Source organism: Pirellulales bacterium, assembly GCA_036499395.1.
In the GTDB taxonomy this organism is placed as follows: Bacteria; Planctomycetota; Planctomycetia; order Pirellulales; family JACPPG01; genus JACPPG01.
In genome coordinates, this window is record DASYDW010000062.1 from 56,904 (window position 1) to 142,599 (window position 85,696).

The 85,696-nt window shown below is 61.2% G+C and carries 68 protein-coding genes; 36 read left to right on the forward strand and 32 right to left on the reverse strand.

Going from position 1 to position 85,696, the window contains the following annotated elements; all coding sequences use genetic code 11:
* Window positions 1-148 precede the first annotated feature (148 nt).
* On the forward strand, window positions 149-760 hold the full coding sequence (gene hpt / locus VGN12_09040) for a hypoxanthine phosphoribosyltransferase (protein ID HEY4309579.1): 612 nt from the start codon (window positions 149-151) through the stop codon (window positions 758-760).
* A gap of 100 nt (window positions 761-860) precedes the next feature.
* Entirely contained in the window at window positions 861-1,961 is a 1,101-nt protein-coding gene (locus tag VGN12_09045) for a glycosyltransferase (protein HEY4309580.1), read from the forward strand.
* 2 nt (window positions 1,962-1,963) lie between these two features.
* Here the strand turns inward: VGN12_09045 and VGN12_09050 are convergent, their stop codons facing one another.
* Both VGN12_09050 and VGN12_09055 read right to left on the reverse strand, forming a co-directional pair.
* Complete coding sequence (locus VGN12_09050) at window positions 1,964-3,154, reverse strand: hypothetical protein (GenBank protein HEY4309581.1); 1,191 nt, start codon at window positions 3,152-3,154, stop codon at window positions 1,964-1,966.
* A 19-nt stretch (window positions 3,155-3,173) separates the two neighbouring features.
* Window positions 3,174-5,135, reverse strand: a complete 1,962-nt coding sequence (locus VGN12_09055) for a prepilin-type N-terminal cleavage/methylation domain-containing protein (protein ID HEY4309582.1) — start codon at window positions 5,133-5,135, stop codon at window positions 3,174-3,176.
* 447 nt (window positions 5,136-5,582) lie between these two features.
* Between VGN12_09055 and VGN12_09060 the strand changes: the two genes are divergently transcribed.
* Window positions 5,583-8,090 (forward strand): redoxin domain-containing protein, encoded by a 2,508-nt coding sequence (locus VGN12_09060; GenBank protein HEY4309583.1) that lies wholly within the window; start codon window positions 5,583-5,585, stop codon window positions 8,088-8,090.
* A gap of 195 nt (window positions 8,091-8,285) precedes the next feature.
* Here the strand turns inward: VGN12_09060 and VGN12_09065 are convergent, their stop codons facing one another.
* From VGN12_09065 to VGN12_09075, 3 genes are all read right to left on the reverse strand, one after another.
* On the reverse strand, window positions 8,286-8,921 hold the full coding sequence (locus tag VGN12_09065) for a histidine phosphatase family protein (GenBank protein HEY4309584.1): 636 nt from the start codon (window positions 8,919-8,921) through the stop codon (window positions 8,286-8,288).
* 63 nt (window positions 8,922-8,984) lie between these two features.
* The gene (locus VGN12_09070) at window positions 8,985-10,508 is read right to left on the reverse strand and encodes an FAD-binding oxidoreductase (GenBank protein ID HEY4309585.1); all 1,524 of its coding nucleotides are present in this window, start codon (window positions 10,506-10,508) and stop codon (window positions 8,985-8,987) included.
* 180 nt (window positions 10,509-10,688) lie between these two features.
* A complete protein-coding gene (locus tag VGN12_09075) occupies window positions 10,689-11,069 on the reverse strand; it encodes an STAS domain-containing protein (protein ID HEY4309586.1) in 381 nt (126 codons plus the stop codon).
* 247 nt (window positions 11,070-11,316) lie between these two features.
* On the opposite strand from VGN12_09075, the gene tpx reads away from it, so the two are divergent.
* The 3 genes from tpx to VGN12_09090 all read left to right on the forward strand — a co-directional run bounded on the left by tpx (window position 11,317) and on the right by VGN12_09090 (window position 16,242).
* The gene (gene tpx, locus VGN12_09080; protein ID HEY4309587.1) at window positions 11,317-11,838 is read left to right on the forward strand and encodes a thiol peroxidase; all 522 of its coding nucleotides are present in this window, start codon (window positions 11,317-11,319) and stop codon (window positions 11,836-11,838) included.
* A gap of 634 nt (window positions 11,839-12,472) precedes the next feature.
* Window positions 12,473-14,035, forward strand: a complete 1,563-nt coding sequence (locus tag VGN12_09085) for a sigma-70 family RNA polymerase sigma factor (GenBank protein HEY4309588.1) — start codon at window positions 12,473-12,475, stop codon at window positions 14,033-14,035.
* A 566-nt stretch (window positions 14,036-14,601) separates the two neighbouring features.
* On the forward strand, window positions 14,602-16,242 hold the full coding sequence (locus tag VGN12_09090; GenBank protein HEY4309589.1) for a hypothetical protein: 1,641 nt from the start codon (window positions 14,602-14,604) through the stop codon (window positions 16,240-16,242).
* Window positions 16,243-16,326: 84 nt separating this feature from the next.
* Here VGN12_09090 and VGN12_09095 read toward each other — a convergent pair whose 3' ends face one another.
* A complete protein-coding gene (locus VGN12_09095) occupies window positions 16,327-16,818 on the reverse strand; it encodes a hypothetical protein (GenBank protein ID HEY4309590.1) in 492 nt (163 codons plus the stop codon).
* Window positions 16,819-17,336: 518 nt separating this feature from the next.
* Here VGN12_09095 and VGN12_09100 point away from each other — a divergent pair.
* Window positions 17,337-19,064 carry a M2 family metallopeptidase gene (locus tag VGN12_09100; GenBank protein ID HEY4309591.1) on the forward strand — a complete coding sequence of 576 codons (1,728 nt, stop codon included), beginning with the start codon at window positions 17,337-17,339 and terminating at the stop codon, window positions 19,062-19,064.
* Window positions 19,065-19,143: 79 nt separating this feature from the next.
* On the opposite strand, the gene VGN12_09105 is transcribed toward VGN12_09100, so the two are convergent.
* Window positions 19,144-19,485, reverse strand: a complete 342-nt coding sequence (locus VGN12_09105) for a hypothetical protein (GenBank protein HEY4309592.1) — start codon at window positions 19,483-19,485, stop codon at window positions 19,144-19,146.
* Between the two features lie 165 nt (window positions 19,486-19,650).
* On the opposite strand from VGN12_09105, the gene VGN12_09110 reads away from it, so the two are divergent.
* From VGN12_09110 to VGN12_09120, 3 genes are all read left to right on the forward strand, one after another.
* Window positions 19,651-19,911: a hypothetical protein gene (locus tag VGN12_09110; GenBank protein HEY4309593.1), complete on the forward strand. Its 261-nt coding sequence runs from the start codon at window positions 19,651-19,653 to the stop codon at window positions 19,909-19,911.
* A gap of 141 nt (window positions 19,912-20,052) precedes the next feature.
* Entirely contained in the window at window positions 20,053-21,180 is a 1,128-nt protein-coding gene (locus VGN12_09115; GenBank protein HEY4309594.1) for a hypothetical protein, read from the forward strand.
* Window positions 21,181-21,186: 6 nt separating this feature from the next.
* Window positions 21,187-22,449 carry a hypothetical protein gene (locus tag VGN12_09120; protein HEY4309595.1) on the forward strand — a complete coding sequence of 421 codons (1,263 nt, stop codon included), beginning with the start codon at window positions 21,187-21,189 and terminating at the stop codon, window positions 22,447-22,449.
* A gap of 89 nt (window positions 22,450-22,538) precedes the next feature.
* On the opposite strand, the gene VGN12_09125 is transcribed toward VGN12_09120, so the two are convergent.
* Together VGN12_09125 and VGN12_09130 are read right to left on the reverse strand one after the other, a co-directional pair.
* Complete coding sequence (locus VGN12_09125) at window positions 22,539-23,717, reverse strand: DUF1559 domain-containing protein (protein ID HEY4309596.1); 1,179 nt, start codon at window positions 23,715-23,717, stop codon at window positions 22,539-22,541.
* A 258-nt stretch (window positions 23,718-23,975) separates the two neighbouring features.
* Window positions 23,976-25,286 (reverse strand): dockerin type I domain-containing protein, encoded by a 1,311-nt coding sequence (locus tag VGN12_09130; GenBank protein HEY4309597.1) that lies wholly within the window; start codon window positions 25,284-25,286, stop codon window positions 23,976-23,978.
* 584 nt (window positions 25,287-25,870) lie between these two features.
* On the opposite strand from VGN12_09130, the gene VGN12_09135 reads away from it, so the two are divergent.
* The 9 genes from VGN12_09135 (at window position 25,871) to VGN12_09175 (ending at window position 38,685) form a co-directional block, all read left to right on the forward strand.
* Window positions 25,871-27,028 (forward strand): PEP-CTERM sorting domain-containing protein, encoded by a 1,158-nt coding sequence (locus tag VGN12_09135; protein ID HEY4309598.1) that lies wholly within the window; start codon window positions 25,871-25,873, stop codon window positions 27,026-27,028.
* 267 nt (window positions 27,029-27,295) lie between these two features.
* Window positions 27,296-27,982, forward strand: a complete 687-nt coding sequence (locus tag VGN12_09140; GenBank protein ID HEY4309599.1) for a response regulator — start codon at window positions 27,296-27,298, stop codon at window positions 27,980-27,982.
* A 3-nt stretch (window positions 27,983-27,985) separates the two neighbouring features.
* Window positions 27,986-29,755 carry an ATP-binding protein gene (locus tag VGN12_09145; GenBank protein HEY4309600.1) on the forward strand — a complete coding sequence of 590 codons (1,770 nt, stop codon included), beginning with the start codon at window positions 27,986-27,988 and terminating at the stop codon, window positions 29,753-29,755.
* 175 nt (window positions 29,756-29,930) lie between these two features.
* Window positions 29,931-30,962 (forward strand): PstS family phosphate ABC transporter substrate-binding protein, encoded by a 1,032-nt coding sequence (locus VGN12_09150; protein ID HEY4309601.1) that lies wholly within the window; start codon window positions 29,931-29,933, stop codon window positions 30,960-30,962.
* A gap of 19 nt (window positions 30,963-30,981) precedes the next feature.
* Window positions 30,982-33,576 carry an ABC transporter permease subunit gene (locus VGN12_09155; GenBank protein ID HEY4309602.1) on the forward strand — a complete coding sequence of 865 codons (2,595 nt, stop codon included), beginning with the start codon at window positions 30,982-30,984 and terminating at the stop codon, window positions 33,574-33,576.
* Entirely contained in the window at window positions 33,566-35,344 is a 1,779-nt protein-coding gene (pstA, locus tag VGN12_09160) for a phosphate ABC transporter permease PstA (protein HEY4309603.1), read from the forward strand. Before VGN12_09155 ends, pstA begins: the two co-directional genes overlap by 11 nt.
* A 32-nt stretch (window positions 35,345-35,376) precedes the next feature.
* Window positions 35,377-36,318, forward strand: coding sequence for a phosphate ABC transporter ATP-binding protein PstB (pstB, locus tag VGN12_09165; protein HEY4309604.1), 942 nt, complete (start codon window positions 35,377-35,379; stop codon window positions 36,316-36,318).
* Window positions 36,319-36,336: 18 nt separating this feature from the next.
* A complete protein-coding gene (gene phoU, locus VGN12_09170) occupies window positions 36,337-36,996 on the forward strand; it encodes a phosphate signaling complex protein PhoU (GenBank protein HEY4309605.1) in 660 nt (219 codons plus the stop codon).
* 303 nt (window positions 36,997-37,299) lie between these two features.
* Complete coding sequence (locus VGN12_09175; protein ID HEY4309606.1) at window positions 37,300-38,685, forward strand: PQQ-binding-like beta-propeller repeat protein; 1,386 nt, start codon at window positions 37,300-37,302, stop codon at window positions 38,683-38,685.
* Between the two features lie 67 nt (window positions 38,686-38,752).
* Here VGN12_09175 and VGN12_09180 read toward each other — a convergent pair whose 3' ends face one another.
* From VGN12_09180 to VGN12_09205, 6 genes are all read right to left on the reverse strand, one after another.
* Entirely contained in the window at window positions 38,753-39,487 is a 735-nt protein-coding gene (locus VGN12_09180) for an alpha/beta fold hydrolase (GenBank protein HEY4309607.1), read from the reverse strand.
* A gap of 165 nt (window positions 39,488-39,652) precedes the next feature.
* On the reverse strand, window positions 39,653-40,330 hold the full coding sequence (locus VGN12_09185; protein HEY4309608.1) for a GDSL-type esterase/lipase family protein: 678 nt from the start codon (window positions 40,328-40,330) through the stop codon (window positions 39,653-39,655).
* 116 nt (window positions 40,331-40,446) lie between these two features.
* Window positions 40,447-41,610, reverse strand: a complete 1,164-nt coding sequence (locus VGN12_09190) for an ABC transporter permease (GenBank protein HEY4309609.1) — start codon at window positions 41,608-41,610, stop codon at window positions 40,447-40,449.
* Window positions 41,611-41,714: 104 nt separating this feature from the next.
* Window positions 41,715-42,878, reverse strand: coding sequence for an ABC transporter permease (locus VGN12_09195; protein ID HEY4309610.1), 1,164 nt, complete (start codon window positions 42,876-42,878; stop codon window positions 41,715-41,717).
* Window positions 42,875-43,594, reverse strand: a complete 720-nt coding sequence (locus VGN12_09200; GenBank protein HEY4309611.1) for an ABC transporter ATP-binding protein — start codon at window positions 43,592-43,594, stop codon at window positions 42,875-42,877. The genes VGN12_09195 and VGN12_09200 overlap by 4 nt, the downstream gene beginning before the upstream one ends.
* A gap of 128 nt (window positions 43,595-43,722) precedes the next feature.
* Complete coding sequence (locus VGN12_09205; protein HEY4309612.1) at window positions 43,723-44,967, reverse strand: efflux RND transporter periplasmic adaptor subunit; 1,245 nt, start codon at window positions 44,965-44,967, stop codon at window positions 43,723-43,725.
* 664 nt (window positions 44,968-45,631) lie between these two features.
* Between VGN12_09205 and VGN12_09210 the strand changes: the two genes are divergently transcribed.
* Window positions 45,632-47,515 carry a protein kinase gene (locus VGN12_09210; protein HEY4309613.1) on the forward strand — a complete coding sequence of 628 codons (1,884 nt, stop codon included), beginning with the start codon at window positions 45,632-45,634 and terminating at the stop codon, window positions 47,513-47,515.
* Between the two features lie 43 nt (window positions 47,516-47,558).
* Here VGN12_09210 and VGN12_09215 read toward each other — a convergent pair whose 3' ends face one another.
* The 4 genes from VGN12_09215 to argB form a co-directional block, all read right to left on the reverse strand.
* Window positions 47,559-48,845 carry a Gfo/Idh/MocA family oxidoreductase gene (locus tag VGN12_09215; GenBank protein HEY4309614.1) on the reverse strand — a complete coding sequence of 429 codons (1,287 nt, stop codon included), beginning with the start codon at window positions 48,843-48,845 and terminating at the stop codon, window positions 47,559-47,561.
* Window positions 48,846-49,047: 202 nt separating this feature from the next.
* Window positions 49,048-49,977, reverse strand: a complete 930-nt coding sequence (argF, locus tag VGN12_09220; protein HEY4309615.1) for an ornithine carbamoyltransferase — start codon at window positions 49,975-49,977, stop codon at window positions 49,048-49,050.
* 31 nt (window positions 49,978-50,008) lie between these two features.
* Window positions 50,009-51,208 carry an aspartate aminotransferase family protein gene (locus VGN12_09225; GenBank protein ID HEY4309616.1) on the reverse strand — a complete coding sequence of 400 codons (1,200 nt, stop codon included), beginning with the start codon at window positions 51,206-51,208 and terminating at the stop codon, window positions 50,009-50,011.
* Window positions 51,209-51,371: 163 nt separating this feature from the next.
* Window positions 51,372-52,271: an acetylglutamate kinase gene (argB, locus tag VGN12_09230; protein HEY4309617.1), complete on the reverse strand. Its 900-nt coding sequence runs from the start codon at window positions 52,269-52,271 to the stop codon at window positions 51,372-51,374.
* 256 nt (window positions 52,272-52,527) lie between these two features.
* Between argB and VGN12_09235 the strand changes: the two genes are divergently transcribed.
* The 9 genes from VGN12_09235 (at window position 52,528) to VGN12_09275 (ending at window position 63,533) form a co-directional block, all read left to right on the forward strand.
* Window positions 52,528-53,277 (forward strand): NTP transferase domain-containing protein, encoded by a 750-nt coding sequence (locus tag VGN12_09235; GenBank protein HEY4309618.1) that lies wholly within the window; start codon window positions 52,528-52,530, stop codon window positions 53,275-53,277.
* A 160-nt stretch (window positions 53,278-53,437) separates the two neighbouring features.
* Entirely contained in the window at window positions 53,438-54,391 is a 954-nt protein-coding gene (locus VGN12_09240) for a ribose-phosphate pyrophosphokinase (protein HEY4309619.1), read from the forward strand.
* 391 nt (window positions 54,392-54,782) lie between these two features.
* On the forward strand, window positions 54,783-55,412 hold the full coding sequence (locus tag VGN12_09245) for a 50S ribosomal protein L25 (protein ID HEY4309620.1): 630 nt from the start codon (window positions 54,783-54,785) through the stop codon (window positions 55,410-55,412).
* Window positions 55,413-55,487: 75 nt separating this feature from the next.
* Complete coding sequence (gene pth, locus VGN12_09250; protein ID HEY4309621.1) at window positions 55,488-56,045, forward strand: aminoacyl-tRNA hydrolase; 558 nt, start codon at window positions 55,488-55,490, stop codon at window positions 56,043-56,045.
* A gap of 137 nt (window positions 56,046-56,182) precedes the next feature.
* The gene (gene rpsF, locus VGN12_09255) at window positions 56,183-56,617 is read left to right on the forward strand and encodes a 30S ribosomal protein S6 (protein HEY4309622.1); all 435 of its coding nucleotides are present in this window, start codon (window positions 56,183-56,185) and stop codon (window positions 56,615-56,617) included.
* A 115-nt stretch (window positions 56,618-56,732) separates the two neighbouring features.
* Window positions 56,733-57,248, forward strand: a complete 516-nt coding sequence (gene ssb, locus VGN12_09260) for a single-stranded DNA-binding protein (protein HEY4309623.1) — start codon at window positions 56,733-56,735, stop codon at window positions 57,246-57,248.
* 193 nt (window positions 57,249-57,441) lie between these two features.
* Window positions 57,442-58,035 carry a 50S ribosomal protein L9 gene (gene rplI, locus VGN12_09265; protein HEY4309624.1) on the forward strand — a complete coding sequence of 198 codons (594 nt, stop codon included), beginning with the start codon at window positions 57,442-57,444 and terminating at the stop codon, window positions 58,033-58,035.
* Between the two features lie 220 nt (window positions 58,036-58,255).
* Complete coding sequence (dnaB, locus tag VGN12_09270) at window positions 58,256-59,674, forward strand: replicative DNA helicase (GenBank protein ID HEY4309625.1); 1,419 nt, start codon at window positions 58,256-58,258, stop codon at window positions 59,672-59,674.
* A 442-nt stretch (window positions 59,675-60,116) separates the two neighbouring features.
* Window positions 60,117-63,533 (forward strand): BamA/TamA family outer membrane protein, encoded by a 3,417-nt coding sequence (locus VGN12_09275; protein HEY4309626.1) that lies wholly within the window; start codon window positions 60,117-60,119, stop codon window positions 63,531-63,533.
* Window positions 63,534-63,700: 167 nt separating this feature from the next.
* Here the strand turns inward: VGN12_09275 and VGN12_09280 are convergent, their stop codons facing one another.
* Window positions 63,701-64,225: an adenine phosphoribosyltransferase gene (locus VGN12_09280; protein HEY4309627.1), complete on the reverse strand. Its 525-nt coding sequence runs from the start codon at window positions 64,223-64,225 to the stop codon at window positions 63,701-63,703.
* 660 nt (window positions 64,226-64,885) lie between these two features.
* On the opposite strand from VGN12_09280, the gene VGN12_09285 reads away from it, so the two are divergent.
* On the forward strand, window positions 64,886-65,182 hold the full coding sequence (locus tag VGN12_09285; protein HEY4309628.1) for a hypothetical protein: 297 nt from the start codon (window positions 64,886-64,888) through the stop codon (window positions 65,180-65,182).
* A gap of 146 nt (window positions 65,183-65,328) precedes the next feature.
* Here VGN12_09285 and VGN12_09290 read toward each other — a convergent pair whose 3' ends face one another.
* The 3 genes from VGN12_09290 to VGN12_09300 all read right to left on the reverse strand — a co-directional run bounded on the left by VGN12_09290 (window position 65,329) and on the right by VGN12_09300 (window position 68,835).
* A complete protein-coding gene (locus tag VGN12_09290; GenBank protein HEY4309629.1) occupies window positions 65,329-66,795 on the reverse strand; it encodes a thioredoxin family protein in 1,467 nt (488 codons plus the stop codon).
* A gap of 152 nt (window positions 66,796-66,947) precedes the next feature.
* Window positions 66,948-68,312: a hypothetical protein gene (locus VGN12_09295; protein ID HEY4309630.1), complete on the reverse strand. Its 1,365-nt coding sequence runs from the start codon at window positions 68,310-68,312 to the stop codon at window positions 66,948-66,950.
* 133 nt (window positions 68,313-68,445) lie between these two features.
* Window positions 68,446-68,835 carry a sigma factor gene (locus VGN12_09300; GenBank protein ID HEY4309631.1) on the reverse strand — a complete coding sequence of 130 codons (390 nt, stop codon included), beginning with the start codon at window positions 68,833-68,835 and terminating at the stop codon, window positions 68,446-68,448.
* Between the two features lie 280 nt (window positions 68,836-69,115).
* On the opposite strand from VGN12_09300, the gene rsmG reads away from it, so the two are divergent.
* Window positions 69,116-69,781, forward strand: coding sequence for a 16S rRNA (guanine(527)-N(7))-methyltransferase RsmG (gene rsmG, locus VGN12_09305; GenBank protein ID HEY4309632.1), 666 nt, complete (start codon window positions 69,116-69,118; stop codon window positions 69,779-69,781).
* 100 nt (window positions 69,782-69,881) lie between these two features.
* On the opposite strand, the gene VGN12_09310 is transcribed toward rsmG, so the two are convergent.
* Window positions 69,882-70,361 carry a putative molybdenum carrier protein gene (locus VGN12_09310; GenBank protein ID HEY4309633.1) on the reverse strand — a complete coding sequence of 160 codons (480 nt, stop codon included), beginning with the start codon at window positions 70,359-70,361 and terminating at the stop codon, window positions 69,882-69,884.
* Between the two features lie 338 nt (window positions 70,362-70,699).
* On the opposite strand from VGN12_09310, the gene ispE reads away from it, so the two are divergent.
* Window positions 70,700-71,605, forward strand: coding sequence for a 4-(cytidine 5'-diphospho)-2-C-methyl-D-erythritol kinase (gene ispE, locus VGN12_09315; GenBank protein HEY4309634.1), 906 nt, complete (start codon window positions 70,700-70,702; stop codon window positions 71,603-71,605).
* Between the two features lie 27 nt (window positions 71,606-71,632).
* Window positions 71,633-72,367, forward strand: coding sequence for a SpoVG family protein (locus VGN12_09320; protein ID HEY4309635.1), 735 nt, complete (start codon window positions 71,633-71,635; stop codon window positions 72,365-72,367).
* 424 nt (window positions 72,368-72,791) lie between these two features.
* On the opposite strand, the gene purQ is transcribed toward VGN12_09320, so the two are convergent.
* The 3 genes from purQ to VGN12_09335 are packed head-to-tail and all read right to left on the reverse strand — an operon-like array spanning window position 72,792 to window position 77,386.
* Complete coding sequence (purQ, locus tag VGN12_09325) at window positions 72,792-73,577, reverse strand: phosphoribosylformylglycinamidine synthase I (protein ID HEY4309636.1); 786 nt, start codon at window positions 73,575-73,577, stop codon at window positions 72,792-72,794.
* Between the two features lie 7 nt (window positions 73,578-73,584).
* On the reverse strand, window positions 73,585-76,524 hold the full coding sequence (gene purL / locus VGN12_09330) for a phosphoribosylformylglycinamidine synthase subunit PurL (GenBank protein ID HEY4309637.1): 2,940 nt from the start codon (window positions 76,522-76,524) through the stop codon (window positions 73,585-73,587).
* Entirely contained in the window at window positions 76,508-77,386 is an 879-nt protein-coding gene (locus VGN12_09335; protein HEY4309638.1) for a prephenate dehydrogenase/arogenate dehydrogenase family protein, read from the reverse strand. The genes purL and VGN12_09335 overlap by 17 nt, the downstream gene beginning before the upstream one ends.
* A 224-nt stretch (window positions 77,387-77,610) precedes the next feature.
* Here VGN12_09335 and VGN12_09340 point away from each other — a divergent pair, with 224 nt between their 5' ends.
* Window positions 77,611-78,432, forward strand: a complete 822-nt coding sequence (locus VGN12_09340) for a hypothetical protein (protein ID HEY4309639.1) — start codon at window positions 77,611-77,613, stop codon at window positions 78,430-78,432.
* A gap of 9 nt (window positions 78,433-78,441) precedes the next feature.
* Here the strand turns inward: VGN12_09340 and zwf are convergent, their stop codons facing one another.
* The 3 genes from zwf to VGN12_09355 form a co-directional block, all read right to left on the reverse strand.
* Window positions 78,442-79,839, reverse strand: coding sequence for a glucose-6-phosphate dehydrogenase (zwf, locus tag VGN12_09345; protein HEY4309640.1), 1,398 nt, complete (start codon window positions 79,837-79,839; stop codon window positions 78,442-78,444).
* A 186-nt stretch (window positions 79,840-80,025) separates the two neighbouring features.
* Entirely contained in the window at window positions 80,026-80,436 is a 411-nt protein-coding gene (locus VGN12_09350; GenBank protein HEY4309641.1) for an archease, read from the reverse strand.
* Window positions 80,437-80,495: 59 nt separating this feature from the next.
* Window positions 80,496-81,500 (reverse strand): YhdH/YhfP family quinone oxidoreductase, encoded by a 1,005-nt coding sequence (locus VGN12_09355; protein HEY4309642.1) that lies wholly within the window; start codon window positions 81,498-81,500, stop codon window positions 80,496-80,498.
* A 211-nt stretch (window positions 81,501-81,711) separates the two neighbouring features.
* Here VGN12_09355 and trxA point away from each other — a divergent pair, with 211 nt between their 5' ends.
* Entirely contained in the window at window positions 81,712-82,041 is a 330-nt protein-coding gene (gene trxA / locus VGN12_09360) for a thioredoxin (protein ID HEY4309643.1), read from the forward strand.
* 243 nt (window positions 82,042-82,284) lie between these two features.
* Window positions 82,285-83,814: a hypothetical protein gene (locus VGN12_09365; protein ID HEY4309644.1), complete on the forward strand. Its 1,530-nt coding sequence runs from the start codon at window positions 82,285-82,287 to the stop codon at window positions 83,812-83,814.
* A gap of 68 nt (window positions 83,815-83,882) precedes the next feature.
* Here VGN12_09365 and VGN12_09370 read toward each other — a convergent pair whose 3' ends face one another.
* Together VGN12_09370 and VGN12_09375 are read right to left on the reverse strand one after the other, a co-directional pair.
* Window positions 83,883-84,830, reverse strand: coding sequence for a hypothetical protein (locus VGN12_09370; protein HEY4309645.1), 948 nt, complete (start codon window positions 84,828-84,830; stop codon window positions 83,883-83,885).
* Window positions 84,831-85,102: 272 nt separating this feature from the next.
* Complete coding sequence (locus VGN12_09375) at window positions 85,103-85,516, reverse strand: hypothetical protein (protein ID HEY4309646.1); 414 nt, start codon at window positions 85,514-85,516, stop codon at window positions 85,103-85,105.
* Window positions 85,517-85,696 lie beyond the last annotated feature (180 nt).

Here is an 85,696-nt window from a genome sequence, read left to right on the forward strand (position 1 = left end):
CAACATCGTCACAGGGTAGCCGTGGTCACGGTCGGCGATCGCGGTGCGGGGCTCGCAATAGCCGGTGATCGGTGCAAGTGCGACCTCCGGACCCGTTCATAAACACGCGCGAGCAAAGTATATTACCGCAGGTTTCTCGCACCGCACGATGCCGTTGACAGCCCATAACCTTCAGCCTGCTGGTGATACTTTGCGACCGATTCTGGATGAAGAACAATTGCGCGAGGGAGTAAGTCGCCTGGCCGACGAGATCAATGCGCACTACGAGGGGCGTCCACTGACGATCGTCGGCGTGCTGACGGGCAGCGTCGTGCTGCTGGCCGATTTGATCCGGTTGCTCGACATGCCGCTAAAGATAGGGTTCGTGCAGGCCACTAGTTATCGCGGTGGGACGAAACCGGGCGAGTTGAAATTGGATCTGGCCCTTTTGCCCGAGATCGCGGAGCGCGAGGTGCTGATCGTGGACGATATCTTCGACAGCGGGCATACGTTGACCGCGCTCGTCGAGCAGTTCACGGCGCTAGGTCCCGCGCAGTTGCGCTCGGCTGTGCTGTTGCGCAAGGCGGGGCGGATCGAAGTGCCGATGCAGCCTGACCATGTCGCGTTCGAGATTCCCAACGAGTTTGTTGTCGGTTACGGGCTGGACTATGCGGACCTGTATCGCAACCTGCCCCACGTGGCGGCGCTCGATCCGGCCGACATGACACCTGACGACGCCGCGGCGCAGGCCGAGCAAGTCATCCAGGGCCTGGGCTCATGAACTTTGCCGGCGAGACGAGCGACGACCGGCCGCGCAACAGCGCCGAATTGATTTGTGCCGCGATGACTTGCGCCGAGAAGATTTGCGCCGGTGATCGCCCGTGAAGCAGCGCATTCTGCAGATCATTCCCACGCTCGATCGTTCGGGGGCCGAGAAGCAGTTGACGCTGCTGGCCGCCGGTTTGCCGCGCGATGAATTCGAAGTACACGTCTGCGCGCTAACGCGAGGCGGCCCGCTGTCGGCGCCGCTGGCCGAGGCTGGCATTCCGTTGCACGTGATCGGCAAGTCGCACAAGTTCGATCCGATTGCCTTCTGGCGGTTGAAACAGCACATCGCGTCACTACGACCGCGGTTGGTGCAGACGTGGATTTTCGCGGCGAACAGCTATGGCCGTGCCGCGGCGCTGGCGGCCGGGGTATCGTGCATCGTGGCGAGCGAACGATGCGTTGATCCGTGGAAAACCTGGCACGAGCTGGCGATCGATCGCTGGCTGGCGCGACGCACGGCGCGGATCATCGTCAACAGCTCGGGCGTGCAGGAGTTCTACACGCATCACGGCATTGACGCCGGCAAGTTCACGCTGATCCCCAACGGCATCGGACCGGCCGCAGGAAGTACCATTCCGCGCGAGGCGCTGTTAAGCGAACTTGGGTTGCCGGCCGACGCGCGGATCATTGGCGCCGTCAATCGCTTGTGGCCGCAGAAGCGCGTGAAGGATTTGATCTGGGCTGCCGACCTGCTAAAGGTGATCCGGCCTGACGTGCATTTGCTGATCATTGGTGACGGGCCGCATCGCGAGCGGCTGATTCGTTTTCGCCGGCAGGTGGTCATCGAAGACAAGGTTCATTTTGTGGGCGAGCGCAATGACGTGGCCCAGATCATGCATCATTTCGATGCGCTGTGGCTCGCAAGCGAATATGAGGGGCTGCCCAACGTGATCATGGAAGCCATGAGCCATGGCGTACCGGTGGTGGCGACCGATATCTCGGGCAATCGGGATCTGGTCGTACCTGGCGAGACGGGCTACCTGGTGCCGGTCGGGGATCGGGCCGGTTTCGCCCGCTATACGAACAAACTGCTCAACGACCGCGACTTGGCACAACGTCTGGGCGAATCGGGTCGGCAGCGCGTGCTGGCCGAGTTCAGCATCGAGAAAATGGTCGAGCGGCACGCAGCGCTCTATCGCGAGCTGCTGGCGTAGCGCTACTTCTTGTCGGCGATGCGGATTACGGGACGACCGAATAATGTCCGCGTCGCTGTCGGTTGTTCGATCGCGGCGGCTTCTGCGGGCGAGTGTACGTTCTTAATGGCTGGCGAATTCCCTGGCGTAATTTCCCAGGCCAGAATCGCAGGATGATGGGCGAGGCGCGGGCAGACGCGATCGGACCAGGCGCGCGGGACTTGCTGCACGATCCCTACGTTCGCTTGATCGAGCGCCTGATAGAGCGCGTCAGGCAGGATGGCCCGCAGTCCGACGACAGTCCCCGGACGCGAAAGCACTTGCTGAAAGGTCGGGCTGGCCTGATCGACATAGTCGAGCCAAGCGAGCGGTTTTTCGTTGCTGATGGTGCGCAACATTGCGGCGCGCGTCGGTTGGTCGTCTGGCTGCGGCGGGGCCGTTTCGATGGTTGTTTGCCACAGCGTTGCGCGGCCGTCGGTCAGGCGGATTTCGACTGGCGTCAGCACCGGCTCGTCCATCGGGTCAGGCCAGGCGGGCCAATCATTGATCGGGATGTTGATCGCGAATGACTCGCCAGCGGAAATATCTTGATAGGCAAGCTCGCGCTCGCAGGCGTTAACGGCGATGGCTAGTCGTGCCGCGGATGCCTCACCATCCACACGGCCGGCGATGTGCAATCTGGGCGTCTTGCCGCCGGTTTCCCAATGCAGCGACAGCCCGGCGATATGCACGTGCTTGCGAATTTCGAGGCGGACCGCGCCGACCAGACCGCCGGCCAACGATTCACGGCCAGGGCGAATCACCTGGCGTGCGTCGTCGATGCCGGCCGGTAATTCGACCTCGACCGTGAGCACGTTGCTGGGCTTCAAGAGTGGTGTGATATCGCTCTCCGCCGGCAGGGCGTAACCGTCCAACTCGCCCAGCAATGTTTCATCGAGCAGGTAGCGCGCGAGCGCGTCCGCTCCCTCGATCACCAGCCAGACGCGATCGTGCGGGTCGAGATTCGTGGGGCGATTGAACCGCCGCGTGTAGCGGACGCGACCACGGAAACCGGCGCCGAGCGTGGCTTCCCAATCGGCCGGAACGTTGACGCGAGCCGGCGCAGGCAAGTCGTCCGACTGCGCGACGATCGCACCATCAGGCGCTATTGTGTAGCGGACCAGCGGCCGACATTCCCAGGGGCAACGCAGACGGATCACATGCGGGTACGACATGCCAGCGGGCCGAGACCGATTACTCGGGCACGAACTCCTGCACGACCGTGACCTCGCGAATCTCTTGGCTATCCGCGTCAAAGCAGCGAATCTTGATCTGGATGCCACGGAGGGGAGCGGAATACGGCGGCGGCGCCTCAAGCTCGCCGACGTCGTCGACAACACCGTCACCATTGTCGTCCAGACCATTGGTCCCCTGATCCGCGCCATTCACACCGTCTTGATCAATCCCGTCGTTCTCGTAGTGCCAGGAACCAGTGTCGTAGGTCGATGCGGTGTAAGGATCGGGTGATTGGAGGCCCGACTTTGAATTGCCAGCTTCCGAGAAGGTGGACGTTATAACGCTATCCAGTGCCGTCTGTTGCGCGGCAGTTAGCGAGTCACCGATGACTGTGAGGAAGAAGGGGAAACCCGCCCTGTAGTACAGGTCGACATAGGCCCCACGAGATGCGATCGCATAGTTGGTGCCGGCGGGGCCAGTTCCCTTCACCCAATCGCGTAGCTGTGCATAGTATCCTGGATCGCCGGGGGAGTAGAGCGACACATTTCCCGAGGAATCCGTGACGCTGATCAACGCGGCCTGCGGGTCCCAGACGCGCACGTCGAACGACAAGACGTGAGTCAGGATGACATCCTCTCCGTACCGCGAACCGAATGGGCTCGGTGCAGGGTTATCGGGAAAAATATTGAGCAGGTTTCCCGTAAGCGCATCGGCCGTTCCGCCCTGAACCGTACTGCCCAACTTCACTGTCCACGTCGGATTAGAATTCGTCCACGCGTCGAATGGTTCATTCTCAAGCGAGGTACTACTCATGCCCTGGCCGCTTGCGTTTCCTAAAACGATTTGGCCCGTATTAAGCAACTCAAAGGTGCCTGGAAGGGGGAAATATAGTGACGAGCATTCGCGCAATGTTGGCAATCCAAGGCGCCCCGAAGTGACAACCGATCCAGCCAACGGTGAAGTCGGATTTGCAGGAGGAAATTTGCGAAATATGCCATAGCTCGGAGCGCCACCGAACGGAATCGTGTTGTAGAACTGTCCCCAACCACGAACATGGTGCGGCCACCCGTACGGCGAAGTTCCTGCTACGAGCGGGTAGTGAGCAAAGCGATTCTCGCGTTTCGTCAGGTCCTCGAGCGAATTGGCTACGACATAAAAACTGGGTGGTGACGGGCTGAGGTCGAAGGTGCCAATCGCGCCCCCTGCAGCACCTGCAGCGTGCGCAGAAAGATCGGTGATAGCATAGAAGTTCGTATTGTAGGCATAAGGTGACCCCATGCCGGTCTGATAAAATTGCCCGGCGACCAGGTTATTCGGTTGCGGCACAACATACTGGCCGTTAACGGTCGTTGTCGGGGGCAAATCGGGCCGGACAAGCAACTGCCGTCGATACAAGGTCGTTCCTCGCATGAACCAAGCAACTTCGGCGGCCTGCGATTGCAGGGATTTAATGTCGTACTGACTTGTGAAAGCGTTCCACTGCGCGCCGCGTCCCTGGAACATTTCCCCTTTGCTGCGCGTCGTGAACATCAGCATATCGTCCGTGTCACCGACGGTCGTATCCGGGCCTTCACTGGACGCGTTTACGGAGGCTGTTGCCGCTTGCGTCGTGTCGTAGGTCTCGTCGATAACGAACTTCGTATTCGGCGGCAGCCGGCCTACGGGGCCTTCGATGATTTCGAAGTAGCCTTCGCCGTTTTCGTCGCGGCGTGGGGGGAGCATTTGCACGGTGACGCCTGCCAGGTCGAGTTGCAGGCGCTGCTTGACCGAGCGGAGCTGGTCGTTCATTTCCATCGAAGAGTTGTTCTTCGAGACGTTCTCGCCAATCGCGCCAAAGATCGTGACGACGATCGCCATCAGCATCAGCGTGACCGCCATGGCGACCAGGACTTCGATCAGGGTGAAGGCCGGGCGCGGCGCTGGACGTGATCGAGGTCGGTGGGGAATCACCGAATTACGAACCGGGCTGGGCCGTTGCATGCTCTGCTCCACGCGCGTGCGAGCGCTCGATTTGAAACCAATTGCCCGATGGCGGCTGGCCCGCGCTTACCGTGGGCAGGTCACTCGGAGACCGAAGAGAGCGGCGCTTGCTGACCGCCTTGAGGACGAGTGTTCCGACGTCGACCTACTTCTAGTATTGCACTCGGGGGCGCGGCGTGTGTCAAGAGTTCTGCGATTGAGCCGAACTGTAGCCGGGCTCTGCGAGCCCGGGGAGGTTAATTCGGGTGTGGCGATTCTTGGGCGCGCGCAGTCTTATTGCTGTGAACGATTTGCCCCCCTCATCCTGCCCTCTCCTCCGCGGGGAAGAGGGGTTTTTTGATGGAATCTGGCGCGATTTGGTGTCGCAATGCATTTGCTTGACGCTCTTCGGCCAGCGGGGCATCATGCAGGTTCGCCCCCAAACTGCCTGCCTCGCGGAGGGTTTTCATGCGATTCTCATTCCGGGCCGTACCGGTCCGTTTCGTCGAATTCTGCCTGGTTCGGTTTCATGGCGGACGACGAGCTGCGGCCGTGGTCCTGATCGGGGGACTCGTTCTGGCTGGTCTGGCGACAGTAGCCTGGGCCGAAGAAACCTCGGCCGGAATCATCGACACTGCCGAGGCAGCGAAATCCGCCGACGCCGGCAAACCGGCCGACACGGCGACGCCCGCTGCTCCGACTGTCGAAGAAACCAAGAAAACGGTGACCGAGGCCGCGAAGTCCGTGGGGGCTTTCTTCGGCGCGGCGGCGAAGGGGCAGAGCAAGGAACTGCTCCCTGGCCATTCCAGCCACGGCGAAGTCTTCGACGAAGGGCCGCGCCAGGGGGCCTACCTGATGGCCGGCACCGGCAAGGTCCATTTGCCGATCACCAGTTCGGTCGCTGGGGTGCAGGCGCTCTTCGACCAAGGGGTCGGGCAGTTGCACGGCTTCTGGTATTTCGAAGCGGAGCGGACGTTCCGCCAGATCGTGGCTCTCGATCCGCAGTGCGCCATGGCGTATTGGGGCCTGGCGATGGCGAACGTGAATAACGAGAAGCGCGCCAAGAAACTCATCGAGAAAGCGGTCGAGCAGAAAGCGCAGGCCAGTCCGCGCGAGCAATTGTGGATCGACGGATTGGCGGCGTTTTACAAGGCGGGAGACAAAGACGACAAGGCGCGGCGCCGCGAGCTAGTGCGCTCGCTGGAGCAGATCGTGCAGGATCATCCCAACGAGCTCGAAGCCAAGGCCTTCCTGGCGCTGCAAATCTGGCTCAACAGCAGCAAGGGGCTGCCAATCAGCAGCCATCAGGCGGTCGACGCTTTACTGGACCAGGTATTCGCGGCCGAGCCGTATCATCCGGCGCATCATTACCGGATTCACCTGTGGGATAAAGAGAAGCCGGTGCGGGCGATCGAATCTGCGGCGCGATGCGGCGAATCGGCCCCCACGATCGCGCACATGTGGCACATGCCAGGTCACATTTATTCTGCGCTGCATCGTTATGGTGACGCCGCGTGGCAGCAAGAGGCGTCCGCCCGCGTCGATCATGCGCACATGATCCGCGACCGCATCCTGCCGGATCAGATTCATAACTACGCTCACAATAACGAGTGGCTGATTCGCGACATGATGCACGTCGGCCGAGTGCGCGAAGCCGTATCACTGGCGAAGAACATGATCGAGCTCCCGCGCCACCCGGAATACAACGTGCTGTCAAAAACCAGCAGCTCGCAATTCGGCCGGGCGCGGTTGATTGATGTGCTCACGCAATACGAATTATGGGACGAGCTTTTGGCTTTGGCCGAGACCTCGTACCTGGAGCCGACCGAGATTCAGACTGAGCAGGTGAAACGCCTGCGGGCAATTGCCACGGCACATTTGGCCAAGGGGGACACGGCATCAGCGCAAGTCCCTATCTCCGCGCTCGGGGAACTGCTGGCCAAGGTTAATGCTGAACAGCAAACGGCTGGCGAAGACGCCGAGAAGAAAGCGCGCGACGACAAGAAGACCGACGAGCAAGTCGCGAAGGCCAAGAAAGATGCCGCCGACGGTCGTGACAAAGATGTGAAGGTTATCGAAAAGGCACTGGCTGAGTTGAACGGCCGTGCGAACTTAGCGGCAGGAAGATTCGAAGAGGCAAAGACCGAGCTGGCAAAGGCCGACGATCTGAGCAAGGAATTTCAATCACAGGCCGCCATCGCTGCCGGGGATACGGCCCGGGCCGAGCAGTTGGCGAAGGAAGCTGTCGAAAAAGGTCCTGGCGAGGCGTTGCCGCTGGCGAACTACGTTGAAATTCTGCGGCGCGCCGGCAAGAACGCCGAAGCGAAGGCCGAGTTCGAGAAGCTGCGCGCTTTGAGCGCCCGATTCGATCTCGATGTTCCGCCGTTTAAACGGCTGGAACCTGTGGCGCACGAGCTAGGACTGGGGGATGATTGGCGCGTGCCGGCCACGGTGGCCGCGGATTTCGGCGCGCGACCACCGCTCGATACGTTGGGCCCATTGCATTGGCATCCGGTCGCGGCTGAAAGCTGGTCGCTGCCCGATGCCCAGGGCAAGGCTGTTTCGCTGGGCGACTTTGCCGGCAAGCCGGTGGTGGTGGTGTTCTATCTGGGCTTCGGTTGTTTGCATTGCGTCGAGCAACTCAAGGCGCTCGAGCCGATGGTGGCGGAGTTTGCCGCGGCGGGCATCTCGCTCGTAGCGATCAGCAGCGAGACGGCCGAGCAGTTGAACACGGCGCTCATCAAGCGCGCCGCGAATGAAGGGCCGCCGGCGTTTCCCATCCTCGTCGATCCGGCGCTACAGACATTCCGTCAGTACCGGGCCTTCGACGATTTCGAGCAGACGCCGCTGCATGCCACATACTTCATCGACGGCGCCGGGCTGGTGCGCTGGCAGGATGTGGGACCGGAACCATTCATGGACATGAAGTTCCTGCTCGGCGAAGCGAAACGATTGCTGGTGCTGCCAAGTCCATGAACGTGACGGCGCCGCGACCTGAATGTAAGGATGTGATCCGCAGATTGCGCAGATTTTCGCCCATATGCTAACGGTGTAAGAACACTATCCCGAAGCGCCAGCGGGAGTTTTAGTGTTCATTCCTTAAGCATGCACTCGCTGTTTAACAGTGTGTCGGTGCCGCATCGCATTTCAGCCGATGCACCGCGCGGCGCGCTAAAAGAAATCGCCGCGGTTGGCGATATACTCGCAACCGGCTGCCCGCAAGTGATCCACTTCGTTGATCGTCAGCAGCTTCGGCTCGTGGTTCCAAACCAATCGGCTGATCGAGGCGTTGAAGAGTGTGAAGGGGTTCCGGCCGGCGGGCACATCGAGCAACGATTTGAACGCCGCCGCCAGAAGCCCGCCGTGCGAGACGACGGCCACTTGCTCGTGACCGGTGGCGCGAATCTCGTCGAAGGACGCACGGGCGCGGACCATTAAATCACGACGGCTTTCCCCCTGCGGAATGCGATAATCGGGATCCGAGGCGCGCCAGGCGGCCGTCTCGACGGGATAGCGATCGGCGATCTCGTTGTGCATCAACTCTTGCAGAATGCCGACGTTGATTTCCATCAAGCGATCGTCGAGCGTCACGGTCACGCCGAGCGCTGCCCCGAGAGCGTCAGCAGTTTGCCGGGCGCGTGGCAGCGGGCTCGCGTAGATGGCCGTGATGGGCTGAGCCGCGAGCGCGGTGGCCATTGCCCCCGCCTGACGCAGGCCCAGCGGAGAGAGCGGCGTCGCGGATTGTCCCTGCAACCGCCCCTCGGCGTTGTAGCAGCTTTCGCCATGGCGGACGCAGTAGATCAACATTACAGGCTCAGCAAGTTTTGCGATTCGGCAAAGCGCCTAGCATAACCTGCAAAGCGGATCGCGTCAGGGCGTCGCATAGGTCGTATAGAACTGATTCTGAAATATCTCTTCGGGGTCGTATTTCCGCTTGAGTTCGAAGAATGCTTCGACCTGCGGATAGGCTGCGCGTAGCTGCGTCGCGGTGGCATGCAGGCGGTACGGCAAATAGAAGCGGCCGCCACTGGCCAGTACGGCGTCGATCATTTCCCGCGTCATTCCCTGAACTTGCTCATCGGCTGTTGCGGTACGCGCATGATTAAAAAGCATCACGAGCGAAAACATATCCTGGTCGGCGTATCGCAAAAAGCTGTCCGGATCGCAGCGAATTGTGCGGACTGTGACGTTGAGCAAATCTCCCTCGTGCCTGGTGATGATTCGGCGAGCGTCGGCCAGAAATCGCGAGAATCCCTCGGCCGGGACAAAATACTCTTGCAAAATATCCACGCGATCGGAATTTTGTTCGCGGTAGACATCAGCATCTTCGTTCAACAACTGATTGCGCGACACATACTGATTTCTGACAAATTCTCCGATCGAACTTTCGACCTGCCAGCGCAAGCGTTTTCCGGCCGGGCTATCGATTTGTGCACGGTGAATTTGCCGGCGCAACCCGGCAAACTCCAACGGCGAAAGCACCGGCACTTCCTGCGGTGTGCAGGGCGCACGACGAAATACCACTAGTACGGCCTCGCGCAGCAACGTGTCGTTTCCTGGGACTACACATAATCGACCGTATGCCATGCCGATATCCTTCGCCTCGCCCATCAGTTTCGCGAAGCGTTCCGGATATTGCTCCGCGGAAAAACGCTCGACCTCGGGCGTATATCGTTCATTCGCTACAACTCTGAGTTCGACTTCGAGAATCACGCCGAACAGGCCATATCCGCCGAGCACTAGCGAAAACAGCTCAGCGTTCTCGGTACGGCTGCAATTGACGACAGCGCCATTGGCTCGCATCAGCCGAAAGCTTTCGACCGTCGAAGCGATGGGGGGTTGATCGTGCTGCCAGCCGTGACAATTCACGCTCACGGAACCGCCGACGGTGAAATTGTTGTTCGATTGCATGACTCCGACAGAAAGGCCATGTGTGTCAAGATAAGGAACAACCGCGGCCCACCGCGCGCCGGCCCCCACGCGAATGGTTCGCCTCTCCGCATCGAGTTGCATACGATCAAAGGGGAGCATGTCGAGCACGATCCCGTCGGGGCAGATCGTATGGCCGCCCATCGAATGCCGTGCTCCGGCGATCGCCACACCTAAATGATCGCGACGCGCCCGCGTAAGCAATTCGCGCAGCTGTGATTCGGCGCCGCTCGGATCAGAAGGGATCGACCAGACCTTGGAGACCGGCGTGCGATTCAACCTGCTGGCATCGTCGGCCTCGCCGTCGTCTAGTTGCTCGGCGACAGGCCGGTCGCGCAACCACGCCCAACTCCAGAGATAAGCCGGGCGACCGACGACGAACGCCATGACGCTGACGATGGCTACCGCTGTCAGCGCCAAGCGATATCTGAGCTTGCGAGAATTCGCGTCGCTGGCGCCCTTCATCGTGCCCCTAATCCAGCGACGTTGTTCACTCGCGCATTTTAATGGTGCGAAATCGCAGGTTCCGGACGTACCTTCAGAATGGGTGGCGCACAGCCACTTTGCAAGGTCGCATTACGCACAGCCGGGGACCGTCTACCTGTGACGCTGTCGCGACTGGTCATCCGATTCGCTTCCCGCTCGTTACCGCGGCTGGTTCGGGCGATTCGCCATCACCGCCTCTTCACGGCTGCCGTAATGTGCGAGTTTCGGCGCCAGTCCGCACTGCTCGATGGTCGTCAGGCAGGCGTCCGAGAGGCCGCACAGGCGCAAGATGCCGTCATGGTCTTCGACGCGCCGTTTCAACTGCGACAACTCTTCGGCCTCGGCCATGGAGAGTTGTGCGACGTCCTGCCATTCGAGGACAACGCGATTCATGAAGTGCTTCGCCAGCAGCGACCAGACTTGTTCGCCGAGCGGCATTTCGCACCTTGACTCGGGTGGCGCTGGCCCAATGCGTATGAACAGCCAACCCCCCGGCCCGCGCTCGACACCCTGCACTCGGCCACCTGCTACGCCGATCATGGCCGGTACTCCTTTGTACGACCGAGGATCGAAAAATCAGACTGTCGACTCGACCGGCAATCATATACCTATACCGGCAAAAAAGCGCTGAAACTGCTCCGGTTCGGGCCACGCTTGGCGCACAGCGCGGGCCCTTGAAGCCGCTAGCAAAAACACGATACTACGGGGGCAGGTTTCCGTCCCTGCCCGGCGAGTGGTCAACCTCTCGCGGCATAAACAAATGAAAATTGCCTCGGAGGATTCAACGATGTCGCGAACCGGAGTTGTAACGTTCAAGGGAAATCCGATGACGCTGGTGGGCGACGAAGTCAAAGTCGGCGCGCCAGCACCGGAGTTCACGATGCACCGTTTTGCCGATGGCGCGCTGCAAAAGGTCACGCTAGCGGACTTGAAGGGAAAGCCGACTATCATCAGCGTCGTCCCCTCTTTGGATACGCCCGTCTGCCAGAAGCAGACCCGGACGTTCAATCAGGACCTCGGCGGATTGGGCGACAAGATCAACGCCCTGACGGTGAGCCTCGATCTGCCGTTTGCACAGAATCGCTTCTGCGGCGCCGAAGGAATTACGAGCATCAAGAGCGTCAGCGACTACCAGGATCGCAGCTTCGGCCGGAACTGGGGGATGCTGATTGACGAGTTGAAGATCCTGGCCCGTGGCACGTTCGTTCTCGATAAAGACGGCAAGGTCGTCTATGCCGAGACGGTGAAGGAAGTCGCCCAGGAGCCAAACTACGAAGCGGCACTGAGTGCCTTGAAAGCGCAACTGTAACAGGGCGTTGGTGGCTTAGCCTGTCTTGGGCCTTGCGATCCAACTGCAGCCAAAACGAATTAAGGGCGGCTCGCTCCACAGCTCATTACTGTGGCGCAGCCGCCCGATTTCGTTATGTCATCCCCCCGATCGGACCATGCTTCCGTCATTTAGCGGTCGACGAGGGTAGGCTCGCCCATCGTCGTTTCAAGTGCGCGGAGGGCGAGGGCCAAGTGTCCAACTCATGTCAGGCCGCGCGACGTGCCAGCGCCCGCGATAGCGAGAATGGCTACGTGGGGGGCCGTGTCGCTGATGAATGTTAATATGGGTAATTTGCGGTCGCCGTTGGCGCCGCTTTTCGCTCGCAAATGGACGTTATTGTCATTGCGAGCGCGATCTCTTTCCAACCATCACGCGCGTCGCTGTGTCGATGCAAAATGGTGTTAGAATTTGGTGGCTTTTTCTGGTCCCGCTTGAGATAATTGTGGCGATCGAGGGTTGTGCCGCATCATAGACGTCGTAGCTTCCGTAGCCGGCGCGCGCTTTATTTGCGCCCCGCGACACCAACCGCGCCCCTAGGGTAATGGCCAGGCATTGTCCTTTGTCCTGAGCACCCACCACCCGACCTCACGTTGTAGGAGTTGTTGCATTGGCATTGTACGACGCACTGTTGGACGACCTGGAGGATGACCGCACGCCCAACACGGAAGACGCCGTTGAGCTTGCCGATAAGACCGTGGACACCGACGACGACGTGACCGATGACGTCGCGTGCGAGTTGGATACGGATGATGAAGGCGAACCAAAGGCCGAAGATCTTTTGCTGGCGGTAGGCGAAGATCACGAGTCGTGGTCGGATGACCCGGTTCGGATGTATCTGACGCAGATGGGCGAGATCCCGCTGCTGACGCGCCAACAGGAAATCGCGTTGGCGAAGGAAATCGAGATCACACGCGCTCGGTTTCGCCGCAAGCTGCTCGAGTGCGATTACGTCATTCAGTACGCCGTAAAGGTGTTGAAGCGCGTTTACCTGGGCGAGCTGCCGTTCGATCGCACCGTGCAGGTGTCGGTCACCGACCGTTTGGAAAAAGAACAGATTCTCGGGCGTTTTCCGCACAACTTGAAGACGGTCGAGACTCTGCTCAGCCGCAACAAGCGCGATTATCGCCTGGCCACGAAGAAGTCGCTTCGCATGAGCGAGCGACGCGATGCGTGGCGCCGGCTTGGCCGTCGTCGTTTGCGGGCTGTACGCCTGGTCGAAGAGTTGGGTTTGCGCACGCAGCGCATCGAGTCCAGCATCAAGACCTTGGAAGAGTTCAGCCGTCGCGCCGATGAGCTCAAGGCGCAGATCGAGGCCAGTCGTAAGTCTCGCGCCACCCCGGCCGAGCGGCAGCAAATCGTCGACGACTTCCGCTCGATCTTGCGGGCCACGCAAGAAACGCCGACCAGCCTGCGTCGCCGCGTTACTTACTTGAAGGCGGTCTACACGCAGTACCAGCGGGCCAAGCGCGGCTTGTCCGAAGGCAACCTGCGATTGGTCGTCTCAATCGCCAAGAAGTACCGTAATCGCGGGCTCAGCTTCCTGGACCTGATTCAGGAAGGGAACGCCGGCCTGATGCGTGCTGTCGATAAGTTCGAGTATCGCCGCGGTTTCAAGTTCTGCACGTACGCCACGTGGTGGATTCGCCAGGCGATCACGCGTGCCGTAGCTGATCAGAGCCGTACGATTCGCATCCCGGTCCACATGGTCGAGACCATGTCCAAGGTGCGGAATGTCTCGCGGCAATTGCTGCAAGAGCTCGGCCGTGAGCCGACGATCGAGGAAACCGCCAAGGCGGCCGGTACCGCTGTGGATGAGGCACGTCGCGTCATGGCGATGAGCCGTTATCCGATCAGCCTCGATCGTCCGGTGGGCAACAGCGAAGACAGCCACTTTGGCGATCTGCTGCCGGACTCGGGCGTCGAAAGCCCCGCGATTGGTGCTGCCCAGGAGATGTTGCGCGGCCGCATCAACAAGGTTTTGAAGACCCTCAGCTATCGCGAACGTGAGATCATCAAGCTTCGCTACGGCCTGGGGGACGGCTACAGCTACACTCTGGAAGAGGTCGGTCACATCTTCAAAGTGACCCGTGAACGCATTCGCCAGATCGAGGCCAAGGCGGTCCGCAAGCTGCAGCAACCCAGCCGCAGCCAGGAACTGTCGGGTTTTCTTGATTAGGGGTTCCTTGATTAGCATGCCTGCTGCCGCTCTCGGCAGTTGGTAACAAACGGCAACTTCAAGCCGGACGGGGTCTCCCGTCCGGCTTTTTTTTGCGCCTGGAGGCCGAAAGTCGCTGTTTCGAAGGCGCTCGATCCTGGCGATCTTCACGAAAATCTCACACGCCGCTGATAGTATCCACACCTCGTGGGGCTATAGTCCGCAGTGTCTTGAGGAGTCGTTCACCCTCGATCCCTCTGGACACTGCGGACAATCGATGAGGACAGGGCTTTCCATCAAGCACCATTGAGGAAGGCACTTCGAGACGGCACCTCGGCTCAGCATCGTTGACTTCCTCGTTCGATATACCGCTTATGTCCCCCGCGCCGCCATCAGGCCGCTTGCGAGAGCGGCCTGATGGCTTTCTTTTTCGCGCGACTTATTGGGCTGGTTTGCGCTCGGCCTGCCCGAGGTAAACGTCCCTCGCCCGCTTGACGCACCCTTTCGGATCACACATTGTATTTTTCCGGGGGGCAGCTCTTTCCGCCTTCGGCTTGCGCGATTCGTGATGTGGGGGAGGAATTCTCATGCGCCATCAACAATTTGTTACCACGGGCTTGCTGGCCCTGCTGCTGTTTGCCGGCACGGCCGTCGCACAGCACACGGCCGATCAACAGAAATTCGTCGTGATCGAAGGGCTCGGCGACCATCACCACGAAATCACGACCGCGGCGCCGCAATCGCAGCGATTCTTCGACCAGGGGCTGCGTTTGATCTACGCCTTTAACCATAGCGAGGCGATCCGCGCTTTCCGCGCGATCGAGGACGTCGACCCGCGCTGTGCCATGGCCCAGTGGGGCATCGCGTACGCCCTGGGCCCGAATTACAACTTGCCCGCCGAACCAGAGCGGGACAAAGAGGCCTTCGCCGCGCTAGAGAAAGCGCAGCGCTATGCGAAGCAGGCCACGCCGGCCGAGCAGGATTACATCGCCGCACTTGCCAAACGATACTCTCCCACGCCCGAGACGGCCGATCGCGAGGAGCTGAATCGCGATTATGCCGACGCCATGCGTGAGTTGTCGAAGAAATATCCGGCCGATATGGACGCCGCGACTCTCTACGCCGAGGCGCTGATGGATTTGCGCCCGTGGGAACTGTGGACGCACGACGCAAAGCCGCAACCTGGCACCGAAGAAATCGTGGCTGCGCTGGAACACGTGCTTGAAAAAAGTCCCAATCATCCCGGCGCGAATCACTTCTACATTCACGCCATCGAGGCCTCGCCTTACCCCGAACGCGGCTTGCCCAGCGCCGAACGCTTGCCCGGCCTGATGCCCGCCGCGGGGCACATGGTCCACATGCCGGCGCATATTTACCTGCGGCTGGGACGCTACGCGGATGCGGCCGAAAACAATCGCCGCGCCGTCGCCGCCGATCGGGCTTACATCGCCAAATGCAAGCCCGAGGGCGTTTACCCCATGATGTACTATCCGCACAACATCCATTTCCTGTGGTCGTCGCTGTGCGTGTCGGGCCGGCGTGCCGAGGCATTGGCCGCGGCCGACGACCTGGCGGTGCTAGTGACCGACGATCTGGTGCGCCAGATGCCGGTGATCGAAGGCTTCATCCCCACCCGACTATTCACGCTGGTGCGCTTCGGTATGTGGGACGATGTGTTGCAACTGCCGGAGCCTGCGGCCGATTTTCTGTACGCCAGGGCCATGCGGCATTACGCGCGCGGTCTGGCTTTGATCGAAAAGAAGCAGCTCGATGCGGCCCAGAAAGAATTGCAGCAACTCGAAGAAGTGCAAGGGACGATTCCGTCCGATCGCCTGGCCGGCCGGCACTCAATGGTAAACCTGGTCGGGATCGCCACGGATATCGTGGCGGGCAAGTTATCCGCCGCGCAAGGCAAGCCGGACGACGCCGTCGCGCGACTCACCAAGGCCGTCGACGCGCAAGACGCCCTGCAATACGACGAGCCGCCCCCCTGGTTCTATCCCGTGCGACAAACTCTGGGTGCGGTTCTGTTGCAGGCCGGCCGCGTGAAAGAGGCCGAGGCCGTTTATCGCGCCGATCTAAAGGAGCACCCCGCGAACGGCCATTCGCTGTTTGGCCTGGCGGCCAGTCTGCGGGCGCAAAAATCCTCACAGGCCGATGACGTTCAGCAGCAATTCGAGAAGGCCTGGTCCGCCGCCGACGTGAAGCTGCAATCGTCGGAATATTGATACCGGGTCGTGACAACAAAACGGCCCTCGGGCGAGCTCCTGGTGGGCTCGCACGAGGGCACTACCGGCACAGAGGTGGGAGCGTTAGCGCCGGTGGCTGACGTGAGTCACCTTGGCATTACTCTTGGAACCGCTCGAGTGCTTTGCGACATGCCGTGCCGTGGTTGTCCCATGATGCCGACCCGATGATTTCTGCACGGCGCCTGTCTTCGTCGTGCTGGTTGGGGTTCCCTTGAACGATCCCTTGCCGCTCTTCCCGGCGTGCTTGGGCGCGATGGGGGGATTCGTCATCGTGCCGGTGCGCCATACCTTGTTGTTATTGGTCTGAAGACGCCCGTAATTCCCACGATGGAAATGACGGTGATTCCCGCGCCCGTTGCGTTGCATCATGGCACGGTTTCCCATCATGCCTTGCTTCGTGACCTTGCCGGTCCCCGACTGCACCGTGGTGGGCTGTGTGGCCGCGGCCGGAGGGCCACTGGCGGGCGCACCCGTGTTCTGGGCAAACGATGCCATCGGCGCGAGTGTCGACAGAATCAGGGCCGCCGCGAAACTTCCTGTAATCGACTTCCTCATGACTTGCTCCCTCCTCAGTTATGCCGTCGACCGACTACGCGGGAGAGCGCGTTTTCAAGGCGTTCCCGCGCCGCACACCCTGTGTCGAAATGAGCAGCGTGCCCAGCGTCGACGGCGTTGCGTGGATTCTGGCACACCACTCTGCTAACTAAGAGTTCCTACGGATCGCGCGGCCGCCAGGGTGCCGTTACATTTCCGACAGCGACGCCTCTTGCGGTTCCGTTATTCGCCGTGCCAGCATCGATCAAATTAGGGTGTTCACTCTAGGTGCATGGTTGCGGCATCTCGTTTCTGTAGCCGGGCTCTGTGAGCCCGGTCTTTGGCGCCGGCGGCCCGCGAATGCATGATCGGCCTGCGCTCAAGACCCCGGCCTTGCAGAGGCCAGCTACGGAAGAGGGCGACATGCACCCAGCCTGCTAGCGATCGTGGGTTGAAATCGAACGGCTGTCGCGTAAGGTAAGCTTGGTTGCGACGCGCGGAACGTCGGGCAAATTCCTCCTTCGAGCGACAATAACGTCATGAAAATCCATCGACATCTACGACCGCTGCTGTTTGGCGCGGCGATTCTCCTTCAGCTCTCGGGAACCACGGTTATGACATCGACCACTTCGGCCCGCGCCGCGGAACCGACGACAGCCGGCAATGACCTGGCGGCCCGCTTTATCGCCTACCACGAGCGTGAGATTCGGCCGATCGAGATCGCCGTAGGCCGGGCGTGGTGGACCGCCAATACGACGGGCCGGGACGAGGATTTCGCCGCCAAGGTCGAGGCGCAGAACAAGCTCGATGCGGCGCTCGCGAACGCCGATCGCTTTGCCGAGTTGAAAGCCGCCAAGGCTACGAAGATTGCCGATCCGCTCGTAAAGCGACAGATCGACATCCTGTACCTGGCGTATCTGGAAAAGCAGGTCGATCCCGAGCTGCTCAAGCGGATCACCGCCACGGCCAACGAAATTGAAAAGGCGTTCAACGTCTTTCGCGCCGAGGTGGGTGATCGACAGCTCGTCGATAGCGAGGTCCGCAAAACCCTCAAAGATTCCAAAGATTCCGCCGAGCGGCGGCGCGTCTGGGAGGCCAGCAAGCAGGTTGGCAGCACCGTCGAAGGCGATCTCAAGCAGCTGGTGCTCTTGCGGAATGAGGCCGCGCGAAAGCTCGGCTTCAAAGATTATCACATCATGCAACTCTCGTTGAACGAGCAGAGCCAGGAGGAAGTCCTGAAGCTGTTCGACAATCTCGACAACCTCACGCGCGAGCCGTTTGCCGCGGCCAAGCGCGAGATCGACACGGCCTTATCGCTGAACTACGGCATCGACGTCGACGAGCTGCGCCCCTGGCACTATCACGATCCGTTCTTCCAGGAAAGCCCAGCCATCTTCAAGGTCAGCCTCGATTCGCCGTTCGCGTCGGCCGACATTTTGAAGTTGTGCCGCGACTTCTACGCGGGCATTGGCCTGCCGATCGAGGACGTGATCGAGCGCAGCGACTTGTACGAGAAGCCCGGCAAAAGCCCACACGCCTTTTGCATCGACATCGATCGCGAGGGGGACGTGCGTGTACTGGCCAACATCGTTCCCAATGAGTACTGGATGGGGACGATGCTGCACGAGCTGGGACATTCGGTCTATAGCAGCAAGAACATCCCGCAATCGATGCCCTACGTACTGCGGAGCGAAGCGCACATCCTGTGTACCGAAGGGGTGGCCATGATGTTCGAGCGGTTCTCGAAGAACGGTGATTGGCTGGCCAAGATGGGCGTTGCCGTTTCTGACCCGGCCAAGTACACCGAGACCGGCATGAAGATGCGCCGCAACCAGCTACTGATCTTCTCGCGCTGGTGCCAGGTGATGTTGCGCTTCGAGAAGGGGATGTACGCCGATCCGCAGCAGGATCTGAACAAGTTGTGGTGGGATCTGGTCGAGAAGTATCAACTGCTGAAGCGCCCGGCCGGCCGCAACGCGCCGGACTTTGCCAGCAAGATCCACGTCGTGTCGGCTCCGGCCTACTATCACAACTACATGATGGGGCAGTTGTTCGCCTGCCAGGTACACAGCACGATCGCCCGCGAAGTGCTGAAGTCCGACAACCCGGCCCGGGCTTTCTACACGGACAACAAGCAGGTGGGCGAATTCATGCGAACGCGCGTCTTCGCCCCCGGCCGCAGCCTGAGCTGGAACGAGCTGACAGAGCACGCCACCGGCGAAGAGCTGAATCCAAAAGCCTTCGCGGCGGAGTTTGGCGGGAAGTAGCGGGTGCTGCAGGCAATTGATTTTGCCCGTGCTCAGGCCGAGCTGAATGGGTCAAGGAAATATTGATCATCGCGCCCAGCTATCGGTGAACGCCGTATTCCCAATACGTCACAACAATATTCTTTGCCTCAGGAAACAGGCGAGCGACACGTTCTGATTCTCGCCGCTCTTCGGTTGGAGAGGGATCTTTGTTTTTGGTTTCAATCCAGATGTCGCTGTATCCCTGCTCTCCGAAAAGCCATAGGACTCCAGGAGCTTCAGCGGGCACTAAGTGATACGCGCAGCTTTGAATCGCGTCATGCCGCTGCCGAATCCAATTCATATGGTAGCCAAAGAATATGGCGACGGTCGTCAAAACGATGAACATCGTCCCAAGTCCGAACTGATACCAGCGTCGGTGGGCGGGGCGCGTCGTCACCATGTCTTCATTTTACTCGCCGCACCATGCACAGGCTGCCGGAATTGATACCTGGGAGCGGAACGCGTTAGAACAGCTGTGCTGCCAAGTTACCGGTGATCGAGTTAAAATAGCGCCATGACTACTCGCATGATGCCTTCCATTGGTCGCCGATGGATTCGATTTGGGATGCGCCGCTTATTTGTCGTAATCGCCGGTGCTGCGGTCGTGACGTGTGCGTGGCCACTCGTTGGTGCCGTGATTTTCGCTGATAACTCGAAGCCGTTCGTTGCCGAGATTTCGGTCTCGTCTGTCGTCACGGTGTTTGCCATTATCCTGTTGCTTTGGATCTGGCTGACGATTACGGCCGCCCACTTCGTCGCGGATATCGTCACGCGCCGGTGCTCGCCGCCTGCTGACCGTCGCTGCGCGCCGCCGCCGCAGGATTAAGGCATTTACCGGGAACGATGGGCGCACCCGCTCATCGTTTCCTCACAATTCCCTGCTAGGCTGCTTGGCTTATGCCGGGGCTGCGGGGCTTCGGCTGTTTGCTACAGTGCTTCTTTCGGGCGTTTTCTCCCCACGCGCGCGATGGCCGGAACTACGACAATCTCGCACCCAGGACGGGAAATCCACGACAGCAAGGCGGCCCGCGCGCCGCGCTCGACGTGGATCGTTTCGCCTGCGTTCGATCTCTTGTTCCTGGCCAACGCCTGGTGGTTGGCCGCCCTGTTGCCGGGCTTTCTCAGCACGGAGCGGACGCCCCACATCGAGTTCTGGCAGATCTATTTTCTGACCACGCCCCACCGCTGGATCACATTATTCTTGGTGGCGACCGATCCGGACCGGCGCGCCGGACGCCGTGGGCTGTTTCTGGCGATCGCCGTCGTTATGGCCGTGGCCGTTTGCACGGTAAGGCTGACCACCGGCGGGTTTCTGTGCCTGTTCCTGGTCGACTACTTGTGGAACTCGTGGCACTTTGCTGCGCAGCACGCCGGCATCTTGCGCATGTACGCGCGCAAAACCGAATGGGGGCATCCGCGGCTCGAAACCTGGGCTCTGCGGACGCTGGTCTGCTACACGAGCCTGCGATTGGCTGGCTGGTCGACCGGTTGGAGCGAGGGCTGGCCGTCAGCGCAGTTCGGCCTGACGGCGCTCGACGTCGCCGTCACGATTCCGACGCTACTGCTCTTAACGATCGAACTCGTCCATGCGCCGCAGCGCCGGCCGGGCAAGGTCGCCTACCTGGTGAGCGTGGCGACATTATACATGTCGTTGTTGGCCGCGGTGTCGCTGGGCGGGACGACCTTGGTTCTGTCGCTAACGGCGGCTGCGGCCGCGTTTCATGCCATCGAGTATATGGCCGTGGTGACGCATTATGCCCAGCGCCGTCGCGAGCAAGGCACGCGCGGCCTGTTCAGTTCGATGGCGCGATCGTGGGCGATGATCCTGGCCAGTTATGTCGTGCTGTTTGGTTTGCTCGCGCGGTGGGCCGACACGTTCGTTCATGAATTCTGGCTGGGCATCAACCTGTGGGCCGCCGGCCTGCACTACGCCTACGACGGATTGATCTGGAAACTGCGCACACCGCAAACGGCGCAGGCTCTCGACGTCGAGCTTCCTCGGGGTAAAGCCGATCGGTCAGGGCCCGCCGACCCGCACAGTCAAACAGTCGCACCGGCCGCGGTAGAACCGGCACTGGCCACGGCGGAACGTTAACTGCCTATGTCGACCGACGCACACAACCCGAGATTGCATACGCTCGCTCGGCCGCTGGCCTATCTGGCCACGGTCGCGGCTGCCAGTGTCGCGATCGGCGCTGGCGATGCCCGCCCGCCGTCGCTGTTCGGTTGGCAGCGCGTTGAGATCGTGCAGGGAGTGCTCGCGCTGCCGCTGTGTGCCTTACTCGCGCGGCAACTTTACAACCGTCTGCACTTGCGCCGTCGTGGCGGTATGGTAGTCGTGTATTGCTTGGCAAGTGTGGCGATCGCTGCTGGGATCACGATGATCTTGCCCGGACTGGCGGCTTTGCTCGATGGGCTGGCCGCGGGATTCTGGCCCCGCGCGTTCCTTCGATCGTTCTTGTGCATAGCGCTCGAACTGCCGTGGTGTCTGGCGATTGAAGCCGGACTGACGGGCACGCGCGAACGCGACGATAGCCCACTGTCGAGGCGCTCCTTCGCCGTCTGGGCGTTGCTCGCGGTAATAATCGCCATTGCGTTGCCCGGTGTGTACGCCGAAGACCTTTGCCGGCGGCAGACGACGCTGGCCAGTGAGGCGCTTGAACGTCAGCAACTGGTCGCGGCGCTGCGCATCATTTCTCGATTGCGCGCCGTTGGAAGCGATCAGCCGGTGCGAGGAGCCCTGCCGGCTGCCCTCGAGCGTAAGCTCGCGAAGACGATTGCCGGTCTCGAGCAACGCTTGGCCGGCGTTGATGTCGCGCGACTCGATGAGCAGCACGCAATCGATTACGCCCGCGCCTTGGCGATGCTCGATCGGACAGATCAAGCCGGGGCGCTGGTCGCACCGCTGGCGTCAGCGCGGGCCGATGCGGCGTTATTGTTGGCCGCCGTTTTGCAGCAGCAGAACCGGTGGCAAGAGAGCAGCGCGTCGTACGAAACGGCCGCAAGCCTGCTGCGATCGGCCCCCGCTTCGCAGGAACGAACGGCCGGGCTGGTGCAGGCGCTAGATGGCATTGCCTTTAATGCGCGTGAGCAGGGGGAGCCGGCCGTGGCCGTGCAAACGTACGAGTTGGGCTTGGGCGAACTGCCCGAGGCCGCGGCGCATTTTCACTTTCAGCTGGGCCGCCATCACCACAGCGGCGGTCGGCCTGCGCTGGCGATCGAGCATTTGCAGAACGCGGTCGCGCTCGATCCGCGCGGTTACGAGCGACAAGCGACGGCGATTCTCAGGCAGTTGGCCGCTGGTTCGCCGGGCTGCCTTTTGGGGCCTGGCGCGTTTTCGCAACGTGAACCGTTAGCGAAGTAGCTCGCGCGGCTCGAGTCGCGGAGTGCTTTAACAGCCAAATCCGCGATTGGCCGCAGCGGGTGATTCGCCGAGCAGCAAACTTGCTCGAACTAGGGCACGACGGCGATATCGCCGTTGGCTCGAGTGGCCAAGGCCTGCCAGACGGCGAGGTCAATCGTGTTGGTGAAGAACTTCACCGAGCCGTCCCCCATCGAGGCGTTGACGCCCGAGGTGTGCATACTGCGAGCCGAGGCCCAGACGTTGCCGTCCTTCTGGTTTTGATTGCAGTGCCGCGGATCGCCCGCCGGAATTGCGCTGCTACAGGCGGGGACGGTATCGTTGGTGGTGGAGTTAGGCTGATAGAGCGCGGTAAAGGTCGAACTTCCCATGGCGCCCCAGGCCCAAGTGCCGCGACCGTCGCTTGGGTCGTCGTAGCCGAGCAGTTCGCTGATGAACAACGTGTTGCTTGTGCCATCGGAAATCTCGGCGATGCGCGTTCCTTGCCCCCAGCCGGCCTTCCAGGTCCCCTTCAGGATCGGCGAATTCGACGACTGCTGGAGATAATTGGGCGTGCCGCTGGGAATGATGACGCCAAACGCACCGGCCTTCGTCGGGTCAGGGCGGCCGGTCTTCGAATCGTAGGCCAAGTAAGTGCCGGCGCCGAAATTCGCCGCGTAGTTCCCCTTGTCGAGATCCTCAATGTTCCAGGCATTGACTTCGGTCTGGATGAATTCGGCGCTGGGGCAGAGCATGAATGGGAAGATCAAATCGCCGAAATCGCGATATGGCTCACCGGTTTTGTCGCGATCGCAATCGTCCGGGGCGCTGCATTCATTGGCCAAGCATCCCATCAGCTTGTCGTTCATCGTACTCTGTTCGATTTGCGGCATGATGTTCGACAGCCAGTTCGGTCCTTGGCAATACGTCCCGGTTTGCGTGCCGCCGGTCATCCACAGCCCCATGTAGCCCTTGGGCGTGTATCCGGAATAGGGCGAGCAATGCGGCAATCCTGGTGGAAAGGATTGCATGACGTCGTGGTGGCTGAGCAGGGCGAGCGTAATCTGCTTTAGGTTGTTCACGCATTGCGCGCGGCGGGCCGCTTCGCGCGCCATTTGCACTGCCGGCAGCACCATCGCGATCAGAATGCCGATGATCGCGATCACGACCAATAGTTCGACCAGGGTAAACCCCGGTCTGCGCGAATGATCGCCCGCGAGCCGATGCGCAAGTTCACCGGCGACCGTGCGCTGACCGTTCTTCGCGGCGGGCCATTTCCAATGACCTGGCATCCTGTATCTCCTAAAGCTCGGCATCCCGCCCATGCGGCGCGAACCTATTCAAAAAAAGCCCGCGGCCATCCGGCCACTGTGCCCAGCGTTCTGTGCCGAGCTTTCACCAGCCGCATTGGCTGGCACTCGATGTTCAACGTTTCGATAACGCGACACGATAGCGGGGTATTGTGAGCGCATGATGAGCGGCACTCTCCCTGCACGAAAATAAATACGTGCCGCGAAGAGACCGACCACTGACTGTGCGGGCGTGGTAAATTACGCGGCCCGACGACGTACGCCCCACAGACCCAGCACCATGCCGATCGCACACAGCAGGCAGGATGCCGGTTCGGGTACCGAAGCGACCGAAGCGCCGGCGCCGCTGCCCGGAGCTCCGCCGGTTTTCAACCAATTCGACGAGAGTAGCGCCAGATCCTGCCCGTTGACGATGCCATCGCCATTGGCGTCGCCGCTCATCAGGCTTCCTCCGGTCCTCAACCAGTTGGACGAAATCGTGGCCAGGTCCTGGCCGTTGACGATGCCATCCAGGTTGACGTCTCCCGCCTTGATGTCGTTGAACCAATCGCGTAGCGGGCCGAGGTCCTGCACCGCCGTGCCGCTGGGAGCGGTCCAGACGGTTGGTCCTCCGTAGCTGCTGCTCGAACCGTCTGCGTAGTTAGCGATCGAAACGTTCTGATAATCGGACAGCGTCGCTCCGGTGCCGGTCGGAAACGCCTCGAGCTTGACCATCTCTTGCGAGCTAACGCCGCCGGCGGTCCAGCCTGCCACGGCTTCGCCCACCGGTCCGGCGATCACGTTGCCCAGGCTGTCTTTGATGGTGTATTGCCAATTGTCATTATTGACCGTGAACAGCCCACCGGCTTCGGTTCCCACGGCCGACGTCACGCCGCCGGAGGTCACGCTTCCGCTGTAGCTGAAGTATTGGAAGGCGCCGTTGCTTTGCTGGCCGGCCCAGACGTTGATGTTCCAATTCGGGCCGGGTTGCATGTTGCCGGTGGCCGGCGCGTACGGATTCCAGGCCGTGTTGGAGGCGAAATTGAGCAGCTTCTCCACGCTGGGATCACCGCTGTAGGGCGTTCCGTGCTGCACTCCCAGCCCGTCGATATCGCCGTCGCGCTGCATGCCCCCTTGTCCAGGCAGGTCGCCGTTGGGATTCGTGGTCGAGTCGGGGGTGTTGATCAGATACCAGGCTGATTGAGCCTCGTTGATTGTGATCGCGGTTCCCAGCGGAACACTGCCCCAAGCCGGGTCATTGCTGAAGGTGATCGTACCGCTGCCGTAGTCTGCGGCGTCCTTGTTGTATGACCAATCGACTTGGTAGCCCTGCAGATCGATTGTATTTTTTCCGGGATCCGTCTTGGTGACGAGCAATTGCATCCAGTTCTGACCATTTCCCTCAACGCGTCCGAATACCGCGTCGGTTTTGCCTGGTTGCAGGTACTTGCCGCCGCTGACGGCGTTTCCCTGATTCAGAATCAACGCGTCGGTGTCATCGGCAATCGCGACCCGCGCGGCCGACAACAATAGACCGAAACCAAGAACCAGACCGATTGCGCTTCTTTGCATTTCAAAGCCTTTCCAATGACCCCACGTGTGTTCCGAAGCAAACCGCTGGCGAGCCAATGGTTTAGGCACGCCAAGCGAACGAGAGTGCGAACTAGATAGCCCTTCAGCGCGAAGGACCTCCCCCCGATGAACGAGGCCGCACTCTACCGGCCTTGCGCTAGAAACGTGTTAGCGGATCATTAGATTCGCACGAGATAACCGCTGGGCGTTGCTCTCGATCGATGAATGAGGGGCCTTGAATCCGCGCCAGGAATATTCATCTGTTTCTCACTTGACGCTCATGCAGGCTGAATAATCGCCCGCTATCTTTCCGCCATGTCGTGTGAGCCGTCGTTCGCGTTGCGAGTCTTTCTCGCGACGCAGCGTGAGACGGCCGCCTCGAAATCTCTTTCGGTACTGGTGACGCTAGCCAACGAACTCTAATTCGTCTGAGCCTTCTTTTGCGTCGCTATTGATTGCGCAGCCGGGCCGCACCGTTTTATTTGTGCTTTGCGCCCTGCGTTTGCGCTTTCATCGTTCTTTTTTTGCCTGTTCGTAGCGCTATTTTGCCGCTTTTGAATTCTCTTACCTTGAGGAGTTTGCCAATGCGTTTTCAGTTCACGAAGCTTGCCGGGAGTGCGATTTTCGGTCTTCTGCCTTTGGTCGCGCAAGCCGCGCCCTTTTCCGCCGGCGACTTGGTCGTCGAGCGCATCGGGAATGGGTCGGGTACTCTGACGAGTGCCGCCGCCGCCGTCTTTGTCGATGAATACACTCCCTCCGGCACGCTCGTGCAGAGCATTGCCATGCCGACTGCCGTCAACGGCTCGGACCTCCGCTTGACCGACAGCGGCAGCGCCACCTCGGATGGATATCTGAACCTCTCCACCGACGGACAATACCTCACGCTGACCGGCTACGATGCGAACGTCGGCACGGCCAGCGTCGCCAGCACCAGCACCACCGGCGGCTCGGCCACGGTACGTGTTGTGGGCCGCATCGACGCCAGCGGTAACGTCGATACCACGACCTCGTTGACCGCTTACAGCGGCAACAACATTCGCAGCGCGATCACCACCAATGGCAAGGACATCTGGGTCGCAGGTGCCGGCACTCCGGGCGGCGTCACTTATACGACGTTCGGGTCCAGCGGCGCTGGAACTTCGTTGAGCACCGTGGTCACGAACACCCGCGTTGTCGAGATCTACGGTCCGACCGCGCAGCTCTATGCGACGTCTGGCTCGGGCTCGAACAAGGGAGTCAATGCCGTCGGTACGGGCCTGCCCACCACGAGTGGCACGTCGTTCTCGCTCGAAGCCGCGTCGGCCAGCCCTTACGGCATGTTCCTGGCTCAGCTCAACCCCAGCAGCTCGGGCCCCGATACCGCTTACGTGGCTGACGATGGCGTGGGCATCGAGAAGTTCTCGCTGGTCTCGGGTACGTGGGTGGCAAGTGGCGTGATCGGCAGCGCGACCGACGCTTACCGCGGCCTCACCGGCTCGGTCACCGCCAATGGCGTGCAGTTGTACGCGACCCGCCAAGGCGGGACCAGCCAAGGCATCGTCAGCTTGGTCGACACCTCGGGCTACAACGCCACGATCAACGGCACGGCGAACTTGATCGTCGCGCTCGGCACGAACGAAGCGTTCCGCGGCATCGACTTCGCTCCGCACGCCGTGCCGGAGCCGAGCACCCTGGCCTTGGGCGCTATCGGCCTGGGCGTGGCCTTGATCGCTCGCCGCCGTCGCTCGCGTGCGTCGGTGTAAGGTCAGCGAAAACTTTGTGAATTCGGTAGATACCCCTGCAGGCCTTTCCTGCAGGGGTATCTTTTTTTCCTCGCTTCGTTGCTCGACCCCCGCAGGGACGATTGAACGCTCGCTAGCAACTGGACTACAATGACCGCCAGTCCGACCGTGGCAGCTCGTCATGCAGCTAGCAAACACGCGAATCAAACACCACCCTAACCGAATCCTAACATTCCCATGCTACGCATGATGCCCTGGACCACAGGACGCCAATCCATGAGTATCACGATGTCACGTGAACGAGTGCTTGTTGTCGACGACGAGCAGGACCTTCTCGAACTTGTCAGCTACAACCTGAACAAGGAAGGCTTCCGCGTTGTCTGCGTCTCTTCGGGCGAAGAGGCGCTAGCCGCCGCGCGCCGCGATATGCCTGACTTGATTCTGCTCGACTTGTTGCTGCCAACGGTCGACGGCCTGGAAGTCTGTCGCCGCTTGAAGGCGGATCCGCGCACGCAACACATTCCCGTGTTGATGCTCACGGCCAAAAGCGAAGAGACCGATGTCGTGACGGGCCTGGAGCTAGGCGCCGAGGATTACGTCACCAAGCCCTTCAGTCCGCGCGTGCTGGTGGCGCGGGTCAAGGCGCTATTGCGTCGCCGCACAAAAGAATCTTCGGACGACGAAGCCGCGGTCACGGTCCACGAACTGGTCATTCATCCGGGTTGGCACGAAGTCTTGCTGGCTGGCAAGCCGATCGATTTGACCTTCACCGAATTTCGTCTGCTGCATTTCCTGGCGCGCAAGCCGGGTTGGGCCTTCACGCGCAGCCAGATCGTGGATGCGGTCAAGGGAGAGGACTATCCGGTCACCGAGCGCTCGGTGGATGTGCAGGTCGCAGGCCTGCGCAAGAAAATGGGCGAATTCGGCGATTACATCGAGACCGTGCGCGGCATCGGATATCGCTTCAAGGGGTAGAGGATGGCCCGCAAGCGGCTGCTGTGGCAACTCTATCCGTCGTACGTGCTGGTAGCGGTGACGTCGCTGGTCTCGGTCGGCTGGTACGCGGCGTACCTGCTCGAAAAATCTTACGAGTCGCAACTCGATAGCCGCTTGCAACTAGCTACTCAATTGGTCGAGCGGCAGGCGGGCTCGGAAATTAGCAGCCAGGATGCTGACCGGCTGCGACCGCTGTGCGACGCAGTCGCTTCGCAAACGCATGCCAACCTGGCGATCGTGTCCCCCGCGGGCGCGACCGTGGTTCAATCCGGCGGCGAAGAATCGACCAATGCCGCGCCGCAGATCGTGCCTGCCGCGGTCGCGCCGCGGACGGGCGAAAAGGATCTGGTCGTTCGTCTTCCGGTCGTTCGCGACGGTCGCGAACTGGGAACGATTATCGGCTGGGTTCCGCAAGCCGTGGTGCAACAGGCCACGCGCCGGCTGCAGATCACTTTGGTCGGCGCCGGCCTGCTAATCACGATCTGCGCGGCAAGCTTCTGCTTGTTCGTCGCGAGGCAGGTGAGCCGGCCCTTCGAGGAAATCCGCGAAGTGGCCGAGCGATTCGCGCGCGGTGACCTGGCCTACAAGCTCGCGGCCGGCGATTCCGAAGAAATGACCGGGCTGGCCGGCGCCTTGAATCAGATGGCCTCGCAACTGCAAGAGCGGCTGCAGACGATCGTGCGGCAAACCAGCGAACAGCAGGCCGTGCTTTCCAGCATGGTCGAAGGGGTGCTCGCCATCGACGCCCAGCAGCGCGTGATCACGCTCAACGAAGCGGCTGCCGAGTTGGTGGGCAATACCCTGACTAATCCGCTCGGGCGAAATCTGCACGAAGTGGTGCGCAATCCCGACCTGCGCCGGTTCGCCGACCGGGTTTTGGCCAGCAACAAGTCGGTCGAGGACGACGTCGTGTTGCACGGCGACCCTGACCGGGTGCTGCAGATCCGGGGGACTTCGCTGCGCGATCCGCACAATCGTGATGAAATCGGCGCGGTGATCGTGATGAGCGACGTGACGCATTTCCGCCGCCTGGAAACCATTCGCCGCGATTTCGTCGCCAACGTCTCGCACGAACTGAAGACGCCAATCACGTCGATCAAAGGGTTTGTCGAGACGCTGCTCGACGGGGCGCTTTCCGATCCCCACGATGCGGAGCGTTTCTTGCGCATCGTCGCCACGCAAGCTGATCGCTTGAACGCGATCATCGAGGATCTACTGGCGCTGTCGAAGATCGAGCAAAGCGAACGTTCCGCGGACCTGAAGGTCGAGGAAGTCGCCATCAAGGACATGCTGCAAGCCGTGTTGCACGACTGCCAGAGCAAGGCGGCGCAGCGCGAAATCCAGGTACGCGTCGAATGTGACGACACGCTGCTGGCCCAGATCAACGCCCCACTGCTGGAGCAGGCGGTCACGAACCTGCTGGACAACGCGCTCAAGTACAGCGAGCCTGGCTCGGAAGTTTTGATCACGGCAGTGCAACGGGATGCCGAGGTGACGATCGCGGTCAGCGACCGTGGTTGCGGAATCGACGACGAGCACCTGCCGCGGCTCTTCGAGCGGTTCTACCGCGTCGACAAGGCACGCAGCCGGAAGCTCGGCGGTACCGGCCTTGGCTTGGCGATCGTCAAGCATATTGTGCAGGCACATCAGGGGCGGATCACCGTGGACAGCACTCCCGGGGTGGGGAGCGTGTTTCGCATTCATTTGCCGTTGGCGCGCATCCCACGCGAGGCGGCCACCACGACGTCGTAACCTACTTGCCGACTGGTGGGTGTGCGCCCCTTGGCCGGGCTGATTACCTGGCGAAAAGCCCGGGCGATTTTCCCATTCGCTAACCAAATCCTAACAATTGCCCCCTAAGATGCTGTGCGCCCGCCCTGCAATCGCGCCCTATCTGCGCCCGGTCGTCAGGCCCGAGACCGACCCCATGCCCGCAATGCTAAACCTGCCGCTCCCCCTATCGGCGCTGGCGATCGTCTCGCTGCTCCTTGTCAGTTCCGCGGCGCGCGCCGTCGAAGTTTCGGCGACCAAAACCGACGACAAGCCGGGTTTGGTCGATCCGCAATTGCCCGTTTACCAGCGGGTGTCGAGCGTTTCGGGATCGGTCAAGAGCGTTGGCTCGGACACGATGAACAACCTGATGACCCTCTGGTCCGAGGGCTTCAAGCAGTACTATCCCAACGTTCGCGCTGAGATCGAGGGCAAAGGCTCGTCGACCGCTCCGCCGGCTTTGATCGCAGGCACGGCCACGTTCGGTCCGATGAGCCGTGACATGAAATCGAGCGAGGTTGAAGCCTTCGACGCGAAATATGGTTACAAGCCAATCCTCCTGCCCACGGCCATCGACATGCTGGCCGTTTATGTGCATCGCGACAACCCCATTGAACGATTGACGCTTGCGCAGATCGACGCGATGTATTCGCAGCATCGCAAAGGGGGCTATCGTCGTCCGATCCGGGTCTGGGGAGATCTGGGGCTTACTGGCGAATGGAAAAATCGCGCGATCAGCCTTTATGGGCGCAATGCCGCGTCAGGGACGTACGCCTACTTCAAGGAAAACGCCCTGTTCGGGGGCGACTACCGCGAATCGGTCATCGAGCTTCCCGGCAGTTCGTCGGTCGTGCAGTCCGTGGCGGGCGATGCGTATGCGATTGGCTACAGCGGGATCGGTTTCGCCACTGCCGGCGTGCGTGCCGTGCCGCTGGCAGTCGACGATCATTCGCCAGCCGTCCCGCCGCGCCCGCAATACGCTTTGACGGGGGAATATCCGCTGGCGCGCTTCCTGTGGGTCGCGGTGAACTATCAGCCCGGCAGCCAATTGGATCCGCTGCGCCGGGAAGTGATTCGCTACATCTACAGTGCCGCCGGGCAGAGCGACGTTGTGAAGGATGGTTACTATCCGGTCTCGGCGGACATTGCCGCGAAGGCACTGGCCAGCGTGGGAATCAAAGAAGAATGACCGCGGCCGGCGCCGACAAATGACTGAAACGAAATCATTTACTGGCCGACGAAGAAACCGTCGCACGCGGCGTAGTGTGCAAATCGTCGATCGCATTGCGCGCGGTCTGATCGCGGTCGGCGGTATCGGCACCGTAGTGGCCGTCTCGACGGTTTGTCTTTTCCTGGTGTGGGTCGTCGTTCCGCTGTTCCTGCCGGCCAGCGTCGGAGAGCCGAAAAAGGTCGACCTTGCGCCGGCGGTGGCTGCGGCCATTCATGTCGAGGTCGATGAATATCGCGTCCTGGGGTGGGCCATGTCCGCCGAAGGAGTCGTCAGCACGTTTCGCTTGGATACCGGCGAAGTCATTGACGAGAAACCCCTCTTTCCCGAGCAACCTCCCACCGCCTGGACGTTCGGCATCGGCGGGCGCGAGGCGGTGTGCGGCTTCGCCGACGGCTCGGTCCGCACCGTCAAGCTGGGCTTTCTGACAACGTTTCCCGCGGTCGCCGATTTGCCGGCCGATATTGCCGAGTTGCCCGCTGGTAAGACGACGGTGCATGACCATGGGCTGCTTTCGCGGACCAAACAAGGACAGCTGCGATTGCAAACGATGCGCGCGACCGTGGCGGACCCAATCGTCCCGGCTGGCACGGCCGCTGTGGTATGCGTCGATTCCTCCTCGCGGCCGACGGGACGAGTGTCGGGCGTTTTTGCCGCCGACGGGCAACTCACATTGCACGGCACGCGTCGCCGGCAGACGTTATTGCGCGAGACGATCGATTCGCAGAACTTCAACGTGAACGTGCCGTACACGGCCCCCGCCGATCACGGACCGCCGAAGCATCTGCTGGTTTCCGGCCAGGCAGATAACCTGTACCTGATCTGGGGTGACGGGGTTCTGCTGCGTTACGACATTCGCGATCTCAACCAGCCGCGGCTGGCCGAACAGGTTGACCTGCTCGTCGAGCCGGATCAGTCGATCACCTCGCTCTCCTTCCTGCCGGGAAAAACAACGCTAGTGGTCGGCGATTCGCTGGGCTATATCTGTGCGTGGTTTCCCGCGCGTTCCGCCGAAGCGCGTACGGTCGACGGTGCCATCTTGATCGCTGCGCATGAAATGTCGACCGGAAAGAAGACAGCCGTCACTTCGCTGGCCACTTCGTTACGAACGCGGTTAATCGCCGCCGGTTATCAGGATGGCAGTTTCCGAGTCTTCCAGTCGACGAGCGACCGCTGCCTGATCGAGGCGGCGACAAGCGACGATGTGCCACTGCGGCTGGTCACGTTCTCTCCCAAGGGGGACGCCCTGATTGGACTTGAAGGCAATGCCGCGTGGCAGTGGCCGCTCTCGACCGGATTTCCCGAGGTGTCGCTGCGCACCTTGTTCGGTGCCGTGTGGTACGAAGGCTATGACGCACCCCGCCATGTCTGGCAATCGACCGGAGGTGGCGATGATTTCGAGCCCAAGCTGGGCATGGGGCCGCTCGTGTTCGGCACGATCAAGGCCACGGTTTATTCGCTGCTCTTCGCGGTTCCGCTCGCGCTGTTGTCCGCGATTTACAGCAGTGAGTTTCTGCACCCACGCGTCAAATCTCGCATCAAGCCGGCGATCGAAATGATGGCCAGCCTGCCCAGCGTGGTGTTGGGTTTCGTGGCGGCGCTGGTCGTGGCCCCTTATGTCGAGAAGGTCTTTCCGGCGGTGCTAGCCGGCGTGGCGGTTGTCCCCTTTACCTATCTGTTGGCGGCGCATCTGTGGCAACTTTTGCCGGCGCGAGTCGGATTGCTACTCGCACGCTGGCGATTCGCCTTCATCTGCGCGACGCTTCCGGTCGGCGTGGTCGCTTCCGCCGTTGTAGGCCCGCTTGTCGAGCGAATCCTCTTCGACGGCGATCTGCGTTCTTGGCTCGACGGTCAGACCGGTAGTGGCGTCGGCGGATGGATCGTGTTGTTATTGCCGCTGTCGGCCATGGTGACCGCGCTGGTCATTTCGCGGCGGGTCAATCCACTATTGCGAAAACGGCTGCGCGGGGCCAGCCGTGCGTCGCGCGCCGTGCTGGAGCTTGGCAAATTCTTCGCCGCGGTGTTGGTCACCGTGGCCGGCGCCGCGGCCGTGGGGCTGCTGCTCGACTCGTTGCTGATCGATCCGCGCGGACTGGTCCTTAGCACGTACGTGCAGCGCAACGCACTGGTCGTCGGCTTTGTGATGGGCTTTGCCATCATTCCTTTGATCTACACAATTGCCGATGACGCGCTGTCGACGGTCCCCGGCCATTTGCGATCGGCTTCGTTGGGCGCCGGCGCCACGCCGTGGCAAACCGCGATCCGTGTGATCATTCCCACCGCCATGAGCGGGCTGTTCTCCGCGGTTATGATCGGCCTGGGCCGCGCCGTGGGCGAAACCATGATCGTGTTGATGGCCGCCGGCAATACACCGATCCTTGATTGGAACATTTTCAACGGGTTTCAAACTCTCTCGGCCAGCATCGCCACCGAGCTGCCCGAGGCCGTGCAAGGCAGCGCCCACTATCGCACACTGTTCGTGGCGGCGTTGGCCTTGTTCGTGATTACGTTTATCGTCAACACGATCGCCGAAGCCGTCCGCCTGCGCTTTCGCCGGAGGGCCTATGAGCTCTAACCTGGCAACGCCCGAAGCACAGCGCCCGGCCAGTCCTGGGCACGCGTCGCTCGCACGGCCTCGTCGTGGCCGATCGGGCAGCACCGTACTGGCCAACGGCGAGCCGATGATTTGGCTCACCGGCGGAGCACTGGCCGTGGCACTGGCCATGATTGTCGGTCTGTTGGTGCTGGTCTTGGTGCGCGGACTGTCGACCTTCTGGCCGCAGCCGCTGGTTGAATTGCACACCGCCGTCGGACAAAAGTTGCTGGGCGAAGAAACCCGGCGCGAGACGTACCGCCCTGGCGAGCAACTGCTCGCCGAACGCCCGGCCGAGGATGCCGCGCGCATTCGCGCCGCGATCGAAGCGAATCACGGCAATGCCGCTCGCCGGCTGGTGCGGACCGGCAACTACGATCTGACCGCCAAGCATTTTCAATGGATCGACGAAGCATTGATCGTCGACGAGTCCGCGCCGAAGTGGGCTGTCACGCTCGAACGCCTTTCCTGGGGCCGATTCTTTGGCGTGCCGCAGGCCTTGCTCGTCGACGGCCAGGCCGTGGCGTCGGGCTCGGCCGAGGTTTGGGATAGTTTTCATGCACTGCATCCGGCCGTGCGCGAGCGTTGGCGCTCCCGCGTGCGGCTGGCCAAGCACGAGCTTGGTGCCGTCAACCGGCGCAAGAATGCCGCGCGATTGGCGGTGCTGGCTGCGAAGTTGGAGCATGGCGCAGATTCGCCGCAGCATGCAGCCGCGCTCGAAGAACAAACGCACCTGGCCGACCGCGAAGAGGCCGAGAACGCCCGCATCACCGCCGAGATCGCGGCGCTGGACGCCGAGAACGCGCGCTATCAGATGCGACTGACGACGGTCGACGGGCAAGAGAAGCTAATACCACTCGAACAAATCGTGCGAGCTTACGCCCCCAACCGCATGGGTTGGTTCGGCAAACTGGGCGTCTATCTTGCTCGCTGGTGGGAATTTCTCTCCGACGAACCGCGCGAGGCCAATAGCGAAGGGGGCGTCTTCCCCGCGATCTGGGGCACCGTGGCGATGACGCTGATCATGTCGATCGCGGTCGTTCCGTTTGGCGTGTTGGCTGCGCTCTACATGCGCGAGTATGCCCGCAAGGGGCCGCTGGTCAGCATTCTGAGAATTGCGATCAACAACCTGGCCGGTGTACCGAGCATCGTGTTCGGCGTCTTCGGCCTTGGGTTTTTCTGCTACGCCGTGGGCGTGCAAGTCGATCAGCTTTTCTTCACCACGCAACTGGCGGAAAACACGCCTACCTTTGGCACGGGCGGAATTCTGTGGGCCTCGTTGACGCTGGCCCTGCTGACTTTGCCGGTCGTCATTGTGACGACCGAAGAAGCGTTGGCGGCGGTGCCGGGCTCGATGCGTGAAGGTTCGTACGCGTGCGGCGCTAGCAAATGGCAGACCATCTGGCGAATCGTGCTGCCGCGCGCCTTGCCCGGTGTAATGACCGGCATGATACTGGCGATTGCTCGGGGAGCCGGCGAAGTGGCGCCACTGATGTTGGTCGGCGCGATGAAGTCAGCCCCGGAATTACCGATCGACGGCATTTTTCCGTTCGTGCATCCCCCACGCAGTTTCATGCACTTGGGTTTCCACCTGTATGATCTCGGTTTCCATAGTCAGAATAGCGAAGCGGCGCGTCCGATGGTCTTCACCACGGCCCTGTTGCTGATTGCCATTATCGCGGTATTGAACATCACGGCCGTTCGCCTGCGAAATCGCTTACGCAAACGATTCGGAGCCAATCAGGCTTGAGCCGGAGTTTATCTCGTGACGGAGCTTATCTCGTGACACTGTCCGAACCCTTGGATCCCGCCCGCGTCGCGGCGCCGCCGGTCTCGCAGGATCGCACGGCAGCGCCCTCGTCGGCGGCCAACGCGACTGTGGAGCGCGCCCCGTTGAACGCCGGCCGTTTGGCGGCTATCGCCCGCGGCGAACGCGTCGACTCGGTCATTCATCCGTCAGTCGCGTCGCAGGACCCGGTGCTACAGGTCGACGATTTCTGCCTGTGGTACGGCCCCAAGCAGGCGCTGTTCAATATATCGATGACCATCCCGCGCGGCAAAGTCACGGCCTTGATCGGCCCCTCGGGCTGCGGCAAGTCGACGCTGCTGCGTTCGGTGAACCGGTTGAATGACCTGATCGAAAGCGTGCGCATCGAGGGGCAGATGCGGCTGAACGGCGATTCGACCTACGGCCCCGGTGTGGACGTCATCGAGTTACGCAAGCGGATGGGCATGGTCTTTCAAAAGTCCAATCCGTTCCCGATGAGCATTTACGAAAACGTCGTCTATTCGCTACGAATCGACGGCGAGCGCGACCGGCGCGTGCTGGACGAAGTTTGCGAGCGCAGCTTGCGCGGCGCCGCCCTGTGGGACGAAGTGAAAGATCGGCTGCATGAGAGCGGGCTGAGCCTGTCCGGTGGTCAGCAGCAGCGTCTGTGCATTGCGCGGGCCATCGCGGCCGAGCCCGAAGTGCTGTTGATGGACGAGCCGTGTTCTGCGTTGGATCCGATCGCCACCGGCAAGATCGAGGACCTGATCCAGGAACTGCGCGGCACCTATTCGGTACTGATCGTCACGCACAACATGCAGCAGGCTTCGCGCAGCAGCGACTACACCGCGTTCATGTACATGGGACGTGTTCTCGAGTACGGCTTGACCAGCGACCTTTACACCAAGCCGCAATTAAAAGAGACTGAGGACTATATCACTGGCCGCTTTGGATAAGCTCCTCGGTCTCGCGCAATGTCGAAGCATCTACAGCATCAAATCGAGGCCCTCAAGCAAAAGATCTTGCTCGTAGGGACGCTGGTCGAAGACGCCATCGCCAAGGCCATCTCGGCGCTGGTGAATCGCAACGGCGACCTGGCCCGTGGCATCATCGAGCGCGATTCCGAGATCGACCGGATGGAGGTCGACGTCGAGGAAGAATGCCTGAAGGTGCTGGCCCTGTATCAGCCAGTGGCCGCGGACCTGCGCTTCGTCGTGGCTGTGCTGAAGATCAACAACGACCTGGAACGCATGGGTGACCTGGCCCGCAACATTGCGAAGCGCGTGGCGTATCTGGCCTCGCACGAGCGTGTCGAATTGCCGGCCGAGTTCCGTGGGATGGCGGCCAAGGCGCAGTCGATGGTGCGCCGCAGCCTGGACGCGCTGGTGAATCGGGATACCTTGATCGCCCGGCAGATTCGTGACGACGACGACGAAGTCGATGCCATGCAGCGCGTCATTCGCGATCGCATTCAAGACCAGATGCGGCAATCGCCCGATAAGCTCGAGCTGTACATGCGGCTGCTCTCGGTGTCGCGTCACTTGGAACGTCTGGCCGACATGGCCACGAACGTCGCCGAGGACGTGATCTACATGGTCGAAGGGGACATCGTCCGCCATCGCAACGGCGAGTGACCGACGGCATGGCTCTAGTGCTTTATTCTGTAAATACTCTGTAACCGTGCTCTTCGAGCCCGAACTAACGTCGGACAAGACCGGCCTCGCCGAGGCCAGCTACAGTGAATAAGTTCCGGCGGCCCAGTTCGGCCGCGTGCTCTAAATCCCGTCGCATTTGGCGTTACGGCCGATTGTTGTCCCGCGCTCTACCGCGGCGTAGACTACCAGCGAGCCTGTACGTCGTCATTCGATGGATTCACAGAACGCGGGCTCTCGGGCATTTCCGTACGTCACATTCCGCTTCGACAAGGAACCACTTCCATGAAGCGTGCTTTCTTCTTATTGGTCGTGTGTCTGGGACTTGCGGCGCCGGCGCTCGCGGACGAAGGGTCTAACTGGCCGCAGTTGCGCGGGAGCAAATCGTTGGGCGTCCCCGAAGGGGACACGGCCAAGCTGCCCGACACCTGGAGCACGACCGACAACGTGCTGTGGAAGACCGACTTGCCCGGCCGCGGCTGGTCGTCTCCGGTGGTGTGGGGGAATAAGGTCTTTCTCAGCACGGTCGTCAATCTGGGAGATTCCGAGGCGCCGAAGAAAGGACTTTATTTCGGTGGCGATCGTCCCAAGCCTTCCGAATCGCCGCATCAGTGGAAGGTGTACTGCCTGGACCTGAAGTCGGGCTCGGTGCTGTGGGACCGCACGGCCCACGAGGCGCCACCGCAAAGCTCGATTCATCTGAAGAATAGCTACGCGTCCGAAACGCCCGTCACCGACGGTCGCCGCGTTTACGTCTACTTCGGCAACGTCGGCTTGTACTGCTACGACCTGGAAGGCAAAGAGATCTGGAGCCAGAAGTGGACGCCGCACAAAACACGATTGGGCTGGGGGACCGCGGCCTCGCCGGTGCTCTACAAAGATCGTTTGTACGTCATCAACGATAACGAAGACGAATCCTTCCTGGTCTGCCTCGACGCCGCCACCGGCGAACAAATCTGGCGCGTCGAACGGGACGAGAAAAGCAATTGGGCCACGCCGTTCATCTGGGAAAACGAACTGCGCACCGAGATCATCACGCCGGGCACCGGCAAAGTCCGCTCGTACGATCTCAACGGCAATTTGCTGTACGAGTTCGGCGGTATGTCGAGCATTACGATCGCCGTCCCCTACGCGCAAGATGGCCTGCTGTACGTCAGCTCGGGCTATGTGATGGACAAGAAGAAGCCGCTAATGGCGCTGAAGCCCGGCGCGGCGGGCGATATCAGCCTGGCCGACGATCAAACCAGCAATGACTTCATCGTCTGGTGCCAGAAGGATGCCGCTCCCTACAACCCGACCTCGATTATCTACAAAGGATTGCTGTACGTGCTGCTCGATCGGGGCTTCTTTTCGTGCTACGACTCGCACACCGGCGAGATGATCTACGACAAGCAGCGCCTGCCCGAGGGAAAGGCCTTTACCTCGTCCCCGTGGGCCTACAACGACGAAATCTTTTGCGCGAACGAAGATGGTAAGACGTTTGTGATCAAAGCTGGTCGCGAGTTCGAAATCCTCCGCACCAACGACCTGGCCGAAGATGACATGTGCATGGCCACGCCGGCGATCACGGGGGACAAAGTGCTGCTGCGCACCGCGGCGCGGTTGTACTGCCTGCAAAAAGGGGCGAAGCTTAAGGACGCGCCGGCGGGCAAAGCTGCGGTTGAAAAATAACGGCCACCCGTGACCTCGCCGAAACATTCTCCGCCAAGTCACGTCGGTTCCCGAATGGGCGCGATCGCTATTCTTTTGTCTGCTTGCGCACCCATTTGCCGACGGCTTCGCGAAACTCGGGCTTCATCACGCAACTGATGTGTCCGGCGTTTTCGATTTCGACCACCGGCCAATCGGGGCGCGCCGCGCGCAGCGGCGTGACGTACAATCGCAGGACAGGATCGCGCTGGCCGACGATGACCTCGGTAGGAATCTTGATCGCTTTGAGTTCGGCTTCGGTAACCGCCAGCTTGCCCATGGAATGAATGAATTCGGGCGGGGTTCGGCTGGTTCCTCGGCCCGGCATGCGCTCCCAGGTTTGCTGCAGCCGGCTTCCTTCGCGTAGCCAGCCCATGCCACCGACCGTGGCCGAGATAACGCGATCGGGGTACATCGCCATCATCTTCACGGCGATCATGCCACCCAGCGAATAGCCGACGATGTGTGCCTGCCTGATCTTCAAATGGTCGAGTAGCGCCACGACGTCCTTCACGACTTGGACGCCGTATGCTTTTTCATCCGCAGGTTTGTCCGACTGCCCGTGGCCTGGCAGATCGAGAGCGATTACCTGATGATCTCGGGCCAGGTCGGCGAAGATGCCGGGGCCCATCCAGTTGAGCTTGGCGCTGGAATGTAATCCATGGATCAAGACTACCGGCTCGCCGTGCCCTTCGACGTAGTAGCGGATGTTGATGCCATCGACGGCGAACGTTTGCCCCTGTGGTGCTGCGAGCAAGCAACTCAGTAAGTGGAGCATCACCATCGTATTACCTCGCGACCGCCCATTGAAAATATAGATCGGCGGCGCCAAAAAGTCGCGACCTGTGCGGTTCCCCAGCCCAGTCGCGTTTTGTCCGGCGTCCAAAAGGGACGAAGTTTAAGGCCGATGCCCCCGCGAAATAGATCTTCGTACAACGATTCGTGCGAGCTACTTCAGTATCTCGACGAGGGGTTCGACGAGCATGTCGGCGATGATTTGTTGCCCGGCAGGGTTGGGATGCATTCCGTCGGTAAAATAGTCGTTTAGGTCAGCGCCTTCGATTGCGAGTTCAGCGAATCGTTGATAGACGTCGATCAAATCCGAACTTGCTCCCCCTTCGCCCACCAGCGAACGCACGACGTCCACATACGGCTTCAAAGCGCGATTCCGTTCCGGCGGGTACATAGGCGCGATCGCGGGATTCGGTGTCATGATCGTGACGCTGATACCGCATGCCGTCAGCATAACGCACATTCTTTGAAGGTTCTGCCGGTATTCCTCGACGCTTAGGCGCGACGTTGTGCGACCTTCGTCGATCCACGAGTCGTTCAGGCCGAACATCATCACGACGTGATGCGGCTTCTTCGCGAGCACGTCGTTGTCAAAGCGGCGCAGGGCGTCTGCCGTTGTGTTTCCACCGACACCAGCGTTGATGATCTCGACGTCAATCTTCCTTGCCCGAAGCATTTTCTCCAGACGCACACAAAACGTCTGGTCTTCGTTGACGCCTGGTCGCACTGCCTTGGTTACAGAATCACCCAAGCAGACAATGCGGACAGTCTCGGCCGCTGCGAATGGCGACGAACCAAGGACAATCGCAAGCCAGGCCGCGTACAGCGATCGCATTCGTAAATTTGCGTTCATTGGTTCTTTAGCGCCGATAGTCGTCTCGCATCGCTCGAAGTCGCGGCGGAGCGCCCGTCGGGCAGTTCGAAGGAGGTGACAGCAGAACTGCGACGGCTTTAGATCTCGCGCAGCGCGTCGACGATTTTCATTCGCGTGGCGCGGAGTGCCGGGAACAGGCCTCCCAGCATGCCGACGGTGGCCACGATGATCACAGCCAAGATCTGCACCGAGGGGCCGAAGCGGAAGTCGAAGGCCAATTCGCTGAAGGTCACCCAATTGGCGGTGCCGGTCGACATGCCGTTGAGCGGGATCGCCGCCAGGCAGCCCAGCAAACCACCGGCCAGGCACAGCGTCAAAGATTCGACCATGAACGACACGAGGACTGTGCGGCGATTGAAGCCGAGCGCTCGCAAGGTGCCAATTTCACGGGCCCGCGAAGCGACGGCCGCATACATGGTGTTGGCCACGGCGAAGACGGCACCAATCGAGAGGATGACGGCGATGAAGACACCGATCGCCTTGATGCCCATGCTCGATTTGGCTTGCTCGGCGAAATAGGCCGGCTCGCTGAGCGCGGCCAGGCCGAATTGCTCGTCGCTGCTGATGCGATCGGCCAACCGCAGCGCGTCATCAGCGCTATTGGCGCGCAGCTGCATTGATGAGCGGATCGATTCGCGCTTGGTGGTCTGACCGAGGACTTCCAAGTCAGTCCACACTTCGGATTCGGTGGCGCTGTGTCCGGCTTCGAATAGGCCGACGATCATGAACTTGTTGCCGAAGATGTCGAGTTCCTCGTCTAGTCCTGCGCCGGAAAACCGATTCGCCATTTGCCGGCTGGAGATCGCCTCGCGCACGCCAGGCTTGTTTTCCCGGCCGGCGACCAGCTTGAAGTTCGAACGCACTTCCCTGGCCAGCGGAGTGACGCCGCGGATAATCATGTTCGCGCTTGTATTGCCCGCGCGGCGCGGCGTGTTGACGACCACGACCAACTCGGGCGAGCAAATCTTGTCGCCATTGGCGTCCGAGGCGATGCCATCGAGCGCCGCCATTTCGCGGGCCGTGGATTCGTTGATGATGCTATTGGTTTCGGCCGTGGCCCCCTTGCGCATCACGATCAGGTCCAGCGGCTCGCCCGAGACGGCCAGCGTGTGGTCCAGACCGTCGGCCAGGCCGAAGGTCAACACGACAGCCCACACGACCAAGGCCGTGCCCAGAACGGTCATCAGCGAGCTGACCCAGCGGGCACGCAGGCTACGAATGTTGTATTTGATAGGAACCACGGGTTGACTCGTTCTGCTCAGGGAAAAAAGGCGTTTGTCCGCAAATTTCACAGATTACGTAGGTTTTTGGCGTCTATCTGCGTAGTCTGCGGATCATTCATTCTTCAAACCACACGTCGCAGCCCGTCGACGACCGAAATCTGCGCGGCGCGCCAGGCGGGGATGATGCCGCTGGCCAGGCCGATCGAGGCTGCCAACAACATGCTGAAAATCATGGTCGAAACGGGGACATAGAACATCGAAAAGCCGGGAATACCGATACCGGACATATCGGCGAATCGAAAAAAGAACTTCGCGATCAACACGCCGAGCAATCCGCCCGTGACCGCGATTACCACGGCCTCGAACAGTACCAACGTCAGCACAATAAATCGCGAGAAGCCGATGGCCTTGAGCACCGCTACCTCGCGTGTTCGTTCGCGCAGCGACATGGCCATGGCATTACCCGTCACGCAGACTAGCGCCGCCACAACGATGATCGCGATATTGCGAATGAACAGCCGGATATTTCCCAGCATCTCGGTGAACATCTGCCGGAATGCCTGTTCGGTCATGGCTCGCACCGGGCTTTCGGAATTGGCGAAGCGCTCGTCGATTTTGCGCATCAGCTCGGGCATCAATTCCGGCGTTTGCGCCTTGATGAACATCGTGCCGGCGTTGCCCGCCATCTGCGAGCGTGCTTGCTTCAGCAGTTCGTCTAAGTAGGTGTAGTGGTAATAAAGCATCTCCCGGTCCGAGGTCGATGGTCCGGTGTAGATGCCGTCGATCGTCAGCTCGAGATTCACGGGATAGATGTCCCCTTTAATCACGATCTTGTCGCCGACCTTCCAGCCGCGCTTGCTCGCAATTTTCTCGCCGACGACGCAACCTGAGCGGTCTTTCTGCCAGGTAGACAATTGGTCGGGCGGGACCGTGAACTCGGAAAAGACTTCGAAGGCGTGTAGTGGATCGGTAGCGAACTGGGCAAAGGGGATCTTGTCGTCTTTGTATTTACCGCCGAACCAGGCCAGCGGCACCACGGTTTTCACCCCCTCCATACCGCGCACCTTGTCGACGTGGGCGATCGGCACGGGAAAGGTCAGCCCCTGCTTGGCTGTCACTACGACGCGTGCGTACTTGAGCGATTCGACGGCCATCTCGTCCTGCATGTTCACGTACGCGTAGAGCACGGTGACCAGAAACAGGCTCACGGCGATCGACAAGCCGGTGAAAATACTGCGCAGCTTGTTGCGCATCACGTTGCGCAGGATATAGGGCAGGAATTTCATCCGGCGGCCTCCAATGCATCGAGTTCCGTTTCGACGAACGTCCCTTTTTCCAGATGCAGCATGCGCCGCGCGCGCCGGGCTGCTCGCGGATCGTGCGTGACCATCACGATGGTCTTGGTGAATTCCTCGTTCAACTGCTGTAGCAGGTCGAGGATTTCTTGCGCTGCCGACGCATCGAGATTGCCCGTCGGTTCGTCCGCCAACAACAGTACCGGATCGTTCACCAGCGCCCGGGCGATCGCTACACGCTGCTCCTGGCCGCCGGAAAGTTGTCGCGGGTAGTGGTCCATGCGTTCCGAGAGCCCCACGATGCGCAGCGCCGTTTGCACGTGCTCGGCCCGTTGGCGCCGCGATAGCGACGTGAGCAGTAGCGGCAGCTCGACGTTCTCGAACGCCGTCAGCACCGGCATTAAGTTGTAAAGCTGAAAGATGAATCCCAGGTGCTGCGATCGCCAGCGGGTGAGCTTGCTTTCGGAGAGCTGGCTGATCTCGGTGCCGGCCACGGTGATCGTACCGGTGGTTGGGCGATCGAGTCCCGCGCACAGATTCAAAAGCGTCGACTTGCCCGACCCGGACGGCCCCATCACGGCCACGAAGTCCCCTTGAGGAATATCAAGGTTCGTGTTCGACAAGACAGGAACGTGGATCTTGTCGCGCATGTATTCTTTGGAAATGCCGCGCAGCTCGACCACGGCGCGTGCGGAACCTGACGTCATACAATTTCTCCCAAGCAAATGCCCTCCGCTTCCCAGGAGGGGACGGGAGTGATCTGGTGTGCGCCGACTCCGATGGCCCGTTCGTCGTCTCCCCGCGAGGGACGGGCCGCGCCTGCCGCTAGAACATGCTACTCGAGTATCCGCACCCGCGCCCCGTTAATTAATTCGGCCGGCGGATCGACCACGATTCGATCGCCGCCTTTGACGCTGCCATCGACGCGGATCAGATCATCCTTTGGCTCGCCGCTGGTCGTGACGTGGGCCTGCACGACGTGATCCTTTTCGAGCCGCCATACGAAATCGCGGCCATCTTTCGTGACGATCGCCGATCGCGGCAGATACATCCGCTTTTGATCGGCGTCGACCGCGCGTTCCGAGCGGGCTGGCTGAAAGTGTACCGTGGCGCTGAGGTCGGGGAACAGATGCTCGTCCGGATCGATGATCGTTACCTTGACCTTGACGATGCCACGCGTGCGATCGCCCATCGGAACGATCTCGCGCAAGCGACCCTGATAACGGCGATCCGGCACGGCCTCGACCGTCACTTCGGCCGGTTGCCCTTTTTCCAACTGGCCGAGGTAATCCTCTTTCACATCGGTGTCGACTTCCAACTGCTCGAGATTCGCGAGCGTCGCCACCGAGCCGCGCCCCGAGGCGAGCCCCATGCCGCCCGGCATGATCGTTTCGCCAATCTCGGCATCCTTTGTTACGACCGTGCCGCCGAAGGGCGCATAAACTTTCAAATTGGCGATGGCCTCTTCCGCCTCGCGCACCTGCGCCTGGGCAACCGCGACGTTGGCAGCGAGAGCATCGGCCCTTGCCGACGCCGTGTGAAAGTCCGTTTCGGCCGTTTCCAGCGCGGCTTGGGTACCGGCCTTTTTGTTGAATAGCGACTGCTCGCGCGCGAAGTCGCGTTCTTCTTGCGATGCCGTTCGCTTCGCTTCGACGGCAACCGCCTCGGCATATTTCACTTGGGCCTGCTTCGATGCCAGGATTGCGTCGAGGTCCGAGTGTTCAAGCTCGGCCAGCAGATCACCGGCACGAACCTTATCCCCCTCTTCGACAAGCACGCGCGCCACGCGGCCGGCCGACTTCGCGCCCACGGCGGCTTGCTGGCGCGATTCGAGATAGCCGGTCGCCGTGAGCACCGTGCTTAGTTGTCCGGGCGAGACCAGCCGCACGGTGTCGATCTTTACCGCGACGGTGCCGGCAAAGCGCTCGCTCGTAAAAAAATAAAAGGCAGCGCCGGCCCCCAGCAGCGAAACGACGAGCGCCAGAACGAGCCACGGTACAATGCCCGACGATTGTGGCCGAATTGAACGATCGATCCGTAATGCGGCCAGATCATCGCGGAGTTTGGGTGCGGTCGACACAGGCAGGATTGCCAAAAAGAAAGGCGTAACAGGGTGTCCGCGATGGCGCCCGTTCGCATCGCTCCCCCGCAACTCACCCCCGATGATAATAGCGCTAACGATTGGCGTGAACAGTCGAAGCCTAGAAAATCGGTGGTCGATTTTGCCTCAGACGCGAGGCCGTACGACATCACCTACGCGGAGAGTCGACTTTGCGTGAGGTTCTGGTCCCGGGCTGTTACAGCCGCTAAGTATCACAGCACCCGCATTTTGAGGGGCCGTCCTTGGGACCAAGGGCCCGTGGTTACGAATGCATCGCGTGGAACGATCGTGCGGCGAGAACGGTAGGAGGCACCGTGCGGTTCGGAACGTGGAAGCTCGTTAGCGCGCGAAACAGCCTGCGATTGGCATGGTCGCGGCGGACGCCCGGCCGGTTTTTTCTTGGTGCTGGTATGAAGATTGCTTAGAATTAAGGACGTTCGCTTCTCTTCTGAGCAGATCACCATCGACGGTTTTTAGCGATCGAAGACTATTTCGATTTGGCGCGATCCGTTAACATTCCGGCAATGTGACGATTGCGCTCGGTCGGGGCATTTGTAGCCCCTGGAGAGTTGGCGTGGGTCAATCGGACGGCAGCCTGGGGCGCCGTCCGTTGAGTCCAGTTACGTGAGCAAACTGACTCAGCATGAGTACCGACACGTTTGTAGATCTCGTGCGCCGTAGTGGCTTGATCGAGCAGAACCAGTTCGAGGCCGCACTGGCAGAGTTCGAGCGCCGAGCGGCGGATCGTCCCGCTGTCGATGCGCAATCACTCTGCGCGCACTTGGTCGAAAGCGGTCTGCTCACGGCTTGGCAGAGCGAGAAGCTGCTCGAAGGGCGACACAAGGGATTCTTCCTCGGCAATTACAAGTTGCTCGGCCACCTGGGCACAGGCGGCATGAGCAGCGTTTATTTGGCCGAACATGTCGTGATGCGGGCTCGCCGCGCCATCAAGGTGCTGCCGACCAGCCGCGTGAAGGACTCTTCCTACCTGGCGCGATTTCATCGCGAGGCGCGCGCCGCCGCGGCGCTTGATGATCCGAACATCGTCCGCGCCTACGACGTCGATCAGCACGAGGGGACGCATTACCTCGTCATGGAGTACGTCGAGGGGCGCGATCTGCAAATTCTGGTCGGCGCCGATGGTCCGCTATCGCCGACCTTGGCCGCCGAATACATGCGGCAAGCGGCGTCAGGCTTGGCGCATGCTCATCAGGTCGGATTGATTCATCGCGACGTGAAGCCGGCCAATCTGCTGATCGATTTGAAGGGAACGGTCAAGATCCTGGATATGGGACTGGCGCAGTTCTCGAACGACGACCAGGCATCGCTAACGATCGCGCACGATGAAAAAGTGCTGGGCACGGTCGACTACCTGGCCCCCGAGCAGGCGCTCGATAGCCACACGGTTGATGGGCGCGCGGATATTTACAGCCTGGGTTGTACGCTCTATTTCGCACTGACCGGCCATCCACCATTTCCGGATGGAACCTGCACGCAACGCTTGCTGATGCATCAAACGCAGCAGCCTGAGAGTATTCGCAAGCAGCGCCCCGACGTACCGGAAGATCTGGTAAGCATCTTTTACAAGATGACGGCCAAGCGTCGCGACCAGCGCTATCAGAAGGCGGACGAGGTTGTCGAGGCGTTAACGCGTTGGTTGTCCGCGCATGGCGGTTTGGCCACGGATACGCCGCTGAAGCCACCGAGTTCGAGCGGGTCATGGGCGCGCCTGGGAGACATGGCGCGGCGCGCGGTATCACAATCGGCGCAGCCGGTCGTAATGGACGAGGATGATTTGACGTTGGCGCCGCTGGAAGACGACGCGAAGAAGGGCCCCGCGAAGGCACCCGTCGCGCCATCTGCAACAAAGCCCGGTGCTGCAGCGTCCACTCCAGCCGGAAATGCACCTGCTGCCCCGACCGCCGACAAAGGGAGCGCTGAAAAGGGCGCCGAGCCTGCCGCGACCCCGCAGCCGGCCGGCGATGCCGCGAATTCTGATTCGAGTCCGATGCTGGCGCCGCTTCCCGAGGAATTGGCGAAGCCTGGTACGCCGGCCAAGAGGATTTCTTCACCCGGCAAGCCAGCCCCACCGGCTCGCCCCCAATCGTCCCCCGGTACACGAACACCCGCGCATCAACCGATTGCTGCCACGGCGAAGAAGCCCTCGAGTGCGCCTGGGACACGTCCGGTGACCGCCGGCGGCGCAACTCCCGGCGGTGCCGCGGCCGCCGTCGTGGCGCGAACGTCGTCGATTCTGGACGAAGTCCTGCCCGCTCCGCCGTCGACTAATGCAGGTGATACGCTCGACGATCTGTTGGCCGGCGCTACATTCAAGAGTGGCGGCGGCGAGTTGACGCCGCTCGACGAAGGGGCGCCCTTGGTCACGCCCAAAAGGCATAAGAGTGGCAAATTCGAGCAGTGGATGGGCTCGACCTGGTTCGTCATCGCCGTCGGGGCGGTCCTAGGCGGCGCGATCATCCTGGCCGGCGTCATCTATTTCGCCGTCTGCGGGCAGTTGAACAATTAACGCCCGTCTAGCGGGGCGCTCGCTACCGTGCAGCCCGCGCTGATTACTCGGCCGCCGCGGCAGCCGAATCCGGGGAGTGGCTCAAATCGAGCGTGTCGGCCGGAACCATCTTTTCGTTCACGGTGTCCCAGCCCATCACTTTGCTGGTACGCCACGATTCGTTGGCCATGTTCACGGCCACAACTCCGGCCATGCCCAGTTCGACCGGGCAGTTCAAGGGTTCGCCGGTGCGCAGGTGGCGGTGCAGGTTTGAGTGGTGCGGCACGATGTCCTCGCCACCGGTCTTGGTATGTGTGGCCAGCACCTTGCCATCTTTGTCTTTCACGACCCAACCGGTGGGCGTGAAGAACATCGTGGCTCGATAGCCGCGAATCAGATGGTCGACCGGCACCCGATTGCTCATCGTGCCCAGCACGTACACGGTCATGCCGCGCGGATATTCGCAGATCATCTCGAAATTGTCCGGCAGGTCGCGGCCATCGGGCCATTGCCAGATGCCTCCCATGCCCACGACGCGGCGCGGGTAGGTGAGCTTGCAGGCTTTCATGATCCGCGTGATGCGATGAATAAACAGGTCGGTGCAGATGCCGCCGGAGTACGCCGAGTAGCAGCGCCACTCGAAATAATGGTGCGGGTTCCAGGGGGTCTTGGCGGCCTTGCCCAGCCAGGCGTTCCAATCCAGATCGCCCGGTTGCGGTGTACTGTCGTTGATGTCCGGGTCGCGCCACGGCCCCTGCTTGTCGTAGCGGCGGACATATTCGATCTGCGCTTGCACGACTTGGCCCAGCACCCCTTCTTCGATCGCCTTGGCAGCCGACGAGTAGCTGTCGTCGGCCATGGCCTGCACGCCCACCTGCACGGCCAGGCCCGTTTCTTTCTGCTTCTTGAGAACGGCTTGCGCCTCGGGAATCGAATGCGTCATCGGCTTTTCGCAATAGACGGCCTTGCCGGCATCAAGCGCGTCGATCGTCATGTGGCTATGCCAATGTTCGGGCGTGGCGATCGTGACGTAGTCGATTTCCTTGATGTCCAGCAGCTTGCGATAATCCTGCATTGACTGCGGAGCGCCGACGGTTTCTGCCCCCTTCTGGGCGCGCGTCAGCCAGCAATCGGCCACGGCCACGGCCTCGACATTGTCGGGCTCTTTCAATTGCTTGATCGCGGCGAGATGCCCACTCCCCATGCCGCCGACGCCGATGAACGCGGTGCGGATCCGGTCGTTCGCGCCGATGATCTTGGCATAGCTTTGGGCCGTCCAGGCTACGGCGGCGGTCGCAGTGCCGGTAGCGGCGAGAAAATTGCGGCGCGATACAGCGGGATCGGAAGGCATGTCGTTCGAGCTCCTCGGCGGATCGGAGTTTGGCGGGTGTCTCTAGGCGGGGCCGACTGGTGACATGCGCGAATGCCTGCCAGGCATGGCGCAAGGGCGGCCAGTGGCAGCATAGTCGGACCGCAGGAACGCGGCAAGAATCGAGCGCGCGAGGCCGAAAATACGGTGCGATCGCGGCCCGCGCGTGGCAAACCGTGCCGGTTTACTCGCGCGGCTGTCCTTGCGCCCCCAATAGCCAGGCCAGGATTCCCTTTTGGGCGTGCAGCCGATTGGCGGCCTGCGCGACGACGATGCTGGCCGGACCGTCGATTACTTCGTCGGTCACTTCCTCGCCGCGCCGCGCCGGCAAGCAATGCATGAAGTAGGCGTCGGCCGGGGCGTGGTCCATGAGCGCCGCATTCACCTGGTATTTGGCGAACGCCTTGCGACGCACCTCGGACTCGGCCTCTTGCCCCATGCTGGTCCAGACGTCGGTATAGACGGCCGAGGCATTCTTAACGGCCTCGTGCGGATCGGTAGTGATCAGCAGGTCGAGATCCGGAACATCCTTCTTGAGCGACTTGAGGAAATCGGCTTCGAACTGGTAGCCCTTCGGCGCCGCGAGCGCGAAACGCATGCCTGTCTTGCCGCAACCCATCGCCAGGCTGCGGGCAACATTGTTGCCGTCGCCGATAAAGGCCAGCGTCTGTCCGGCCAGCGAGCCGACGAGTTCGCGCAGCGTGTACAGATCGGCCAACGCCTGACAAGGGTGATCGAAGTCCGTAAGCCCGTTGATGACCGAGCAGCGGCAGAATTTTGCCAGCTCGACGAGCTTCTGGTGGCTCTTGGTGCGGACCACGACGACGTCCACGTACTCGGAGAGAACGCGACCGAAGTCGGCAATGCTCTCGCGCGAACCCCAACCGACATCGTCCCCCAGGAACAGGCTGTGACCGCCGAGGTTGATGATGCCTGCCTCGAAGCTAACGCGCGTCCGCAATGACGGCTTTTCGAAGAGCAGTGCCATGACACGTCCCGGCAAGAGCGCTTCGCGCAGCCCGTTTTGATACTTGGCCTTCAAGTCTTCGGTGATGGCGAAGATCCGCTCGATCTCGCCGCTCTTCAGATCCGCCAGCGTAAGCAGATGTCTCATCGTTGCCACATTCCTCTCATTCCGCCGATCGTTATCGGACCTGCGCTTTCACGGCTTCGACCAGAATGTCGCAACCTTGATGGGCTTGTTCCGGCGTCAGGTTCAAGGCCGGCAGCAGCCGCAGCACGGTACCGTGTGTGCAATTAATTAATAGGTTTCGCTCGAGGCAGGATTTGACGACTGCCGTGCCATCGATCGACAGCTCGACGCCGATCATCACCCCCATCACGCGCACGTCACGCACGATGTCGCACTCGTTGCGCAGCGCTTCGAGCCGCTCCCGAAAGATTTGGCCGATGGCCAGACCGCGCTCGAGCAATCCCTCGTTTTCGATCATCTCGATCGCGGCGATGCCGGCCCGGGCGGCAAGCGGGTTGCCGCCGAATGTCGCGGCATGCATTCCGGGGCGGAGGCTGGGAGCAATCTCGGGCGTGGTGAGCATTGCCGCGCCGGCCACGCCACCGCACAGGGCTTTGGCCAGGGTCATGATGTCGGGCGTGATGCCATAGTTTTGGTAGGCGAACCACTTTCCGGTGCGACCAAAGCCGGCTTGCACTTCGTCGAAGATCAAGAGCAGGCCGTTGTCATCGGCCAGCTTGCGCAGGCCTTGCAGGAACCCGGGGGGCGGCAGGTTGATACCCCCTTCTCCCTGGATCGGCTCGATCATGATGGCGGCAGTTTCTGAGTCGATCTTGCGCGCGACGGCCTCCAGATCACCGAAGGGAACGTAATTGAATCCGGCCATCAAGGGGCCGAGTCCTTCGTGGTACTTCGGTTGTGCGGTGGCCGCTGTGGCGCCCAGCGTTCGACCGTGAAAACCGCCTTCGAACGTGATGATCTTGTACTTTTCGCGCGGTGTATGCAGACGGGCCAGCTTGATCGCGGCTTCGTTCGCTTCAGTGCCCGAATTACAAAAGAAGGCTTGCCCGCCAAAGCTGCGCTCGGAGAGTGCTTTGGCCCATTGGCCTTGCGCTTCGGTGTACCAGGTGTTTGGGACGTGGATCAGCGTGGCGACCTGCTCTTGCACGGCCTTCACGACCGGCTCTGGGCAGTGCCCCAGCAGGTTGCAACCCCAGCCGGGAAAGAAGTCGAGGTAGCGCGTCCCCTCGGCATCCCACACGTAGCTCCCTTCGCCGCGTACGAGGCAAATCGGGTACCGGGTGTAGTTCGGCACTACATAGCGTTTGAACAGTTCGATGATTTCGCTGGAGGTTGCGCTGGCAGTGGCCACGATTTCATCTCCTCAACTCAAATAACCAACGAAATAGCAAACGCCGCAAATCAAATCCATGGAGACCTCGGAGCAATACACCGACGAGAGACACAGGCGAGGACGGGGTGGGTTCGCAATCGGACGGGCGAGCGGATTAGTTTCGCGAACTGTCGCGCCTCTTCTACCGCGACTTGACGATCTCGGTGCCGACGCCACGGCTGGTATAAACTTCCATCAATAACGAATGACGCAGCCGACCATCAATGATATGGATTTTGCGCACGCCACGATCGAGCGTTTCCAGGCAGGCCTGGACTTTGGGGATCATGCCTGCCTCGATCGCGCCCGAGGCGATCAGCTTTTGTGCCTCGTCGGCGGTGAGCGAGACGATCAGGCTTTTCGGGTCGTTCTTGTCACGACGGACGCCGTTGACGTCGCTGAGAAAAACCAGCTTCTCGGCTCCCAGTGCCTGGGCCACGGCCGTCGCGGCGGTATCGGCATTGACGTTCAGTTTCTCGCCGTCCGCATCGATGCACATCGACGGAATCACAGGGACCGTGCCGGCATAGCATAGATTCGCGATCGTGGCATGATCGACGCGGTTGACGCCGCCGACAAAGCCCAGGTCGATCTCTTCTCCGGCCGGACCGCTAAGGGTCAGCTTCTCGCCGAACAGGACGTTGGTCGTGCGGAAATTCAGTGGCGCGGCACGCCCGCCTAGCTCTTCGATCCGCTTAACGATGTGTTCGTTGGTTTCGTAGGCCAGAACTTGCTCGACGATGTCGCGCGCTTTTGCGTCGGTGTAACGCCGCCCCTGGATGAAGCGCGTTTCGAGTCCGGCCGCATCCATGGCGCGGCTGATGGCGGCGCCACCGCCGTGAACGACTACGGGGCGCACGTCGACCGTGGACATGAAGACGATATCCAGTAGCAGATGTCGCAGCGCGTTGTCATCTTCCATCACGCTGCCGCCGACCTTGATGACGACGACCTTGCCGCGGAACTTGCGAATCCACTCCAAGGCCTCGATCAGGACGTCGGCCTTTTCGATCGCGCGGTCTAAGGGTTTGCTGCCGGACATGCCACTGGATTGACCATTTGCGGCGACAGTCCTGCTCACGAAAAACACTCCCCCCAATTTAGAAAAGTCCTATTGTAGAAGTGCCGGTCAGGGTGTCAACGCTGGCCATCAGGCCGGCAGCCGTGATGCTGGCGGCAAAACGACCATTGTGACGATCACGCTGGAGACGCCGATCTACTGGCGGCTCCGTCGGTTTCATGCCAAGATGGGCCTGTCTGCTGCGCATCCGCCCCCCCCGCATTCCTATCGAGTGCATATGGCTCGCAAAATCGCTGTCGTGCTGGCTGCCGGCAAGGGGACTCGCATGAAAAGCGAGCTTCCCAAGGTGCTGATCGAAATCTGCGGCCGGCCGATGATCGAATACGTGCTCGACGCCCTGGCCGGCGTCGGTTTTGACGAGGTGGCTGTCGTCGTGGGCTATCGCGCCGACGACGTGAAAAAGGCCCTCAAACATCGGTCGGGCCTGACCTTTGTCCTGCAAGAGCAGCAGCAAGGGACCGGGCATGCGGTGATGGTTTGCCGCGACGTGCTGGCCGCACACGACGGACCCGTGGCCGTGGTCACAGGGGATGCCCCGCTGCTACAGTCCGAATCGATCGGCAAGCTACTAGCCGAATACGAACAGCGACGGCCGGCCTGCATTATTGGCACGATTCACAAGCAGAACCCGGCAGGTTTGGGGCGCATCGTACGCGACGCGGGCGGTGAGTTCGTCGCCATCGTCGAGGAGAAGGATGCCACGCCCGACCAGCGCAAGCTGACCGAAGTGAACATGAGCTGTTACGTATTTGATAATCGGCCGTTGTTGGCGGCACTCGAAGAGCTGCGCCCCGACAACGCGCAGGGGGAATATTACATTACCGATTGCCCCGGCCTTATGAAGCGTGAGGGAAAACTGGTGTTGGCACTGCCGGTCTTGAAACCGATCGAGGCCCTGGGGGTGAACACCATGGACGAGCTTCGCGTGGTCGAGCAAGCGTTACGCGACGGGCTGGACAAGCAATAACAGGCAGCCACGGCGTTGGGTGACGCAGCGTTGGTTGGCACAGCGGCGGGTGACCGCGGTCGAATTCCGCTTCGATCGATTGGTTATGGACTTTCAATTTGCCTCGGCGTTCGCGGCGCCGGGGTACTTCGACGCAGGGGGCAGGGGACACGGCAATACTATGAACGGCTTGAAAATCTTCAGCGGCCGGGCCAATCCAGCGCTCGCCCGGCGTATTTGCGAGTACCTGGGTCTGCCGATCGGCGCCATCTCGATGGGGAATTTCCCGGACGGGGAGATCTCGTGCAAAATCGATGAGGACGTTCGCGGGCGTGACGTGTTCCTGGTGCAGCCGACTTGCCCGCCAGTGAACGACAATTTGATGGAACTCTTGATCATGATCGAGAGTTGCAAGCGCGCGAGCGCCGAGCGTGTGACCGCGGTGATGCCTTATTACGGCTACGCCCGACAGGACCGCAAAGACGAAGGGCGCGTGCCGATCACGGCCAAGCTGGTGGCCAACCTGATCACGCGCGCCGGCGCCGATCGTGTGCTGACGATGGATTTGCACGCGGCCCAGATTCAGGGCTTTTTCGACGTTCCCGTCGATCACTTGTACGCGGCGCCGGTGCTGAACGACTACTTCCTGAAGATGGGGATCGACGAGGACGAGATGGTCGTCGTCAGCCCCGATGAAGGGAGCATCAAGCGTGCCCTGGGGCATGCCAAGCGCCTGGGCGGCCGGCTGGCGATCGTCGACAAGCGCCGCAGCAGCGCCGAAAAGACACGCCAGGAAAACATCATCGGCGGACCCGTGGCCGGTAAGGTGGCCCTGATGTTCGACGATATGATCAGCACCGCCGGCAGCATCTGCGGCGCTGCCCAGAAGCTGCACGACGCCGGGGCGAAGAAGATCTTCGTCGCCGCGACGCACGGCGTGCTGTGCGGCGGGGCGGTCGAGCGCCTGCAGGCATCACCGATCGAAGGGCTGGTCATCACGGACACAATTCCGCTATCGGTCTCGCAATCGGAAAAGGGATCCTCGAAGATCAGCGTGCTGACCGTAGCGCCACTGCTGGGCGAGGCGATCAAGCGAATTCACCGCAACGAGTCGGTCAGCCGGCTGTTTGTATAAGCCGAGCCCAGACGACCTGGCTGTTCGTCTGAACCGGGCGCCGGCAGTTACGTTGTGGCCCTAGTGCCTGGCATTTCCTGCCGCCAGGCGCCGTAACGCAGCTGTTTGTATCCCGTTTCCGTGCCTCCGCGGCTCCGTGGCGAATCTCACACCGCCGGGGTTGCATTCCGGCCAATTTCCGGCAAAATGGCGAGATTCGCGCCGCCCCGGGGTAGCCCACCTGTGCTGGTTTCGTGTCATCGGGGGCGCCAAGGGCGTTTTTCTCGGGGGGGACTTCCTCGAGACCCTGTTTTCCTTGAGATTATTTTCATTCGGGATTGTTGCGAGCCTCGCCTGTGTGGCTCCGAAATTCCGAAGTTTTGCGCGCCGCCGCAGTAACGAGGTCAGATCGATGTCGGAAGCATTGAAGGTTGAAAAACGTGAGGCCCATGGCAAACGCAACAATCGCCGGTTGCGCAGCGCCGGCAGCGTGCCGGTTGTCCTGTACGGGCATGGTGAAGAATCGCTGAGCCTGAAAGTGGCCGATGTTCAGCTCCGCGCGGCACTGCGTCATGGGGCGCGGGTCGTTGATCTGGAAGGAGCAGTCAAGGAAAAGGCCTTTATCCGCGAGCTGCAATGGGATGCGTTCGGCACGACTGTGCTGCACGTCGATCTGACCCGCGTTTCGGCGGATGAACGTCTGCAGATCGAGGTGCCGGTCATCCTGCGTGGTGAAGCCCCGGGCGTGAAAGACGGCGGACATCTCGAGCAGCCTTTGCACTCGGTCGAGATCGAATGCCTGGCGATCGCGATTCCGGAAAAGCTGGAACTGCGTGTCGGTGGGCTGAAGCTCGACGATTTCCTGCGTGCCAGCGACATCGAATTGCCACAGGGGGTCGTGCTTATCACCGATCCGGAAACGGTGATCGTCCACTGTGCCCTGGCCAAGGACGAGTCCGAGGAAGGCGAAGGGGGCGAGTCGGCCGAACCCGAGATCATCGGACGCAAGGCCGAGGACGAAGAGGGGGGCGCCGACGAATAGCGGTTGCCTCGTCGCACAGCTCTTTACGAGTGCTGTCGGCCGTACGCGAATTGGCCGTATGCGAAGTTACTGTACATGAAATTGGTAGTTGGACTGGGAAATCCGGGCCGCAAGTACGACGGGACCCGGCACAACGTGGGCTATATGGTGCTGGCCGAGTTATCGCGCCGCGCTGGCAGTCCCGGGGTGAAGAAGGCCTTTCAGGGCGAGCTGGCCGATCTCTCGATCGGTTCCGAGCGCGTCCTGTTGCTGTGGCCCCACACGTACATGAATCGCAGTGGCGCCAGCCTGTTGGCGGCGCGCGATTTTTACAAGCTGGACAATAACGATGTGCTGGTCGTGTGTGACGATTTCAACCTGCCACTGGGCAAGTTGCGCTGTCGTCCGCAGGGGTCGGCCGGTGGGCAAAAGGGGCTGGCCGACGTCATTCGCGTGCTGGGGACCGAAGAGGTGCCGCGGTTGCGAGTTGGGATTGGCGAGGCTCCGCAGGGCTGGAACGCGGCCGACTTCGTGCTGGCCCGCTTTACGAAGCAGGATCAGCCGATCGTGGACGAGGCAATGGTGCGAGCGTCCGAAGGGGTCGAAACCTGGGTCCGCCACGGCATCCAGAAGTGCATGAACGAATTCAACTAGTTGCCGGCGGGGGTTCTTACGAACCGCCGCCAAACGTTATACGATTAACCATTGCGGGACCTGCCCTGAGCTCGCTGTAGCAACCATGACAGGGTTCCGCCAGCCGACCGCTGCTTACTTGTTTTAGGAGACGATCCTTGGCCGAAAACGCATACGAAGGGCTCTTCATTTTCGACTCGAACCGCTACGCCCGCGATCCGGCAGGTGTGTCGGGTCAGATTACGGCGATGGTGGAGAAGTACAAAGGGAAGATCCTGGCTAGCCGGTTGTGGGAGGAACGTCGCCTGGCGTATCCGATCAACGGTCAGCGCAAGGGAACTTACTGGCTGACATATTTCCGGTTGGAAAGCACGGACCTCGAGGCGATGCGCCGCGATTGCCAAATCAACGAAACGATCTTGCGCGAGTTGATCCTGAAGGTCGACGCACGCATTGTCGACGCGCTGGTGGCACACACGCAGGCAGCGACCGATGCATCCAAAACCCGTCGCACCACGCCCGCCACACCCAGTCCGGCCGTCGCGGCCGCGGTCGATGTCGAAGTTCCGGACCTGGGCAACGCTCCCGAGTAGGCCCGCGCGACAGTTGGTTCGTTCAGTGTCGTTCGTTCAGTGTCGTGCTGGTCGTTTCGTCAGTTCCGTGCTGCTCCGAAATCATGGCGCAGCCTGCCAAAGGAGGCCTCGTTCGATGGCGAGCTTCAACCGAGTCATCCTGGTCGGGAATTTGACGCGCGATCCCGAGCTGCGCTACACGCCGACGAACACGCCCGTCACGGAAATCGGCCTGGCAGTGAACGACCGGCGTAAGAACGCCAACGGCGAATGGGTCGAGGAAACGACGTTTGTCGATGTAACCCTGTGGGCGCGCACGGCCGAGGTCGCCAGCGAATATCTGACCAAAGGTGCGTCGGTCATGATCGAAGGGCGCCTTAAGCTCGACACCTGGGAAACCGACGGGCAGAAGCGGTCGAAGCTGCGCGTTGTCGGTGAGCGGATGCAGATGCTCGGCGGACGTGGCGGCGGTGGTGGTGAGGGCGGTGGCGGCGGCGGCGGAGCCCGTCGCGGCGGTTCTGCTGGTGGTTCTTCCGGCGGACGCGGTGGTCCTCAATACGACGATTCCGAATACGGCCCACCGGCCGACGTCTATGGCGGCGGCTCAGAAAGCCGCGGCGGTTCGGCCCCCAACGACGATATCCCGTTCTAGTCGCGTCGGGAGCATTATCGAGCTCGGGACAGGGAATGTGCGGCGTGAAAAACGCGGCTAAAGCGCCCCGGAATCCCGGCCCGATTCCTTGCTTCATCCCGCTAGTCTGGCGGGCCGGAATTGGTTACGATGAGTCCCTTTCGCCCCTAGTTCGAAACGTCACCTGACTGCGTCACGAGAGCGAGACCGAGCCATGGCCACGAAAGCCGCCGCACCTAAAGCCACTGCCACGAAAGCCAAATCCGCCCCGCAGCCCAAGAAGCCGAAGACCCGTGGTCGGCTGCCGCGCGGCAAGCACGGCGGCATCGAGCTGCTGTTGATCCAGGCCGTGGATCACCTGGGCAAGCAGGGAGACGTGGTCGAAGTGAAGCCGGGCTACGCCAAGAATTACCTGCTGCCGCAGGGGCTGGCAACGGTGGCCACGGATCATCACAAGCGGATGGTCGACAAGCATCGGGCTCGGCTGCAAGAGATCCAGAATACCCGCCTGGCAGGTCTGCGCTCGCTGGCCGATTTGCTCGCTCAGCAGAGCATCACGATCGAAGCCAACGCCAACGACGAAGGGCATCTCTACGGTTCGGTCGGTGCGCCGGACATCGTCAACGCTCTGAAGAAGAACGACTTCACCGTGACCGCCGACCAGATTCGCCTCAAGGGTCCGCTGAAGGAACTGGGCCTCTATACGGTCAACGTCCACATCGGTCACGATATCGAGACCGAACTCAAGGTGTGGGTCGTGCCGACCGTGACCGACGAAGAAGCCGCCACGCCGAAGCCGCAACAGTAAGTTGTTGGCAGAAGGCGGTGGGCAGTCGTTGGTGTTCAGTAGTCGGTGGCTAGTAGTCCGTAGTTAGCAAGCGTGTCTGCGCGCACATTTTCGTTTTGCAAACTCTTTTGATGATGCGCTGGTTGCGCGCCTCGTCTCCGGCCGGGTGATATCGCGCGAGCACGTCGACTGCTAAAATCGCCTGCGTACCTAGGGCATGGCCGCACGGAGGATTTTGGCAATGGCAACGACGCGCATCGACTCTCGGCCGGCCGCACCGGCGACGCGCAGCGAGATTCTCGATCGGCTGCCGCCGCAAAGCATCGAGGCTGAAAAGGCCGTGCTGGGCAGCATTCTGCTCGATCCCATGATGTGCGACGACGTCGCGCTCGCGCTGCGCCCGCAGGATTTCTACGCACACGCGCATCAGGTTCTGTTCGAGCATCTGCTGGCGATGCACGAGGATGGGGTGCGGATCGACATAACCTTGCTCGTCGAGCGCCTCAAGCAACGGGGCGATTTCGAAACGGTCGGGCAGACGCTGTACCTGGCCGAAATCGCCCAGGCGGTTCCCACGGCGGCGAATGCCCTGTATTACGCGAACATCGTGCGCGACAAGGCGACGTTGCGGGCGTTGATTCACGCCAGCACCGAGATTTTGCGCGACGCCTATGACCAGTCACTCGAGGCGCGCGAGATGCTGTCATCGGCCGAAGAGAAAGTGTTTCGCATCCTCGAGGACAAGGGGATCGGCGAGCTCGCCTCGATCAGCGACGTGCTGACCGCCGCCTTGCAGCGTATCGACGCGCGGCTGACGCATGACGGTCCATCGGATAGCGTGTTGACCGGCTTTTCCGAGCTCGACCAATTGACGGGCGGAATGAACTCCTCGGAACTGGTCATCATCGCCGGTCGTCCCAGTATGGGAAAAACCGCGCTGGCGACGAACATCGCCACGCATGCTGCCGTCAATCAGAAGCACACGACTTTGTTCGTCAGCCTGGAAATGTCGCGGTTGGAGTTGGTCGAGCGCATGCTCTGCTCGCACGGGCGCATCAATGGCCACAAATTGCGCAATGGCATGCTTTCGGCGGCCGATCGCAAAAAGCTGCCCGAGGTTTCGTCCGAGATGAGCGTTTCACCGCTGTTCATCGACGACAGTCCGAGCCGGACGATGACCGAGATCGCGGCCACGGCCCGTCGGCTAAAGCGGCGCGAGAATCTGCGACTCGTGGTGATCGACTACTTGCAGTTGATCGAGCCAGATAATGCCAAGGATCCGCGCCAGGAGCAGGTCGCGCGCATCGCCCGTCGCTTAAAGGGCCTGGCCCGCGAGTTGAAGATTCCGGTCCTCTGCCTGGCCCAGTTGAATCGGCAAGCAGAGGCTTCCAAGGACAATCGGCCACGGCTAAGCCATCTGCGTGAAAGCGGTGCTATCGAGCAGGACGCCGACGTCGTGCTGTTCGTCCATCGCGACGAGTATTACATGAACAACGACGAGGATCGCGAGCGCGTCGCCGGGCAGGCCGACATCATCGTCTCGAAGCAGCGTAACGGACCGATCGGCGACGTGAAGGTGCGCTGGGCCAAGGACTTCACGCTGTTCGAAGATCCGAGCGCCAGCTACCTGAACGAAGACGAGCAGTTTCGCCCGTTCTGACCGCGATCGGTTACCAGCGCCGACTGCTGGCAAAGCCGCGCCCGGCGAACGAGATCGCTGCGCCTGTTGCGCGCCTGCCTGCGCTGGTCTTCTCTTGAGTGCCAGCTTCCGTTTGCCAGCAGCAAGTGGGGCGTGTCCACGCGACGCCGGGACGGCCGGCGTTGGCAAGACGGGCGTTTTGGGCGTCACGGGATTCGGCCACGAAGGGCCGGTAGCCGTGAAACCGAGGTTTTCTGCCGGAATTAAGCGGGTCGGACGCGCGAATCTCCCTTGTAGCGCGCGGCAGCTTCCGGTATTTCTACGCGACCCATCTAGGGCAGCAGGAGTTCTCTGCGCGGCGGGCAGTGCGGTCACGAGTGGTCGCAATGCTCTCTCTCGCAGTTCCTGGCTTGTCCGTCAGCTTTTCATTTCTCGCGCAATTCGTTCACGGAATACGCCTTTGATGCTTGGCGGCCGCTTAGATTTTGCCTTGTTGTCGCGCTGCTGCGCGATCGCGCTTGCGGTCGCGATCGGGCCGGCGACGGCGCGCGGTCAAAGTCCCGCGGCAGGGCCAAGCGCGCCGGGCGGTGGCGGACCATCGCTGACCGGGACGGCGCTACCGCCGGGACCCGTGCCGTACACGCCTCCGCCGACCGAGCCACCGCCCGTTTCCGCCACTCCGGAAGTTGTGGAAGTGCGGATCGAGGGAAATAAGGCGGTCGAGTCGAACAAGATTCTGCCGCACATCAAGACGCGCGCTGGCCGGCCGCTCGACAAATCGATGGTCGAGGACGACGTCAAGCGTCTGAGCAAGACGCATCAATTCATCAATGTCGAGCCGCGCTACGAGCGTCGCGCCGACGGCGGCGTGATCATCATCTATCACGTCGTCGAACGCCCGCTGATCCGCTACGTGAAAATCTACGGCAGCGCGAAGAGCGAGAAGGTATTGATGAAGAAGGCGGGCCTCAAGGTCGGTGACGCGCTCGATCCGTATGCGGTCGAGGAATCGCGGACCAAGCTGGAAGAATACCTGCGCGGGAAAGGGTACGCGCTCTGCTCCGTAACGATCATCGAGGGCACCAAGCCCGGCGACCGCGGCATCCGCATGATGGTCAACGAGGGATTGAAGCAAAAGATCTGGGAAGTCGATTTCGAGGGAAATACCGTCGCGCCCGATGATCGGTTGAAAACGCAAATCCAGTCGAAGAAGCCGATCTTGTGGGTCTTCAAAGGCGAGGTCGACTACGCCCGCATCGACGAGGATGTCCGCCGGCTGACCGACTACTACCGCGGTCTGGGCTTCTTCCGAGCCCGCGTTGGCCGCGAATTCGTGTTCAACGAGAAGCAAAACTGGATGACGCTGACCTTCTTCATCGAAGAAGGGCCGCGCTACGTCGTGAACAACGTTTCGGTGATCGGCAACAACAAGCTTCAGGCTGAAAAACTGACGAAGGACCTGAAGCTCAAGGGCGGAGACTTCTTCGATCAATCGAAGCTGTCCAGGGACATTACCGGCGTGCAGGATAAGTACGGCGAGGTGGGATACATCTTCGCCGACATCCAGCCCGAGACGCGCTTCCTGGAGCAACCCGGTCAGTTGGACCTGGTCTACAAGATCGAAGAAGGAGATCGCTATCGCGTCGGGCGTATCGACGTAAAGATCGGCGGAGACAACCCGCACACCCGCCGCACGGCTCTTTTGAATCGCTTGTCGTTACGGACCGGCGATATCGCCAACACGAAGAAGCTGCGCGACAGTGAACGCCGCTTGAAGGCTTCGCAGATGCTGGCCAGCAATCCCGCCCAGGGGCAGGTTCCGAAGATCGTGTTTGCGAAGCCAGGTATGGAGGACGAAGAGGACGAGGCCGACACCTCGGTGGCGCGCAATCCTCATCCCAAACGAAGCGGCCCTGGCGTGCAGGCGCCGATGGGCTTGGGCGGCCAAGGCGCTGGCGGTATCGGCGGCGGTGGCGCCGGCAATATGGGTATGGGCGGCGCTGGCATGAACGGCACGGGCTTCAACGGCCAAAGCCCCGATCCGGCACCTTTGCGTGCCTATCCCGACAACGATCTCGAAATCCACGACGGGGAATCGATGGAAGTCGAGTTCGTTCCCGAAGGACTCGCACCGCCTACCCATCGAACGACACTTGCCTACAAACCAGGTCCGCTGCCAGGGGACGATCGAGCGCAGGTCGTCCGTGCGCAAGGCCCCAGCGACGCTGGCTCATCGTTCGGCCAGCAGCCCCTGGGGCGCATCACTCCAGATGCGCCGGTGGGAGGCATACGTTCGGCAGGCAATAGCGGAATCACGCAGACGCAGTTCATTCAGCCAGTGCCCGGTGGCTATGCCCCTTCCAGCAGCCCGCCAGCAGGCAACTATGCACCGCAGTATTCGCAACCTGCGGTGCAGCAGCCCGCCACACCGTCGTACGCCGCTCCGGGGAACTATCCACCCCCCAGTGGCTATGCCGCACCGAACCAGTATGCGGCACCGAATCAATATGCGGCACCGCCGACTAATGCCGTGCCCGGATATGGCAACGCCGCGCCGGCCTATGGCCAGGCGCCCGGCTATTCGCAGCCGTCGGGTGGTTATGCCGCGCCAGGTGCGGGCCCGGCGTATGGCTCGTCGGTGTATCCGCCGCCATCGGCAGTGCCTAGCGGTCAGATGCCGCCCAACGTGCCACCGCTTTTGGACGGTGCGCCGGCCGGCGCCGTGGCTAGTCCTGGCGGATATGCCGGACCGGGCGATCTGTACCCGCAGGGGGCCGGACCCTTCGACGGTGACGCGCCGCGTGACATTCCCATTCAAATCAGGGGGAACGAAACGCAGACCGGCCGCTTGATGTTGGGCGTGGGCGTGAACTCCAACGCCGGCTTGATCGGCAATATCACGCTCGACGAACAGAACTTCGACTGGCGGCGCTATCCCACTAGTTGGGAAGACATTCGCAACGCGACAGCATGGCGCGGCGGAGGGCAGCAGTTCCGTATTCAGGCATCGCCAGGTACGGTCTATCAGCAGTACATGATCAACTTCCACAATCCGTATCTATTCGATACGCCGGTCAGCTTCGGCCTGAGCGGTTCGTTCTTCACCCGTATCTACAACAACTGGACGGAAAAACGCCTGGGGGCTCGCGTTAGCCTGGGCTATCAATTCCTGTTCGATCCGAATCTGTCGACGGTGCTGTCGTTCCGCGGCGAGAATGTCAACATCTCGAATCCGTCGGTACCGACACCGCCCGAATTGGAACAGGTGTTGGGCAACAACGCGTTTTTCTCGGGCAAGTGGGAGGTCATTCACGATACGCGCGACAGTTCGTTCCTGGCGACGCAGGGGCACCGGATCGATATCGGTCTGGAGCAGGCCTTTGGCAGCTACACGTTCCCACGCGCCACGATCAACGCGTCGCAGCACTTCCTGTTGCACGAACGGCCGGATACGTCAGGCCGGCATACGCTGAGCATCAACAACCAGACGGGCTTTACTGGTTCGAATACGCCGATTTATGAAAACTTCTTTGCCGGTGGTTACACGACTCTGCGCGGCTTCTATTTCCGCGGTGCATCGCCGCTGGACGAGGGAGTGCAAGTCGGTGGTCACTTCATGTTCATCAACTCGGTGGAGTACATGTTCCCGATCACCGGCGACGACATGCTACGCGGCGTGGCGTTCACCGACTTCGGTACCGTCGAGCCGAGCACCGAACTGCAGTGGCAAGACTTCCGCGTCGCGCCGGGCTTGGGTCTGCGTGTCACGGTGCCCGCGATGGGGCCGGCGCCGATCGCCCTGGACTTCGCCGTCCCGATCCATCACGCACCTGGCGATCAGTTGCAGTTGTTCAGCTTCTTCATCGGCGTGAACCGGTAAACGACAGCGAAGCGCCCCTCTTGTAGGGTGCCCTGCGGGCACCAGCGTTTTTTTTTGGGCGCAGATGGGGCCGCGGTTTCGCGGTGGGGTTTTACCCGCGAACGGCAATCTGGTTGCGGCGTCTCTCGCCGATTCTTGGTGCGCACAGCGCACCCTACGGTAGGCCATTAGTACTTGAGCAGGCTGAAGATCTCGAATTCCTTGATCCGCTCGGCGCCGTGTAAGTCGAGCAATTCGATCAGGAAGGCGCAGCCAGCCACGTGGCCGCCAGCCTGTTCGATCAAACGGCAGCAGGCCTCGATCGTGCCGCCGGTGGCCAGCAGATCGTCGACCAATAGCACGCGTTGCCCTTGGGCAATTCCGTCGCTATGGATCTCGAGCGTATCGGTGCCGTATTCCAGCTCGTAATGGAAAGCGTGGGTCGTAAAAGGGAGCTTGCCAGGTTTGCGAACCGGCACGAATCCCACGCCCAGCTCGATAGCCAGCGGCGCGGCGAAGATGAAGCCCCGCGCCTCGGCCGCGGCCACGACGTCGATCGGGCGACCACGATAATGGTCGGCCAATTGGCGAATCGATTCACGCAGCGCTTCGGCCGCGCCCAACAGCGGCGTGATATCGCGAAACATGATCCCGGGCTTGGGAAAATCGGGGATCGAACGAATGTATTCCTTCAGTTGGATCGCGGCTGTCATTGCGAGAGATGCTCTGAGGATGTCGACCGGCACGTTCGCGCCGCACTGGTCGTTGTGTAGCGCAGCGTCGGTTCCGCCGGCTGGCAATATACGGTTCGCCCAAGATGCTGGCCAGCGTCGTGCGAATCGTCGATCGACTGGTCATTCATGCGCCGCGCGATAATACGCTTCCTGAAATTTGACCCTTGTCGGACTGCGACCTATGTTTCAGATGCCGACCGCCCCATCGGGCCTTCGGCGAACTCCCATGACTTGGCTCTCACCCCCCGTGTCTAGGCGGGGTCGCCACGGGCTTTCGTTGGCGACCCTGCCTATATCGCTTGGGCATCGTGGCGGGCATCGCGAGGCTGACCGTTTTCTGCGTTATCTGAACGCCCTTGTGTAACAGCCGGCTCGGTCGAATGCCTGGGCGAGAATCGATCGAGGGTGCCTGCTTTTGGACCTTCCTGCGCAGTGCGGCGCCATCCCCCAAATTGAGAGTTCGGGCGATCCGCGACGGCCACAAACGGCCCTTGTCCTGCTCGCGATCAATGTTTAGGCTTTTGTGTTCCGTCGTCGTTCGGATAGGCGACGCAGGGGCCGGCCTGCCGCGAAGCGAGTCGCCCCCTCCGCAAAATTCTCCCGCAGGGCCCGTCGAAAAAAGGGGTCGGAAGCTTGTCCATGTCGTGCCACATCGCATCGCCTGCCTCGATTCCCGTTTTCGTGTCGCTGGGAGAAGAAGAGCCCTCTTGGCTGCTGGCCGAGGATTCGCCCGAGGAAGCACCTGCTGAAGGGGGCGACGCCGGTGACGAGGAAATCGACGACGACGATTTCGACGACGACTTCGACGACGATTTCGAAGAAGAGCTGGACGAAGAATTCGAGAGCGACATCGACGAATTCGATGACACCGCCGGCGACGATGACGGCGAGGATGGCGAAATCGAGGTCGGCGAAGAATTCGAAGAGGATTTCTAATACCGGCCCGTTCGCCTCGAATCGCCGAGCGCCATCCCGCTTCGAGCATCAGACCGTGAGTCAAGTGATGCCCTGCTAATTCGGGTCGACGTTTCTCTTGGCTGCACCGGTGCCATGTTTTTTCCGCCCACGGCGGAATAAGCATGCTATTTTTCGCGAATTACGCTTTCGTCGCTGATCAGTTCTCGCGCCTTCTCCAAGTCAGCGCGCATGCGATCGATGCTCTTTTGCTTTGCCGGCCGGTCGGCGGATCGCGGAATCAGTGCTTCGGCCTCGGTGAGAGTTCGCAGCGCGCCAGCGTCGTCGCCGCTTTTGTGTTGAAGTTTTGCGATCGCCGTCAGGCAATAAGACTCTCCGTATTGACACCAATAATCGTTTTCCTGGCGATAGGCCTCGATGGCTTCGGCGATCCGGCCGGCATCGTTTAGCTCCCAGGCCAGGAAGCCTGCCGCGTCCGCGAATTTCTTCGTGTTCGGCTTTGCCACGGCTAGCGCGGTGCGACAAGTCGCAATTGTTTCCTCGTGCCGGCCTTCTCCCAGCAACATGTTCATCTTCCAGCCGAGAAAGTAGCTCTTGTCGGCAGGGCTCTTGGCCGCGGCAATCTGTCGATCGTAAACGGCGATCGCCGCGTCGAGACGCTTCAATCGCGAAAGGTCGATGGCTTCATTGCGAAACAAGCGATTACGATCTTCCTGGGGACAGCTCGGATTCTCTTGCTGCCGATGAATGCTTTCCAGCGCCGCTTCGTACTGTTCGTCCCAGTCCAGATAACCATAGCGCCGTTCTTCCAGACGGTAACGCCTGAGGGGGTCGGTCGTTTCCAGTAGGGCCTTATCGATGTACGCGATTGCCGCCGGGCAGTCTTCCTTCGTGTTGAACTGATCCAACTCCGCGAGGTCCGTGCGGCCGCCGCGATGCTCGTCGCGTGCCTCGACGCGCGCGTCGTAAAGCTCGCGCAGGCCGAGCACGCCGTCGGCATCCAAATTACGGATTTCGGTAATTTCGTCCTGGTAGAAAACCAGAATTGGGTCATCGTCCTCGCGATCGTCAAGTGTTTCCATGCGGTCGGCGATACAAGCGATCGCGGCGTTTAATTCCTTGGCACGCTCTCCGCCCGTCACGCTGCCCGCGGCCGCCAGATGCACGTCACGAGATTCGCGTGATTGTCGCGCGTTGTCGAGCCGCTTAATGAATGTCGTGAAGTCGGTCTCGTCGTCATAGCCGGTGAAGTAGGCATAAGGCCGGGCCGTCGCGTCGGCAAGCATGATCGTCGGAAAGCCGTGAATGAAAAATTGCTTCATCCACGATTTGTACTTGTGAAGCAGTTCGCCCAGTTCCTCGCGATTGCTCGGCAAGTCAATATCGACGAGCACGAAATGCTTTTCGGTCGCGGCGAACTCCGGCCGGCTGAGAACCTCTCGATCGAGGTCGATGCAAGCGCCACACCATTCCAGGCCCGTAAAAACGACAAGCAAATCCTTGTGCTCCGCTGTGGCCAGTCCCTTGGCGTCGTCGAGGTTTCTCACCCACCGCAACCCGGCGGGGTCGGCCGAGGCGGTCGCAGACCAGACGATCGTGGCGATGAGCAGCATCCCGCGAAGATGAAGTCGCATTAATCGCTCCAAATAAAAATGTGGGCAGCGACCAGAGCTAACGCTTTGCATGGGCGACAGGAATCGCGACCAATTGTCACCCAAGGCGATTTTCCTCTAGGCATGAGCGCCAGTCCAGTCACGAGCTCGGACCGCCAGGCAACCGAATCCATCTATCGCTCCAACCAGTTGTCCAGGCCGTACTTTTTCCCCTCGGCGTTGCTGATTACCTGTGTCCGAAGATCGCCGAAAAACACGCGCAGGCCGTCGGTTTCGGCCTGTCGCCACCACAGCAAGACTTTCTCTGAGTTTGCTTTGCCGACGTGCAGGCCGTCGTAACCGGCATGGTAGCGATTGCGCAGCACGCGCGAGACTTCCTTCAGTGCAATATTAGCGTCTTCGATTTCGCGATATTTCTGCTGCTGTTTCCAGGCGGGATTCGCAGGACCTGTGAAGCCTGCCGCTCGCAGCATCTCGTCGCGGATCGCCGCCACGTCAAACGTCTCGACACGCGAATCGACTTGTGGATACCGGTTGCAAAGCGTTGCATAGAGCTTCAACGCATCAGCAATTTGACGTGGCGCGTCCTCGCCGGTGGGAGGCGTCACGTCCGTGCAGTCCGCCGGCGGCGTTGCATCGAAGAGCCGCGGATCGAGATCGACGTTCCAGCGGAAATCGGTAAAGCGAACGACCGATGTCATTTCCTCATTCCGAGTTTCATGACCGAATTCCAGGGGGAGATCCGTTTCAGCGTCAACCCATACTTCCTGAGGTTCGATCGGCGCTCCATCCCGTGCTCCGTCGAGCGCGATGATATACCCACGTGCCGCGCGTCCTTGAACCGTTTTCGATCCCAGGTCGCGTGTCACGGTGCCGGACTTTTCGCGAATTAGCCGCAGCACATCCATGGGATAGGTCACCGAACCAGTGGCCGACAATCGCAATTCAGGCGTATGTACGAATGTCTTGCGCTTGCGGTCGAGAAGAATGCCGGGCTTTTCCGCTGGCGAGACATCGACGAAGTCCTCGAGTACTTCCTCCGTCCGCACACCGTCCGCAGGCGCCTTGTCGACCCTGACGATCGTTCGTTCATCGCGGAAAGCGCTTGGTGCTTGCCAATAAATCCGCCCCGATTCGAGGATTGCGACCGGATGTTTGGTTTTTTCGTCCACGAACTCTGCCGTCGAGGAAATTCGATAGCAGTACGATTGGACGGCGCGCAATTCGCGCGTCATGCGTTCCATGGCCGATAGATTGCGGCCCGAATTCACAGTGAGGAAGAGTATCAGTATCGCGGCCGCTGACGACAGGCCGATGCCACCTAGCGCGACCCTTTGATGTCGGCTGAGGCCGACCTGGCGAGGGGTGATCGGAGTGAATCGTCGATGTGGCATGCCTTCGTCCGCGATCTTCGACGCATGGATGACTCGGTCGAGTGTTTCCTCGGCCGAAGGCGCGGCAGGCACGCGCACATCAGCGAACGCGTCGACAATATGTTGAGCAAACGTGTCCAGGTCCGGCGATTTGTCGGCGCTCATGGTGACTGCTCCGAAATAGGCGACGGTCCATAGGTGGCGCTTAGCAGGCCTCGCAGGCCGATCGCGGCGCGATGGACGAGTACTCGCAAATGCGCTGTATTGATCTGCAATTCTTCCGCGACTTCGGCCACGCTTAATTGCTCAACGTGCCGGAGCCAGAATCTTCGGCTTGTTGAGGTGGCAGTTGAGCTAGCGCGCGTCGCACTTGCTCGATCAACTCGGTGGTTTCGACACGAACTGCGGGCGGATCGTTTGTGGCCGGCAGTGTTGCCAGGTGGAGATGCCCCGCCGAGATTTCGTCCCTTCGATAACGGTCCCGTAAACGGTCAACCGCCTTGCATGTGGCGATTCGCAGCAGGAGCGCTCGCCAGTGTCGCACTTCGCCGGTGCGCGATAACCCCAGCGCCGCCAGGAATGTCTCTTGATAGCATTCCAGGGCGTCGTCTCGATTGTCGAGCAATCGGTACGCGGTGCCCCACACCGCGTCCGAATGGACTCGAATAATCGTTTCCAGGTCATTCATGAACCGACTTGCCGTATCACTTTTGGCTTCCACTGTCTGTTCTTAATAGTCGCTCGATTCGTCGCGTCGTTACAGCCCACGGAAAAATTCTCGAAAAATGAGAACATCGGCGCGTCATTGAACCGCCAGCAGGAAAAGACCGGCACGCACGCCCCCCTGGTGGACGTCGGGGTTACAAGGCACCATAGTAGGTCCTCTGGGGCCAAACCGCTGACACCCGGGCCGGAGCCGCTGACCCCTGATTTTCGATCCACCGACCCGAGACCACCAGACGCCCCGAATGACTGACGAACCCTCTTCCACGTTTCCGAACGACACTCTCGCCGCGGCGCTCGCGCGCCATTCCCTGGAGTTGCCTGCCGAACAAGCGGCGCAAGTCGATCGGTATTGCCGACTGGTGTGGGATTGGAACGAAAAGCTGAACCTGACGCGGCATACCGACTACGAAAAGTTCGTCGCGCGCGATCTCGTCGATACGCTCGAGTTTTCGAAGCTGCTGCAAGCCGGCGATCGCGTCCTCGACGTCGGCACCGGTGGTGGTGTGCCGGGCATCGTGCTGGCGATCATTCGGCCGGACGTGCATGTGACACTTTCCGAATCGATCGGTAAGAAGGCGCGGGCGGTCGAAGAGATAGTTCAGGTGCTTGCGTTACCAACCGTTGTCCACCACGGTCGGGCCGAAGAGTTGCTTGCGCGAGCGAAGTTTCAGGCGCTGTTGGTACGGGCCGTCGCACCGCTGGTGAAGCTGCTCACCTGGTTCGCGCCGTTCTGGGGTTCCTTCGAGCGGCTGCTGGTCATCAAAGGCCCGGCCTGGGTCGACGAGCGGCTTGCAGCTCGCGAGGCGGGTGCGCTCAACGGCCTGCAACTGCGCAAGCTGGCGTCTTGGCCTTTGCCGGGCACGCACTCGGAGAGCGTGCTGCTCGAGGTTCGGCCGCGCGGGACCTGACCGAGGTCGACGACGTAACGAACGGGCATGCTTATCCGTCGCAGACGGATAAGCATGGCACACTTCCGGTCGCGTCGATTTTGAACTGCCGTCGGGTTTGTTAGCCCTGCTCGCGTTCGAAGACGCGGCGCAGGATTCTGGAAACCGCGTCGTAAATCAACGGGTCGTTCGAGGCTCGTGGTCCGGCGACATTCAGGATTGCCGGACGAATCTCGGTGAGCCAGGCAGTGATCGAGCGGGCCGCAACCGTTTCGTCACTCGTCGCCAGGTCGACGTACAAAGCCGGCTTCTGGTAACTCGCGGCCAATCGAGCCGTTAACGCCGTTCCACCGGTCGGTTCGCCGTGAGAGAAGATCAGCGTGGCGTCGGTGTCACGGACATTCCACTCGGTGCGGAGGGGGACCTGCGGCGAATCGGTTTCACGCATCTGATAGCAGGCTGCGAGCACGCCATCTTCGGCCCAGCGACCCTGGGGTACCCAGCCACCATGGGCGATGCTTAGGTCGATGGCTACGTCGAGTGCGGCGCGATCGGCCCCCGATTGTCCGCCGGAGACGAGCTTAATGACCGATAGAGACATGAAGAGGAACTACGTTTGTCAGGAACGCTCGCTGGAAAGCGTAAATGCCATTGATGGAAATACTACCTTGCCAGGATTGTCGATTTTCGGCATCGCGATGCTAGCAGGCTGGTTTGCTTAATCAGCTACTGCGCAAATGCGCTATTGGCTGCTGAGAGGAAAAGTGATCGCGCTATCGGGCCGCGGATTCGCGCAACATTACAATTGACCATCTGGTGAGAAGCCGGTAGAATCCCCGCTCGAAACTGGGGCACCCGCGCGCCCACTCGCCATCATCAGGATTCGTTGATACTTGTGCGTCGGGACAAATCGCTCCGTCAAGGTCGGGAACGCGTAGGATGCACGTTCACCGGACTTCGCCGGTGGTCACGGTCTTTGCACCGGCGAAGCTCAATCTTTTTTTGGAGGTCTTGGGCAAGCGCACTGACGGTTTCCATGAGATTGAAACGCTCATGGTCCCGGTCAGTCTGTGTGACACCCTAGCCTTTCAGTCGGGCTCGGACAGCGCAATAAGTTGCGACTGTCACTGGCACTACCCGCGCACGGCGCAAGGTAGTACTCGCCCGCCCGCCCAACTGGGGGACAATAATTTGGCCGTGCGCGCCGCGCGACGCCTGCGCGAGGCAGCCGGCATCGCCGCCGGCGCGACCATGCAACTGGTCAAGCGCGTGCCAATGGAAGCTGGCCTGGCCGGCGGTTCGAGTGATGCGGCGGCGGCTTTGATCGCCGGCAATGTTGCCTGGAATTTGAACTGGCCGGTCGAGCGCCTGGCCGAGGTCGCGGCCGAATTGGGGAGCGACGTACCATTCTTCCTCTCCGGCCGACCGGCTGTCTGCACCGGACGCGGCGAACATGTAACACCGCAGCGGGATCTGGCTCCGCTGCATTTTGTGATTGTCCAGCCGCCAGCCGGACTTTCGACAGCCGAGGTCTATCGGCAATGTCGTCCGGCAGCGCAGCCCCATACGGCGCAACCGCTGATCGATGCCTGGCGCGCCGGACGCGCGGCCGCGGTGGGGCAACTGATTCACAACCGACTCGAGGCGGCCGCGGACGGCATCTCGCCGTGGATCGCGCGGCTGCGCGAAGAGTTCAACAAGCTCGACTTTTTGGGGCATCAAATGACAGGGAGCGGCAGCGCCTATTTCGGCATCTGCCGCCATGCAAGACACGCCCGGCGGTTGGCGGCCGCCCTGCGGAGCCGCGGGTTCGCGCAGGTATTTGCGGTCGCCGGGCCGAACTGACCAAGGAAGAGGTTAAGGAGAACAGACGTGGAAATCACTGAAGTTCGCATCAAGCTCATGGATGAAGTGGCTGGCGAGCGACTGCACGCCTTTTGTTCGATCACGTTGGACGATTGCTTCGTGATCCGCGACTTGAAGATCATCGAGGGAACGAACGGTCCCTTCGTGGCGATGCCCAGCCGCAAGCTGACGTCGCATTGCCCGCAATGTGGTTACAAGAACCACCTGCGTGCGCAATACTGCAACCAATGCGGCCTGCGGCTGAAAGAAGATCGCGCGATCAAAGACGAGGACGGCCGGGCAAAGCTGTACGCCGATATCGCTCACCCGATCAATTCGCGCTGCCGCGAGATGATCCAGGAAAAAGTCATCCGGTCGTACCAAGAAGAGCTGCGGCAGGCCCAGCTTCCGGGCTATGTTTCGAGCTATGACGACTTCGACGAGGAGTACTCTCGTCCACCGGCGCGGAACAACACGTTCCATCCGCGCGAGCCACGGCACGAGCCGCACACCCGCCCGAAGCAGGTCGAACACACCAAGATCGAACAGGCTCGCAAAGAACCTGTCCGCGTGGAACCAGTCCGCACAGAGCATGTGCGCGTAGAGCAGGTCCGCGCAGAGCCGGCACGGGCCGAACAGGCCAAAGTCGAGCCGGCGGTCCACGAACCACGCGCGCCGCATAAGGCACCTTCACAGCAGCACGTCAACCGCCCGGTCGTCGATGAGCAGAATCGCGACGGCTTCGGCGCGGGGATTTTTTAAAATCGATTGTTTGCGAACTCGTATGCCATGCAAACTCGGGTGTCATGGCCACACTGGCCGTCAGGCATTCTGGGGATTCGTAGCCATTGGGACGCTGCAGGCGTCACATAAATTAGCCCAGGGCATCGCCCTGGGGGCGGTACGAAAGTTTCGGAAAAGCCCTGTAAGGGCGCGACAATCGACAGTAGAAAAGACACGCTACGGATTGTTTCGCCCCTACAGGGCTTTCGTCCGCAGGAAATAAAAACCCACCCACCCAGGGCGTTGCCCTGGGCTTGCTTGTTGCACACCTGCGGCGTGCTCCGTGCTACGACGTCAAACGTGTTAACGGAATGCCTTGCACGGTGCGTGATCATGGCCTCCGGGCGCTCGAGGCAATCATCTGTGAAATCTGCGGATGAATTTCGATCGACGAACACCGCGTTTAGCGGAAATATTCCACGGCGTTGCGGAAGACGCGCAAGCCGTCTCCTTCGTCGGAGCCTTCGCCGCGTGTCCAGCGCGGGTGCTGCGTGCGATCGATGTGCCGCTCGGGATGCGGCATAAAGCCACAGACACGGCCCGTGGCATCGCAGACGCCCGCGATGCCGACCGTCGACCCATTCGGGTTTTCCGGATAACTCTCGGTAGCGACGTGTGGCGCGTTTTTCGTCGCGTAGCGCAGCACGATCTGGCCGCGCGATTCAAGCTTCTTCAATACCTGTTGGTCGCGCAGGACAAACTTTCCTTCGGCATGTGCGACGGGCAGATACATGGACGTGATGCCTTGGAAGAACACGCATGGTCCGCTGGCAACTTGCAATCGCACCCAGCGATCTTCGAACTTGCCTGAATCGTTCCAGTCGAGCGTGGCGGGGGGGGCTTCGGCGGTGCCGAGATCGTCGAACAAGATGCCCGACCGCAGCAAGACCTGGAATCCGTTGCAGATTCCCAGGACGAGCTTTCCTTGTTCGCGGAAAGCGTGCAGTTGCTCGCCCAGGTGATGACGGATTTGATTGCCGAAGATGCGTCCGGCCGCGACGTCGTCGCCGTAGCTAAATCCTCCGGGGATGCAGAGGATTTGGAACTCGTCCAGTACCCGCGGATTCTCCAGCGAACGATTCACATGTAGCGTCTTCGGCGCGGCGCCTGCGCGCTCGAAAGCGTGCGCCGTTTCGACGTCGCAGTTGGTGCCGGGGGCACGCAAAATCAAGGCACGAGGTTGAGCCATAGAACAATCACCAGCGGAACGGTTGCTGCCATGCGTCTTTCAATGTCTTCCAATCGGCTGCGATCACCTGGGCGTTGCCCGTTGTCGACAGACCTGTGATCTCGAGCTTGCCGGTGCTCGTGACTTCGCCAATGCGGGCGTGCGGCACGCCGGCCAGCGCGGCTTCGAAGCGAGCGAGCGCATCGGGGCGAACTTCGCACAGGAATCGGCTGTTCGATTCGCTGAACAAGAGCGTCACGTCGGTCGGGGTCGCGCCTTGATCGTGCGGGACCTGATTGAGCGAGATTCTGGCCCCTAATTCGCCGGCGAAAACCATTTCGGCCGCGGCCGTGGCCAGGCCACCTTCGCTCAGGTCGTGACAGGCGCGAACCAATCCCGCACTGATCGCCTGGTGTAGCGCCAGGAATGTCTGGCGTGCCTCGGTGGCGTCGACGCGCGGAACGTGACCGCCCGCGGCATTCGTGACGAGCGAGAAGTGCGATCCACCGAGTTCGTCTTTGGTCAGGCCGACCTGGTACAGGACGTTGCCGGCTTCCTTCAGGTCCATCGTCACGGCGTGCGACACGTCATCGATTTGCCCGAGGGCACTGATCAAGAGCGACGATGGGATGGCGATCGATTGAGTGCCGCCGTCGGCGGTGGCGTGGCGGAATTCGTTGTTCAGGCTGTCCTTGCCACTGATGAATGGCGTGCCGAAGGCAATCGCCAGGTCGTGACAGGCAAGCGCCGCGCGAACGAGCGAGCCCAAGGTCTCGGGCTTTTGGCAATCGCCCCAGCAAAAATTGTCAAGGATCGCGATTCGTCGTGGATCGGCGCCGACGGCCACGCAATTTCGCAATGCCTCGTCGATGGCGCTGGCGGCCATGTGATACGTATCGAAATCGGCATAGCGGGGATTCATGCCGCATGAGACGACAATCCCCCGCCGCGAGGTGAGGACCGGTCGCAGTACGGCGGCGTCGCTGGGCCCGTCGTTGGCTGCTCCGACGAGCGGCTTCACGACACTGGCCCCCTGCACCTCGTGGTCGTACTGGCGAATGATCCATTCCTTGCTCGCGACATTCCACGAGCCAAGGATTTTTAATAAGTCCTGCGTGTAGTTCTGATTCGATCGATCCGGCGTGGCGAGCGCTGTTTCGGCGGGCGCTGTGTACGTCGCCTCGCGCACGACCGGGGGGCGGCCGTCGTGCAAGAACTCCATCGCCAGGTCGGCTACCGGCCGATCGTGATAGAGCAGCTTCAGGCGGCCGGTCGGCACGAAGCGGCCGATAATCGTGGCCTCGACATCTTCGGCTGCGCACAGCTTTGAAAAAGCTTCCCAATTCTCGGGGGGCACGGCCAGGACCATGCGCTCTTGCGCTTCCGAAATCCAAATCTCGCAGTACGACAGCCCTTCGTACTTCACCGGGGCGCGATCGAGCCACACTTCGGCGCCGATTTCGGCTCCCATTTCACCCACGGCGCTCGAGAAACCGCCGGCGCCGCAATCGGTGATGGCCGAGTACAGCCCACGGTCGCGGGCGGCCAAGATTACGTCAAGCAGCATCTTTTCGGTGATGGCGTTGCCGATTTGCACGGCTCCGCCCGAGATCGATTCGCTTTCGCTAGTCAACTCGGCCGAGCTGAATGTCGCGCCATGAATGCCATCGCGACCGGTGCGACCGCCGACGGCCACGATATGGTCACCGGGCTTGGCATCCTTTTCGACTTTATCGACCGGCAGCAGTCCAACGTTGCCGCAGTACACCAGCGGGTTGCCCAGGTAGCGCGGATCGAAGAACACGGCGCCGTTGACGGTGGGAATGCCCATCCGGTTGCCGTAATCGCGCACGCCAGAGACAACCCCCTTCAGCACGCGCTTGGGATGGAGCGCGCCGGCCGGGACGGCGTCGGCCGAGGTATCGGGCGGAGCGAAGCAGAAAATGTCGGTGTTGCAAATCGGCTTGGCGCCTAGGCCAGTTCCCAATGGATCGCGAATCACACCGCCGAGGCCGGTGTTGGCGCCGCCGTAGGGTTCGAGGGCCGAAGGATGATTGTGCGTCTCGACCTTGAACACCAGGTGCTGATCGTCGAGAAAACGAACCACGCCCGCGTTATCGCGAAAGACGCTGACGCACCAGTCGTCCGCGCCGAGCTGTCGACGAATTTCGACCGTGGCGGCGAAGATCGTCTCCTTGAGCATGTTCTGGAAGCTGCGCTCGCCCCGCTCGTCGCGGTAGCGGACACGACCGGCGAGCGTCTTGTGGCTGCAATGCTCGCTCCAGGTTTGTGCGACCGTCTCAAGCTCGACGTCGGTTGGCTCGCGGCCGAGCGAGCGGAAATAAGCCTTGATCGTTTGCATCTCGTCCAGGCTGAGATACAACTGCCCCTCGCGCGAGAGGCGCATCAGCGCCGGATCGTCGAGATCGATGATCTTCGTCGTGCGCAATTCGAAGTTGTACGGCGCGCCGAATTCCAACCGCTCGAAACCGAGTGGTCCGATGATGACCTGCTCGATGGCGTCGTTTGCCAATAGCTTCGAGCAGAGGCGTTCGAGCCGCTCCCCCGGCAGCCCACGCAGCCAGAACTTGCGCAGTGTGCGGACAGCCGTGGCATCGATCCCCAGATCCGCGATCGCAGTTTTTGCACTTTGGGCGACCGGATCCATCACGCCGGGCTTTGGCAGCACATGTACCACCTGGCCGGCCGCAGCTCCGGGCGGAGCCGTGACGAGCGCCGCGTCGCCGACTTGCGCGATCACCGTCCGTTCGACGATCGAATCGCTGAGCAGTTCGCGGGCGATGCGTTCGACTTGCGCGCGATCGAGCCGGCCTTCAATCAGGTAGCCGTGCGCGACCGTCGAGTCGAGCGCAGCGGTTAGTTCCAACTCGGCAGCTTCGGCGGCCAAGCGCGCAGCCGCGCGGTCGGTTTGACCGGCGGCCGGATAGATGTCAACTTCCCACAGCATCGCGCGTCCGTTTCGCGTCTTGAAGTAATGCAACCAGGGCCGGGCCGTCGTCGGTGGCCAGCGCCTGCCGAAATTTCGCCAGTGCCGCGTCGACACCGTCGAGCGTTGCCAACACATTGGCCCGATTCGAAAGTAATATATCGCGCCACAATTCGGGATCGCCGGCGGCAATCCGCGTGGTATCGATCCAGCCACCAGCCACGAGCGACAGGCTTTCGCGCGGCGTGCCCGACACAAGCGCCGCGGCCACCAGGTGTGGCACGTGGCTGGCACCGGCCACTAGCTTGTCATGTTCGGCAGGAGACATCGTTAACACCTTGGCTCCCAGAGCCTGCCACAGGGTCGTGATCGTTTGTACGTCTTCGGGCCGTGTCATGGTGCCGGGCGTGACCACGACGTTGCGTTTTACGAACAAGCCTGCCACGGCGGCGCCGGGTCCCGCTTTTTCGCCGCCGGCCAAGGGATGGCTGCCGACGAAATGCGCCTCGTGCGGTAGTTCTCGATCCAACTCGCCGACGATCGCTCCCTTGGTGCTGCCGACGTCCGTGATCAGCGCGCCAATCTTGGCGAAGCTGGCCGCGGCGACGACATCCTGCACGACGCGTCCGATGGGCGTACAGACTATGACCAATTGGGCATCGGCCAGCCCTTGCGGCAGGTCGATCGTGGTCGAGGTGCAGGCCCCCATTTGCCGGGCGACATGCAGGCTTTCCTCGCGGCGACCGATTCCGACCACGTGGCGGGCCAGCCCGAGTCGCAACAGGTCCAGCCCGATCGATCCACCGATCAATCCCACGCCGACGATGGCCACGGTATCCCACTGCGGGTGTTTACCGGCGGTGGCATTCGCGGAATGAGTCATCGCGGCGTCCGAACACTCTGCGGGGAACGGAATGCGGGTTAAACCGGCACGAAGAGCCGGCATTGTAGCAAATCGCGCGGCTTTGTGACGGGGGGCGAAAACGGCCAAAATTTGGGCCGAAAACAATGGCTTCGGGATGCGCGAACCCAGTAGCGCCAATCGCGGCTCTCTGATGATCAGCCTCGGTTAAACTAAGCCGTAGGTCCCAAACTCGATTGAGCCGAATGCAATATATCGCCCCCAGGATTCATGTGCTCCTCGCGCGACAGGCCCGCGTGGGACTTGTGTTGCGCCGCGGTCCTTCGCGTCAGGTTTGCACGCTCGCGTGGGATCGGACGAGTGACATTTTCTCGCTGGGGCAATGGCTGAAGGGAAGCATTTACGAGGATCTCAGCGACTTATCGCCTGACGGAAAGTATTTCATCTACTTCGCGCTAAATGGGCGATGGAAATCAGAAACAGGGGGAAGCTGGACGGCGATCTCGCAGGTTCCTTACCTGAAGGCGATTGCGTTGTACCGTACGAACGCGTATTGGGCCGGCGGTGGATTATTTACCAGCGACCGCACGTACTGGCTGAACAGTGACCAAAGCGAGAACCCGTTGATCCGAACGACATTGGTGTCGCGCGATCAAGACTTCGATCCAGCGACAGCTTGCGGCGGCCACGGTAATTACTTTGGGCGTCTCATCCGCGATGGCTGGACGTGCATTGAGGATTTCAAGAACGCAAAATCGGATCAGTCATTCATCTTCGAACGGCCCCTGCGACGCGGCTGGACGCTGCGCAAGATATCTCACGTTCAAATCGATCGCCCGCAAGGGAAGCGAATCAACTGGGACGAGCACGAATTGGTGCATTTCGTGAGCGGCCGTTGCGAGGCGCATCCCGACTGGGAATGGGCTGACGTTGACGAAATGCGCTTGGTTTGGGCGAGCGGAGGAAAGCTACTCGCCGGCAGGATTGACGACCAAGGTCTGGGCGCAACCGAGGTGCTCTACGACTTCAACGATATGACATTCGAGGCGATTAAGGCGCCTTATTAGCTGCGCGCCTTACGTCGGCTTCGCTTCGCAGGCCGCCGGGTTGTACCAAGGGCCGTGGCCGTCGATCAGCGCCTCGTTGGCATCGGGCGGGCCCCAGGTGTTCGGCTCGTAAACGTGTAGCGGCGTGACGTTGTTCAGGATCGGGTCGACGATCCGCCAGGCAGCCTCGACCGAGTCTTCGCGCGCAAACAGCGTCTGGTCGCCATTCAGTGCGTCGCCGAGCAGGCGTTCGTATGGCTCGCGATCCTCGGGACTTTGATGCAGCGCGTGCAACTCGACCTCTTCGCCGCGCATCTGTTCGCCGGGGACTTTGGCGCGCGTCGACAGGGCCAGCACGACTTCGGGATTCAAACGGAATCGCAGATAGTTCGACCACGACGATTCCGCGTCGCTGAGCACGGTCTGCGGCATCTTCTTCAGGATCACACGCACCTCGGTCGACGTGACCGGCATGCATTTGCCCACGCGAATGTAGAACGGGACCCCTGCCCAGCGCCAGTTGTTGATCGAGAATCGGCAGGCCGCGAAGGTTTCAACGGTCGAGTCCTTCGCCACGCCGGCTTCGTTGCGATAGCCGCGGAACTGGCCGCGCACCACGTCGTCCGGTTCGAGCGTTTTCACGGCGCGCAGGACTTTGAATTTTTCGTCGCGGATTGCTTCGGCGTCGCGGGCGCCCGGCGGCTCCATGGCGATCTCGGCCAGCAACTGCAGCATGTGATTTTGCATCACGTCGCGGATGGCGCCGGCCTCTTCGTAGAATTTGCCGCGCCCCTGCACGCCAAAGCTTTCGGCCATCGTGATCTGCACGCCGTCCAGGTAATGCCGGTTCCAGATCGGCTCGAGGATGGGGTTCGCAAAGCGGAAGTAAACCAGGTTCAGCACTGGTTCCTTGCCCAGGTAATGATCGATGCGAAAGATGCTCGACTCGGCGAAGTACTTGTGCAGGATGCGATTCAAATCTTGCGCCGAGGCCAGATCGCGCCCAAACGGCTTCTCGACCACCACCCGGGCATGGTCGGTGCAGCTGGCCGTGGCCAGCCCTTCGGCGACGCGCTCGAACAGGCTGGGCGGGATGGCCAGGTAGTGCAGCGGCCGTTTAGCGCTGCCGAGATGCTCTTTCAGCTTTTGATACGTGGCCGGATCATTATAGTCGCCGTCGACGTATTTCAAACGCTCAGAGAGCTTGGCGAACGCCGCTTCGTCGACGCCGCCAGCGTGCTCTTTGAGGCTCGCGCGGGCCCGCTCGCGTAGTTGATCGACCGTCCAGCCCGCCTTGGCCACGCCAATCACTGGCATGTCCAATACATTGTGCTGGGTCATCGCCTGCAGTGAGGGAAAGATTTTCTTGTACGCCAGGTCACCGGTGGCGCCAAAGAAGACCAAGGCGTCGGAACGTTGCGCGGGCATCAGAGTCCTCCGTTACTTGAATACCGGTTTCCAGATTTCGCTCGGTTGCCGTGGCGGGCGCATTGAGTATTTGGCAATCGCTCGTTGGTATTTCACCCTCACCCTAACGTCTCTGGTCGATAGTGGGTAGAGCGTCGGTCGAACGAGTCCTCGACGTTCCCCCTCGTCGACGCGCGAATGCGACTCTTAAATATCGACAATTACTTCCGCCTGCCAGCCCGCGTCGGTTTGCTCGACGTTTAAGGCATGATAGGTGACGGCCTTCACTTCGTGCGCCAGCACGTGACGGGCCGGGTCGAGTTGTTCGCCGCGCGCCGTGGCGGTCAGCCCATCGCTGGTCAGCCGCACGGTGAAATCGGCGAGCAGCAGCCGTTCGGTCTCGAAGACGTACAACAGCTCGCTCAGCCAATCGAACAGCAAGAAATCGGTTTGCGCGCCGGCCACCTCGAACGGCCTCTCGCGCACGGGCCGAACGTCGTCAAGGTTCGCCACTACGATCGACATCAACCCTCGCGCGGCGTCGGCGAACAGTGTTTCGAGGTCCGCCGCGATCACGCGCAAACCGAGATCGGCGGTATGTTCGAATACCTCGTACATTTTCCTGTCGCCGCTCGGAGGGCTGACATTTCGCTCCGCGACTGGTTACCGCGGCAGAATCAATTGCCAGTCGGCTTCACCAGGACGCGCCCGGCGACCTGGCCGGCCAGGATCTGCTCGACCTTCGCACCTAATTCGCCGAAGCCGATTTCGCTGGCCAAGCGCGGCAGGCAGGCCGGCTTCCAATCCGTCGCCAGATGTTGCCACAGCCGACGGCGCGTTGCCATCGGACACTCGGCCGAATCGATACCGACCAAGTTGACGCCTCGTAATATAAATGGCAACACGGTCAGCTTGAGAGCCGTTCCGCCGACTAGTCCACATGCAGCGACGCAGCCGGCCCGATCGAGCGAGCGTACGACGGTCGACAGCGTATCTCCGCCGACCGTGTCAACCGCGCCGGCCCAGCGCGTGGGCAACAGCGGCTTGTCGCTCGTGTCGTGCAATTCCTCGCGTGAAATGATTTCGGCGGCGCCCGCCATTTTCAGCAGGTCGTGGCTGGCCGGCTTACCGCTCGAGGCGACGACGTGGTAACCCATCTTGGCCAACAGCGCCACCGAGATGATGCCGACGCCGCCACTGCTGCCCGTAACGACGATCGGACCTTTTCCCGGCTCGATGCCATGATGGACAATCGCCGCCACACTTTGCGCGGCTGTAAAGCCGGCGGTGCCGTAGATCATGCTCTCGCGCAGCGTCAGTCCGGCAGGGAGGGGTACGACCCAGCCGGCCGGCACGCGCACGTACTCAGAGAAGCCGCCCCAGGTGTTTTGCCCCAGGTCGTATCCGGTGACGAGCACCTCGTCCCCTGCGCGAAACTCGGGGGACCGGCTGTCGACCACCGAACCGGCCGCGTCGATGCCGGGAATATGTGGGTATTTTCGGGTCACGCCTGGCCGGCCCGCGGCGGACAGCCCATCCTTGAAATTCAACGACGAATAGGCCACGCGAATCAGTACGTCGCCCGGGGGGAGCTCATCAATGGCTTTGTGCGTCACCGTGGCATGGGCTTTGCCTGCCTCGTCCTTGGTGACGAAATAGCAACGGAACCGATCGGGCGTCATGGTGATCTCCGCAGAGCGATAAGATGTGTCGAAGCGATGTGTCCACCGCTCAAGGTAGAAGCTGTTACGCGTCGATGCAAACTGACAGCCCGGTTACAGCCGGGGTTTCGTTGACACCCCCCCAGGGGGCCCTATAATTTCCTCGCGGAACGGATCCAGAAACATTTGACGGCGGCATCTAGGCCGCGTGACGATCTACGGAGAAAAAATCATGGCCGGCAATGTCACGGAATTCAACGACGCGAATTTTCAGAACGAAGTCATCGATAGCTCCGATCCGGTGCTTGTCGATTTTTGGGCTCCCTGGTGCGGCCCTTGCCGCATGATCGCTCCGTTGGTCGAGGAATTGGCAACGGAATACAAGGGATCGGTCAAGATCGGCAAAATCAACATCGACGACAGCCCCAGCGCCGCTACGCAGTATGGCGTCAGCAGCATCCCCACTTTGATCATTTTCAAAGGGGGAGAAGTGGTTGATCGTTTCGTCGGCGTGCAGCCGAAGAGCCGTTTGCAAGCAGCGCTCGAAGAAGCACGCGGCTGATCACGCGACGCTATCGCAAAAAGTGAAATAGAGCGCCGGTTCGCCGCGGAAACAACACGCGGTGGACCGGCGCTGTTTTTTTGCTGGCAGTGCTAGGCACGCAATCGGGGCGCGAACGCCACTGATTCGGCTGGATATCGACATCGCATCCGGCCGATCATCTGAAGGTGGCGAACTCTCGCTGCCGGCGCGGTGCATGCATTGACCGTGCCGCGCCTTTAGGCCCCCAATCTCGGCGGCCGCATGTCAGAATCGATCCAGACTCGCGCGACCACTCCGGAGCCGAAAAACGCTCTCGCGGCCATGCCTGCCGGAGCGCGTATCGATGCTGCGCACGTGCTGGGATCGGGCTCGGCAGCCCCCGCTGACCAAACGGCGCCCGTTGCCGCCGACACTCCGCCGACAGAAGTGGTCGTCCCGAGCGCTCCTGCCCTGGAATTGCTGTCGCAGATGCGCACGCAAGGGCGGCAGCTTGCGCAACTGTTGCACCAGCGTCAACAGGACCTCGATCGACGCGAATCGCAGCAGCATGCCCACGCCGCGGAACTCGAAATTCAACGCCGCGCGGCCGAGGTCTGGCTTTCGGCCCGACATCATGAGTTGGCCGAGCGCGAGGAGCAGCTCGCGGCGCGCGAACGAGAAGCCGCTGACGCCACGTCGCGTGTGTCGGCGGCCGAGTCGTATCTGGACGCGGCCCGTCGCGAGTTTGAAACCGACCTGAAACGGCGAGAAAACGAGCTGGTCCGCGACCGCCAGGAATTGGAACGCAAGCGCGAGCGTCTGGAATGTCAGGCCACGGCTCAGCGGGCCGCGCAGCATGATTTCGAAGAACGTCGCCAGCGCGAGCACGATTTTCTGGTGAGAAGTCGGCAGCAAACCGAACAGCAGCGCGCGACCAGCGCCGACGTCGCGCGCCAGGCGCTTGTTGCTTTAGAGAAGCGTCGCGTGGCCATCGAGCACGAGGCCGTGACCGTCGAGCGACGTCGGGCCGAACTAGCCGAGATCGCCCGCCGCCCCAGCCCCGAACAGATTCGCATGGCCAGGGCGAGTGCCGAACTTTCCGAACGTCTCGCCGCGCGCGAGGAGCAACTCACGCAGGCCGAGCAATTGCAAACGCTCGCCGAGGCCGAACTGCTCGCCATTCGCAGCGACCTCGACGCCGAGCGTGAGCAGTTGGCGCAAGATGCGCGTACCGAGCGGCGCCGCCAGGTCGAGCACGAGCGGCAGGCGTCTGCCGAAGTTGCCGAGCAACGCGAAGGTCTGCGACGCCAGCGACTGCAACTGGACGAACGGCAAGTGACCTTGGAGCGCATGCGCGCCGAACTCAGCGAACTGCACCAGTCCGCGCTGGAATCACGGCTCGTGGCCGAGGAGACGCTGGTTCTCTTGGCCGGCGTCGCGGCCTCGGCCGATGTGGGACGGTCGCTCGCCGAAACTCGCGCACGGTTGGCCGATCATTGGCGGCTGGCCGTCGGGCGAGTAGCTGACGAGAAGGACTCGCTCGCGCGGATGAGCGCGGAGGTCGATTTGCAAGCCAAGAAGCTCGCCGCACAGCGTGACGAAATGTCAGGCTGGGTCGAACGCCGTCAGGCGGAATTCGACCGCCAGTCCGCGGTGCTAGCCGAGCGGGAAGAAGAACTTCGCCAGCTCGAGCGCGTTCATCGCAACCAGCGCGAGGAATGGGATCGGCACCGGCTGGCCTTCGAGCAGCAGTTACGCCAGGCGATGAAGCGATTGCGCGACGAGAACCAGATCAACCGTGCCTCGGCCTGATCCGCCGTCCGAGGTTCGCCCTCTCCGCGCGCGAAGTAAGAATAAAAGCGAAGGGAGAGATGTGCGCTCTAGCGGGCTCGCGTCTTCCGGCGCGTCGTTCCCTTATCCGCGGCAACCTTGTCAGCGGTGTCGCTATCCGACGGCAGGCTGGCTTGCTTGTCTTCGGCAAAGCCTCCTTCACTAGTGGCGGTCTCGCCAGGGCTCTTGGAGGGTTCGGCCGGCGCCTCGGCAGCCAGCTTCGTCGATTCCGTGGCGATCGACATGGCTGAGCGCAACTGGTCTTCGGTGAAGTACGGATCGCTCGGGCCAACAGCATTCTCGATACGCTTCGCGGCCAGCGTGTCCCAACTCATGCCATTGTTCAAATTCCAGGCCGCGGCTTGAGCGGCGCGCTGGTCAATCTTGCCGTTTCCCAACAGCGCACATAGCTCACGTACGCCCGCCTTTGCTTTGGCGTCTTGAATTGGCATCACGCGATAGGGGATCGCCGGGCGCGGCTCAGCCTTGCCATGTTCGAGACAGACGCAGGGGACTTTGAATTTGCCAACCTTCTCGGCCGGCACGTTCATCATGCCGCCCCCCATCATGCCGCCGCCCATACCACCACCCATGCCGCCTCCCATTCCTCCGCCCATGCCGCCCCCCATCATCTGACCGCCTGCACCGCCCGGGCGTGCGCCACCACCACCCAAGCCACCACCGCCCATTTGTGCGAGCACGGGCGCCGCGGCAAACGCGGCCGGCAGTTTCACGTTGAGAGGATTCTTGGTCTTATTCGTGATCACCACGTTGGCTTGCGTGGAATCCTTCGGAATGAACTTCACGTCGATCTGGTCGGCCTTCATCGCGTCGAACATGTCGACCGAGGGATCATCGGGGTTGAACTTGCCAAAGCCGGCCTTCGTCTTCTCGGCGGCGACCGATGCATTCGTGCAGGCCACGGCGATCGACATCGCCAGGACCAAAAAAGCGGTCGCACGCACGCAGCGGGAAGCGAACTTCGTAGTGGCGGACATGACAACACCCTTCTCGACTAATTCTCGTTCCGTTCCGGAGGACGACGTCACCTGGGGGCCGGCCTCGGACGTCGCCGGGCCAGCCCGTGGGCCTTCAACTTATTGAGACTAATCCCCCAGGCCCCAAAAGCCAAGCAAAATACGCCCTATCCCGGGCGAAAACGTCGCCGCGGCGGGCCATTTTGGGTCGATACGGCGATGTCAAGAGCCGCGCGGCGGCGCCCGGCCATAAATTGGCATTCTTCCGGCATTCGCCGGTCACGACCGCCGACTTAAGGGCGGCGTAGTCGAATATTGCCTGCCTCGGGGGTTGGAAGGTCGTGCCAAGCGGTAATGCTTGCCTCGGGAAACAGATTGCACATCGTGGAAATTTCGGCCTGCGAGAACGCGTCACTATCCACGTAGATGCTTTCAATTGGCTCCGCGCCGAGATGACCCCAAAAAACAGGTAGCCGCTTTGTTCCTTCTTGAATTTCCGTCCATTCACAGTTCGGTCGATAATGCATGTTGCCCTCCCAATCAGGAGGCAATTCAATTTCGCCATGCTCCGCGATGCGCTTGAGCATGGGGCCGCGATCGCGAACGGTGTACCACTCGCTGACTAGCAATACAGCGAACAGCGCTATCGTTATTGATACGATAAACGTCGTCGCAAGTAAGAAACGAAACCAGTGGCGGTTGCGCATGCGTACCGCAGTCCTTGGTTTGGTCGGCACTATGTTTGCCTAAGAGCCTATCCGAGTACCGAACCGTTTGGCTGCAAGCATCCGTAGTGCAGGTTGAGGAGACCATTCTCGATTTGCACGGAGGTGCCTGTGGGCGATCAATCGACGTCAAAGTTTCACCACATCCCCGACGCGCTGTGG

Bases quoted from the DNA above. Each gene is read 5' to 3' on its own strand.
- VGN12_09125 (HEY4309596.1), bottom strand. From the start codon at position 23,717: ATGCCAGGTCATTGGAAATGGCCCGCCGCGAAGAACGGTCAGCGCACG.
- VGN12_09130 (HEY4309597.1), bottom strand. From the start codon at position 25,286: ATGCAAAGAAGCGCAATCGGTCTGGTTCTTGGTTTCGGTCTATTGTTG.
- dnaB (HEY4309625.1), top strand. From the start codon at position 58,256: ATGGCAACGACGCGCATCGACTCTCGGCCGGCCGCACCGGCGACGCGC.
- VGN12_09185 (HEY4309608.1), bottom strand. From the start codon at position 40,330: ATGCGATCGCTGTACGCGGCCTGGCTTGCGATTGTCCTTGGTTCGTCG.
- VGN12_09090 (HEY4309589.1), top strand. From the start codon at position 14,602: ATGCGCCATCAACAATTTGTTACCACGGGCTTGCTGGCCCTGCTGCTG.
- VGN12_09070 (HEY4309585.1), bottom strand. From the start codon at position 10,508: ATGAAGGGCGCCAGCGACGCGAATTCTCGCAAGCTCAGATATCGCTTG.
- trxA (HEY4309643.1), top strand. From the start codon at position 81,712: ATGGCCGGCAATGTCACGGAATTCAACGACGCGAATTTTCAGAACGAA.
- VGN12_09175 (HEY4309606.1), top strand. From the start codon at position 37,300: ATGAAGCGTGCTTTCTTCTTATTGGTCGTGTGTCTGGGACTTGCGGCG.
- VGN12_09195 (HEY4309610.1), bottom strand. From the start codon at position 42,878: ATGAAATTCCTGCCCTATATCCTGCGCAACGTGATGCGCAACAAGCTG.
- VGN12_09150 (HEY4309601.1), top strand. From the start codon at position 29,931: ATGCCCGCAATGCTAAACCTGCCGCTCCCCCTATCGGCGCTGGCGATC.
- phoU (HEY4309605.1), top strand. From the start codon at position 36,337: ATGTCGAAGCATCTACAGCATCAAATCGAGGCCCTCAAGCAAAAGATC.
- ispE (HEY4309634.1), top strand. From the start codon at position 70,700: ATGCACGTTCACCGGACTTCGCCGGTGGTCACGGTCTTTGCACCGGCG.
- VGN12_09215 (HEY4309614.1), bottom strand. From the start codon at position 48,845: ATGCCTTCCGATCCCGCTGTATCGCGCCGCAATTTTCTCGCCGCTACC.
- VGN12_09310 (HEY4309633.1), bottom strand. From the start codon at position 70,361: ATGTCTCTATCGGTCATTAAGCTCGTCTCCGGCGGACAATCGGGGGCC.
- VGN12_09340 (HEY4309639.1), top strand. From the start codon at position 77,611: ATGCAATATATCGCCCCCAGGATTCATGTGCTCCTCGCGCGACAGGCC.
- zwf (HEY4309640.1), bottom strand. From the start codon at position 79,839: ATGCCCGCGCAACGTTCCGACGCCTTGGTCTTCTTTGGCGCCACCGGT.
- purL (HEY4309637.1), bottom strand. From the start codon at position 76,524: ATGCTGTGGGAAGTTGACATCTATCCGGCCGCCGGTCAAACCGACCGC.
- VGN12_09100 (HEY4309591.1), top strand. From the start codon at position 17,337: ATGAAAATCCATCGACATCTACGACCGCTGCTGTTTGGCGCGGCGATT.
- rsmG (HEY4309632.1), top strand. From the start codon at position 69,116: ATGACTGACGAACCCTCTTCCACGTTTCCGAACGACACTCTCGCCGCG.
- VGN12_09110 (HEY4309593.1), top strand. From the start codon at position 19,651: ATGCGCCGCTTATTTGTCGTAATCGCCGGTGCTGCGGTCGTGACGTGT.
- VGN12_09055 (HEY4309582.1), bottom strand. From the start codon at position 5,135: ATGCAACGGCCCAGCCCGGTTCGTAATTCGGTGATTCCCCACCGACCT.
- VGN12_09145 (HEY4309600.1), top strand. From the start codon at position 27,986: ATGGCCCGCAAGCGGCTGCTGTGGCAACTCTATCCGTCGTACGTGCTG.
- VGN12_09375 (HEY4309646.1), bottom strand. From the start codon at position 85,516: ATGCGCAACCGCCACTGGTTTCGTTTCTTACTTGCGACGACGTTTATC.
- pth (HEY4309621.1), top strand. From the start codon at position 55,488: ATGAAATTGGTAGTTGGACTGGGAAATCCGGGCCGCAAGTACGACGGG.
- VGN12_09065 (HEY4309584.1), bottom strand. From the start codon at position 8,921: ATGTTGATCTACTGCGTCCGCCATGGCGAAAGCTGCTACAACGCCGAG.
- VGN12_09135 (HEY4309598.1), top strand. From the start codon at position 25,871: ATGCGTTTTCAGTTCACGAAGCTTGCCGGGAGTGCGATTTTCGGTCTT.
- VGN12_09335 (HEY4309638.1), bottom strand. From the start codon at position 77,386: ATGACTCATTCCGCGAATGCCACCGCCGGTAAACACCCGCAGTGGGAT.
- VGN12_09075 (HEY4309586.1), bottom strand. From the start codon at position 11,069: ATGATCGGCGTAGCAGGTGGCCGAGTGCAGGGTGTCGAGCGCGGGCCG.
- VGN12_09095 (HEY4309590.1), bottom strand. From the start codon at position 16,818: ATGAGGAAGTCGATTACAGGAAGTTTCGCGGCGGCCCTGATTCTGTCG.
- ssb (HEY4309623.1), top strand. From the start codon at position 56,733: ATGGCGAGCTTCAACCGAGTCATCCTGGTCGGGAATTTGACGCGCGAT.
- VGN12_09120 (HEY4309595.1), top strand. From the start codon at position 21,187: ATGTCGACCGACGCACACAACCCGAGATTGCATACGCTCGCTCGGCCG.
- purQ (HEY4309636.1), bottom strand. From the start codon at position 73,577: ATGGCTCAACCTCGTGCCTTGATTTTGCGTGCCCCCGGCACCAACTGC.
- VGN12_09280 (HEY4309627.1), bottom strand. From the start codon at position 64,225: ATGACAGCCGCGATCCAACTGAAGGAATACATTCGTTCGATCCCCGAT.
- VGN12_09210 (HEY4309613.1), top strand. From the start codon at position 45,632: ATGAGTACCGACACGTTTGTAGATCTCGTGCGCCGTAGTGGCTTGATC.
- VGN12_09350 (HEY4309641.1), bottom strand. From the start codon at position 80,436: ATGTACGAGGTATTCGAACATACCGCCGATCTCGGTTTGCGCGTGATC.
- VGN12_09140 (HEY4309599.1), top strand. From the start codon at position 27,296: ATGTCACGTGAACGAGTGCTTGTTGTCGACGACGAGCAGGACCTTCTC.
- VGN12_09115 (HEY4309594.1), top strand. From the start codon at position 20,053: ATGGCCGGAACTACGACAATCTCGCACCCAGGACGGGAAATCCACGAC.
- rplI (HEY4309624.1), top strand. From the start codon at position 57,442: ATGGCCACGAAAGCCGCCGCACCTAAAGCCACTGCCACGAAAGCCAAA.
- VGN12_09370 (HEY4309645.1), bottom strand. From the start codon at position 84,830: ATGTCCGCCACTACGAAGTTCGCTTCCCGCTGCGTGCGTGCGACCGCT.
- VGN12_09105 (HEY4309592.1), bottom strand. From the start codon at position 19,485: ATGGTGACGACGCGCCCCGCCCACCGACGCTGGTATCAGTTCGGACTT.
- argF (HEY4309615.1), bottom strand. From the start codon at position 49,977: ATGAGACATCTGCTTACGCTGGCGGATCTGAAGAGCGGCGAGATCGAG.
- argB (HEY4309617.1), bottom strand. From the start codon at position 52,271: ATGTCCGGCAGCAAACCCTTAGACCGCGCGATCGAAAAGGCCGACGTC.
- VGN12_09240 (HEY4309619.1), top strand. From the start codon at position 53,438: ATGAACGGCTTGAAAATCTTCAGCGGCCGGGCCAATCCAGCGCTCGCC.
- VGN12_09285 (HEY4309628.1), top strand. From the start codon at position 64,886: ATGTCGTGCCACATCGCATCGCCTGCCTCGATTCCCGTTTTCGTGTCG.
- VGN12_09235 (HEY4309618.1), top strand. From the start codon at position 52,528: ATGGCTCGCAAAATCGCTGTCGTGCTGGCTGCCGGCAAGGGGACTCGC.
- VGN12_09245 (HEY4309620.1), top strand. From the start codon at position 54,783: ATGTCGGAAGCATTGAAGGTTGAAAAACGTGAGGCCCATGGCAAACGC.
- hpt (HEY4309579.1), top strand. From the start codon at position 149: ATGCCGTTGACAGCCCATAACCTTCAGCCTGCTGGTGATACTTTGCGA.
- VGN12_09050 (HEY4309581.1), bottom strand. From the start codon at position 3,154: ATGTCGTACCCGCATGTGATCCGTCTGCGTTGCCCCTGGGAATGTCGG.
- VGN12_09365 (HEY4309644.1), top strand. From the start codon at position 82,285: ATGTCAGAATCGATCCAGACTCGCGCGACCACTCCGGAGCCGAAAAAC.
- VGN12_09300 (HEY4309631.1), bottom strand. From the start codon at position 68,835: ATGAATGACCTGGAAACGATTATTCGAGTCCATTCGGACGCGGTGTGG.
- VGN12_09200 (HEY4309611.1), bottom strand. From the start codon at position 43,594: ATGACGTCAGGTTCCGCACGCGCCGTGGTCGAGCTGCGCGGCATTTCC.
- VGN12_09180 (HEY4309607.1), bottom strand. From the start codon at position 39,487: ATGGTGATGCTCCACTTACTGAGTTGCTTGCTCGCAGCACCACAGGGG.
- pstA (HEY4309603.1), top strand. From the start codon at position 33,566: ATGAGCTCTAACCTGGCAACGCCCGAAGCACAGCGCCCGGCCAGTCCT.
- VGN12_09275 (HEY4309626.1), top strand. From the start codon at position 60,117: ATGCTTGGCGGCCGCTTAGATTTTGCCTTGTTGTCGCGCTGCTGCGCG.
- VGN12_09290 (HEY4309629.1), bottom strand. From the start codon at position 66,795: ATGCGACTTCATCTTCGCGGGATGCTGCTCATCGCCACGATCGTCTGG.
- tpx (HEY4309587.1), top strand. From the start codon at position 11,317: ATGTCGCGAACCGGAGTTGTAACGTTCAAGGGAAATCCGATGACGCTG.
- VGN12_09155 (HEY4309602.1), top strand. From the start codon at position 30,982: ATGACTGAAACGAAATCATTTACTGGCCGACGAAGAAACCGTCGCACG.
- VGN12_09355 (HEY4309642.1), bottom strand. From the start codon at position 81,500: ATGACGCCCGATCGGTTCCGTTGCTATTTCGTCACCAAGGACGAGGCA.
- VGN12_09060 (HEY4309583.1), top strand. From the start codon at position 5,583: ATGCGATTCTCATTCCGGGCCGTACCGGTCCGTTTCGTCGAATTCTGC.
- VGN12_09295 (HEY4309630.1), bottom strand. From the start codon at position 68,312: ATGAGCGCCGACAAATCGCCGGACCTGGACACGTTTGCTCAACATATT.